At 65.9% G+C, this 114,123-nt stretch carries 102 protein-coding genes (1 of these 102 only partly in view); 60 read left to right on the top strand and 42 right to left on the bottom strand.

The genetic code is table 11. The features are described from left to right. The 3 genes in view from G9Q80_RS25970 to G9Q80_RS25960 are tightly spaced (each overlapping or abutting the next) and all read left to right on the top strand, a layout consistent with a single transcriptional unit that may run on beyond the window. Positions 1-1,628 carry the 3' portion of a hydantoinase/oxoprolinase family protein gene (locus tag G9Q80_RS25970; protein ID WP_088716239.1) on the top strand. Its footprint begins 427 nt before the window's first position, so only the last 1,628 of its 2,055 coding nucleotides appear in the window; its start codon lies off the left edge, out of view; the stop codon is at positions 1,626-1,628. Beyond that, positions 1,625-3,229: a hydantoinase B/oxoprolinase family protein gene (locus G9Q80_RS25965; protein ID WP_088716240.1), complete on the top strand. Its 1,605-nt coding sequence runs from the start codon at positions 1,625-1,627 to the stop codon at positions 3,227-3,229. Before G9Q80_RS25970 ends, G9Q80_RS25965 begins: the two co-directional genes overlap by 4 nt. Then, positions 3,226-3,984, top strand: a complete 759-nt coding sequence (locus G9Q80_RS25960) for a helix-turn-helix domain-containing protein (protein ID WP_052244782.1) — start codon at positions 3,226-3,228, stop codon at positions 3,982-3,984. Before G9Q80_RS25965 ends, G9Q80_RS25960 begins: the two co-directional genes overlap by 4 nt. A gap of 26 nt (positions 3,985-4,010) precedes the next feature. Here the strand turns inward: G9Q80_RS25960 and G9Q80_RS25955 are convergent, their stop codons facing one another. Further along, a complete protein-coding gene (locus G9Q80_RS25955; RefSeq protein ID WP_043145482.1) occupies positions 4,011-4,697 on the bottom strand; it encodes an FCD domain-containing protein in 687 nt (228 codons plus the stop codon). Between the two features lie 177 nt (positions 4,698-4,874). Here G9Q80_RS25955 and G9Q80_RS25950 point away from each other — a divergent pair, with 177 nt between their 5' ends. Genes G9Q80_RS25950 through G9Q80_RS25925 form a run of 6 tightly spaced genes read left to right on the top strand, consistent with a single transcriptional unit; the run spans position 4,875 to position 11,252 of the window. After that, positions 4,875-6,362, top strand: a complete 1,488-nt coding sequence (locus tag G9Q80_RS25950; RefSeq protein ID WP_088716241.1) for an ABC transporter substrate-binding protein — start codon at positions 4,875-4,877, stop codon at positions 6,360-6,362. Positions 6,363-6,366: 4 nt separating this feature from the next. Next, positions 6,367-7,206 (top strand): ABC transporter permease, encoded by an 840-nt coding sequence (locus G9Q80_RS25945; RefSeq protein WP_198550012.1) that lies wholly within the window; start codon positions 6,367-6,369, stop codon positions 7,204-7,206. Continuing rightward, positions 7,206-8,126, top strand: coding sequence for an ABC transporter permease (locus G9Q80_RS25940; protein ID WP_088716242.1), 921 nt, complete (start codon positions 7,206-7,208; stop codon positions 8,124-8,126). The genes G9Q80_RS25945 and G9Q80_RS25940 overlap by 1 nt, the downstream gene beginning before the upstream one ends. Next, complete coding sequence (locus G9Q80_RS25935) at positions 8,123-9,463, top strand: M20/M25/M40 family metallo-hydrolase (RefSeq protein WP_121497620.1); 1,341 nt, start codon at positions 8,123-8,125, stop codon at positions 9,461-9,463. Before G9Q80_RS25940 ends, G9Q80_RS25935 begins: the two co-directional genes overlap by 4 nt. After that, positions 9,460-10,416, top strand: a complete 957-nt coding sequence (locus G9Q80_RS25930; RefSeq protein ID WP_088716243.1) for an ornithine cyclodeaminase — start codon at positions 9,460-9,462, stop codon at positions 10,414-10,416. The genes G9Q80_RS25935 and G9Q80_RS25930 overlap by 4 nt, the downstream gene beginning before the upstream one ends. Before the next feature lie 17 nt (positions 10,417-10,433). Next, entirely contained in the window at positions 10,434-11,252 is an 819-nt protein-coding gene (locus tag G9Q80_RS25925) for a sulfurtransferase (RefSeq protein ID WP_088716244.1), read from the top strand. Between the two features lie 16 nt (positions 11,253-11,268). On the opposite strand, the gene G9Q80_RS25920 is transcribed toward G9Q80_RS25925, so the two are convergent. The 3 genes from G9Q80_RS25920 to G9Q80_RS25910 are packed head-to-tail and all read right to left on the bottom strand — an operon-like array spanning position 11,269 to position 15,171. Further along, positions 11,269-12,621, bottom strand: a complete 1,353-nt coding sequence (locus G9Q80_RS25920; RefSeq protein ID WP_088716245.1) for an NAD(P)/FAD-dependent oxidoreductase — start codon at positions 12,619-12,621, stop codon at positions 11,269-11,271. Between the two features lies 1 nt (position 12,622). After that, positions 12,623-13,315 (bottom strand): SDR family NAD(P)-dependent oxidoreductase, encoded by a 693-nt coding sequence (locus tag G9Q80_RS25915; protein WP_088716246.1) that lies wholly within the window; start codon positions 13,313-13,315, stop codon positions 12,623-12,625. Then, entirely contained in the window at positions 13,312-15,171 is a 1,860-nt protein-coding gene (locus tag G9Q80_RS25910) for an ABC transporter ATP-binding protein (protein WP_088716247.1), read from the bottom strand. Before G9Q80_RS25910 ends, G9Q80_RS25915 begins: the two co-directional genes overlap by 4 nt. A gap of 187 nt (positions 15,172-15,358) precedes the next feature. Between G9Q80_RS25910 and G9Q80_RS25905 the strand changes: the two genes are divergently transcribed. Then, complete coding sequence (locus G9Q80_RS25905; protein ID WP_088671447.1) at positions 15,359-16,363, top strand: 1-aminocyclopropane-1-carboxylate deaminase/D-cysteine desulfhydrase; 1,005 nt, start codon at positions 15,359-15,361, stop codon at positions 16,361-16,363. Between the two features lie 46 nt (positions 16,364-16,409). Here G9Q80_RS25905 and G9Q80_RS25900 read toward each other — a convergent pair whose 3' ends face one another. Then, the gene (locus tag G9Q80_RS25900) at positions 16,410-18,275 is read right to left on the bottom strand and encodes a feruloyl-CoA synthase (protein WP_232788278.1); all 1,866 of its coding nucleotides are present in this window, start codon (positions 18,273-18,275) and stop codon (positions 16,410-16,412) included. A 73-nt stretch (positions 18,276-18,348) separates the two neighbouring features. Here G9Q80_RS25900 and G9Q80_RS25895 point away from each other — a divergent pair, with 73 nt between their 5' ends. From G9Q80_RS25895 to G9Q80_RS25880, 4 genes are all read left to right on the top strand, one after another. Next, a complete protein-coding gene (locus G9Q80_RS25895) occupies positions 18,349-18,864 on the top strand; it encodes a MarR family winged helix-turn-helix transcriptional regulator (RefSeq protein WP_198550013.1) in 516 nt (171 codons plus the stop codon). A gap of 78 nt (positions 18,865-18,942) precedes the next feature. Continuing rightward, positions 18,943-20,034: a TRAP transporter substrate-binding protein DctP gene (gene dctP / locus G9Q80_RS25890; RefSeq protein ID WP_088716250.1), complete on the top strand. Its 1,092-nt coding sequence runs from the start codon at positions 18,943-18,945 to the stop codon at positions 20,032-20,034. Positions 20,035-20,100: 66 nt separating this feature from the next. Then, positions 20,101-20,601, top strand: a complete 501-nt coding sequence (locus G9Q80_RS25885) for a TRAP transporter small permease (RefSeq protein WP_088716251.1) — start codon at positions 20,101-20,103, stop codon at positions 20,599-20,601. Further along, entirely contained in the window at positions 20,598-21,899 is a 1,302-nt protein-coding gene (locus G9Q80_RS25880; RefSeq protein WP_088716252.1) for a TRAP transporter large permease, read from the top strand. Before G9Q80_RS25885 ends, G9Q80_RS25880 begins: the two co-directional genes overlap by 4 nt. 7 nt (positions 21,900-21,906) lie before the next feature. Here G9Q80_RS25880 and G9Q80_RS25875 read toward each other — a convergent pair whose 3' ends face one another. Continuing rightward, positions 21,907-22,281, bottom strand: a complete 375-nt coding sequence (locus tag G9Q80_RS25875; RefSeq protein ID WP_157903866.1) for a response regulator — start codon at positions 22,279-22,281, stop codon at positions 21,907-21,909. 206 nt (positions 22,282-22,487) lie between these two features. Between G9Q80_RS25875 and G9Q80_RS25870 the strand changes: the two genes are divergently transcribed. Further along, on the top strand, positions 22,488-25,469 hold the full coding sequence (locus tag G9Q80_RS25870; RefSeq protein ID WP_168246597.1) for a transporter substrate-binding domain-containing protein: 2,982 nt from the start codon (positions 22,488-22,490) through the stop codon (positions 25,467-25,469). Positions 25,470-25,489: 20 nt separating this feature from the next. On the opposite strand, the gene G9Q80_RS25865 is transcribed toward G9Q80_RS25870, so the two are convergent. The 7 genes from G9Q80_RS25865 to G9Q80_RS25835 all read right to left on the bottom strand — a co-directional run bounded on the left by G9Q80_RS25865 (position 25,490) and on the right by G9Q80_RS25835 (position 32,674). Further along, positions 25,490-26,869 (bottom strand): FGGY-family carbohydrate kinase, encoded by a 1,380-nt coding sequence (locus tag G9Q80_RS25865; RefSeq protein WP_088716255.1) that lies wholly within the window; start codon positions 26,867-26,869, stop codon positions 25,490-25,492. Then, the gene (gene rhaM, locus G9Q80_RS25860) at positions 26,866-27,180 is read right to left on the bottom strand and encodes an L-rhamnose mutarotase (protein WP_184757111.1); all 315 of its coding nucleotides are present in this window, start codon (positions 27,178-27,180) and stop codon (positions 26,866-26,868) included. The genes G9Q80_RS25865 and rhaM overlap by 4 nt, the downstream gene beginning before the upstream one ends. After that, complete coding sequence (locus tag G9Q80_RS25855; RefSeq protein ID WP_069208417.1) at positions 27,180-28,181, bottom strand: ABC transporter permease; 1,002 nt, start codon at positions 28,179-28,181, stop codon at positions 27,180-27,182. Before G9Q80_RS25855 ends, rhaM begins: the two co-directional genes overlap by 1 nt. Then, on the bottom strand, positions 28,178-29,161 hold the full coding sequence (locus G9Q80_RS25850) for an ABC transporter permease (protein ID WP_088716256.1): 984 nt from the start codon (positions 29,159-29,161) through the stop codon (positions 28,178-28,180). The genes G9Q80_RS25855 and G9Q80_RS25850 overlap by 4 nt, the downstream gene beginning before the upstream one ends. Before the next feature lie 10 nt (positions 29,162-29,171). Further along, a complete protein-coding gene (locus G9Q80_RS25845; protein ID WP_168246596.1) occupies positions 29,172-30,698 on the bottom strand; it encodes a sugar ABC transporter ATP-binding protein in 1,527 nt (508 codons plus the stop codon). Positions 30,699-30,820: 122 nt separating this feature from the next. Further along, positions 30,821-31,825 (bottom strand): rhamnose ABC transporter substrate-binding protein, encoded by a 1,005-nt coding sequence (rhaS, locus tag G9Q80_RS25840; protein ID WP_043145460.1) that lies wholly within the window; start codon positions 31,823-31,825, stop codon positions 30,821-30,823. Positions 31,826-31,867: 42 nt separating this feature from the next. Further along, on the bottom strand, positions 31,868-32,674 hold the full coding sequence (locus G9Q80_RS25835) for a DeoR/GlpR family DNA-binding transcription regulator (protein ID WP_069208415.1): 807 nt from the start codon (positions 32,672-32,674) through the stop codon (positions 31,868-31,870). Between the two features lie 186 nt (positions 32,675-32,860). On the opposite strand from G9Q80_RS25835, the gene G9Q80_RS25830 reads away from it, so the two are divergent. Together G9Q80_RS25830 and G9Q80_RS25825 are read left to right on the top strand one after the other, a co-directional pair. Then, positions 32,861-34,963 carry a bifunctional rhamnulose-1-phosphate aldolase/short-chain dehydrogenase gene (locus tag G9Q80_RS25830; RefSeq protein ID WP_088716257.1) on the top strand — a complete coding sequence of 701 codons (2,103 nt, stop codon included), beginning with the start codon at positions 32,861-32,863 and terminating at the stop codon, positions 34,961-34,963. 49 nt (positions 34,964-35,012) lie between these two features. Then, positions 35,013-36,254 (top strand): L-rhamnose isomerase, encoded by a 1,242-nt coding sequence (locus tag G9Q80_RS25825; protein ID WP_088716258.1) that lies wholly within the window; start codon positions 35,013-35,015, stop codon positions 36,252-36,254. Between the two features lie 50 nt (positions 36,255-36,304). Here the strand turns inward: G9Q80_RS25825 and G9Q80_RS25820 are convergent, their stop codons facing one another. Further along, on the bottom strand, positions 36,305-38,215 hold the full coding sequence (locus tag G9Q80_RS25820) for a hypothetical protein (protein WP_088716259.1): 1,911 nt from the start codon (positions 38,213-38,215) through the stop codon (positions 36,305-36,307). A 189-nt stretch (positions 38,216-38,404) separates the two neighbouring features. On the opposite strand from G9Q80_RS25820, the gene G9Q80_RS25815 reads away from it, so the two are divergent. The 4 genes from G9Q80_RS25815 to G9Q80_RS25800 all read left to right on the top strand — a co-directional run bounded on the left by G9Q80_RS25815 (position 38,405) and on the right by G9Q80_RS25800 (position 44,122). Beyond that, entirely contained in the window at positions 38,405-40,039 is a 1,635-nt protein-coding gene (locus G9Q80_RS25815) for a tetratricopeptide repeat protein (protein WP_069208411.1), read from the top strand. 222 nt (positions 40,040-40,261) lie between these two features. Further along, the gene (dctP, locus tag G9Q80_RS25810; RefSeq protein WP_043145453.1) at positions 40,262-41,362 is read left to right on the top strand and encodes a TRAP transporter substrate-binding protein DctP; all 1,101 of its coding nucleotides are present in this window, start codon (positions 40,262-40,264) and stop codon (positions 41,360-41,362) included. Between the two features lie 86 nt (positions 41,363-41,448). Further along, positions 41,449-42,762, top strand: coding sequence for a TRAP transporter small permease subunit (locus tag G9Q80_RS25805; protein ID WP_088716260.1), 1,314 nt, complete (start codon positions 41,449-41,451; stop codon positions 42,760-42,762). 4 nt (positions 42,763-42,766) lie between these two features. After that, positions 42,767-44,122, top strand: a complete 1,356-nt coding sequence (locus G9Q80_RS25800) for a TRAP transporter large permease (RefSeq protein ID WP_069208409.1) — start codon at positions 42,767-42,769, stop codon at positions 44,120-44,122. Between the two features lie 52 nt (positions 44,123-44,174). Here the strand turns inward: G9Q80_RS25800 and G9Q80_RS25795 are convergent, their stop codons facing one another. Then, entirely contained in the window at positions 44,175-45,641 is a 1,467-nt protein-coding gene (locus tag G9Q80_RS25795) for a mannitol dehydrogenase family protein (RefSeq protein ID WP_088716261.1), read from the bottom strand. Further along, a complete protein-coding gene (gene uxuA / locus G9Q80_RS25790; RefSeq protein ID WP_088716262.1) occupies positions 45,638-46,846 on the bottom strand; it encodes a mannonate dehydratase in 1,209 nt (402 codons plus the stop codon). Before uxuA ends, G9Q80_RS25795 begins: the two co-directional genes overlap by 4 nt. Before the next feature lie 100 nt (positions 46,847-46,946). Here uxuA and G9Q80_RS25785 point away from each other — a divergent pair, with 100 nt between their 5' ends. The 11 genes from G9Q80_RS25785 to G9Q80_RS25735 all read left to right on the top strand — a co-directional run bounded on the left by G9Q80_RS25785 (position 46,947) and on the right by G9Q80_RS25735 (position 57,068). Then, the gene (locus G9Q80_RS25785; protein WP_088716263.1) at positions 46,947-47,693 is read left to right on the top strand and encodes a GntR family transcriptional regulator; all 747 of its coding nucleotides are present in this window, start codon (positions 46,947-46,949) and stop codon (positions 47,691-47,693) included. Further along, positions 47,690-48,661, top strand: coding sequence for a TRAP transporter substrate-binding protein (locus tag G9Q80_RS25780; protein WP_088716264.1), 972 nt, complete (start codon positions 47,690-47,692; stop codon positions 48,659-48,661). Before G9Q80_RS25785 ends, G9Q80_RS25780 begins: the two co-directional genes overlap by 4 nt. 75 nt (positions 48,662-48,736) lie before the next feature. Continuing rightward, positions 48,737-49,240, top strand: a complete 504-nt coding sequence (locus G9Q80_RS25775; RefSeq protein WP_229754934.1) for a TRAP transporter small permease — start codon at positions 48,737-48,739, stop codon at positions 49,238-49,240. A gap of 3 nt (positions 49,241-49,243) precedes the next feature. Then, positions 49,244-50,521, top strand: coding sequence for a TRAP transporter large permease (locus tag G9Q80_RS25770; RefSeq protein WP_088716265.1), 1,278 nt, complete (start codon positions 49,244-49,246; stop codon positions 50,519-50,521). 11 nt (positions 50,522-50,532) lie between these two features. Then, positions 50,533-51,579, top strand: a complete 1,047-nt coding sequence (locus G9Q80_RS25765; RefSeq protein ID WP_088716266.1) for an L-idonate 5-dehydrogenase — start codon at positions 50,533-50,535, stop codon at positions 51,577-51,579. After that, a complete protein-coding gene (locus tag G9Q80_RS25760; protein WP_232788279.1) occupies positions 51,579-52,631 on the top strand; it encodes an Ldh family oxidoreductase in 1,053 nt (350 codons plus the stop codon). The genes G9Q80_RS25765 and G9Q80_RS25760 overlap by 1 nt, the downstream gene beginning before the upstream one ends. A 149-nt stretch (positions 52,632-52,780) precedes the next feature. Beyond that, positions 52,781-53,266, top strand: a complete 486-nt coding sequence (locus G9Q80_RS25755; protein ID WP_083342183.1) for an OmpA family protein — start codon at positions 52,781-52,783, stop codon at positions 53,264-53,266. Further along, entirely contained in the window at positions 53,263-53,952 is a 690-nt protein-coding gene (locus tag G9Q80_RS25750) for a hypothetical protein (protein WP_157903867.1), read from the top strand. The genes G9Q80_RS25755 and G9Q80_RS25750 overlap by 4 nt, the downstream gene beginning before the upstream one ends. A 52-nt stretch (positions 53,953-54,004) precedes the next feature. Then, positions 54,005-55,678 (top strand): ABC transporter substrate-binding protein, encoded by a 1,674-nt coding sequence (locus tag G9Q80_RS25745; RefSeq protein ID WP_157903868.1) that lies wholly within the window; start codon positions 54,005-54,007, stop codon positions 55,676-55,678. A gap of 16 nt (positions 55,679-55,694) precedes the next feature. After that, entirely contained in the window at positions 55,695-56,447 is a 753-nt protein-coding gene (locus G9Q80_RS25740) for a VWA domain-containing protein (protein ID WP_088716268.1), read from the top strand. A 3-nt stretch (positions 56,448-56,450) separates the two neighbouring features. After that, positions 56,451-57,068 carry a hypothetical protein gene (locus G9Q80_RS25735; protein ID WP_088716269.1) on the top strand — a complete coding sequence of 206 codons (618 nt, stop codon included), beginning with the start codon at positions 56,451-56,453 and terminating at the stop codon, positions 57,066-57,068. Positions 57,069-57,071: 3 nt separating this feature from the next. Here the strand turns inward: G9Q80_RS25735 and G9Q80_RS25730 are convergent, their stop codons facing one another. The 4 genes from G9Q80_RS25730 to G9Q80_RS25715 all read right to left on the bottom strand — a co-directional run bounded on the left by G9Q80_RS25730 (position 57,072) and on the right by G9Q80_RS25715 (position 60,820). Next, the gene (locus G9Q80_RS25730; RefSeq protein WP_088716270.1) at positions 57,072-57,821 is read right to left on the bottom strand and encodes a maleate cis-trans isomerase family protein; all 750 of its coding nucleotides are present in this window, start codon (positions 57,819-57,821) and stop codon (positions 57,072-57,074) included. Then, the gene (locus G9Q80_RS25725) at positions 57,818-58,984 is read right to left on the bottom strand and encodes a M24 family metallopeptidase (protein ID WP_088716271.1); all 1,167 of its coding nucleotides are present in this window, start codon (positions 58,982-58,984) and stop codon (positions 57,818-57,820) included. The genes G9Q80_RS25730 and G9Q80_RS25725 overlap by 4 nt, the downstream gene beginning before the upstream one ends. Further along, positions 58,977-60,035 carry a pyridoxal-phosphate dependent enzyme gene (locus G9Q80_RS25720; protein WP_232788280.1) on the bottom strand — a complete coding sequence of 353 codons (1,059 nt, stop codon included), beginning with the start codon at positions 60,033-60,035 and terminating at the stop codon, positions 58,977-58,979. Before G9Q80_RS25720 ends, G9Q80_RS25725 begins: the two co-directional genes overlap by 8 nt. Positions 60,036-60,100: 65 nt before the next feature. Then, positions 60,101-60,820 carry a GntR family transcriptional regulator gene (locus G9Q80_RS25715; RefSeq protein WP_088716272.1) on the bottom strand — a complete coding sequence of 240 codons (720 nt, stop codon included), beginning with the start codon at positions 60,818-60,820 and terminating at the stop codon, positions 60,101-60,103. A gap of 168 nt (positions 60,821-60,988) precedes the next feature. On the opposite strand from G9Q80_RS25715, the gene G9Q80_RS25710 reads away from it, so the two are divergent. The 10 genes from G9Q80_RS25710 (at position 60,989) to G9Q80_RS25665 (ending at position 72,304) form a co-directional block, all read left to right on the top strand. Continuing rightward, positions 60,989-62,029: a TRAP transporter substrate-binding protein gene (locus G9Q80_RS25710; protein ID WP_043145433.1), complete on the top strand. Its 1,041-nt coding sequence runs from the start codon at positions 60,989-60,991 to the stop codon at positions 62,027-62,029. Between the two features lie 139 nt (positions 62,030-62,168). After that, positions 62,169-64,244, top strand: a complete 2,076-nt coding sequence (locus G9Q80_RS25705; protein ID WP_069086727.1) for a TRAP transporter large permease subunit — start codon at positions 62,169-62,171, stop codon at positions 64,242-64,244. Between the two features lie 11 nt (positions 64,245-64,255). After that, on the top strand, positions 64,256-64,378 hold the full coding sequence (locus G9Q80_RS25700; RefSeq protein WP_043145432.1) for a hypothetical protein: 123 nt from the start codon (positions 64,256-64,258) through the stop codon (positions 64,376-64,378). A gap of 13 nt (positions 64,379-64,391) precedes the next feature. Continuing rightward, the gene (gene araD, locus G9Q80_RS25695; RefSeq protein WP_088716273.1) at positions 64,392-66,122 is read left to right on the top strand and encodes an L-arabinonate dehydratase; all 1,731 of its coding nucleotides are present in this window, start codon (positions 64,392-64,394) and stop codon (positions 66,120-66,122) included. Positions 66,123-66,210: 88 nt separating this feature from the next. After that, positions 66,211-67,113 (top strand): dihydrodipicolinate synthase family protein, encoded by a 903-nt coding sequence (locus G9Q80_RS25690; RefSeq protein WP_088716274.1) that lies wholly within the window; start codon positions 66,211-66,213, stop codon positions 67,111-67,113. A gap of 5 nt (positions 67,114-67,118) precedes the next feature. Continuing rightward, positions 67,119-67,844 (top strand): ribonuclease activity regulator RraA, encoded by a 726-nt coding sequence (locus G9Q80_RS25685; protein WP_198544064.1) that lies wholly within the window; start codon positions 67,119-67,121, stop codon positions 67,842-67,844. After that, on the top strand, positions 67,841-69,367 hold the full coding sequence (locus G9Q80_RS25680; RefSeq protein WP_232788281.1) for a UxaA family hydrolase: 1,527 nt from the start codon (positions 67,841-67,843) through the stop codon (positions 69,365-69,367). Before G9Q80_RS25685 ends, G9Q80_RS25680 begins: the two co-directional genes overlap by 4 nt. A 17-nt stretch (positions 69,368-69,384) precedes the next feature. Beyond that, positions 69,385-70,911, top strand: a complete 1,527-nt coding sequence (locus G9Q80_RS25675; RefSeq protein ID WP_168246595.1) for an aldehyde dehydrogenase (NADP(+)) — start codon at positions 69,385-69,387, stop codon at positions 70,909-70,911. Positions 70,912-71,015: 104 nt separating this feature from the next. Next, positions 71,016-71,813, top strand: coding sequence for a glutathione S-transferase family protein (locus G9Q80_RS25670; RefSeq protein ID WP_088716921.1), 798 nt, complete (start codon positions 71,016-71,018; stop codon positions 71,811-71,813). 56 nt (positions 71,814-71,869) lie between these two features. Continuing rightward, complete coding sequence (locus G9Q80_RS25665; protein WP_088716920.1) at positions 71,870-72,304, top strand: acyl-CoA thioesterase; 435 nt, start codon at positions 71,870-71,872, stop codon at positions 72,302-72,304. A 10-nt stretch (positions 72,305-72,314) separates the two neighbouring features. Here the strand turns inward: G9Q80_RS25665 and G9Q80_RS25660 are convergent, their stop codons facing one another. The 13 genes from G9Q80_RS25660 to G9Q80_RS25600 form a co-directional block, all read right to left on the bottom strand. Further along, positions 72,315-73,298, bottom strand: coding sequence for an ABC transporter ATP-binding protein (locus tag G9Q80_RS25660; RefSeq protein WP_088716919.1), 984 nt, complete (start codon positions 73,296-73,298; stop codon positions 72,315-72,317). Next, the gene (locus G9Q80_RS25655) at positions 73,295-74,248 is read right to left on the bottom strand and encodes an ABC transporter ATP-binding protein (protein ID WP_088716918.1); all 954 of its coding nucleotides are present in this window, start codon (positions 74,246-74,248) and stop codon (positions 73,295-73,297) included. Before G9Q80_RS25655 ends, G9Q80_RS25660 begins: the two co-directional genes overlap by 4 nt. Beyond that, positions 74,245-75,180: an ABC transporter permease gene (locus G9Q80_RS25650; protein WP_043145423.1), complete on the bottom strand. Its 936-nt coding sequence runs from the start codon at positions 75,178-75,180 to the stop codon at positions 74,245-74,247. Before G9Q80_RS25650 ends, G9Q80_RS25655 begins: the two co-directional genes overlap by 4 nt. Further along, positions 75,177-76,106, bottom strand: coding sequence for an ABC transporter permease subunit (locus G9Q80_RS25645; RefSeq protein WP_043145422.1), 930 nt, complete (start codon positions 76,104-76,106; stop codon positions 75,177-75,179). Before G9Q80_RS25645 ends, G9Q80_RS25650 begins: the two co-directional genes overlap by 4 nt. A gap of 132 nt (positions 76,107-76,238) precedes the next feature. Next, on the bottom strand, positions 76,239-77,855 hold the full coding sequence (locus G9Q80_RS25640; protein ID WP_088716917.1) for a peptide ABC transporter substrate-binding protein: 1,617 nt from the start codon (positions 77,853-77,855) through the stop codon (positions 76,239-76,241). Between the two features lie 197 nt (positions 77,856-78,052). Further along, positions 78,053-78,835: a hypothetical protein gene (locus G9Q80_RS25635; RefSeq protein WP_088716916.1), complete on the bottom strand. Its 783-nt coding sequence runs from the start codon at positions 78,833-78,835 to the stop codon at positions 78,053-78,055. After that, positions 78,832-79,173: a hypothetical protein gene (locus G9Q80_RS25630; RefSeq protein ID WP_088716915.1), complete on the bottom strand. Its 342-nt coding sequence runs from the start codon at positions 79,171-79,173 to the stop codon at positions 78,832-78,834. The genes G9Q80_RS25635 and G9Q80_RS25630 overlap by 4 nt, the downstream gene beginning before the upstream one ends. 74 nt (positions 79,174-79,247) lie before the next feature. Further along, on the bottom strand, positions 79,248-80,105 hold the full coding sequence (locus tag G9Q80_RS25625; RefSeq protein WP_088716914.1) for a P-loop NTPase family protein: 858 nt from the start codon (positions 80,103-80,105) through the stop codon (positions 79,248-79,250). Further along, entirely contained in the window at positions 80,102-82,087 is a 1,986-nt protein-coding gene (locus G9Q80_RS25620) for a dynamin family protein (RefSeq protein ID WP_088716913.1), read from the bottom strand. The genes G9Q80_RS25625 and G9Q80_RS25620 overlap by 4 nt, the downstream gene beginning before the upstream one ends. 47 nt (positions 82,088-82,134) lie before the next feature. Continuing rightward, positions 82,135-83,250 (bottom strand): hypothetical protein, encoded by a 1,116-nt coding sequence (locus G9Q80_RS25615; protein ID WP_088716912.1) that lies wholly within the window; start codon positions 83,248-83,250, stop codon positions 82,135-82,137. Then, entirely contained in the window at positions 83,247-84,128 is an 882-nt protein-coding gene (locus G9Q80_RS25610) for a PP2C family protein-serine/threonine phosphatase (protein ID WP_157903892.1), read from the bottom strand. Before G9Q80_RS25610 ends, G9Q80_RS25615 begins: the two co-directional genes overlap by 4 nt. Then, the gene (locus tag G9Q80_RS25605) at positions 84,121-85,014 is read right to left on the bottom strand and encodes an FHA domain-containing protein (protein ID WP_232788331.1); all 894 of its coding nucleotides are present in this window, start codon (positions 85,012-85,014) and stop codon (positions 84,121-84,123) included. Before G9Q80_RS25605 ends, G9Q80_RS25610 begins: the two co-directional genes overlap by 8 nt. Positions 85,015-85,030: 16 nt before the next feature. Next, the gene (locus G9Q80_RS25600) at positions 85,031-86,356 is read right to left on the bottom strand and encodes a serine/threonine-protein kinase (RefSeq protein WP_088716910.1); all 1,326 of its coding nucleotides are present in this window, start codon (positions 86,354-86,356) and stop codon (positions 85,031-85,033) included. A 273-nt stretch (positions 86,357-86,629) separates the two neighbouring features. Between G9Q80_RS25600 and G9Q80_RS25595 the strand changes: the two genes are divergently transcribed. Both G9Q80_RS25595 and kynU read left to right on the top strand, forming a co-directional pair. After that, positions 86,630-87,490 carry a tryptophan 2,3-dioxygenase gene (locus G9Q80_RS25595; protein ID WP_043145416.1) on the top strand — a complete coding sequence of 287 codons (861 nt, stop codon included), beginning with the start codon at positions 86,630-86,632 and terminating at the stop codon, positions 87,488-87,490. After that, complete coding sequence (kynU, locus tag G9Q80_RS25590) at positions 87,487-88,677, top strand: kynureninase (RefSeq protein WP_088716909.1); 1,191 nt, start codon at positions 87,487-87,489, stop codon at positions 88,675-88,677. The genes G9Q80_RS25595 and kynU overlap by 4 nt, the downstream gene beginning before the upstream one ends. A gap of 5 nt (positions 88,678-88,682) precedes the next feature. On the opposite strand, the gene G9Q80_RS25585 is transcribed toward kynU, so the two are convergent. Beyond that, a complete protein-coding gene (locus tag G9Q80_RS25585; RefSeq protein ID WP_088716908.1) occupies positions 88,683-89,279 on the bottom strand; it encodes a Hint domain-containing protein in 597 nt (198 codons plus the stop codon). Positions 89,280-89,390: 111 nt separating this feature from the next. Beyond that, positions 89,391-90,212 carry an HTH-type transcriptional regulator BhcR gene (gene bhcR / locus G9Q80_RS25580; RefSeq protein ID WP_069210370.1) on the bottom strand — a complete coding sequence of 274 codons (822 nt, stop codon included), beginning with the start codon at positions 90,210-90,212 and terminating at the stop codon, positions 89,391-89,393. Positions 90,213-90,390: 178 nt separating this feature from the next. On the opposite strand from bhcR, the gene bhcA reads away from it, so the two are divergent. The 16 genes from bhcA (at position 90,391) to G9Q80_RS25500 (ending at position 106,552) form a co-directional block, all read left to right on the top strand. Further along, on the top strand, positions 90,391-91,581 hold the full coding sequence (bhcA, locus tag G9Q80_RS25575; protein ID WP_043145413.1) for an L-aspartate--glyoxylate aminotransferase BhcA: 1,191 nt from the start codon (positions 90,391-90,393) through the stop codon (positions 91,579-91,581). 10 nt (positions 91,582-91,591) lie between these two features. Then, positions 91,592-92,566 (top strand): beta-hydroxyaspartate dehydratase BhcB, encoded by a 975-nt coding sequence (gene bhcB / locus G9Q80_RS25570; RefSeq protein WP_043145412.1) that lies wholly within the window; start codon positions 91,592-91,594, stop codon positions 92,564-92,566. A 72-nt stretch (positions 92,567-92,638) separates the two neighbouring features. Further along, a complete protein-coding gene (gene bhcC / locus G9Q80_RS25565) occupies positions 92,639-93,802 on the top strand; it encodes a 3-hydroxy-D-aspartate aldolase BhcC (RefSeq protein ID WP_074623635.1) in 1,164 nt (387 codons plus the stop codon). A gap of 93 nt (positions 93,803-93,895) precedes the next feature. Beyond that, a complete protein-coding gene (bhcD, locus tag G9Q80_RS25560; protein WP_088716907.1) occupies positions 93,896-94,888 on the top strand; it encodes an iminosuccinate reductase BhcD in 993 nt (330 codons plus the stop codon). A 120-nt stretch (positions 94,889-95,008) separates the two neighbouring features. Continuing rightward, positions 95,009-95,977 (top strand): 2-hydroxyacid dehydrogenase, encoded by a 969-nt coding sequence (locus tag G9Q80_RS25555; RefSeq protein ID WP_088716923.1) that lies wholly within the window; start codon positions 95,009-95,011, stop codon positions 95,975-95,977. A 70-nt stretch (positions 95,978-96,047) separates the two neighbouring features. Further along, positions 96,048-96,338 (top strand): putative quinol monooxygenase, encoded by a 291-nt coding sequence (locus G9Q80_RS25550; RefSeq protein WP_043145410.1) that lies wholly within the window; start codon positions 96,048-96,050, stop codon positions 96,336-96,338. A 186-nt stretch (positions 96,339-96,524) separates the two neighbouring features. Then, entirely contained in the window at positions 96,525-97,517 is a 993-nt protein-coding gene (iolG, locus tag G9Q80_RS25545; protein WP_069210374.1) for an inositol 2-dehydrogenase, read from the top strand. Positions 97,518-97,839: 322 nt separating this feature from the next. After that, positions 97,840-98,874: a TRAP transporter substrate-binding protein gene (locus G9Q80_RS25540; protein WP_088716906.1), complete on the top strand. Its 1,035-nt coding sequence runs from the start codon at positions 97,840-97,842 to the stop codon at positions 98,872-98,874. A 46-nt stretch (positions 98,875-98,920) separates the two neighbouring features. Continuing rightward, positions 98,921-99,976 (top strand): TRAP transporter substrate-binding protein, encoded by a 1,056-nt coding sequence (locus G9Q80_RS25535; RefSeq protein ID WP_043145404.1) that lies wholly within the window; start codon positions 98,921-98,923, stop codon positions 99,974-99,976. A gap of 66 nt (positions 99,977-100,042) precedes the next feature. Next, positions 100,043-100,651: a TRAP transporter small permease gene (locus tag G9Q80_RS25530; protein WP_172430288.1), complete on the top strand. Its 609-nt coding sequence runs from the start codon at positions 100,043-100,045 to the stop codon at positions 100,649-100,651. Continuing rightward, a complete protein-coding gene (locus G9Q80_RS25525) occupies positions 100,648-101,964 on the top strand; it encodes a TRAP transporter large permease (protein ID WP_043145401.1) in 1,317 nt (438 codons plus the stop codon). Before G9Q80_RS25530 ends, G9Q80_RS25525 begins: the two co-directional genes overlap by 4 nt. Before the next feature lie 91 nt (positions 101,965-102,055). Continuing rightward, complete coding sequence (locus G9Q80_RS25520; RefSeq protein WP_069210376.1) at positions 102,056-102,817, top strand: SDR family NAD(P)-dependent oxidoreductase; 762 nt, start codon at positions 102,056-102,058, stop codon at positions 102,815-102,817. Positions 102,818-102,827: 10 nt separating this feature from the next. After that, positions 102,828-104,624 carry a feruloyl-CoA synthase gene (locus tag G9Q80_RS25515; protein WP_088716905.1) on the top strand — a complete coding sequence of 599 codons (1,797 nt, stop codon included), beginning with the start codon at positions 102,828-102,830 and terminating at the stop codon, positions 104,622-104,624. A gap of 136 nt (positions 104,625-104,760) precedes the next feature. Then, positions 104,761-104,928, top strand: coding sequence for a hypothetical protein (locus tag G9Q80_RS25510; RefSeq protein WP_168246594.1), 168 nt, complete (start codon positions 104,761-104,763; stop codon positions 104,926-104,928). Positions 104,929-105,051: 123 nt separating this feature from the next. Beyond that, positions 105,052-105,948: a helix-turn-helix transcriptional regulator gene (locus G9Q80_RS25505; RefSeq protein ID WP_043145395.1), complete on the top strand. Its 897-nt coding sequence runs from the start codon at positions 105,052-105,054 to the stop codon at positions 105,946-105,948. Continuing rightward, the gene (locus G9Q80_RS25500) at positions 105,941-106,552 is read left to right on the top strand and encodes a 3-hydroxyacyl-CoA dehydrogenase family protein (RefSeq protein ID WP_232788330.1); all 612 of its coding nucleotides are present in this window, start codon (positions 105,941-105,943) and stop codon (positions 106,550-106,552) included. The genes G9Q80_RS25505 and G9Q80_RS25500 overlap by 8 nt, the downstream gene beginning before the upstream one ends. On the opposite strand, the gene G9Q80_RS25495 is transcribed toward G9Q80_RS25500, so the two are convergent. From G9Q80_RS25495 to G9Q80_RS25465, 7 genes are all read right to left on the bottom strand, one after another. Then, complete coding sequence (locus G9Q80_RS25495) at positions 106,549-107,955, bottom strand: 3'-5' exonuclease (RefSeq protein ID WP_088716903.1); 1,407 nt, start codon at positions 107,953-107,955, stop codon at positions 106,549-106,551. The two genes, G9Q80_RS25500 and G9Q80_RS25495, sit on opposite strands and share 4 nt — an antisense overlap. A gap of 4 nt (positions 107,956-107,959) precedes the next feature. Next, entirely contained in the window at positions 107,960-108,460 is a 501-nt protein-coding gene (locus G9Q80_RS25490) for a hypothetical protein (protein ID WP_043145392.1), read from the bottom strand. 45 nt (positions 108,461-108,505) lie between these two features. Then, the gene (locus tag G9Q80_RS25485; RefSeq protein WP_088716902.1) at positions 108,506-110,329 is read right to left on the bottom strand and encodes a DUF294 nucleotidyltransferase-like domain-containing protein; all 1,824 of its coding nucleotides are present in this window, start codon (positions 110,327-110,329) and stop codon (positions 108,506-108,508) included. Continuing rightward, entirely contained in the window at positions 110,329-110,895 is a 567-nt protein-coding gene (locus G9Q80_RS25480) for a dihydrofolate reductase family protein (RefSeq protein ID WP_069210381.1), read from the bottom strand. The genes G9Q80_RS25485 and G9Q80_RS25480 overlap by 1 nt, the downstream gene beginning before the upstream one ends. 246 nt (positions 110,896-111,141) lie before the next feature. After that, on the bottom strand, positions 111,142-112,929 hold the full coding sequence (locus tag G9Q80_RS25475; RefSeq protein ID WP_043145386.1) for a sodium:solute symporter family protein: 1,788 nt from the start codon (positions 112,927-112,929) through the stop codon (positions 111,142-111,144). A 6-nt stretch (positions 112,930-112,935) separates the two neighbouring features. After that, a complete protein-coding gene (locus tag G9Q80_RS25470; protein ID WP_043145385.1) occupies positions 112,936-113,223 on the bottom strand; it encodes a DUF4212 domain-containing protein in 288 nt (95 codons plus the stop codon). Positions 113,224-113,296: 73 nt separating this feature from the next. Continuing rightward, positions 113,297-113,983: an adenylate kinase gene (locus G9Q80_RS25465; RefSeq protein WP_088716922.1), complete on the bottom strand. Its 687-nt coding sequence runs from the start codon at positions 113,981-113,983 to the stop codon at positions 113,297-113,299. Between the last annotated feature and the right edge of the window lie 140 nt (positions 113,984-114,123).

Here is a 114,123-nt window from a genome sequence, read left to right as displayed (position 1 = left end):
TGCGCGAGGCGGTCAGGCAGCTGCGCACGGCGGGGGTCGAGTCCATCGCCGTCAGCTTTCTCTATGCCTTCCTGTCCGAGGCCCATGAACGGCGCGCCGCCGAGATCGTGGCCGAGGAATTCCCCGAGGCTTTTCTTGCGCTGTCGCACGAGGTGGCGCCCGAGTTCCGCGAGTATGAGCGCCTGTCCACAACCGTGGTCAATGCCTACCTGGGACCGGTGATGCGGACCTATGTCACCGCTTTGAAAACTCGTCTGGCAGAGGCAGGCCTGCCGGTCACGCCGCATCTGACCCAGTCGAATGGCGGCGTGGCGGGGTTCGACCAGGCAGCGGGCTTGCCGGTGCGGACGGTCCTGTCCGGCCCCTCGACCGGGGTCGTCGCAGCGCAGGCGCTGGGGGCCATGACCGGCATCGGCAACCTGATTACATTCGACATGGGCGGCACCAGTTCGGACGTGGCGCTGCTGGAGGGCGGCAGGTGCCGCGTGGTGGCAGAGGCCGAGGTGCATGGCTACCCGCTCAAGGCGCCGATGCTGGACATTCACACCGTGGGCGCCGGGGGCGGGTCGATCGCCCATGTGGACAGCGGCGGGTTGCTGAAGGTCGGGCCGCGCAGCGCTGGCGCCCATCCCGGACCCGCCTGCTATGGTCTGGGCACCGAGGAACCGACTGTGACCGATGCAAATGTCGTCCTGCAGACCCAGAACCCCAAGGCGCTGCTGAACGGGCAGATGCCCATCGACCGTGACCTGTCGGTGGCAGCAGTGGAGCGGTTGGCCGGCCGTCTGGGCCTGGGCGTGATGGAGACCGCGGACGGCATCCTGGACATCGTGACGGCGAATACCGCCAAGGCGATCCGGCTGATCTCTGTCCAGCGCGGGCATGATCCGCGTGACTATGCGCTGGTGGCTTTCGGTGGTGCCGGGCCGGTACACGCGGCGCGGCTGGCGGCAGAGCTGGGCATGGACCGCATCCTGATCCCGCGCACGCCGGGCGTGCTTTGCGCGCTGGGCCTTTTGATGACCGACCTTCGGACGGACTATGCGGCGACGCAGATCCGGCTGCTGGATGAGGCGCAGCCCGCCGATCTGGCCGAGGTTTTTGAGGGGCTGGCGCGTCAGGCGCGGGACTGGTTCGCCCGCGAAGGCATAGCGCCCGAGGCGCAGGGGCTGAACTCGCGCGTCGATATGCGCTATGCTGGTCAGAACTACGAGATCGCCGTGGATCTGCCGGAGGGGCCGATCGACGAGCAGAGCCTAGACGCGCTGCGCGAGGGGTTTCTGGCCCGGCACGAACAGCTTTACGGTTTCGTGGCCGAGGGCGACGCGATCCAGATGGTGACCTATCGGCTGCAGGCCACCGGCGTCGTGCCCAAGGCGCAGATGCCGGCATTTCCGGACGCGGGGCCGGATGCCTCTGCCGCGCGGACCGGCCAACGCCCGGTCTGGATGCGCGAGGCGGGCGGTTTCGCCGAGACACCGATCTATGATCGCACCCTTTTGAGACCGGGCAACCTGATCGAGGGACCCGCGATCATCGACCAGCTCGATACGACCACTGTCGTCCCGTCGGGGATGACGGCGCGCGTCGATCCCTACCTGACCCTGATCATGGAGCGCAGCTCATGACCCGGACGCTGAATCCCGTTACCGTCGAGGTGATCGGCAGCGCCTTTTCCTCTGCGGTGGACGAGATGGGCGAGGCGCTGGTGCGCGCCAGCCATTCCACCAACATCAAGGAGCGGCGCGACTGTTCCACAGCGCTTTGTACGGCAGGCGGAGAGATCCTCTGCCAGGCCGAACATATCCCGATGCACCTGGGCAGTTTCCTGCAATTCGTGCCGCGCCTGCTGGAGGCCTATCCGGCGGAGGACCTGCGTCCCGGCGATGTCTTTATCGGCAACGATCCCTACGCCGGCGGCGGCACGCATCTGCCGGACATCGTCATGGCCGAACCGATCTTTGTCGAGGGTGCGCTGTTCGGCTGGGCCATCAACACGGCGCATCATTCGGATTTCGCGGACCGGGGCCATGCCCATGTCTACCAGGAGGGGCTGCGCATTCCGCCGATCCGCCTGCAGCGGGACGGCGTCCGCCAGCCCGAGGTCATGCGTCTGTTTCTGTTGAATTGCCAGGTTCCGGACGAACGCCTGTCCGACCTGCGCGCGCAGATGGCCGCGAACCGGCTGGGCGTGCTGCGGATGCAGGAGCTTTGCGCGCGTTTCGGGGTCGAGACGGTACAGGCGGCGGGCAAGGACCTGATGGCCTATGCCGAACGCAAGATGCGCGCCGGGATCGCGGCGCTGCCGGATGGTACCTGGACCTTCTCTGACATCTTCGAGACCGAGAGCCAGGCCGAGCACATGACACTTTCGGTCACGCTGACGATCCGGGGCGAGGACATGGCGCTGAGTTTCGACAGCCCGCCACAGGTGCGCGCGGGACTGAACGTGATCTACACTGCGCTGCAGGCGACGGTCTATTACGCGGTGAAATCGGTGGTCGATCCGACGATCCTGCCCAATGCGGGGCTGGCGCGGCCTCTGACCATCACGGCGCAACCCGGGACGCTGTTGAACTGCGTGCATCCGGCGGCGGTGGACGGGCGTATCTCGGCCTGTCAGCGGGTGGTCGACCTGATCCACGGCGCGTTGGCGCAGGTGGTCCCGGACCGTGTCAGCGCGGCGGCCTGCGGATCGGTTCATGTGGCCAGCTTCAGCGGCACGCGGCCCGATGGCGGTCTGTGGGTCTACCTGGAAACCATTGCCGGGGGCTCTGGCGCGCGACCCGACAAGGATGGGCTGGACGCGGTGCAGGTGCACATGACCAACACGTCAAACCTGCCGCTGGAGGCGCTGGAGGCGGAATATCCGATCACCCTGATGGCCTATGAATTCGCCGAGGACAGTGGCGGCGACGGCACCTGGCTGGGCGGCATGGGGGTGCGGCGGGTCTATCGCGCCGATGCGGATTGCAGGGTTCAGATCATGGGCGCGCGCCTGACGTCACGGGCCTGGGGGCTGGACGGTGGCGGTCCGGGGGCCAGCGGCGCCTTCCGCATCAATGGCGATCCGCAGGCCATCGACCTGTCAGGCAGCGCGGACCTGGCGGCGGGCGACATCTTCGAGGTCATCACCCCAGGCGGCGGCGGTCACGGCGATCCGGCGGGGCGTTCTGCCGGGCTGCGGGATGCGGATGCGCGCTCGGGGCGCAAGGCAGCCCGCGCATGAGCACGCCGCGCGCCTCTTCGAACGCGGCCCGTGCCGCGCGTATCCTGGCCGTTCTGGGCGAAGCCGGGGCAGAGGGCCTGTCGCTGACGGCCCTGGCCGAGGCGCTGGGCGATGCCCGCGCGCCGGTGCATCGTGCGGTTGCGGCGCTGGTGGACCACGGGTTCGTCATGCAGATCGGGCGGCGCGGGAACTACCATGTCGGCCCCGCGATCCACGCCATCGCGCTGAAGGAGGCGGCGGTGGGCGACATGACCGCCTCGCTGCGTCCTTTGCTGATCAACGTGGCCGCTGAAACCGGGCTGCCGACCTTTCTGATGGCGCGGGCGGGGTTCGATTCCGTCTGTCTGGATTGGCAAAGCGGGTTTGCCCAGGTGCCCGCGATGTTCGACGGCATCGGCGGGCGCCTTCCGCTGGGCGTCGGTGTCGGCGGGCTGGTCGTGCTGGGCGAGATGGACGCCCCGGGCCGCGAGCAGGTGCTGCGCATCAACGCGCCGCGCTATGCCGACTGGGGCCTGAGCGAGACCGGCGTCCGGGGCGAACTGGCGCGCTATCTCGAACAGGGCTGGCTGCTGGTTTCCCGGCGTTCGGGGCAGGTGGATGTCTGCAGTCTGGCGATGCCGGTGCGGGACAACGTCGGGCGGGGCGGTGTCGAACTTGCGGTCTCGGTCCTGGCGCCGGGGCGCGACATGGAGGCAGAGCTGAAACGACGCGTCCGCGAGAGCCTGTCCCGTCACCTGTCGGCGCGGGAGCTGTGATCATGGGTTGCCCGCGCTTTGCAATCTCAGCCCGCCCCGGCCTGACGTTCGCGTTCGGCAAGGGCCCGCGACACCCGTTCCGAGCCGTCGTCGATGGCCCGGCAGATCGCCTCTCCGGCGGCCGCGGCGTCGCCGGCGCGCAGGGCCTTGATCAGCGCCTCGTAGTTGGCGTGTTCGGTGCGGCTCGCTCCGGGATCGGGAAAGAGGTAGTTGAAGCCCGGCCCGGCGCGCAGCCAGAGCGTCTCGATCGTCTGCAGGAGGATCGGCATCTCGGCGGCGGCATAAAGACTGAACCGCAACTCCTTGTTTTCCTTGAGCGCCTCGTGCGGGTCGCGGGTGTGCTTGGCCTCGATGTAGGCCTGTACCTGTTGTTCCAGCGCGTCGATCTGGGCGGCGGTCATCTTTTGTGCGGCGGTCTCGGCGGCGAGGGATTCCACGCGTTTTCGGATCGCTCCAAGCTCGGCGTAGCTGGCCACCGTCATGACAGGCACACGAAAGGAACTGGCCGGCTCCGCAGTCAGGACGCCCGAAGCCGCAAAGCGCACCAGGGCCTCGCGGACCGGCGTGATGCTCATGCCCAGAGAGGTCGCCAGCTCCTTCGTGACCAGTCGTGTGCCCGGTTCCAGGCGGCCCTCGATCAACGCGTCGCGCAGCTGGCTTTCGACATGGGCGGTCAGGCTCTTGCGGGGCGGGGCACTGAATCCGGTCTGCATAAAAAATAATCTCCTGCGTGTGGTCTGACTGCGCGCGGGGCCGCGCCCGGCTTGCGGAGTCATGATATATGATATATTATATTCTGGATCGCTGCGAAAGATCCAATCAAGAGGCCAAGACAGGCGGCCCGCTTCCCCATCCAACCTGCGACTGCATCCAATAGGAGGTCTCACGACATGAAGAGTTTCCCTGCATTTGCCCTCGGTCTTGCCCTGGCCCTTCCGGCCACGGCGACATTCGCACAGGACGACACGCTCGTCATTGGGCGATCTGCCTCGACCAACGCGCTTGATCCCGGTTTCCTGCGCGAGGCGGCCACCATCGTCGACAATATCTTTGACACGATGGTCATGCGCGACGAGGACATGAAGCTGGTTCCGGGCCTGGCCACCGGCTGGACCTCGATCGACGACACAACCTGGGAATTCACGCTGCGCGAGGGTGTGAAATTTCACAACGGCGAGCCCTTTGACGCCGAGGCGGTGAAATTCAGCCTCGACCGCGTGCTGAACCCGGACAACAAGGCGCCGACGATTTCCTACATCCGCACGATTGCCTCGGTCGAGGTGGTGGACCCGATGACCGTGCGCATCACCACCGCGGAACCCGATCCGCTGTTGCCGACACGGATGAGCCGCTATCCCGCCTATATCGTGCCGCCGAAATACATCGCCGAACATGGGCGTGAGCATTTCGCCAACAATCCCGTCGGCACCGGCGCCTATACCTTCGTGGATTTCGTGCCCGACGAGCGCGTGACCCTGGAGGCCAACCCCGACTACTGGCGCGGTCAGCCGGACATCAAGACGGTGATCTGGCGCCCGATCCCCGATGCGACGGCGCGGATCACCTCGCTGATCACCGGCGAGGTGGGCCTGATCGAGGATGTGCCGGTGGACCTGGTGCCGATCTTGCAGCAATCGCCCGACGCCGACCTGGTACAGGTCGAGAACGGCGGCCTGACCATCTACCTGGGCCTGCGCATGGACAAGGCGCCGCTGGACAACGTCAAGGTGCGCCAGGCGCTGAACCACGCCATCGACCGGGTTTCGATCACCGAGAACCTGCTGGGCGGGCTTGCCACGCCGAAGGGCACGCAGGTCGGTGCCGCCGATTTCGGCTATCTCGATGTGCCGGTGCCGGAATTCGATCCGGAGCTGTCACGGCAGCTGCTGGCTGAGGCAGGCTTCGCGGACGGGTTCGAGATCACCATGCAGTCGTCGTTCCGCTACATGAAGAACGCCGAGGTGGCCCAGACCATCGCGCAGGGGTTCGAGGACATCGGCCTGGACGTGAACCAGGAAACGATGGAATGGTCGGTCTACACCCAGACCGTGCCCTTCGAGGGGCCGATCTACATGCTGGGCTGGGGCTCCACCCAGACGCTTGACGCGGATGCGGCGATCTATGCGATCATGAAGTCGGGTGAGCCCTATTCGGGGGCCCGGATCGACGCCCTCGACGCGCTGCTGGACCAGAGCCGGTCGACCGTCGATCCCGAGGCGCGCGCGGCGATCCTGCAGGAGATCCAGGAGGTCGCGGCCGAGCAGGTGCCGCTGATCACCCTCTACCAGGAGGACAAGCTGATGGGCAAAGCCCCGAATGTGACCTTCGACGGCCGGGCCGACGCCCGCATCCCCGTCTTCACCATCACGGTGGACTGACCCCTTGACCGGAAGTTTGCGCATCAAGGGAAACGAGGACGCCGCGCTGGCGATCTTCCTTCTCGCGGCATCCGTGGCCTTTTGTATCCTGGTCCCGCTGGCCTGGCCGCTGGACCCGCTGCGCGGTGACATTTCCGCGACGTTCAAACCTCCGATGACAGTGGTGGGGGATGCGCTCCATCCGCTGGGAACCGATCAGCTCGGGCGGGATCTTCTCGCCCGGCTGGGACTGGGGACGCTGGTGTCCTTCGGGATCGTGCTGATCGCGGCGCTGATCTCTGTCGTGCTTGGCACCGCGCTGGGCATGATCGCGGGGTATTACGGCGGCTGGGTCGATGCGCTGATCATGCGCCTCGTGGACATCCAGCTGGCGGTGCCCTTCATCCTGCTGATCCTCTTGCTGGTCTCGGTGCTGGGCCCCTCGATGACCAACCTCGTGATCGTGCTGGGCCTGACGGGCTGGGCGATCTTCGCCCGGGTCGCCCGGGGCCGCACGCTGGAGGTGCGGGAACTGGAATACATCGACGCCTCGCGCGCGATGGGGCTGTCGGACATGACGATCATCTTTCGCCACGTCCTGCCCAACATCATCGGGCCGCAGACCGTGCTGCTGACGCTGGACCTGCCGCGCCTGATCATCCTCGAGGCCTCTGTCGGGTTTCTCGGGCTGGGGGTGCAGCCGCCGATGCCGACGCTGGGCAACCTGATCGGCGAGGGCCGGTCGGTGATCCTGATCGCGAACTGGCTGGTGCTTTATCCCGGCCTGATGATCGGCGCGCTGGTCATCGGCTGCAACCTGCTTGGCGACTGGCTGGTCCGCCGGGCCGAAAGCAAGGTGTCCTGATGAAAGGCCTGCGCTTCCTGCTGTCCCGTGCCGCTCAGGGCCTGATCGTGATGTTCGGCGTCTCGGCGCTGGTGTTCTTTGCGCTGTTCCTGACCGGCGACCCGGCCGTGCTGATGATGGCGCCCGATTCCACCGCTGCCGAGATCGACGCCTTCCGCGAGGCGATGGGCTTCGACGATCCGATCATCGTCCAGTACGGGCGCTTCCTGGTCGATGCACTGCAGGGCGACCTCGGGTCGTCCCTGCGCTACAGCCGCCCGGCGATGGACCTGTTGACGGAAAGGCTGGGCGCGACCGCGCTCCTGGCGCTCTCGGCGCTGCTCTGGTCGTCGTTGCTTGGCTTCCTGCTGGGCGCCATCGCGGCTGTGCGCAAGAACAGCCCGATCGACTTTGCCATTCGCGTCGTTTCCCTGCTTGGGCAGGCTGTGCCGGTGTTCTGGCTGGCGCTGATGCTGATCATCCTCTTTTCGCTGAACCTGCGCTGGCTGCCTTCCAGCGGTTATGGCAGCCTCGGTCACCTGGTCATGCCTTCGCTGGCGCTGGGCGCCTATTACCTCTCGGCAATCACCCGGCTGGTGCGGTCCAGCCTGATCGAGACGCTGGGCGAGAACTATGTTCGCACCGCGCGCGCCAAGGGGCTGACCGAATGGCGCATCGTCGTCCGCCACGCCCTGCGCAACGCGATGATCCCGGTTGTCACCCTGCAGGGCATGTACCTGGCCTCGCTCATGGGCGGTGCACTGGTGACCGAAATCATCTTTGCCTGGCCGGGGATCGGGCGGCTGGCGGTCGAGGCGATCCAGAACCGCGATTTCCCGGTCGTGCAGGCGGTGGTCCTGTTCGCGGCACTGGTCTTTGTCGTGGCAAATTTCCTGGTCGACGTGGCCTACACCTGGCTCAACCCGAGGATCCGCCTGTGAGGACGGCGCCCGCGCCCCTGCTGGAAGAGGCGCTGGACCTGACGGCGCTCTGGTGCGCGATCCCCTCGCATGCAGGCGATCCGACGGCGCAGGCGCGCCAGGTGACCGCGCTGCTGGATTGGCTGATCGGCGACCTGGGGGCGACCATCATCGCACCGGTCGAAGGGCCAGAGGGCGCTCCGGTGATCCATGCGCGACTGGACGTCGGTGCGGATGAGAGCGTGATCCTCTACAACATGTATGATGTCATGCCCGCAACGCCCGAGGGCTGGCGTGTCGATCCCTGGACGGGCGGGCGGACCCGGATGGAGGGGCTGGGCGAGGTCTTTGTCGCCCGCGGCGCCGAGAACAACAAGGGGCCGCTGGCCGGAATGCTTGTCGCCCTGCGAGACGTGCACCGCGCGGGCCGACTGGACGTCAACGTGGAAATCCTGCTGGACGGTGAGGAAGAACACGGATCACCTGCGATGCGGCGCTACCTAGCCGCGCCCGGGTGTCCCTTGCCGTCCTGCACCGGAGGGCTGTTTCCCAGCCTCTGTGAATATGGTGGCGGGGCGCCGCGTGTGTACTTGGGTTTTTCGGGGATCACCAAGGGCCGGCTTCTGGTCGAGGGTGGCGACTGGGGCGGCCCGCGCACCGCGATCCATTCCAGCAACGCGCCCTGGATCGCCAACCCGGCACGGGTGCTTGTCGACGCGCTGGCGGACTTCGGCGGCGCGGTGACGGGCGAACTGGCGCAGGTGGTTCTGGATGAGGAGGCCTCGGCGCTGATCACGACGCTGGCGCAGGGGTTCGACCCGGAGGCGGAACTGAAATTTCGCACTGCCAGCCGCTTTGCCCTTGGTGGCGATGCCGAGGCGCTCCTACGCCATGTCCTGCGCACCGCCTCGCTCAATGTCTCTTCGCTGGCCAGTGACCCGGTGGGGGACACCGCCGTGATCCCGCACAGGGCCGAGGCCCTGTTCGACCTGCGTACCCCGCCGGGACTGGAGGCCGGGCGTTTCCTGGCGGCGCAGCGCGCCCGGCTGGACGGCAGCGCCGTGACGCTGGAGGTGGGAGAGAGCGCTCCGGGCGTGCGGTTCGGCGCCGACAGCCGGGGCGCGCGGGCCCTGATCGCGGCCTATGAACAGACGTCGCAGACACCGCAGGTCTGGCCCTGGGCCCTGGGCTCTGCCCCCGGGCACGCCTTTGCCCGGCATGTCGAGAGCTTTCTGATCGGCGGCGCAGGTCGAGGCGGGAATGCCCATGCGGTTGACGAATTCCTGCAGATTGAGGGGTTCGGACGGTTCATCGCCTCGGTCCAGGCCTGGCTGACGGGCATGGGGCAGGCGGCATGACCGGGCGTTACCTCAACCGCCGCGACCTGATCGCCGCGGGGGCGCTGGACTGGGATGCGGCCCTGGCGGATGTGCATGACGCCCTGGCCCTGTTGCGTGCCGGAAAGGCCGAGATGGCCGCCGAGAATGTCCTGCCGCTGGGGACCGATCCCCGCGCCAGGGGATATGGGTTGCCGGCCCGCGTCGGCGGACGCTTTGCCGCCGCCGGGCTGAAATGGGCGGTACACCGGCCAGAGGCCCCGCAGGGGGGCGAGGCGATCACCTCGCGCACCATCCTTGACGACCTTGAAACGGGCCTGCCGATGGGCATTGTTGACAGCGCCATGCTGACCCGGGTGCGGACGGCGGCGCTGTCCGGGTCGGTTGTGCGGGCGCTGAAACCCGGCGTCCCGCGTATCGCGATCCTTGGCGCCGGAGCACAGGCGCAAATGCACCTGCGGATGGCGCGGGCCGTGTTCCCCGACCTGGCCGAGGTGCATCACTGGACACGCTCGGGACGCGCGATAGAGGCGCCCGAGGGGATCGAGATCCGCCGCCACAGGACGGCCTCGGAGGCCAGTCTGGCTGCCGAGGTCACCTTTGCCTGTACCTCGGCGCCGGAACCGATCCTGGGGCCGGAAATGATGGCCAAGGGCGCTCTGATCCTGCAGATCGGCTATCACGAGGTCAGCTTTGATGCGATCGACCGCGCCGATGCGGTGACCTGCGATCTCTGGGGCGACTTTGCGCGGACAAGCGCCAAGAGCCTGTTCCAGATGCACCGCGCCGGGCGTTTTCCTGCCGATCGCATCGCCGCCGATGCCGCCGCGATCCTGCTGGACGGCTGGCGGCCGGACCCGGCGGCCTGCGTCTATTTCTCCAGCTTCGGCCTCAACATCTTCGACATCGCCCTTGCCGCGCGCCTGATGCGCCGGGCCACCGACCTGGGATTGGGGCAGATCCTCACCGACTGACTTCCGAAAGGACCGACATGCCTGTGACCATTACCGCAAGCGAACTTGCCGCCCGGCTGGACGAACCGGGGCTTGTCCTGGTCGACACCCGCACCCGCGAAGCCTGGGAGCAGGAGAGCCTGCCGGGCGCGATCTTTCTGAACGTCTACGACTATTTCGTGCCTGACAGCACCGACGAGGGGTATGCCGGCATGGCAGCGGGCGCGGCCGAGGCCTTTCGCCGGGCCGGGCTGGACAGGGCTCGGACCGTGGTCTGGTTCGAGGAAGAAACGGGCATGCGCTCGCCGCGCGGTCTGTGGTTCCAGGAATTGCTGGGGCGTGACGGCGGTGTGATCCTGGATGGCGGGTTGCGCGCATGGCGCGAGATCGGCGGCGCGACGGCACCAGGGCAGGGGGTGGCCGAGGCGATCACCCATGTGGACGGACCCGCGCCGGAGGGCTGGCGACCAGACCTGGCGCAGACCCGCGACGCCCTTCTGACACCGGCGCCGGAGCTCCAGATCTTCGACGTGCGGCGCCCGAGTGAGTTCGACGGCACTTTCGCGCATGACTGCTGCGCTCGTGGCGGGCGTGTGCCGGGCGCACTGTTCATGTTCTACGAGGACATGATCCGCGACGGGCGCTATCGCCCGGCCGAAGAAATCCGCGCGGAGGCCATTGCCGTCGGGCTGGACCCGGCGCGGCCCGTCGTTACCTATTGCCACAGGGGCGCGCGGGCGGCGACGGCGCTGTACGGTTTGCGCATGGCGGGGTTCGACAATGTGGGGATCTTTGTCGGCTCCTGGCACGAATGGGCCGCCGACCCGGCCTTGCCGATGGAAACCGGCCCTGCCTGAATGGGTAGGGGACCTGTCAGAGCCAGGATTGCATCTGCACGCGTTGGCCCTTGCCGAAACGGTCGAGCCGGAAATCCTGTAGGTCGACGCTGGGCCGCTGATCCGTGGCCAGTTCGGCCAGCACCCGCCCGGCGCCGGGGCCGATGCCGAAACCATGCCCGGAAAAGCCGGTGCCAATCACCAGGCCGGGCACCGTTCCGACCGTCGAGATCACCGGGATCACGTCCGGCGTGACGTCGATCAGCCCGCCCCAATCCTGCACCGCTTCAAGGTCTGCGAGCGCGGGAAAGCTCTCTGCAAGGCGCCGCCTGACCTGCCGCAGGGCACGGCGGTCCGGCGCGGGATCCATGATGCGGTGACGCATCAGGCTGCGTTCCAGCGCGACGCCAGAGAACAGCCAGCCAGTCTCGCGCAGGGTGGCGGCGCCCAACCGCAGCTTCAGGCCCGGCAACATGCTGCGCAGACCGGGCAGAAAGGCCCGCATGTGGCGGAAACTGTCCGGCACGAGCTCGGCCACGGCGGTGGTGGAACTGGCCATCGTGACCCCGCCGTCCGCGCGATGCCGCAGGGCGACGCCGCCCAGCGAAAGACAGGGGGTGAAAGCGGCGCCCTGTGCCTTGGTCAGGGGCGCGGTGCGGCAGGCCGAGGACAGGACCTTGAGCTGGGGCAGGTCCACGCCCAGCCGTCGCAACAGGGGCGCGGACCAGATGCCGCCCGCAACGATGACGCAGCGCGTGGCGATCCGCCCGCTTTCGGTGCGCACCCCGCTGATGCCCGCGCGGTCGGTCTCGATCTCCAGCGCGGCACAGTGCTGGTGGATGCTGGCCCCCTCCCGGATGGCCTCGCGCGCCAGCAATGGCGCGGCGCTTTGCGGTTCGGCCCGTCCGTCCCCGGGCAGGTAGAGCGCGGAGAGCCCCGTTTGGGCCAGCCCGGGAGCGATGGCTGTGAGACGTTCGGGGCCAAGGATCTCGGCTGCGATCCCATGTCCTGCGGCCTCTGTCACCCAGGCCTGGTGGCGGGCCGCCTGTTCGGGCGAGCGGGCAACATAGGCGATGCCGCATTCGACGTAGCCAAGACCGGGGCCTATCCTGTCCGAGAGGGTCTGCCAGCGGCGGCGGGCCAGGGTCGACAGGGGCAGTTCGCGCAGGTCGCGCCCGGCTTGCCGGACCCAGCCCCAGTTGCGGCTGGACTGTTCCCCGGCGATGATCCCCTTTTCAAGCAGGCAGGTGGCATGGCCGGCGCGGGCCAGCTCCAGCGCCGTCGCGGCACCGATGATCCCACCGCCGATGACGACGATATCCGCCGTCGCGGGCAGATCGCCCGAACTGGCGACCGAAAGCGGCGCCGGGCCGCGATTGGGCAGTGTCATGTCAGAAACAATCCTCGACCCCCCAGTGGACGGGGATTTCGGCCACGCTGGCAGAGGCGGGCAGTTCCAGCACGGTGCGGGTGATGCGGGCAATGTCCTCGGGGCGGGTCTTGTCACTGCCGTCACTGCCCGATGCGGCGCGGCCCATGTCGGTGGCCACGAAGCTGGGACAGATGGCGGTGGCGCGCACGCCGCTGTCCTTTCCGGCCTGCCGCAGGGCATGGGTCAGCCCGACAAGGGCGAATTTCGACATGGCATAAAGCCCCGATCCCGGCGATTTCACCCGCTTGCCGGAGAGCGAGGCGATGGTCACGATCCGGCCCGGACCCTGTTCCAGCAGGGGCCAGGCCAGTTGCGACAGGCGCATCGGCGATTTCACGTTGACGTCGAACAGCTGGTCGAACTCGGCCTCGCTGGCCTCCAGCACCGAATGCGCGCTGTGGATGCCGGCGTTCAGAACCAAACCGTCCAGCCGGCCAAAGCGCGCCTGCGTCGCGGCGATCCAGGCGCTTTCGCTGTCCGGGTCGGTGGCGTCGAAGCGGCAGGTCAGCACGATGTCCGAGGCGGGAAGGGGGCTGGTGTCCGGGTCGCGCAGGCCCAGGCTCAACGCCCATCCGGCAGAGTGCATCTCGGCGGCGATGGCCGCGCCGATGCCCCGGCTGGCGCCGGAAATCATCACGACTGGGCGGTTCATGCCGGGAGGCCCGCCGCCTGTTCGGCGATCTCGCCGGCCCATTCCGGGCCGGGCACCTGGACGCGATGCCCGGGCGAAACCTCGCGCCATTCCCGCTTGGGCGGCTGGTAGTCCAGGGGGCGCACCGGGCTTTTCAGGTCGCGCACGTCCAGCCCGCGACGCATGCCCCGGCGCGCCGGGTCCGGGACCGGCACGGCCGACAGCAGGCGGCGGGTGTAGGGGTGCTGCGGGTTTTCGAAGATCGCGGCGCGCGGGCCGATCTCGACGATCTCGCCAAGGTACATGACCGCGACACGGTGGCTCATGCGTTCCACCACCGCCATGTCGTGACTGATGAAGAGGTAGGACAGGCCCATCATTTCCTGCAGGTCCAGCATCAGGTTGATGACCTGCGCCTTGATCGAGACATCCAGCGCCGACACCGCCTCGTCCGCGACGATCAGGCTGGGTGTCATGCCAAGCGCGCGGGCGATGCAGAGGCGCTGGCGCTGGCCGCCGGAGAACTCGTTGGGATAGCGCCGCGCCATGTCGCCCGTCAGCCCGACCTTTTCCAACAGGTCCGCCACGCGCCCTGGCGCCTCGGCACGCGAGACAAGACCGTGGGTCAGCATCGGTTCGGCGATGGCGTCCCCGATGCGGAACCGGGGGTCGAGGCTGGCAAAGGGATCCTGAAAGATCATCTGCATCTTGCGCCGGTAGGGGCGGATGGCGCGGCGCGACAGGCCCAGCAATTCCTCGCCTTCCAGCTTGACCGATCCGTCCTGTGCCGGGGTCAGCCCCAGGATGGACCGCCCGGCAGAGGACTTGCCGCAGCCGGATTCACCGACAAGCGCCAGGGTCTCGCCGGGATGAATGTCGAAGTCGATGCCCTCGACCGCGTGGACACGCCCGGCGCCACGGCCCAGGAAGCCGCCGCCGGTGGCATAGCGCGTGGTCAGGCCGCGCACCTGCAGCAGCGGTGCGGTGCTGTCATCCACGCGCGCTTCGACCGGACGGGCGGGCAGGGGCTTGCCGGTTTCGGCCTCGACCAAGGGAAACCGTGCGGGTTGGTGGCTGCCGGTCATCGAACCCAGCCGGGGCACCGCCGACAGCAGCGCGCGGGTGTAGGGCTGTTCCGGCGCGGCAAAGAGCGCCTCTGTCGGGCCCTGTTCCACGGCACGGCCCCGGTACATGACGATGGTCCGGTCCGCGACCTCGGCCACGACGCCCATGTCATGGGTGATGAAGAGAACGGCCATGTCCTCTTCTTCCTGCAGCACCTTGATCAGCTCCAGGATCTGGGCCTGGATCGTCACGTCCAGCGCCGTCGTCGGTTCGTCCGCGATCAGCAGGCGCGGGCGGCAGGCCAGCGCCATCGCGATCATGAACCGCTGGCGCATCCCGCCCGAGGACTGGTGCGGGTATTCGCCCATCCGCTGCCGTGCCGCCGGGATGCGCACCCGCTCCAGCAGGCGCTGCGTCTCGGCCAGGGCCGCCTTGCGGTCCATGCCCTGGTGCGCCTCCAGCACCTCGGCGATCTGTTCGCCGATCTTCATCGAGGGATTCAGCGAGGTCATCGGCTCCTGGAAGATCATCGCCATGTCGTTGCCGCGCACGCCGCGCATCTGGGGTTCCGACAGGGTCAGCAGGTCGCGGCCTTCCAGCAGAACCTTGCCCCTGATGCGGCTCGTCTCGGGGTCGAGCAGGCGCATCGAGGCCAGCGACGTGACGCTTTTCCCCGAACCGCTTTCTCCCACAAGGGCCAGCGTTTCGCCCCGCGCGATCTGCATCGACATGTCGTGGACCACCGGGGTCCAGCCGGTGCGGCCGCGAAAGGCGACCTCGAGTCCGGAGACGGAAAAGACAGGTTCGGTCATGGCGCGGTCCGTTTCGATCGGTTCAAGCGTAGCGGCTTGCCCGCCGCTCCGGAAGGGATCGCTGCATGACGCGGACCGGGAAAACGAGGGGTTGCCGTTTATGATATATCATATATCCTGACAAGAGGGGTCCGATCATGCAAGGGGAAACTCGCCCCGGCGGGCCAATCAAGAGAAAGGACCGAGCATGAAACTCGATGAATTGCCCCGGCTGTCGCTGGGATTCCTGCCCACCCCGGTCGAGGACCTGCCCCGTCTGAGCGGTGAGCTGGGCGTCTCGCTTTCGGTGAAACGCGATGATTTCACGGGCTTCGGCGGCGGTGGCAACAAGGTGCGCAAGCTGGAGTTCCTGATGGCGGACGCGGTGGCGCGCGGCGTTCAGGTGGTCATCACCACCGGCGGGCACCAGTCCAACCATGCGCGGATGACCGCCGCTGCTGCCCGAAAATTCGGCATGAAGCCGATCCTGGTGCTGCGCGGCAACCGTCCCGACGCCTGGCAGGGCAACCTCTTGCTGGATCACATCCTGGGGGCCGAGGTCGATTTCCTGGACCCGGACGCCTATTTCGAGCAGATCAATCCGCGCATGCAGGCCCATGCGGATGCCGCAGAGGCACGGGGCGAGACGCCCTATATCATCCCGCTGGGGGGCGCCAGCGCGCTGGGTGCGATGGGCTATGTGAACGCGATCCGCGAACTGTCGGAACAATACGCCGCCACGGGCCGCAAGGCGCCGGATTATATCTGCGCGCCGGTCGGGTCGGGTGGCACGCTGGCGGGCATGGTCGTCGGCTGTTCGATCTGGTGGCCAGGGACCAGGGTACTGGGCATCGCCGTCACCGGCACCGCCGTGCCGTTCGCCGAGCGGATCGCGGTCATGGCCAATGACGCGGCAGAGCTGCTGGAATTGGAGCAGCGATTCACACCCGAGGATCTGCGGATCGAGAATGACTATGTCGGGCCGGGCTATTCCATCCCCTCCGAGCAGGGCAACGCCGCCATCCTGCGGACCGGCCATGCCGAAGGCGTGCTGCTGGACCCGGTCTATACCGGCAAGGCGATGGCCGGGATCATCGACCTGGCGCAACGCGGCGCCATCGAACAGGGATCGGACGTGCTGTTCGTGCATTGCGGCGGCACGCCCGCGCTGTTCCCCTTCAACGAGCAACTGACAGCCGACGTCAGCGCGTGAAGGGGGGGCGCGTCCCGGTTTCGGCCGGGGCGCGCTTTTGAGGCGTTCAGCGCGGAGAGCGGGCCAGGATCACCTCGGGGTCGCCCGCGTAAAGCCGCCGGACCAGGTCGCTGCGATTGTTCAGCACCGCGCGCTGGTTGACCGATCCCTTGTCGGTCACCTCGCCCGCGTTCAGATCCAGCGGGTCGATCATCACGATCGCGCGGGCGATCCGCATCGAAGAGCCGGTGGCCTCCTGTGCCAGCCGCGCCAGTCGCTCCTGCAGCGCGGTGCGCACCTCTGGCCGGGACCAGAGCGCCGCGTCGTCCAGTGCCGCGCCGTCGGGCACCAATGCCTCTGCGCCGGCGCGGGACGGAACCAGAAGGGCGCCCAGTTCGTCCTGGCCTTCGCCGGTGATGACCGCGTCACGCGCTAGGCCCCCCAGAGCATCGACCAGTTTCGCACGGAGCGCCCCCACCGCGACCCATGTGCCCGTGTTCAGCTTGAAGTTCTCGGCGATGCGTCCGTCGAAGAAAAACCCCTGCGCAGCATCGCCGGGCACGGCAAAACGCACCGCGTCCCCCAGCTTGTAGAAGCCTTCCTCGTCAAAGGCCTGCGCGGTCAGTTCCGGCGCGCGCCAGTAGCCGGGCGTGACCAGCGGCCCCTTGATGCGCAGTTCCAGCTTGCCGCCCGTTGGCACCAGCTTGATCGTGACACCCTTGGCGGGCACGCCGACATTGCCGGGGAGGTCCTGTTCCTCGACACAGGTCAGGGCAAAGGGGGCGGTCTCGGTTGCCCCCAGCCCGGTCGACAGCAGGGTGCGCGCGCCCACCGTCTGTTCCGACAGCGTCTTGAGTGCCTCCCACGTGTGGGTGGCCATGCCTGCGCCTGCATAGAGCAGCAGCTTGACCCGGCTGAAGAAGGTGCGGGCCAGGTCTGTGTCCGCCTGCATCGCGCGGATCAGGGCGTCATAGCCGACGGGGACATTGAAATACCAGGTCGGCGCGATCTCTCGCAGGTTGCGGATCGTCTCTTCGATCCCTTGCGGCCCAGGGTTGCCCTTGTCGATGTAGAAAGTGCCGCCGTTGTAGAGCGCCATGTTGAAGACCTTGCTGCCCGAGGCAACGTGGTTCCAGGGCGCCCAGTCCACCAGAACGGGCGGTTCCTCTTTCATGAAGGCATAGCAGTCCTGCACCATCGCCATGTTGGAACAGAGCATCCGCTGAGTGGTGATCACCGCTTTGGGAGAACCGGTTGTGCCGGAGGTAAAGAGGAACTTGGCCACCGTGTCGGGGGTGACGGCGCGGGCGGCGGCACGGCCGGCCTCCGTCGGCTCGGTCCGTTTGAGGTCGGCCCAGGACAGAACGCGGCTGCCGGGCAGGTCGCTTGCGACCGTGATGATCGGCAGATCGGGATCAAGAACCTTGCGGATGGCAGGTGCGAAGGCGTCCAGCCTGTCGGCAAAGACAGCGCCCGGGGTGATCTGGCGCGCGATGTCGGCCAGTTTCGGATAGTCCGGCCCGGTCAGCGCATAGGCGGGCGCGATCGCAGCAGAGGGGATGCCGACGTGCTGGGCCGACAGGGCGATCACCGCGTGATCGAGGCTGTTGCCCGAGAGGATCAGGAGCGGGCGGTCGACCGAAAGCCCCAGATCCAGAAGCGCGCTGCCCACCCGCTCGGTCAGGTCGGCCAGCTCTGCGTAGCTATGGCCACGCCAGTCCCCGGCATCGTCGCGTTCGGCCATCCACAGGTGATCCGGCGTGACCCCGGCCCAATGAGCGATCTTTTCCGACAGGCAGCGCGGGTAGGGGCCAAGCGGTTCTTCCTGCCAGACAAGGATGGTCCCATCATCGCGCGTTTCCTGCCGGACGCGCGGCTGCCACAGCCTGACCGACCGCATCTCTGTCATGGCCGAACCCTCCCCCTGGCTCATTTCATGTCCTACGAAATTCTTTACTTGGAAACAATTTAAAAATATAGAATCGGGGCAATTGCAGGAGGCGCGCGTGAACGAAGGGGACACCTTCAGGCCCGACCAGGATCGGCCCGGCGTAGAGGCCGCACCGGACACGGATGGGGCCGTTTCCTTGCATGAACTGGAGAACTCACTGGGTTTCTTGCTGCGGATCTCGCAGGTGCGGGCCTACGAACGGTTCTACGCGGCCTTCGACGAGATCGGTCTCCGCCCGGGAGAATTCTCGGTCATGTGGGTGATCTTGCAGAACCCGGGGGTCCGGCAGGGGTTGCTGGCGGAAACGCTGGGCATCAAGCCCGCGCAGATGACCAAGATGATCCGCCGGCTGGAGGTCCAGGACCGTATCCGCCGGGTCATTCCGGACGACGACCGGCGGTCGGTCCGCCTGTACCTGACCGAAGGTGGCGAGGCCTTTGTCAGGGACCACCGGGACGCCTTTTTCGGGCACGACGATTATCACAATCACGGACTGAGCGAGGCCGAGTGCCGTCAGCTTGCCCATCTGCTGCGGCGGTACAGCGGGGTGGGGCGCAGGGACGTCGACTGAACCACGGCGCCGGGACGCCGCGAGGAGGCGCGCACCCCGGCAGGCCGCACACGGACTAAATCCAGGGAGGATAGAACGATGAAGACGACCTTCTCATTCGCGGCGCTGGCCGTGGCGGGGACCTTGATCGCGGGAACGGTGGCGGCGCAGGACCTGCGCCTGGCGCCCGCGGCCCCGCCGGCGCATCCGGCCCACTACATGTACACCCATTTCGCCGAGTACCTGGCCAAGGAATCCGGCGGCACGATCGGGACCACGCTGCTGGGCCCCGAGGTGGTGGCCTTGCCGCAGATGGCGGATGCACTGAACTCGGGCCTGGCGGACATCGGCAACTCGCTGCCGCTGTATTTCGCGGCGGATTTCCCGTTGACCGGCGTGGCGGGTGACCTGGCGCTTCAGGGGCGCAACCCGCATGCGATGGCGCTGGCCATGACCGAATGGGTGGTCACCTGCGAGCCCTGCCAGCAGGAATACAAGGCGTTCGGTGGTGTCTTTCTCGGGGCGGGGTCTTCGGACGTCTACGGTCTGATCACCACCAAGCCGGTGGACTCCGTCGAGGATCTGCAGGGGCTGCGCCTGCGGTCGGGCGGCGCGCCCTATTCGCGCTGGGCCGAGCATTTTGGCGCCACCGGCGTCCCGATGGGTGTCGGAGCCACCTTCGAGGCGATGAGCCAGGGCGTGATCGACGGTACGATGGCCTCTGTCGTGGACATGCTGTCCTATCGGTTGGTCGACATCGCCACGCATTTCAACACGGTGCCCATCGGCACCTATCACGCCACCTCCAACTTTACGGTTGCCTTGCCGACATGGCAGCGCCTGTCCGAGGAACAGCGCCTGATGATCGTCAAGGCCGCCAACCGGGCGAATTTCGACCTGACCGACCGCTGGGCCTATCAACTGCCCGCCGACGCGCGCGAAGCGGTGGCCGGCTCTGACATCGTGGTGGTCGAGGCCTCCGACGACCTGCTGGCCGCCTCCGAGGGGTTTGCCGCGGCGGACCGCGAGGCACAGATCGCCAAGGCCGGGGACATCGCCGCCGATTTTGCCCAGCTGGTCGACGAATGGTCCGAGTTGATCGCCGACACGGGCAACGATCCCGATGCCCTGGCCGAACTGGCCTGGGAGCGGATCTGGAGCAAGGTTGACCTGGCGACCTACGGTCTCTGACACCTCTGGCCCGGTCCCGCGCGCGGCGCGGGGCAGGGCGCCCCATCCGACCGGAAAGCCCGACACATGAACGCGCTGACACAAGCCGCGTCACGGATCGCCCGCGTGCTCGCCCTTCTGGGGGCCATCGCGATTGTCGTGATGATGCTGCACATCTGCCTCGACGTGGTGCTGAGGAACCTCTTTCGCTATTCCTTCAGTTCGACCAACGCGATGGTGGCCCGCTACTACATGGTGCCGCTGGCCTTTCTTCCGCTGGCCTTTATCGAGCTGCGCGATGAAATGGTCTCGGTCGAGCTGATCGACAGCTTCCTGCCGCCCTGGCTACGGCAACTGTCGGACGCGCTGGTCGCGGCCATTGCCTGCGGGATCTACGGCACGCTGGCCTGGGCGACCTGGGGGTCGATGGTGTCCAACTGGAAAAGGGGCACGATGATCGAACTGGGCGATATCGAGTTCCTGACCTATCCCAGCTACATCTTCCCGACGCTGGGCTTTGCGCTGGCAACGGGTGCCTGCTTGGTCAAGGCCGCCGACCGCGCGCGGCAGATCGGACGTAGCGCATGAGCGTCGAGACGGGGTTCTACGGGGTCGGCATCCTGATCGTCCTGTTGCTGTTGCGGGTGCCCGTGGCGATGGCGCTGATCGCGGTCAGTTTCGGCGGGGTGGTCAGCCTTGTCGGGATCAAACCGGCGGTCGGCATCCTCTATTCAACGCCTTACGATTTCGTCGCCTCCTGGACGTTGTCGGCGGTGCCGATGTTCCTGCTGATGGGGTTCGTCGCCTTTCATGCCGGGCTGACCGGGGGGCTGTTCGAGGCGGCCAAACTGGTGCTGCGCAGGATGCCGGGCGGGCTGGCGATTTCCTCGGTCTTTGCCTGTTCGGGCTTTGCCGCCGTGTCGGGGTCGTCGCTGGCCTGCGCTGCCGCAATGGGCCGCATCGCCATCCCCGAGATGGTCAAGGCGGGTTATCGCCCCTCCATCGCCGCCGGGTCCATCGCGGCGGGGGGGACCATCGGTGCGCTGATCCCGCCGTCAATCCTGATGATCCTCTACGGCGTCTTTGCCGAAACCTCGATCACCCAGGTCTTTGTCGGCGGCATCGGCATCGGGCTGGTGACGGCGGTGTCCTATTGTGCCGTGATCCTGCTCATCAGCCTGTTTCGCCCGGACGTGGTGCCCCCCCGCATCGACGCGCCTGAAACGGGCACGACGCGCAGTGCCGTGCTGAACGTCCTGCCGATCCTGGCGATGATCGTGCTGGTCTTTGGCGGGCTCTTTGCCGAGTTCTTTTCCGCCACGGAGGCGGGCGCCGTGGGCGCGCTGGGCACCATCGTCATTTCCGCCGTCACCGGCCGCCTGACCCGCGAGGTCGTCAGCCAGTCGTTGCTGGAAACCGTCACCACGACCGGCTCGCTTTTCATCATCGCGGTGGGGGCGGCGATGTTCACACGCTTCCTGGGCCTGTCGGGGCTGTCGGGCTTCATCAATTCCTGGGTCGCGGGCGCGGACCTGACCTATGTGCAACTCATGCTGATCGTGGTGGTGATCTACCTGGCGCTTGGCACCTTCATGGAGCCGGTGGGCGCCATGCTGGTCACGCTGCCGGTGTTCCTGCCAGTTCTGCAAAGCCAGGGGCTGAGCCTGGTCTGGTTCGGGGTGCTGGTGGTCAAGCTGCTGGAAATCGGGATGATCACGCCGCCGGTGGGGCTGAACGTCTTTGTCATCAAGAACGTGGCCTACAAATATGTCACCACTGCGCAGATCTTTGCCGGGGTGATCCCCTTCCTTCTGGCGGATCTCGTGGTGGTGATCCTGACAATCGCCTTCCCGGCGGCGGTTCTGTTCCTGCCGGGGCTGCTATAGCTGCCGGTCAGTCCGCCAGCGCCGCGCTGGCCCGTTCAAGCGCATCGCGCAGGGCCATAGGCCCGTCTGTCTTCATAACCAATTCGCTGGACGCCAGGGTGGGGGGCGGCCCGTCGGTTTGTCCGCCGGTCAGAAAGATCACGGGAAGGTCCGGCGCGCTTTGTCGTGCTGCCTGCGCGACCTCCGTGCCCGAGAGCGATGCCCCAAGGTGCAGGTCGATCACCAGGATGTCGAAATCGGGGGCGCTTGCCACCCGATTCAGGGCCTTGGCCGGGTCCGAGAGCTGTTCGACCGCATAGCCGAACATCTCGAGCGTATCGGCCAGCGCCGCGAGAAAGGGCCCGTTGTCCTCGATCACCAGGATCTTTGTCGCGTCGGTCAAGTGAACACTGCTTTCCAATGAGTTATCCAGTCGGAAATGCCATTGGAAACCCGTGGCCACAATCTATAATCGCGCGTCCCCGGCGGTCGAGGAGCCATCATTTGAGAATCCTTTTCGCGTCTTCGCGGGCCCGGTGGCTGCTGATCGGGGTGTTTTTCTTGCTGATGCCACTGACGGCGGGCGCACAATCCCCCGAGAGGCAAGTGTTGCGCGTTCCCTGGGCAGGCGATTCCGGTTTCGGATTTGTCGAGGCGGACGGGACCCCGCGCAGTTTCTTCGTCGACCTCGCCCGGATGCTCGCAGAGGAGGCAGGGTTCGACATCGACCTCGTCGATGTCGGCCTGACGACGGAGGTGCTGCCGGCGCTGTCCCGGGGGCGTGCCGATTTGCTGGCCGGTGTTGGCAGGGGCGCCATCGACGATGGCCAGCTCTTGTTTGCCGGACCGGTCGCGGAAACGCGCTTCGTCCTGTTCGTCCGCGCTGACGCCCCTCGAGACTGGCGCTTCGAAACCTTCACTGACAGGCGCATAGGTGTCCTGCGCAACACGGTCGCCAGCCGGATGAGACCACCGGAAGGCAGCGTCATGGTGCCCTACGATGACCAGGTCACGGCCTTCGCGCATCTTCTCGATGGCCAGGTGGACGGGGTGATCGTCCTGTCCGCGCTGGGCGAAAGAACGCTGCGCCGGACCGGGCTGGATGGGCTTGTGCGCCCGACATTTCCGCCGGTGCGGGAAAATTCCCATTTTGTCGCCCTCCGGCCGGAATTCGCCACCCTCTTGCCGGGGATCGAGGCGGCGCTTGGTCGGCTGGAGACCAGCGGCGCACTGGACGATCTGCGCGCGCGCTGGCTCATGGTGCCGCCGGTGCCGGTTCCGGATGTGCTGACCGTGGGTGTATCGCATTTCCCGCCCTACCACCTGGTCGAGGAAGACGGGCGGGTCCGCGGTTTCGCGGTCGAGGTGTTGCGCGACCTGGCGGCGCGCGCGGACATCGCCGTGCAGTTCGAACCGATCACGCTGGAAAGTTGGGCGCGGGGGCCAAGGGTCGGCGCCTTCGATCTCCTGCCCTTGCGCAGTGTGACAGAGGCAGAGCGGAACCTGTTGCAGTTCAGCGCACCGATCCAGACGATCGAATATGCCATTTTCGTTCGTGCCGCCGACGCGGGCCGAGAGCTGCGACCGGAAGAAGGGCGGATCGGTATCATCCAGAGCAGCCCGTTGCGCGCCGAGATCGCGGCGGATCTCGGCGTGCCGCTGGTCATGTTGCCCGAGGTCAGAGGCGGTGCGCAGGATCTGCGTGCGGGTCGGATCGACGCCTTGGTGATGCCGCGCGTGACCTTCCAGAGGACGGTCCAGGAAATGGGGTTGAGCGATGCCTTTGCCCAGCTCGACGCGCCGGTGTTCCGGAACGACCTGGCCATTGCAATGCGGCCGGGCCTGGGGGATTTGCAGCGACGGCTGGACGTGGTCATCCGGGGGTATGTCGGCTCTGACCAATACCGCGACCTGGCCCGGCAATGGATGGAGGACCCGGTGTCCTGGACCGACCGGCGGGTCAACCTGATCCTCTATGGAGGCGGGGCGCTGGCCATCCTGGGGGCGCTGGCCTTCCTGGTCCAAAACTGGCGCGCCCGTGCCAATGCCGAGCGGCTGCGCGCCCAGACGGCGCTGGCCAGCGAAAGGCTTGCGGCGATCCTGGCGAGCACGCGGCAGGGGGTCTTCGGCTTTGGCACCGGCGGAGAGATGGCTGTCATCAACCCGGGCGGTCGGGTGCTGCTGGGCTTGGAGGAGGAGGTCTCACCGCAACATTGGCCCGAGAGCGCGCAGTTCCTTGAACCGATCAGCGCCGAGCCTCTCGATCCCGGGCGGGACCCGCTTCAGCGCCTCTTTCGGGGCGAAATGACGAACGGGCAGGTTTGCCTGTTCCGTGCCCGTCCGGATCAGGCGTCCCGCTATGTCCGTGTGACCAGCGATGCGGTCACTTCTCTGGGGTCGGGGCTGTCGGCGCTGATGATCGTCGAAGATACCCATGACAACGAATTGAACCGGCAAAAGCTGGAGCGGTCGCAGAGGTTGTCCTCGCTGGGGATGCTGACAGGTGGTCTGGCCCATGATTTCAACAATATCCTGGCCACGATCCTCTACAACGCGCAATTGGTCCGGGTGAAAGCCGAAGGCCCCGTTGCGGCGACGGTCGACCGGATCATCGACACCGTCAGACACGGCAACAACCTGACGCAGCGCCTGCTGGGATTTTCCCGCCAGTCGCCGCAGGAACCCGGCGCGGTCAGCCTGCGCGAAAGCCTAAAGGAACTGGAAAGCCTGGCCCGGCCCGCCATCGGAGAGGCCATCGGGCTGATCCTGCCGGCGGTCGACGAGGATGTCTTTGTACACTGTGTCAGGGGGGAACTGGAAAACGCCCTGCTGAACCTGATCCTGAACGCGCGCGACGCGATGGCGGACTCCGGTCAGGGCGACGAGATCGTGATCCAGGTCCGGAGATACGACATGCGCACATCCGACCAGGAGGACGCAGAGACCGGGCACATGGTGGAGATCGCCGTGTCGGACAATGGCCCCGGCATGACGGGAGACGTGTTGCGCCAGGCGACCGACCCGTTCTTTTCGACAAAGACCGACGCGGGCGGCACCGGGCTGGGCCTGGCGATGGTCGACAGTCTTGCGGCGCGGTCGTCGGGGCGCCTGTCGCTCTACTCTGAGCCGGGCAACGGGACCACGGTCCGGTTGCGCCTGCCGCGTGTCGCGGGTGATGGCGGCGCGCTGCCGCAGACCTCGGCGGCCATCCCGCGCGGCGACGGCTGGCGCCTGTTGCTGGTCGAGGATCAGGCAGCGCTGCGCGAGCCGATGGCAGAATTGCTGCGCGATCTCGGCTACGATGTGGACATGGCCGACACCGGTCGGGCCGCACTGGATCGGCTGGATGCCGGGGCCGACTACGATGTAGTTCTCAGCGATATCGTGATGCCGGGTGGCGTTTCGGGGATCGACCTGGCGCGCGCCATTTGCACGCGGTTCGCGCGGATGGCAATTGTCCTGATGTCCGGCCATGCCGAGGTCGGCTCGGACGAGATCCGGGCGCTTGGGCTGCCGGTGCTGCAGAAACCCTGTCCATTGCCGGACCTCGCAACGGCGATCTACGCGGCCCTGAAGGAAGGGCAGGCGTAGACCTTTGGGGAAGGCCGCTGTCAGGCGCCGCTGCGGTCCTGCCAGAGGTCTGCATAGGCCCGCATTTGAGCTGTCAGCGGGTCGGCCCCATCGGCTGGCGCAATCGGCGCGGGCATGGCGGGCCGCGTCCCATCCACCAGCAGCGCCGCCCCCTGCGAGGTGCCCGTGGCGGCGCCGGAAGGGATGACCCGGTCGCCGGATGCCGCCGCAAGCATCCGGGCATAGGCGCGGTTACGGGCAAAGGGGCCTTCGACAACGATCTGGCCCGCGTGGCCGATGATCCGCAGGCAATGGGCCGTCATCAGCGCCAGGTAAAAGGCCAGCGCCGCCCCGCGCCGCCCGGTGCCGGGCGCGGGTTCCGCCCCGACCCAGCGCGCCTGCCGGCCCCGGAAGGGGCCAGAACCGGGCTCTACTGCCGGCAACAGCATGATGCCGTCGCGCAAGACGGCAGCAAGCTCTGTCTCATCGGGGTCGGGATAGGCACCGCCCGAGGCGATGTCATGTTCGCGTCCGCCCATGAACCGCGCAGACGGTACGGGCGCACCCAGCGCGTTGACGTTGATGAGCGTGTCCTTGCCCGGGTCCATGTCCACGACTGTCCCGCCGATGGACATGGCGATGACCCAGGTGCCGGTCGAGACCACGGAAAACGGGGCCTGCTGGCTGCGCAGGTGGGGCAGCAGAGAGGCGTTGGAATCGTGGATGCCGCATTGCACCGGTGTCTCGCGGGGCAGACCGGTCGCTTGGGCCACTTCCGGCGTGATCGGACCCAGAACCTCGTCCGGTCGGCGCGGCGGGGCCATGATCCCGCCCAGGCCCAGCGTGTCCACCAAAGGGGAAAACCGCCCCTCGGCCGGCAACCAGAGATCCGTGTGACAGCCCAGCGAGGTCACATCCGTTGCGGCAACGCCCGTCAGGCGAAACCCCCAATACTGCGGATAGGTGACGATCCGCGCGGTGCGCGCCCGCAAGTCCGGATCTGTCTGCAGCATCCAGTGCAGCTGCGCTCCCAGGTTCAGCCCCATGCCCAGGCGCGGAGAGCCTGTTACTGAAAAATCCGGGTGCAGGGCGTCATAGTCGGCCGACAGGTCGTCCGGGCCGTCATGTTCGTAATCGAGGATCGGCGCCGCCAGCCCACCTTTTTCGTCCAGCAACGCGGCACAGGCGCCATGCGTGGTGACGGAGATCGCGGAAATACCGTGGGCCGAGTGAAAGCCACGAAGCCCGTCCAGCAGGAACTGCCAGTGTCCCTCGGTATCGAAATGCGGCCAGGGTGGACCGGGACGCACCGTGTTTGGCCGGGTGATGACGGCGACTTCCGCCAGGTCGGCAGGGTCGACCAATGCCAGCTTGGCGTTGGTCTTGCCAATGTCGATGACGGCGACGTGCCCCTCCGTCATGGCAGGTGAAAGACCGTTTCCAGCGGCGTCGCCACGGGTTCGTTGTCGTCCCTGGTCTCCATAATGTCCGCCATATGCGCCCACCATCTCTGCATGACCGGATGGTCGGGCAGGGCGTCCATCGTATGATCGTCCCGTCTCCAGAGCACCGCAAAGAGCGTATGCGTGTCCCGGTCGAGGTGGATCGAGTAATCCGACACGCCCGCCTCTTTCAGCAGCTGCGACAGTTCGGGCCAGATCGCGTCATGGCGCTTGCGGTACTCGGCCTCGCAACCGGGGGTGAGCGTCATCTTGAAGGCGTATTTCTGCATCACGCGGCCCGCCATTTCGACCAGAGCCGGGGCAGGGCGATCACCCCGATCAGCAGCGCGCCGATCACGATCGACATGACGATGCCGGGCACGTTCAACAGGCCCAGTCCGAAGGTCACCAGCCCCATGACGAAGGCCGCGATGACGACGCCGGGGATGGACCCGGATCCGCCCAGGATGTTGACACCGCCAAGCACCACCATCGTCACCACCTCCAGCTCCCATCCGAAGGCGATGGAGGGGCGGGTCGAGCCCAGCCGCGAGGTCAGGCAGATGGCGGCGATGCCCGACATCAGGCCGGTCAGCAAGAAGAGGATGAATTTCACCCGCGCGACACGGATGCCGGAAAACTCTGCCCCCGTCGCATTGTTGCCGATGGCATAGACCGCGCGGCCAAAGTTGGTCAGGTGCAGGACCACGGCGTAGATCACGGCGAGCACGGCGAAAAGCACCAGCTCGAAGGAGATCACCCAGAACACGTAGCCCTGTCCGAAGAATGCGAAATCGGAGGGGTAGCCGCGAAAGGCCTGGTCGCCCAGGACGATGTAGCTGATGCCTCGAAACAGGCTCATGGTGCCGATGGTGACGACGATGGAGGGCAGGCCGAAGCGGGTGACGAGCACCCCGTTGAAGGCGCCGCAGGCCAGGCCGGTGCCGATCCCCACCAGCAGGATCATGGGCGTTCCGGCGCCCGCGCTCATCGCCGCGCCCATCGCGGTCGAGGCCAGCGCGATGATCGCCGCGACCGACAGGTCGATCTCGCCCGAGATGATCAGCAGCGCCATCGCAAAGGCGATCATCGCCTTTTCGGTAAAGTTGAAGGTTGCGTCGCTCAGGTTCCAGGCGTTGAGGAAATAGGGCGAGGCAAAGCTGTTGGCGACGAAGATGCCGATGGCCACCAGCAGCAGCAGGGTTTCCCAGCTCTTCAGCCGCCGTTGCAGGGGCGATTGCAGCCGGTCGGGGATCTGGCGCCCCGGTGCGGTGTCATGCAATGTCGTCATGTGGCGTGCTCCGCGGATTTCAGGATGATGCGGCCCTTGTCGCGTCCGGCGCGGGCATTGACCGCCACCGCGATGATGATGGCGCTGCCGGAAATCGCCAGCTGCCAGAAGGGCGAGATGTTGACCACCGGAAGGGCGTTCTTGATGACGCCCAGGAACAGGGCCCCCAGCAGGGCGCCCCAGACCGTGCCGACGCCGCCCATGATCGAGATGCCGCCGATCACGCAGGCCGCCACCACGTCAAGCTCGAACCCGCCGGCGATGTCGACATAGGCCACCGCGTAACGCGAGACCCAGAGATAGCCCGTCAGGCCGGCCAGGGTACCGGACAGGGTAAAGGCCCAGAACTGGGTCCGGCCCACGTCGATGCCGGTATAGGTGGCCGCGTGCGGGTTGCCGCCCACCGCGTAGAAGGCGCGGCCCAGCGTCGTGCGGGTCATGACCAGGGAAAAGACTGTCAGGGCCAGGATCGCGATCCAGCTCAGCATTGGCAGGCCCAGCAACTCGGCGCGCGGAAAGGCCTTGAATCCCTCTCCCATCTCGTGGCTGTTGACCCAGTCACCGCCCGAGATGACGAAGATCGTGCCGCGAAAGATCGTCATGGTGCCCAGCGTGACCACGATGGGCGGAATATCCAGTTTCCAGACCAGCAGGCCGTTGACCATGCCCAGGGCCGCGCCCAGGCCCAAGGCGACCGCCAGCGTTACCGCCACCGGCAGGCCAGGCACGGCCACGTTCAGCATCGCCACCACCATGCCGGTCAGCGCCAGGTTGGCGGCCACCGACAGGTCGATGCAGCGGGTCAGGATGACTACCATCTGGCCGATGGCCAGCAGGATCAGCGGCGCCGTGTCGTTGAACACATCCGCCAGGTTGGACGGCGCCACGAAACCGGGAAAGCGCGTGGCAATCACGGCCAGCAGCAGCAAGAGCGCGCCCAGCAGCAGGGTTTCGCGCCTGGTGGCAAGTTTGCGGATCATCGCTCTCTCCTCAGATACCGGCGGCGTGGCGGACAAGCGTCTCGGGCGTCAGGTCATCCCCCTGCAACTCGGCGGCGATCCGGCCTTCGCGCATGACGATGACGCGGTCGGACATGCCCAGGATCTCGGGGATTTCCGAACTGACCATGATGACGGCCAGCCCCTGCGCGGCCAGTTCGGCCATGAAGTCATGAACCGCCGCCTTCGACCCGATGTCGATGCCCTTGGTCGGTTCGTCCAGGATGATGACGCGGGGCTGGGTGGCCAGCCACTTGGCGATCACCACCTTCTGCTGGTTGCCGCCGGACAGGTTGCCCACCGGCGTGTCCAGCGAGGCCGCGCGCAGATCCAGTCGCCGGGTGTATTCGCGGGCCAGCTTGAATTCCTCGGCCAGCTGCAGGAACCCCCTGCGCGAGGTGCGCGCCAGCGAGGGCAGGGTGACGTTCTGAAAAATCGGCAAGGCGGTGATGGCGCCCTGCTTTCCCCGGTCCTCGGGGACATAGACGATGCCGTTGGCCACCGCGTCGGCGGGTGATCGGATCACCCGGATCTTGCCGTCGATCTTCGTGACACCCTTGGACGGTTTCGTGATCCCGAACAGCGCCTGCATGAATTCCGACCGGCCGGCGCCGACCAATCCGTAGAACCCCAGGATCTCGCCCCGGTTCAGGCGAAAGCCGATGTCGGCGAATTCGGTCGGGTGGGCGTAGCCCGCGACCTGCAGCACCTCTTCGCCGATGCTGGGGCTGCGCTTGGGAAAGATCTGGCTGACCTCGCGACCGACCATCATCTTGACCAGGTCGGCCTCTGTCACGTCCGCGATCAGCCCCGCGCCGACGAACTGGCCGTCGCGGAACACGGTATAGCGGTCGGCGATGCGGAAGATCTCGTCGAACTTGTGGCTGATGAAGAGGATCGCCTTGCCCTGTGCCTTGAGGGTTTCGACCAACTCGTAGAGCTCTTCGATTTCCTTGTGCGACAGGGCGGCCGTGGGTTCGTCCATGATGACCACGCGGGCGTCGATGGACAGGGCGCGGGCGATGGCGACAAGGTGCTTGTTCGCGATGCCGAGATCGCGCAACGGATGATCGGGATCGACCTGGGCGCCGATGCCGCGCAGGATCGTTTCGGCCTCGCGGCGCATCCGGGGCCAGTCGATCAGGCCCCAGCGGTTGCGCGGGGCGTGGCCCAGAAAGATGTTTTCGGCCACCGTAAGCTCGTCGAACAGGACGGTTTCCTGGTGAATGGCGGTGATGCCCGCATCCGCCGCATCCTGCGGGCTGGGAAAGCGGCGGGCGCTGCCATCGACCCGGATTTCCCCGCCGTCGGGCTGGTAGATTCCCGTCAGGATCTTGACGACCGTGGACTTCCCCGCGCCATTTTCGCCGACAAGCGCCGTGACCTGGCCCGGGTGCAGGTCCAGCCGGATCTCGTCCAGCGCCTTGACCCCGGGAAAGGTCTTGGTGATCCCGTCGAGGGACAGGACCGGGCCCGTAAGGGTCTGTGCGCTGTCGTCGCTGCCTGCCTGCATCAGCATCCCATGACCTCCCCTGCCGCAGGCCGCGGTGTCGCGGTTGGCCTGCGCGTGTTCGGTGTGATTTTTCGGATGAACCGGGGGGCATGTGGCCCCCCGGTGGATTCCCCCGGGTGGGGAGGCGATCAGAAGATCGACTTGAAGTCGTCGATGTTCGAGCTGTCGTAGACGAAGGGATCGGCCATCGCCCCGGCATTGTCGTCGTCCAGTGTGACGCTGCCCATGCGGCCCATCGGGATTTCCGCGCCCGGTTCCGCCGTGGCGTCGCCGCTGGCCAGCGCATGGGCGATCATCGTGGCGGAATAGCCCAGGTCGATCGGGTTCCAGATCGCAAAGGACTTGGAGGCGCCGCTGTCGATGGCTCCGGCCATTTCCGACGGCAGGCCCAGGCCGGTCACGTTGACCTGACCCACCTTGCCGGCGTCCACGACCGCCTGTGCCGCGGCCACGATACCGACCGAGGTCGGCGCGATGATCGCGTCGAGGTCAGGGTATTTCTGCATCAGGCCCTGCGCCTCGCGGTAGGACTTGTCGGCGAGGTCGTCGCCATAGACGGTGGCCACCAGCTCGATCCCCGGATAGTCGCCCATGACCTTCTTCATCTCGTCGATCCAGATGTTCTGGTTGGTCGAGGTGGTAGTGGCCGAGAGCAGGGCAACCTTGCCGCCATCGGGCAGCTCATCGGCGGCCAGCTTGATGATCATGTTGCCGATCAGCGGGTTGGACGAGGGGTTCAGGTGCATCTGGCGGCCTTCCGGTGCCACGCCCGAGTCCCAGGAGATCACGGTGATGCCGCGCTGCATGGCCTTTTTCAGGACCGGCACCAGCGCATCGGGATCGTTGGCAGAGACCGCGATGGCGTCGACGCCCTGCGCGATCAGCGAGTTGATGACCTGGATCTGCGCCTCGGCCGTGGTGTCGGTCGGGCCGGTGTAGATGATCTCGGTGTTGCCGAGGTCGGCGGCGGCCTCCTCGGCGCCCTTGGCCGCGGCCTCGAAAAAGCCGATGCCCAGGGCCTTGACCACCAGCGCGATACGCACCGGATCGTCCTGTGCCAGCGCTGAGGTGCCCATCAGCCCGGTGGCCAGCGTGGCCCCCGCGAGCAGCTTGGTAAAGGTACGACGGATCATTGTTGTTCCTCCCTTGATCGAAGTCGTTTGTCTTGCGGGCCGCTAGGACGCGGCCTCGTCTTCCTGTGTCGCGGCGCCGGACTGGGCGACGATCAGTGAAACATCCGCCGCCTCCAGCATGGCGGCGGCCTTGTCGGATATGCCCTCGTCGGTGATGACCGTGTCGATCCGGTCGAGCGCGCAAAGCACGAGGCTGGAGCGGTTGTCGAACTTGGTGCTGTCGACCAGCACCACCAGCTCGTCCGCCTGGCCGATCAGTTTCTGTTCGGCCTGGATCAGCAGTGGGTCGGCTTCCATCAACCCGATGGGTCCCAGCCCCTGCGCGCCCATGAACATGCGCCGGGCCCAGAAATTGCGCGTCACATCGTTGTCGAAGGGCGACAGGACGATGTTCTGTTCGCGGTAGATCATCCCGCCGGACAACATCACCATGTTCTTGGAATGCTTGAGCAGGTGTTCCGCGATGGGAAAGGAGTTGGTGAAGACCTGGCAACGGCGGCTGGCCAGCGGGTGCACCATCTGAAAGGTCGTGGTGCCGCCGTTGATGATGATCGAGTCGCCGTCCTCGCACAGTTCGACCGCCGCCCGGGCGATGGCCTGCTTCTGCTTGATGCGCAATGTCTGGTTGACCGAGAACGGCCGCCCGGCAAGTCCCACGAAGGGCGGCGGTGTCAGGGCTTCGGCCCCGCCGCGCACACGGCGCAGTTTCTTCTGCATGTGAAGCGTGGCGATGTCGCGCCGGATCGTTGCCTCGGACGCCTCTGTCAGGTTGCACAGGTCGACGACGGTCACGACCGGGCGATCCTGCACGGCAGAGAGAATGATCCTGTGGCGTTCTTTCTCGTGCATCGGCTCCTCCTTGGCGATGAAGATTGCGTGGATTCGCCGCATTCGTCAATCAAAAACACTCAACATCGATCACTATGCGGCGCATTATGGTTATTTATGATTGGATATGATTGACAATTTGGCGCAATCCGCTCAGCATCCCGATCAGATTTACAGCGGCGCCGGTGCGCCCGTCGGGAGGACAAGATGTTGAAAACCGTGGACAATCATCTTCTGGAAAATCGCTGGGATGCGGCTGAGGCGCAGGGGATGAGCGAATCGGAGCTGTTGCTGTACCGCTCGAACATCCTGGGCGCCGACAAGCGCGTGACCAACTATGGCGGCGGCAATACCTCGGCCAAGGTCATGGAGACCGATCCGCTGAGCGGCGAGCAGGTAGAGGTGCTCTGGGTCAAGGGATCGGGCGGGGATATCGGCTCGATAAAGATGGACGGTTTCGCCACGCTCTACATGGACAAGCTGCAGGCGCTGAAGTCGCTCTATCGCGGTGTCGAGCACGAGGACGAGATGGTGGGTTACCTGCCGCATTGCACCTTCCGATTGAACCCGCGCGCGGCCTCCATCGACACGCCTTTGCACGCTTATGTACCGCGCAAACACGTTGATCACGTCCACGCGGACGCCATCATCGCCATTGCCGCCTCGGAAAACTCGCGTGAGCTGACGCAGGAGATCTTTGGCAACCGTATCGGCTGGTTGCCGTGGAAGCGGCCCGGCTATGAATTGGGCCTGTGGCTGGAGAAATTCTGCCTTGAGAACCCCGAGGCCGACGGCGTGGTGCTGGAAAGCCACGGGCTGTTCACCTGGGCGGATGATGCCAGGACCTGTTACGACACGACAATCGACGTGATCAACGCGGCGACAGAGTGGCTGGCAGACAAGACCAAGGATGTGCCGGCCTTCGGCGGTGCAAAGTACCAGTCGCTCGCGGCAGAGCAGCGCCGCACGGTCGCCGCGCGGCTGATGCCCGCCATTCGCGGTTTTGTCTCGGGCAACCAGCACATGGTTGGCCATTTCAACGACAGCGACGCGGTGCTGGAATTCGTCAACGCGCAGGATATGGCGCCGCTGGCGGCCTTGGGCACCTCGTGCCCGGACCATTTCCTGCGGACCAAGATCCGTCCCTTCGTGGTCGATTACGACCCGGCCAAGGGCAACCTGGACACGGTGCTGGAAAGCCTGCCGGAGCAGATCGAGGCCTATCGCGCCGATTATGCCGCCTACTACGACCGCTGCAAACGCGATGATAGCCCGGCGATGCGCGATCCGAACGCGGTTGTCTACCTGGTGCCCGGCGTCGGCATGATCACCTTTGCCAAGGACAAGGCGACGGCGCGGATCTCGGGCGAGTTCTATGTCAACGCGATCAACGTCATGCGCGGCGCCTCGGCCATCAGCACCTACCAGGGGCTGCCCGAACAAGAGGCCTTTGACATCGAGTACTGGCTGCTCGAAGAGGCCAAGCTGCAGCGGATGCCCAAGCCTAAATCGCTGGCGGGCCGGATCGCACTGGTCACGGGCGGGGCAGGGGGAATCGGCGCGGCAACGGCGGCCCGCTACCTGTCCGAGGGCGCCTGCGTGGTGCTGGCCGATGTCGACGCCAAGGCGCTGGAGGCCACGCGCGCGCAGCTTGAAAAGCAGTTCGGTGGGGACGTGGTGCGCAGCGTTGTCATGGATGTGACCCGCGAAGAGGCGGTGGCGCAGGCCTTTGCCGATGCGTCGGTCGAGTTCGGCGGCACCGACATCCTGGTGTCCAACGCGGGCATCGCCTCGTCCGCGCCGGTCGAAAAGACCTCTCTGGCGTTGTGGAACAGGAACATGGAGATCCTGAGCACTGGCTATTTCCTCGTCAGCCGGGAGGCGTTCGGCCTGATGCGGACGCAGGGACTGGGCGGTTCCATCGTCTTTGTCGCCTCGAAGAACGGGCTGGCGGCCTCTCCCAATGCCTCTGCCTATTGCACGGCAAAGGCATCTGAAATCCACTTGGCGCGCTGCCTGGCACTGGAAGGCGCCGAGGCGGGAATCCGGGTCAACGTGGTCAACCCCGATGCGGTGTTGCGCGGGTCGAAGATCTGGGAAGGCGAGTGGCTGGAACAGCGCGCGGCAACCTACGGCACCGACAAGGAGGGACTCGAGGAGATGTACCGCAACCGCTCGATGCTCAAACGCTCCGTCCTGCCGGAAGACATCGCCGAGGCCTGCTATTTCTTCGCCGCCGATACCTCGGCCAAGTCGACGGGCAACATCCTGAACGTGGACGCCGGCAACGTGCAGGCGTTTCCGCGCTGAGGAAGATCCGGCAGGGCCAGCCTCTGCCGGGTCGCAATGGGAGGATACCATGAGCCAATACAAAAGCGCCCGCGCCGCCTTCGCCGACTGGGGTGTCGAAACCGAGAAAGCGATAGAGCGGCTGAAAGACATCGCCATTTCGGTCCACTGCTGGCAGGGCGACGATGTCGTGGGTTTCGAGGCCAAGACCGGCGCATCCGGTGGCGGCATCCAGACCACCGGGAATTATCCCGGCCGTGCCCGCACCCCTGATGAGCTGCGCGCGGACCTGGATTTCGCCTTTTCCAAGATCCCGGGGCGCCACCGGCTGAACCTGCACGCGATGTACATGGACACGGACGAAAGCCCGGACCGCGACGCGATCGAATACCGCCATTTTACCCCCTGGGTGGACTGGGCCAGGGACAGCGGGCTGGGGCTGGATTTCAACCCGACCTTCTTTGCCCATGCCAAGGCGGACGACAACCTGACGCTGGCGCATCCGGATGCGGGCATCCGCGACTTCTGGATCGAACACGGACGCCGCACGCGTGAGATCGCCGCACGCATTGGGGCCGAGCTGGGCAGTCCCTGCGTCAACAATATCTGGGTCCCGGACGGGATGAAGGATCATCCCATCGACCGGATGGCGGCCCGGCAACGGCTGCAATCCTCGCTGGATGCCATGCTGGCCGACCCGCAGGACCGGGCAAATATGCTGGACGCCGTCGAAAGCAAGCTGTTCGGGATCGGGGTCGAGGCCTTCACCGTCGGCAGTCATGAATTCTACCTGGGCTATGCCATCCGCAGGGGCACGCTTTTGTGCCTCGACATGGGGCATTTCCACCCGACCGAGAACATCGCGGACAAGCTGTCATCGGTCGCTCTGTCGGTGGATGAGATCCTGCTGCACGTTTCGCGCCCGATGCGCTGGGACAGCGATCACGTCATCCTGCAAAGCGATGACATCCTGGCGATGGCGCAGGAACTGGTGGCCTGTGACCTGCTGGGGCGCACGCATATCGGGCTGGACTTCTTCGACGCCACGATCAGCCGCACCGCGGCCTGGGTGATCGGCACACGCAACATGCAAAAGGCGCTGTTGCGGGCGCTGCTCTTGCCGATGGACACTCTGAAAGGGGCGGAAAACGCGCTGGATTTCAGCCGTCGTTTCATGCTGACCGAAGAGCTGAAGGATCTGCCCTATGGCGCGGTCTGGGCAGAGTTCTGCGCCCGGATGGAGGTGCCCGTCGGCCAGGCGCTGATCGCGGACCTCGATCGCTATCAGGACAGCGTCGCCGGGCGTGGCTGAACCCCGAATGGCGGCTGCCGGACCTGTAAGAGCCCGGCAGCCGGATTGCCTTACTTGGGATCGAAGAGTGCGATCAGGTCGGTCCCAACCGTCCGCAACTCGCCACGCAACTCGTCCAGCTTGTCCGCTGCCGCGACAATTTCCGTCTCGGTGCTGTCCAGAGCCTCGATGTAGCGGTTGCGCAGGGTCTCGACCTCGACCGCGTCGAGGTTTGCACGCAGGCGGCCCTGTTCGCTCGACAGTTCGCGTTGGCGGTCTTCCAGGGAGGTGATCTCCTGTTCGATCGCGCGGGCGCGGCGCAAGAGGTCATGCGCGCTGTCAAAACTCTCGCTCAGGGCCGCGTCGACGGCGATCCGGCCGGCGCGCACGTCCAGCACCAGCCGTTCAAAATCCCCAGAGTCCAGCGAGTACTGGCGGCGGCTGACCGACCGTTCCACGACGTCCAGCGAGACCTCGCCCGCCTCGACGGGCACGGTCACGCGGATGAAACCGTCACCCTGTTCCACCTCGCCCGGCGCACTGTCAAGTTCACCGAACCCGCCGGGATGTTCGACTGAAAAGAGCGTCGCTTCCTCCGGCACGGTGGCGTCATACCGCGTGGTGCGCAGGGTGATCAGGTTGACAGTCACCTGTTCCCCGCCGGAAATCATCGCGGAAATGCGCTGGGTCTGGCGGCGGTCGGTGTTAACCGTGGCGCCGGTGGCCTCGGCAAAGGGCAACAGGCGGCTTTGCCCGGCCAGCATGCCGGTGAAGGGCGCATCGCCCACAAAGCCGTTAGCATCCTGGACAGAGACCAGACCCGGCGCCAGTGCCTGGTCCGCCTGCAGCGAAGCGGCCATCAGGACCTGGTTGCCGGTCTTCTGCGGACGGTACAGCGCGCGGATCTCGGGCTCGATCGCCATGTCGAAATACATCAGGTTCGCGGTGCGCCCATCTTCCAGGTCGACGGGCTGTGGCATGGCATAACGCAGGATGCCGGCGCCGCTCAGCACCTCACCCGCGCGTGCGGTGCCAGAGGGTTTGGCAAGGTCGAGCGCCAGCATTTCCTTGACCACGGGGGCATAGGCGGCTTCGGCGGCGGGGGCGGCAAGCGCCCTGACGCCCCGGTCGGGGGCAACCGTGACCGGGCGCGGGCCCGAGGGCGGATCGTTGCGCGCAATATACAGAGGGTCGATCAGTTCGCGCCGGTAGGCCACGGGAGAGCCGGTGGTCAGCGTCAGCGCCACGTCGTCCCAATCCTGCCCCGAGACATTCTCGACCGTGGCCCAGCCCTGGAACCGGCCTTCGTCCAGGAGAAGCCGCCAGGAATTCTTCCAGGCCGCGACCTCTGTCACGTAGGACAGGTGCACATCGCGGGCATCCGCTGCCTCCAGCGTCAGGTCGAAACGCCGGGTCTTGCTGTCGCGCCGGTCGGCGTCCATCGCGCGGGCCAGTTGCGCGGCGACCTCCTCGGAAAAGGTGACCTGCGCACCGGGGGTCAGGACGATGTCCTGCACCCCGTCCTCGGTCAGCATCAGGACGGTGGTGCGCGTGACGTCCTTGCCCTCTTCGACGATCTGGGTTTCGCCCACGCCCATGATGCGGCCGGTAAAGGCGCCGCGCGCGGTGGTGACTTCCAGCGTCTCGCCGATCATCGCGCGCACCAGCCCCTCTGTCGTGCGCGGCACGCCGCCGGCAAAGATGGTGTCCGCCAGCGCGGCCAGACTGCTGCCGGGGGTGTCGGTCTGCAGGTCGATGACGCCGCCCGAGGGATCGCGCACCACAAGCGAGGCCAGAACGTCATCGGAATCGCGCATCGGCACGTCGAAGGACAGCGTGTTGCCCTCTGTCGGCGCAATGAATGTGTAGCGGGCGATCCCGGCCTGTCCCAGTTCGATCCGGGTGATCTGCGGAGAGGCAAGGGCGGTGGAAACAAGACAGGTGGTTGCCAGCAGGGCGGGCAGGAAAATGGATTTGGTCATGGTCGTCGACTCCTCGTCATTCGCGGACGGCTTAAAGGCCGTGTTCCGAGTCTACGACGCATCACCTGCCCGCGTCCTTGGCGAGGTCGTGTCAGATTGCGAAATTTTTTTGTCGGGCGGCCAGGGCGGGTCTTTGCCCGGTGTTCCGGAAAATCTGCTAGGATGGTCCTGGGGAAAAAGGGGGATGGCATGTCGGACTATTATGACCTGGGAACTTATGGCCGTCCGGTCGCGACCGCTCCAGAGGCACAGCTTTGGCTCGACCGGGGCTTGGTCTGGCTTTTTGCCTACAACCACGAAGAGGCGATCCTGTGTTTCGAAAAGGCGCTGACGGCCGACCCGGCCTGCGCCTTGGCCCATTGGGGCATCGCCTATGCCATCGGGCCGAACTACAACAAGCCTTGGGAGGTCTTTACCCCCGAGGAAAAGGCGCCGGCCCTGGCCCGCGCCCATGCGGCGCTGGCCGCCGGGCTGGCTCTGCATGGGGCGGCGCCGGTCGAACGGGCCCTGCTGGGGGCGCTTGCCGCGCGCTATCCGCAGGACCCATACATCGAGGATTACCAGCCGTTCAACGACGGGTTTTCCTCCGCGATGCAGCCGGTCTATGCTCAGTTTCCCGACGATCTGGATGTCACCTTCGTGTACGCCGAGGCGATGATGAACCGCACGCCCTGGCAGCTGTGGGACTTTCATCGCGGCGTGCCGAACCCCGAGGCTTCGACCTCCGAGGCGATGGCGGTGCTGGAGAGGGCCTTTGACCAGGTGCCGGGCGCCTGGGATCATCCCGGGTTGCTGCACATGTACATTCACCTGATGGAAATGTCGCCGCATCCGGAACGGGCGCTGCGCCACGGAGACCGCCTGACGGGGCTGGTGCCGGACGCGGGGCACCTTGTGCACATGGCGACCCACATCGACGTGCTGTGCGGCGATTACCAGAACGTGCTGTCGCGCAACCTTGCCGCGGCAAGGGTCGACGAGACCTTCAAGTTGCGGTCGGGGGCCGCGAATTTCTACGCGCTCTACCGCATTCACAACCTGCATTTCGCGCTCTACGGGGCGATGTTCCTGGGGCAGAAGGCGGCGGCGCTGGACGCGGCCAAACGCTTGCGTGCCGAGGTGCCGGACGAGGTGGTGCGTGTCTATCCCGACCTGTTCGAGACCTTCGTGGCGGCCCTGCCGCATGTCTATATACGCTTCGGCATGTGGTCCGAAGTGCTGGACCTGGAATTGCCCGAGGATACCGAGCTTTACACGACAACCAACGCGCTGATCCTTTATGCGCGGGCCGTTGCGCTGGCCAACCTGGGCCGACACGACGCGGCAGAAGTTGCGATACGGGCCTTTGTCGATGCCTATGCCCTGGTTCCCGAGGAACGGATGCTGTTCAACAACACCGCGCGCGACGTTCTGGCCGTGGCCGAGCAGATGATGCTGGGCGAGATCGCCTACAAGGCCGGACGCTGCGAGGAGGGACTGGCCTTCCTGCGTGAGGCGGTCGCCCTGGATGACGGGCTGCAATATGAGGAGCCCTGGTCCTGGCCGCAACCGACGCGGCATGCGCTGGGCGCCTTGCTGATGGATGCCGGGCGCTACGCAGAGGCCGAGGCGGTCTATCGTGCCGACCTTGGGCTTGACGGTGCCTTGCCCCGGCCAAGCCAGCATCCGCGCAACGTCTGGGCACTGCATGGGCTGGACGAATGCCTAACCCGACGCGGCGAGACGGTGGAGCGTACCCATATCAAGGCGGCCCTCGACGTCGCCCTGGCCCGGGCAGACGTGCCGATCCGGGCAAGTTGTCTTTGCCGGGCGCGCGTGGCGTAGCAGGGCAGGGCCAAGGTCCCGGGACTGAGTATTTTTTCCGTCAAGGTCGGCGTGTCAGCCCTTGCCGAGGCCTGACTATACCTATGAGACTCTGAATGTGTCGAAGATTTCTTTGCGGTTTCGGAAAGAAAATATTACCAATTTGGCGGGGCAACCCTAGAATTGCCCCTAGGGCGCCTGGTTCCGTCATGATCGGGGGCTCGGATAAACGGGAGGACGAAGATGACACGCAATATCTCAACGCGGCGCGCAGCGCTGCGCACTTTGGCTGGTGCCGGCGCGGCAACCCTTGCAGCCCCGCATCTCGCAACGGCGCAGGGCCAGACCACCACCTGGAAAATCCAGACCAGCTGGCCCGGCGGCGCTGGCCTGCAGATTTTCAAGGACTGGTGCGCAACCATCGAGGAAAAGACCGGCGGGGAACTGGCGTTCCAGCCCTTTGGCGCAAATGACGTCGTGGGCGACTTTCAGCTGTACGATGCCGTCAAGAACGGTGTTCTGGATGCCGTGAACCCCTTCACGATCTACGCCCAGGGGATCATCCCGGCGGCGACTTTCCTGACCTCGATCCCGTTGGGCCTGCGCAATCCGCATGAATTCGACGTGTTCTATTACGGACTCGGCGGCATCGACATCGCGCGCGAACTTTACGCCGCGCAGGGTATGCATTTCGTGGGGCCCGTCCATCACGGCCCGAACATCATCCACTCCAAGGTGCCGATCCGGTCGATCGACGATTTCGCGGGCCGCAAGATGCGCCTGCCCGGCGGCATGGTGGCCGAGATCTTTACCCAGATCGGCGCCGAAACCACGGTTCTGCCCGGCTCGGAGATTTTCCCGGCGCTGGAAAAGGGCACCATCGACGTGGCCGACTACGTGGGCCCGGCGGTCAACTATGCGCTCGGCTTCAGCCAGGTGACCGATTACATCGTGATGGGCCCTCCGGGATTCATGTCGCTGTACCAGCCGGTCGACATCATGGACATCACCGTGGGCCAGGCCGCCTGGGACGCGCTGAGCCCGCAGATGAAGCAGTTCGTCGAGATGGAAACCCATGTCTATTCCGACATGCACCATGCAGCGATCCAGAAGGCCGACCAGGACGCATGGGCCAAGTTCGAGGCCGACGGCACCGAGGTTACGCGCCTGACGCAGGACGACGTGGAGCTGATGACAGAGGTCGCCGTTCCGGTCTGGTTCGACTACGCCAACCGCGATCCGCAGGCCGCCCGCGTCTTCAAGATCCAGCTGGATTACATGTTGTCCGGCTCGCTGGGCTATGTGGATCCGGCTCTGACCCAGGGGCTTGAGCTCAAGCTCTGATCGGTCCGACCGCACAGATCGTTTCCGCCCGGCGCCAGATGTGTGCCGGGCGCTTTCCTTGTCATGCCAAACCATGAGGACCGTCAATGCCCGGTCTCAGCTTCACGCTTCCACATTGGCTCTACTGGGTGGGGCTGATCGTCTTTCCCATCATCGCGATGGTGCTGTCGCGACGCCCCCAGCAGGCCGAGAAACGCTACACCCTGCCGCTGGCCTACATGATCGGGGTTACCGGCGGGATCATCGGCCTGCATCGGTTCTATCTCAAGAACATGCTGGGACTGGTCTATATCCCGATCTTCCTGTTCATCCTCTTTGCCAACGGGCAGACGCAGGATGCACGTTCGGTCCTGTCGGACTATGAAAACCAGCTGCGCGTCGCGCAACGCGTCCTCGATCGCGAAGAGAGCCGGGTCGAAGAGGCGCGCGCCGGAATGGCCGACCTTCAGGCCACCTTTGACGAGGCCGAGGAAGGCAGCTTTGCCAAGCGCAGCGCAGAACGTCGTCTGCAAAGGGCGCAGGACACCGTCGCCAAGGGCGAGGAACGCCTGACCGAGGCCCGCGCGACGCAGGAGGACATCACGCCTCTGCGCGACGAGGCCGCTGGCACGCGCGCCTTCTGGGACAACGCGGCGGGCTACGGGCTGTATCTCATCCTGGCCCTGCTGGTGCTCGATTTCGTGCTGATGCCGATGCTGGTGCGGCGCGCGAACGATGCGCTGCCCGCGCACGAGGAACTGTCGGACGCGGAAAAGGCCCTGCTGGCCGCCGAGGCCGAGGAGGGGCCCAAGCATGACAGCGACTATGCCCAGAACTGGATCGACCGGTTGTCGCTTTTCTGCGGCGAGTTCGTCGCCTACTGGGCGGTGATCGCGGTCTTTGTCTACTATTACGAGGTGATCGCGCGCTATGTCTTCGGCTCGCCGACGAACTGGGCGCACGAAGCGATGTACCTGATGTTCGGGATGCAATACCTGATCGCGGGCGCCTACGCGATGCTGACCGAAAGCCATGTGCGGGTCGACATCTTCTATGCGCCGTTGACCAGGCCGAAAAAGGCCTGGGTCGATCTCCTGACCTCGATCTTCTTCTTCATCTTCGCCGGCACGCTGCTGGTGACATCCTGGATCTTTGCGATGGACGCGATCGCGGTGCCCTCCGGCAACGCGGTGGTTTCGGACTGGGCGCGCGGCCAGATCTCCTTTGGCGAGATGGTCGGCGGCTTTGGCCTCGATCAATGGACCGATCCGAACATCCGCTGGGGCGAGATCAGCTTCAACGAGTGGGAAGTGCCGCTGTGGCCGATGAAATGGGTCATGGTGATGGGTGGGCTTTTGCTGGTGCTGCAGGGCATCTCGAAGGTCTCGAAAGACATCCGTGAAATCGCGCGGGGGAACTGAGGCAATGGGTATCGAAATCGGAATCGAGTGGCTGACGCTCATCATGTTCGGCAGCCTTCTGGCGCTGCTCATGGCGGGCCTGCCACTGGCCTTCGTCACCGGGGGACTGGCCTGTGTCTTCCTCTTTGTCCTCGGGGATGCGCGGGCGCTGAACATCGTGCCCAGCCGGATCTTCCCGCTGATGACCAACTATCAGCTTTCGGCGATCCCCCTGTTCATCTTCATGGCCGCGATGCTGGAGAGGGCAGGGATCATCAACGACATGTTCGACGTGATCTACAAGGTCCTCGGCGGGGTGAAGGGGGGGCTGGCCTCAGCCACTATCATCGCCTCGACGATCCTTGCGGCGATGGTCGGCGTGATCGGGGCTGCGGTCGTGACGATGGGGATCATCGCTCTGCCGGCGATGCTGAAGCGCCAGTACGATCCCAAGATCGCGATGGGCTCGATCATGGCCGGCGGCACGCTGGGCATCCTGATCCCGCCGTCGATCCTGGCCATCATCTATGCGGTGGTCGCGGAACAATCGGTGGGTGAGCTGTTCATCGGCGCGGTGATCCCGGGCCTGCTGCTGTCGGGGATGTATATCCTCTACGTCACGCTGCGCTGCTACATCAACCCGGCACTGGGGCCTGCGATCCCGGTCGAAGAGCGGGTGTCCAACAAGGAGAAACTGCAACTGGTGGGCAAGATGGCCGCACCGATCACGCTGGTCGTGGTGGTGCTGGGCATCATCTTTTCCGGTGTGGCCACCCCGGTCGAGGCGGCCGGCATCGGCACCTTCGGCGCCTTCATCGTCGCCGCCATCCACCGCAAGCTGGACTGGCCGACAGTGCGCGAGGCCTGCACCACGACGCTGAAAGCCAGCGCGATGGTCATCTGGATCATGTTCGGTGCGACGATCTTTGTCGGGCTCTACGTCCTGGAAGGCGGGCAGCAGTTCGTGCAGGACGCGCTGGCGGCCACGGGGCTTGGCCCCTGGGGCATCCTGATCCTGATGCAGGTGTTGCTGGTGATCCTGGGGATGTTCCTGGACTGGGTCGGCATCCTGCTCTTGTGCGTGCCGATCTTTGTCCCGATCATCAAGGCGCTCGGTGCGGCCGCTTTTGGCCTCGACAGCCCCGAGGACCTGGTGCTGTGGTTCGGCGTGCTCTACCTGGTGAACATGCAGATGTCGTTCCTGTCGCCGCCCTTTGGCTATGCGCTGTTCTACCTGCGCGGGGTGGCCCCGGATCACATCCCGATGACCGACATCTTCAAGTCGGCGCTGCCGTTCCTGTTCCTGCAGATCGTCGGACTGGTCCTGTGCATGACGATACCAGAGATCATCACCTGGCTACCCAGGCTGGTCTACGGCTGACATGATGACAAGCGGCCCCGCCAGACAGGCGGGGCCGCTTCGCTTTCCGGGGTCAGCGCGACGCGTCGGCCTCGATGGCCGCGCGCATTCCCCGATCCAGCATGACAGTCAGCCGCGCGATCACCGCATCGCGCCAGCCGGGCGCCTCCGTCAAGCGCGTGGGGACCAGGTCAGGGAACGCGGCAAGCCGGTCGTGCAGGCCCTCGGGCGTCACCGGCTCGTCAGGCAGAGGGGTCAGCAGGGCGGACCGTGGGTCGCGCAGGTCATAGGCCAGGCCCGCCTCGTCGCGGCCAAGCGTGTATCGCATCCAGGCGGCGGTGGCGAAGGCGAAGGGCTCCGGCGATTGCGCGCGATCCAGCGCGTCGCAGGCGGCGGCAAAGATGCGCTGCGGCATCTTCTCGGTCCCGTCCATCGCGATCTGGTAGGTTTCGTGTCCGAGGTGCGGGTTGGCGAACCGAGCCGCCAGGTCACCCGCGTAGGCTTGCAGGTCCACGCCGGGCAGGGGCGGCAGGGTGGCTGCAGCGGCGGCCAGGTGCCGCCGGACCAGAGCCGCCAGCGCGGGATCTCCCATCACGTCGCGGACATACCTGTGCCCGGCCAGGAAGCCGGCATAGGCCAGCATGGAATGCGCGCCGTTCAGCATCCTCAGCTTCATGTTTTCGAAGGGGCGGACATCTTCGACAAAGACCGCACCGCCGGCCTCCCATGCTGGGCGGCCCGATGGAAAGTGATCCTCGATCACCCATTGGCGAAAGCTCTCGCATTCGATGGCGCCGTGATCCTCGACACCCGTCATCTCGCGGGCCAGGGCCAGCGTGGCCTCGGTGCGGGCCGGGGTAATCCGGTCCACCATCGTCGAGGGGAAAGCGACATCGCTGGCGATATGATCGGCCAGGTCTGGGGCGGTCTGCCGGGCGAAATCGACCAGCAGTGACCGGACGAGCGTGCCGTTTTCCGGCAGGTTGTCACAGCAGAGCACGGTAAAGGGTGGCGTGCCGGCCTGCCGCCGCTGTCGCAGCGCCCAGACCAGAAGGCCCGCGACCCCCTGCGGGTCACCGGGATCGGCGAGGTCCGCGGCAATTGCCGGGTGGGTTCGGTCGATGCCGCCGGTGGCGCGGTCGATACCATAGCCCTTTTCGGTCACTGTCAGCGAGACGATGCGCGTGGCCGGATCGCAAAGCGCGTCCAGCACCGCGCGCCGGTCGGTAGAGAGGCTCAGCGCGCGGTCGATGGCGCCGATGATCCGCGCCGTGCTGCCTTCGACACCGCGTTCGATGAGGGTGAACAACCCGTTCTGCGGTGTCAGTTCCGCCGCCGGTTCCAGGCTGCGCAGGCTGACGCCGGTGATGCGCCAGTTGCCGCCCGCCGCCGCCAGGGCGTCGTCGGTATAAAGCGCCTGGTGCGCCTTGTGAAAGGCGCCCAGGCCGATGTGGACAATGCCCGGCCCGTGGGCGGCCGGATCGTAGCCGGGGCGGCGAACACCCTGAGCCAGTTGGTCAAGCGTGCTGAGCCGGGTCATGCCACCACCCGGGGCGACAGCGCGGCGATGATTCCGCGCAGTTCCGCCAGTCCTTTGAGCCGCCCGATCGAGGGATAGCCCGGCTGCGCCTTGCGACCGAGGTCGTCCAGGATGTCCTGCCCGTGGTCGGGGCGGAAGGGAATGGACCAGTCGGAGCGGCCCGCGGCCTTGCGGCGTGCCTCTTCCCTCAGGGCCGCCTCGACAAGGGCCACCATGTCAGTGTCGCCGCCCAGGTGTTCGGCCTCGTGGAAAGAGCCGCGCACCACGGTTGTCTCGCGCTTGACGTTGCGCAGGTGCAGGAAATGCACCCGGTCGCCCAGACGCTCCATCATGCCCGGCAGGTCGTTGTCGGGGCGCGCCCCGAGCGAGCCGGAACACAGCGTGATGCCGTTGGCGGGCAGGTCGACCGCCTCCATCACCGCGCGGTACTGCGCCTCGGTCGACATGATCCGCGGCAGGCCCAGCAGCGGAAAGGGCGGATCGTCCGGATGACAGCAGAGCCTCAGACCCAGTTCCTGCGCCACCGGGGCGACCTCTGACAGGAAGTCGACCAGGTGGCCGCGCAGGGTGGCTTCGCTCATGGCGGCGTATTCGGCCAGATGCGCGCGCACGTCCTCGAGCGAGAATCGCTCTGCCGCGCCGGGCAGGCCGTAGACCACGTTTCCGGCCAGCGCCTCCTTCGCCTCGTCGGTCATCGCGGCAAAGCGACGTGCGGCGGCCTCTTGCAACCCGGCGTCATAGTCTTCCCTGGCGCCGTCCCGCGCCAGGATGTGCAGGTCGAAGGCGGCGAAATCGGTCAGGTCGAACCGCATGCAGGTGGCGCCGCTGGGCAGCCGCCAGGCTAGGTCCGTGCGCGTCCAGTCCAGCACCGGCATGAAGTTGTAGCAGATCACTTCCAGCCCGGAGGCAGCCAGATTGTGCAGGCTTTCCTTGTAGTTGGCGATGTGCTGTCGCCAGTCGCCCTGCTGCTTCTTGATGTCCTCGGAAACCGGAAGGCTTTCCACCACGGCCCAGTCCAGTCCCGAGGGGCTGCCATCGGAAAGGCGTGCGATCTCTGCCTGTCGCTTCGCGATCTCGTCGCGGCTCCAGACGGTGCCGGTGGGGACGTGGTGCAGGGCCGACACGATGCCTTCGGCCCCCGCCTGCGCCACGTCATCGGTTGTCACAAGGTCCTTGGGACCAAACCAGCGCCAGGTCTGCTTCATGGTGTCCTCCCGCTTTGAAGTCTTGCGGTTCTCTATCACCCTGCGTGATTGCTGACTAGTATGGAAGTATGGTAGCCAGCGATCGGGAGGACGGCGAATCATGAATGCCGAGGGCAGCGGAACTTGGGAACTCGATCCGGCTTTGCCGATTTCGCGGCAGATCCTGCGGATTCTGCGTGAACGGATCATCCACAATGATCTGAAGCCCGGCGACAGGCTGTCCGAGTCCGAAGTGGCCCGCACCTATGACGTCAGCCGCCAACCCGTGCGCGAGGCCTTTATTCGCCTCGCCGATCTCGGGCTGTTGGCCGTCCTGCCGCAACGGGGCACCATCGTGAGCCGTATCGGCTATTCCGCAGTGCTGGACGCGCGCTTTCTGCGCGAGGCGATCGAGGCGGACATCGCCAAGATCCTCGCTCGCGCGCCAGACCCGGCGGTCATTGCAGAACTGCGCGGGCAACTGATCCGGCAGGAAGAGGCCGAGGGCGGCGACCCCAACGACTTCATCGACCTCGACGACCTGTTCCATCGCACCCTGGCCGAAGCGGCCGGGAAGGGCGGGGCCTGGAAACAGATCGAGGGCCTGAAGGCCCAGATGGACAGGGTCCGTTTCCTGTCGCTGGGTCACTTCCCGCTGCGCAAGCTGATCGCGCAGCATCGTGACATCGTGGACCAGATCGAACGCGGCGCCATCACCGGCGCCAATTCGGCGGTCCGACATCACCTGCGTGAGGTCCTCAGTGATCTCCCGCAGATCGTGGCGGCCAATGCCGCCTATTTCGAATTGCCGGACGGCGCCTTGCCGCAACCGGTGAATGCCCCCATCCAAGGAGGAGAACAGGGATGACTTTTGGTTTCAGGATGACCGCAATCGCCGCAGCCGTGGCGGCAATGGTCGCCGCGCCGGTCGCGGCGCAGGAGATGACGCTCAAGCTGGGTCACCTCGCCAACGAGGACAACTCGTGGCACAAGGCCAGCGTCAAGTTCGGCGAGGAACTGTCGGCGCTGACCGATGGCCGCATCGCGGTCGAGGTGTTCCCGAACGAGTCGCTGGGCAAGGAAATCGACCTGATCAACGGCATGCAGCTGGGCACGGTCGACATGACCATCACCGGCGAAAGCCTGCAGAACTGGGCGCCGATGGCGGCCCTGCTGGCGGTTCCCTATGCGTTCCAGACCATCGAGGACATGGATGCCTTTGCCGCCGGTCCGGTGGGTGACGACATCAAGGCGCAGATCGTCGACAAGGTGCAGATCCGCCCGATCGCCTATTTCGCCCGTGGCGCGCGCGACCTGACCTCGAACCGTGCGATCACCACGCCCGCCGACCTGAACGGCCTCAAGATGCGCGTGCCGAACGTGCCGCTGTTTGTGGACGTCTGGAAGGCGCTGGGCGCCAATCCCGGCCCGATGGCCTTCTCCGAGGTCTTCACCTCGCTGCAGAACGGCACCATCGAAGCGCAGGAAAACCCGCTGGCGCTGATCCGCTCGGCCTCGTTCTACGAGGTGCAGAGCCACGTCAACCTGACCGATCACGTCCGGTCCTGGATCTACCTGACAATCGCGGAATCCACCTGGGCCAAGCTGTCGGATGCCGACAAGGATGCCGTTATGGAAGCCGCCAAGCGCGCGCAGGCCTACGAGCGTGAGCTGTTCGAGCAGAGCCTGGCCGACGACCGCGCCTTCCTGGAATCGCAGGGCATGACCTTTGTCGACGTCGATGCGGCTGCCTTCCAGGTGGCGGCCAAGGATGCCGTCCTGGCCAACGTCAACGACGAGATCAAGCCGATCGTCGAAGAGCTTTTCGCGCAATAAGATCCGCGCGTTCGCATGAAAACCTGGCCGGTGCCGCGGGTCCGTGGCGCCGGCCTGATTGACAGGGGGAACACGGTGAAACACGTTGATCGCTTTATCGGGGCCGTTGTCCTGCTTGCGCGGATCGGGGCAGGCCTGGGCTTTGCGGTGCTGATGGGGGCCGTGCTGGTCCAGGTCATCGGGCGGCTGGCGGGCACCTCGCCGGTCTGGACCGAGGAACTGACCCGCTACGCGCTGCTTTACATGGTGGCCTTTGGCGCCGGGGCCGCGATGCGGTCGGGCGACCTGGTGAACGTGGATGTCATCAGCGAAGCGCTGCCCGCGCCGCTGCCGTGGCTCCTGCGCCTCTTGGCGGCACTGGCCACCGCCGGGCTGGCCATCTTCCTTCTGTCGCACGCCTGGCGCTACGTCTCCATCGGCAAGATGCAGACCTCTCCCGCGCTGGGAATCCGCATGGACTATGTCCATTTCACCGTCTGGCTGATGCTGGTCGGACTGGCCGTCTTTGCCGTGCTGCGCGTCATCGGCATGCTGTCCGGCACCGAAGACGGCAAACCCCACCGTCCCGAGGAGGAGTGATCCGTGGACGTTGCAATCCTCTTCTCGGTCTTCGTGGCCGGTCTTGCCCTGGGCATTCCCGTCGCGATCACCCTTGGCCTGTCGTCGCTGGCCTACCTTCTGTTTGCGGGGATGCCCCCCGTGGTCATGCCGCAAAAGATGTACGCGGGTATGGATGTCTTTGTCCTGCTGTCGATCCCGGGGTTCATCCTGGCAGGCAACCTGATGAACCAGGGCGGGATCACCCAACGGATCATCCGCTTTGCCAATGCCATCGTGGGATGGATCAGGGGCGGGCTGGGCCTGACAAACATCTCGGCCTCAATGCTGTTCGGCGGCATCACCGGCACGGCGGTGGCCGATGCGGCCAGCCTTGGCGGCGTGTTGATCCCGGGCATGAAGAAGGCGGGCTACCCTGCTGATTTCTCGGCCGCTGTCACTGCGGCCTCGTCCACGGTCGGCCCGATCATCCCGCCGTCTGTGCCGATGATCATCGTCGGCGCGCTGTCGGGGATTTCGGTCGGCAAGATGTTCCTTGCGGGCGCCATCCCCGGCATCCTGATGGGCGTCGCCATGATGGTGACCTGCTACGTCATCTCTGTCCGGCGCGGTTATCCGCATCAACCCTGGCAGGGCTGGGGAGAGGTTGCGCGCAGCTTCGGCGGGGCGATCTGGGCCATCGCCATGACCTTCCTGATCATCTACGGGCTGCTGTCGGGCTATGCGACGCCAACCGAAACCGCGGTCGTCGCCTCTGTCTATGCCTTCATCGTCGGCGCCTTCATCTACCGCGAGCTGCCGTTGCGAAAGGTCCCGGGCATCGTGGCCGACAGCGCTGTGTCCGCCGCAGGCATCCTGGCGCTGGTGGGCTTTGCCAATGTCTTTGGCTGGATCCTCGTGTCCGAACGCATCCCGCAGGCCATCGCGGATTCCGTCCTGTCCGTGACGGAGAACAGGATCCTGGTGATCCTGCTGATCAACATCCTGCTGCTGTTTGTCGGCATGTTCATGGAGACGATCGCGGCGCTGATCATCCTCTTCGTGCCGCTTCTGTCGCTGTCGAACGCGGTGGGCATCGATCCGCTGCATTTCGCCACCTTCGCGGTGCTGAACCTGATGATCGGGCTGACCACGCCGCCGGTGGGGGTCTGCCTCTTTGTCTGCGCCAATATCGCCCGGCTGCCGCTGGCGCCGGTGGTCCGCGCGATCCTGCCTTTCCTTCTGACCAACATCCTGGTGCTGTTGGCGGTGTCCTTCTTTCCGCCGCTGGCCACCTGGCTGCCATCCGTCCTGACCAACTGAGGAGGACCGACATGCAAACCCGAGTCTGCCGTCTTTACGGCGCCAACGACCTGCGTATCGAAACCGAGGAGGTCGCCGCACCGGGGCCGGGACAGGTGCTTGTCGCCGTCGCCGCCGGCGGGATCTGCGGGTCGGACATGCACTACCTCTCGGACGGCGGCATCGGCACCATCCGCGTGCGCGAGCCGATCATCTTGGGCCACGAGGCCTCGGGCCGCGTCATGGCGGTGGGCGAGGGTGTGTCGCATGTCTCGCCGGGCGATCCGGTGGCCCTGAATCCCAGCCGTCCCTGCGGCGCGTGCGCGTATTGCGCCGAGGGCCTGCCGATGCATTGCCTGAACATGCGGTTCAACGGGTCTGCCATCCGCCTGCCACATGAACAGGGTCTGTTCCGCGACCGGATCGTCGTGGAGGCCGCGCAGTGCATCCCCTTGCCCGAGGGCGCCGACCTGGGCGCCGTGGCCTGTGCCGAGCCGCTGGCGGTCTGCCTGCACGCGGCGAACATGGCCGGGGAGATCGCTGGCAAACGCGTGCTGGTCACCGGCGCCGGACCCATCGGTGCGCTTTGCGTTGCCATCGCGGCGCGCGAAGGCGCGTCGGAAATCGTCGTCACCGACCTTCAGGACGCAACGCTGGAGGTTGCCCGCGCAATGGGCGCGACCCGCACCATCAACGTCGCCAAGGACCCCGACGCGATGGAGGCCTATGCCGCCGACAAGGGGCATTTCCACACCGTGTTCGAATGCTCCGCCGCCGCGCCTGCGATCCGGTCTGCCATCGCCACGCTGCGCCCGCGCGGTGTCCTGGTGCAGGTCGGCGTCGTCGGCGATACGCCGATGCCGATCAATGCGCTGGTGGCCAAGGAAATCCGCGTCCAGGGCACGCACCGCTTCCACGAGGAATTTGCCGAGGCCGTCCGGGCCATCACCTCGGGCAGCATCGACGTCGCGCCCATCGTCACCGCGCGCTTTCCGCTGGAACAGGCCGCGCAGGCCTTTGCCGTCGCTGCGGATCGGACGAAATCGGTCAAGGTGCACCTGACCTTCGAGGCTGCCTGATGCAGCGCTTTGCCCGTGACGACCTGTTCGACCTGGCCCATAGCCTGCTGACAGGCGGCGGCCTTGACCCCGAGAAGGCGCGTGTGGTTGCCGACCTGTTGATCCGGACCGATGAGCTTGGGGTCATGACGCACGGGATTTCGATGGTGTCCTACTACCTGCCGGAACTGGCCTCTGGCCGGATGACTTCGGACGGCAGTCACGAGGTCGTCACAGATCGCGGCGCGACACAGGTCTGGGACGGCAACTACCTGCCCGGTCACTGGGTCATGACACATGCGCTGGACTCGGCGATGGCCCGCGCCCGCGAAACCGGCATCGCCGCCATCGCGATCCGGCGCAGCCATCACATCGGCTGCCTGTCGACGCTGACCCGTATCGCTGCCTTGCAGGGGCAAATCTGCTATATCGCCACTTCCGACCCTTCCGGCCAATGGGTCGCGCCCTTTGGCGGGGTCGAGCCGCTGCTGACGCCGAATCCCTGGGCCATCGGTTATCCGGGCGGCGATCACCCTGTGCTGATCGACACTTGTGCCTCGATCACCACGGTGTCCAAGGTGCGCGAGCACATCAACAGTGGCACGCAATTTGCCCATCCGTGGATGCTGGACGCCGAGGGGAATGCGACCACGGACCCGAACGTGGTCAATGCCAACCCCAAGGGGTCGATCCTGCCGGTCGGGGGCATGGATCACGGCCACAAGGGCTTTGCCATGAGCCTGATGGTCGAGATGCTGACCCAGGGCCTTTCCGGGCATGGACGGGTCGAGGCGCCGGACCGCTGGGGAGCGAATGTCTTTCTGCAGGTCATGGATCCGGCGGCCTTTGCCGGGGCAGGGGCCTTCGAGGCGCAGGTGGATCATCTCAACGCCGCCTGCCGCGACAGCACGCCAATCCCGGGGCGCGGGCCGGTGCGCATTCCGGGCGACCGTGCCGCAAGCGCGATGGCGGCGGCGGAAACGCAGGGCATTGCCCTGCCGGACGAGGTGCTGACCCGTATCCGCGACTGTGCCAAAGCGTCGGGCCTTGCCTTCCCCGCAACTCTGCCCTGAGACGGCAAAGACATCGGAAGCCGATGAAAAACTAGGCATCTGCACGTCACAGGGCAATTGCGGGGCCGGGGGATATCAAGACCTGTTTCCCCGCAAAATCACGGTTATGCTATCCATGTTCGACAAAGTCATTGCATGGAGCCTGACCCGTGACGTCACAGAATGCCGCCAGCCCGTCGACCCGTTCCGGCCCGGGACTGCCCCGCCGAGCGATCATCGGGGCGGTGCTGGTCGCCGCGGCCCTGGGCGGCGCCGCGGCGCTTGGCATCGCCGGCGCGGCGTTGAGACCGGCCAGCGAGGACTATGTCTTCAGCCGCGGAACCGGCTTTGCCACGGGCGAGGAGGCGCGTCTGAAAGCGCAACTTTCTCAGCTTGCTGCAGATGATCGCATCGTCATCCGGATCACCGGCCACAGCGGCACACAGGGGGACGAGGCCGCCAACCTGAGGCTTTCCGAAGAACGCGCCGAGACCGCGCGGCAGGTGGCGCTGGACGCCGGCTTCCCGCCTCGCCGCATCGACTGGGCCGGGGGCGTCGGCGGTGGCGATCCGTTGCCGCGCGAGGACGGCATGGGGGATCGCGCCTATCAGTCCAGCCTGGCCCGGGTGACGCTGACGTGGCAGGTGCGGCCATGACCATGCACGACCGGGTCTTCAGCGGGGACAGCCTGTCGGCGCGAACACCGGTCTTTCCGATGCTGGTGGTGCTGGTGGCGGCGCTGCTGGCGGGACTGGCCTACCTGGCCTTCGTGCGCCTGCCGCTGTGGTTTCCGGGCGCCCATGTCGTTATTGCGGTGGTGCTGGGGCTGGCGCTGACGCTGGGGGCGCTGATGTTGTTGCCCGCGCGCATGTTGCATTCCGAGGCGGCGCTGCTGTCGCATGCCTTCGACCAGTTGCACGGCGCCCAGTCCGGACGTCATGCCACCGCGCTGGCCACGGTGATCGAAACCCATGACCGTGCCCGCCGTATCCGCCGCATCGTGCCGGGCACGCAAGAGGACATCGCCGCGCTGCTGACCCGGACCGCCGACAGGTTCGACGCCCTGGCGCGCAGCTTGTTCTACGCGCCGGGCGAATTGCCGCGCGTGCAGGCGGTTCTGGCTCGGTCCGACCTGGTGGTCGAGGCCATCGAGACCCACGGCGCCCTGCGCGCCCGCACGGGTGGCGATGGCAAGGATGTCGAGGCCAGCCGCGCGCACCTGCGCACCAGCATCCAGAGCCTGCACGACGCGCTGGACGGGCTGGAGGCACGGGCGATCACGTCTTTGCTTGAAAAGGTCGAAGTGGCATCATCGACCGCAGAGACCCTGCTGCGCCGCTGAGATGGCGTTGAATTTCCGGGGCCAAGTCCCCGACAACGACGAAGGACTTGTTATGAAGAAACTTATTCGATCCCTTTGCGCAGTGCTGGTTCTGGCCGTCCCCGGCCTGCCGGCGATGGCCGAGACCGGTGATCCGCTGGCCCAGGTCGTCACCAGCCCGGTGCGCGACTGTTCCGGCGGAACCACCCAGAAGATGCCCCTGATCGCCTGGGGGGCGGATGGCGTCGTCGTCCATGCCAACGGCAATTCCCTGTCCCCGCGCGGCGGATTGCTGCAGGACGCGGGATGGGAGCTGACCCTGTCGGTCAAGGACAGGTTCGCGGGCCAGGTCGAGGACTACCTGGCCTGTGACACTCCGTTCCTGCGCGGCACGCTGGGCATGTTGATGGCCGCCGCCCCGGTGACAGAGGCCGACCCCAGGACCGAACAGATCGTGTTCTTCAAGCACAGCTGGTCGGCCGGTGATGGGATCGTCGCGGGGGAGGGTATCCGCCGCCCCGCCGATCTGGCGGGTAAACGCATCGCCATCCAGGCCTACGGGCCTCATGTCGATTTCGTGGGCCGGGTGCTGTCGGACGCAGGCCTCAGCTTTGACGATGTGACCGTGGTCTGGGCCGAGGCGCTGACCGGCGATGGCGACACGCCTGCCAATCTCTTTGCCGACGGCAAGGCCGATGCGGCGGCGGTGATCCTGCCCGATGCGCGTTTCCTGACTTCGGGCGGGGCCGTGGGCACCGGGGCCGAGGGGTCGGTCAAGGGATCGACGATCCTGATCTCGACACTGGAGGCCACCTCGGTGGTGTCCGACTACATCGCTGTGCGGGCGGACTACTTCGACGCCCATCGGGACGAGATCGCCCAGCTGGTCAACGCGCTGTTCCGGGCCGAAGAGCAGATGCGCGCCTTCATGGCCGAGGAAGGCAATCCCGACCGTGCCCAGATGGCGCAGCTGATGGCGGACGAGTTCCTGGGCGGGCTGCCGCAGGAAGAGGGCGTGTTCCTCTGGATGGACGCGATCACCGACGGCTGGTCGGGCAACGCCCGCCATTTCGCCGACCCGGCGGACCTGCGGCGCTTCGACGTGCTCAGCCAAGAAGTTGCCACCGCGCTGCGCGGCGCGGGCATGATCGACTTTCCGCATGAGCTTGCCACGGCGGAGTGGGATTACACCACGCTGACCGACGGGCTGAAGAACCTCGACGACCGCCAGGTCGCTGCCTTCAACCCGGAAAAGGCGGCGCAGGCCGTCAATCGCCTGCGCCGTACCGGCCAGCTGGACGCCAATACCAAGATCGACTTCCAGGTCTACTTCGAGCCGGACACGCCGGATTTCCCCGCTGATCTCTACGCCGAGGATTTCGCCGAGATCCTGCGCCTGGCCTCGACCTACTCGGGCGCGATCATCACCGTCGAAGGCCATGCCGACCCGCTGCATTTCCTGCGCCGGCAAAAGGACGGCGCCGCCAAGTCGGAACTGCGGGGCATCCGCACCTCGACGCAGAACCTGTCGCTGCAGCGGGCCATCGCCGTGGTCGACGCGCTGGAAACCTACGCCGAGGACAATGGCATCCGGCTGATCCGCGACCAGTTCATCGTCGACGGCGTCGGTATTTCCGCCCCCAAGTTCAACCCGCCCACCACCGAGGCGGAGTGGCGGCAGAACATGCGTGTCGTTTTCCGGGTGCTGACGGCCCAGGCCGAAGCCACCACCTTCGATCCGCTATGACACGGGGGATGGTGACATGAGCAAGGCAAAAATCGTCCTCCTGGCCGTGGCCGGCGTCGTGGCCGCAAGCGGCTTCGTCTTCTACAACACGGTGTCGGAGCCGCCCGCCTACGCGCCCTCGACCGACATGGGCACGGTGGACTGGGAGGCGCTGGCCGCCTGGCCGCCGCTGATCGAGGTGCCGGACGTCGAGACGATGCCGGACCCGGACCGCATCTTTACCATGATCGTGCTGGACGATTCCGGCTCGATGGGGTCCGACCTGGAACAGGCCAAGGCCGCGGTGCTGCAAGCGGTGCGCATGATGGACCCCAACGACAGGGTCGGTGTCCTGGCGCTGAACGCCGGGTTGGTCCTGCCGTTCGAGACGGTCGAGGATGCCGCCGACATCCTGCCGGGCAGGCTGTCTCCGCTGCGCTCGACCGGCTCGACCCCGCTGGGGCCGGCGCTGTCGGCGGCGCGTGACCTGCTGTCCGAAGAGGCGGCGCGCTCGCGGTCTTTTGGCACCTACAGGATCATCGTCACCACCGATGGCGCGGCGGACGATCCCGATCTGCTGGTGCGCGAGGTGATCGAAACGGTGAACAAGACGCCAGTGCAGGTGGCCACAATCGGCATCGGTATCGGGCGGCGCCATGTCCTGAACGCCGAAGGCCACACCAGCTATGTCGCGGTGGACGATGTGGGCAAGCTGGCAGAGGCGCTGCAGGCGGCCGTGGCCGAAAACGCCAGTTTCGATCCGATCACCGCCTTCGATGGGGAAAACTAGGGCATGGGCCGCGCGCTGCTGCAATGGGACGAATGGAGCCCGGGACTGGACACCGACGAAATGACCCTGGCCGAGGTGCTGGCAACCATGCCCGCCGCCGAGGCCGAGGACGTGCCCGAGATCATCCGGAAATACGAGAACCCCGAAAGCCCCGACGCGCTGCCTGGCGCCATCAGCCTTGAAAGGCATGACTGCATCCACGTCCTGCTGGGCCGTGGCCTGCACGTTCAGGACGAGGCGTTTATCATCGGGGCGACGATGGGCGCGGCCTCGGACATCACGGATGAGGCCGTCGATACCTTCATCCACGTCTCGACCACGCTGTATCCCAAGGTCTGGCAATTCAGCCCCGAACACATCCCCAGCTATCGGCTGGGAGTGGGCTATTCCATCGACAACCTGCCGAACCGGGATCTGCACCTTGTCCCGCTGGAGGAAGAGCCCTGGCAGTCGATGAACGTGCGTGAGGTCCGCAAGCATTTCGGCATCGTCAAGGAAGAGCTGCGCGCCTATTTCCGCAAGGCGGAACTGCTGGTGCCGGGCACGCGTGCCTCGCGGCGGCTGGATACCTCGGCCCACAGGCGCGACCAGTCCTTGAATTACCGAGACGGCGGCGACTGACGCTCAGGCCGGTTCAGCCTGCATCAACCGGCAGTCCAGTCGGGGCACGACCTGCGGCCCGGCGGCGCGCGCCATCGCCCAGGCGAGGGCCAGGTTGCTGCCAAAGACCGGCAGACCCAACTCCTGTTCCAGCGGTCCGATCACGTCCAGCGTGCGCAGGTTGGTGCAGGACAGGAATATCCCGTCTATGTCCCCGTGTCGGGCGACCTCGCGCGCGGCGGCCTTGACGCTGTTGCCGGAGATGCGCGCGACATTGGCCTCGATCGCCTCGCCGAAATGCACGGCGCGGGCGATTTCTGTTCCGTCCCCGGCTAAGGCATCGCAGACGGGTTGCGCCACGTCCGGGCGATAGGGCGAGACCAGCCCCAGACGGCGGATGCCCAGGTGACGGCAGGCGGCGCGTGCGGCGCTCAGCGGGTTGCAGACCGCGCCAGTCCGGCAGGCGCCGCTCACCAGATCCGTCACCCGGTCTGCGCCAATCATCGTGGTGCCCGAGGTGCAGCCATATCCCACGGCGGAAAACTGTGCGGCAGGGGGCAAGAGCGCGGTCACGCGCGGCAGGTCCGCCTCCATCCGGCCCAGCGTCTCGGGCGTGGCCTCGGCCCCCGAGGGGATGCGCGTCATATAAAGGGCCACGTCCGGACCCGGAAAGATGCGGCGGAAATCACCTTCGATGGTTTCGTCCACATGCAAGACGATCAGGCCCAGGGTGACCCTTTCCGGCGTGTCGAGATCGAAGGGAAAGCCGCTCAAATCTCGATCTCCGGCAGGTCGAAAGGCGCGCGTTCCGTCAACAGCTCCGGCCCGTCGGCACGCAGCACGATATCCTCTTCGTGGACAAGGATCCGGCCCGGCGCGATCTCGACCGAGGGTTCCAGCGTCAGCACCATGTTCTCGTGCAGCAGGGTCGTGTCCCGATCGGTGAAAGAGGGCCATTCCGTCAGCGTGAGGCCCAGCCCATGCCCCAGCCGCCCGCCGCCGGGCGTCGCGCCGCGTTCAGAGAGGGCGCAGGTCAGCAGCCGGTGTGCATCCCGCGCCGTCATGCCGGGGCGCAGGCGGTTCAGGGCGACCTCTGTCGCCTCGTACAGCGCGGTTTGCGCGCGGCGGGTGTCGTCATCGGGCGGTCCGATGCTGAAATTCCGGTCGAAGTCGCAGAAATAACCGTTTTTCACCGCGCCCGTGTCCAGCATCAGCACGTCGCCGCGCCGGACCGGGACGCGCAGGGCCGGCGAGATCACGTCGCCATAGCCGCCCGGACCGGCACCGCCCGCCGTGTAACTGACCCAGTCGGCCCCGGCCTCCAGCAAGGCACCCTGGAAGCTCCGGAAAATCGCATCCAGAGTGCGCTCGGCGGCGACGATGGCGGGCACGGCGTCAAAGGCGCGCGCGGCAAGGGTACAGGTCTCGCGGATGGCGGTGATTTCCAGCTCGGACTTGATCTCTCGGACGCGCTGCACCGTATCGGTGGCATCGGAAAAGGCACGGGGGGCAAGGGCGGCGGTCAGGCGACGATAGTCGGCCAGCGGCATCCGCAGGCTGGTTTCCAGCCCCATCGGCAGGCCGATCCGGCCCCGTTCGGGGACCAGCGCGGCCAGCGTCTCGGTCAAGAGGCCGATGCCGTCATCCACCGGGTCAGGCGCAGGCCAGGTGCGGACCTCGCCCACGTGGCACTGGCCCATCAGGTGGGTCCCGATCTCGGGGATCACCGCGACGGGGTCTCCCGTGGCGGGCAGCACGATGAACCAGGGCCGGGCCGGGCTTTCCCAGAAGCGGGTCAGGAAGCCGGTCAGGTAGAAGACATCCGCCGGGCCGGTCAGCAAGAGCGCATCCTCGCCCGCCTCTGCCATGCGGGCCTGCAGCGCGGCCCAGCGGCGGCGGTATTCGCCTGCACCGAACCCGGGGCGCCCGTCAGCCATCCTCGGGGCCTTCGCTGAGCACCGCCAGCACCCGCGCCTCTGTCCCGATCCCTGGCAGTCCGGCAATCAGCGCGGCCAGTCCCGCCCCGCCCGACGGTGTGGTGGCCAGCCCGTGCCGGGCCAGCGTGGCGACGCCATCCTGCGCCTCGGCTTCGCTGAGGGTCGCAAAGCTATCCGCATCCCGCGACAGCCCGGCCAAGGCGATCATCGAAGGCGTCTTGCAGTCGAGGCGCCCCATGCAGGACACCGGGCCCGGCGCGGTCACGGCATGGCCCGCACGGATGCTGTCCCGCAGGGCAGGGGCGGCATCCGGTTCCACCACGACGATCTGCGGGGCATCGCCCCAGGCGGCGCGAAAATGTGCGGCAAGGGCTGCGGCCATGCCGCCGACACCGGCCTGCAACAGGATATGCGTGGGCGGTTCCGGCATCTGCTCGACGGACTCGGTGGCCAGTTGCAGGTAGCCCTCCATGACTGCCAGCGGCGCATCGGTATAGCCCTCCCAGGAACTGTCGGACAGCAGGGTCCAGCCCTTGTCGGCGGCGGCCTGTTCGGCGGCGGCCATGCTGTCCTCGTAGGTGGCGCCCGCCCGCACGACCTCGGCCCCCTTGGCGCGCAGCCGGTCGGCAAAGGCCTCTGGCACCGTGTCGGCCAGGTAGATCACCGCGCGGGCGCCAAAGACGGCGGCCCCGGCGGCCACCGACAGACCGTGGTTGCCCGCGCTGGCCGCGACATAGGTGCGTCCCGCGGCCGAGGGCGGATCGCCCCCCGCAGCGCAGGCGTCCCGCGCGATGGCATAGGCCGCACCAAGCGCCTTGAAGCTGCCAAGCCCCATGCGTCCGCTCTCATCCTTGATGTGCAACCCCGCGACAGCGCAGGCAGAGGCCAGGTCCGGCGCATCGCGCAGGGGCGTGGGCGCATGCTTCGGGCAGCGTGCCAGCAGGGCCGAGACGGGCGCCGGATCGGAGGCGGGCAGGGGCCAGTCCTGCAATATCCCCTGGCCCTTGAACGGGTTTGGCTCGATCTCTGGCACGTCGTTGACCTCCGGCACGATTTCGCAATCCAGCCGAGCCTAGGCGCATTCCCCTGAGCGCGCAATCGCGGCGGGGCAGCTTGTCAGGTGCCGGGCGCCGGGTCCGAAAAATGGTCGGGAAAACGGGCACGCAGCATGTCCAGGCGGCTGATCGTGCCGGAAAGATGGCTGCGCATGGCCTCTGTCGCGGCCTCGGCATCGCCGGCCTCGATCCCGGCCAGGATGCGTTTGTGATGGTCCACGATGTCGGCCATCTTGCCCTCGGACGGCAGGTCCAGCCGCTGGCAGCGCAGCAGGTGTCCCATGCGCCGGACCAGCATCTGCTGGAGGTTGGTCATGCCGACCCCGGCAAAAAGTGTCCGGTGAAAGGCACGGTCCAGTTCGTTGAACATGCCCATCTGCTCGGTGTCGCCGACAAGGGTTTCCTGCATCCGCACGATGGCGCGGGCGCGGGCCAGGATGGTTGGCTGAGGCGCCAACGCAAGGCGGCGCACCACCTCGGTTTCGACAGCGATCCGGAGAAACTGCGTCTCGTACAGCTGGTCGACGTCGATCCGGTTCACGACGGTGCCCGATTGCGGCATGATCCGCAGCAACCCGTCTTCTTCCAGCCGCTGCATCGCCTCGCGCACGGGGGTCAGGCTGACGCCATATTCCTGCGCCAGCGCATTGCGCGAGAGCGAGGTGCCGGGCGGGTAGTCCAGCGACACGATCTTGCCCCGCAGCGCGTCGTAGACCGTCCCCGCCGCCGAGGTCGGGGCGGTTTTCGCCGTGTCGCCAAAGCTTTGTTCAATCGAGGACATCGTCGGACCACTCCCTGCGCCCAGCCTGCGGATGTCGAGGATCTAGGAGGGTGGGCAATGGTATTCAATCAAGATTGACGCTCTGGATCAACTAATATATTAGTTCGCCTAGCTGCTGATGAAGTCACGTGAGGGAGCGTGGCGCGCAGCGCAGAACGGGAGGAACCTATGAAATTCGAGATGCTCAAGACGCTGTCCAGGGCAGGGGTCGTGGCGGTCGCAGCCCTGGCAACTGCCAGCGCGGCCAGCGCCGCGGATCGTGTGCTGAAGATCCAGACCTCGTCCAACGCCAGCCATGCCTCGCTGGCCTACCTGAACGAGGAATGGGTGCCCAAGCTGGAGGCTATGACCGGCGGGACGCTTACCGTCGAGCTGCTGCCGATCAACGCGGTCGTGCCGCGCCGCGAAACCCCCGAGGCCATCGGTGTCGGCATCCTTGACGGCGACCTGACCTCGATCAACTATTTCGCCGGCGTCGACCCCGCCTTTGCCCTGATGGGCGACCTGATCGCCGGGTACGATTCCGCCGACCAGATCCAGGCCTTCTGCGCCCAGGGCGGCGGCAAGGAAATGCTGCAAAAGCTCTTTGATGCGCATTACCCGGGTGTCCACGTGGTCGGTTGCGGCGCCTATGCGCGCGAGGCCTTCGTCTCCAAGGTGCCGGTGCGCGGCGTGGCGGACCTGGCGGGCCTGAAGATCCGCTCTCCCGAGGGCCTGGCCGCCGACGTGTTCAAGCGGGCAGGGGCCGCTCCGGTCTCGATGGCCGGGTCGGAAACCTATGGCGCGCTTGAAAAGGGCGTGATCGACGCCGCCGACAACTCGGCCTATGCCAACAACGATGCAAACGGCATGCACAAGATCGCCAAGTACCCGATCTACCCCGGCATCCACTCTACCCCGATCCTGCAGTTCACTGTCTCCGAGGCGGTCTGGGAAGAGCTGACCGAGGCCGAGCAAGTTGCGCTCGAAACTTGGTATCTCGCTGCCTACAACGGCCTGCGCCAGCACTTCGACCGTCTCGACCGCCAGCTTGTCGCCCGCGACAAGGCCGAGGGTGAGATCACCGTCATCGACTGGCCGCAGGAAGAGCGCGACAAGTTCCGCAAGATCGCCCAGGAAGCCTGGGAAGACTTTGCCGCCGGATCTGACCTGGCCAAGGAAGTCTACGACGCGCATGTCGCCTTCATGAAAGAAGCCGGCCTGCTCTGAGGCCCGCCGCGAGTGACATCGGCACGCCCGCCAGCCGCGGGCGTGCCACGCCGCGACAAGACACCGGACCAAGACCCCAACCGACGCGCCACAAGACCGCCCCGTGACCCGGGGACGGCCGGGATAGGAACATCGAGCGATGACGCGCAACCTAGACGACGCCCTGGACCAGACCGAGATCGAGATCGGCGCCCAGGACCCGCTGCACGACGAGGCGGACCTGCCGAGGTCGCAATATACGGTGGTCGAACATACCAGCCATATCACCGGCATCGCCATTTCCACCTTCTACATGGTCGCGGCCCTTGCCACGCTCTGGGAGGTGTTTTCCCGCTACGTCCTGCATGCGCCCACCTACTGGGCCTTTGAAACGGTCATGACCATCGTCGCCGCCGCCTGGATGCTGTCGGCCGGCTACGTCACCATGAAACAGCGCCATATCGCGATCACGGTGATCCACAACATGGCCAGCAAGGCGCAGCGCTGGTGGCTGGAACTGTTTGCGATGATCATCGGGGTCATCGCGCTTTACATGCTGCTGAGCGATGCCTCGATCCGGGCCTATGACAGCGTTGGACGGATCGAGAAATCGGGCTCTGCCTTCAACTCGCCCATGCCGATGATGATGAAGAGCCTGATGGTCATCGGCGGGTTCATGTATCTCGCCCAGCTGATGATGAACCTGCATCGGCACCTGACCAGCCCGACCGCAAGGATGCTGGTCAAGATCGCGGGCGCCTACTTTGTCCTCTATTTCGTCTCTGCCTTCCTGGCGCATGTGCTGGATGTTCAGATCGCGGTGATGTTCTCGGACTTCATTTCGGGCCTCGGCAAGGCGATGGACCCGTCCAAGGCGCTCAACCTGCGCCAGATGGACCTTGGCACGATCTCGATCATCATGGTGGTCCTGCTGATCGCGCTGATGATGACGGGGATGCCGCTGGGCATCGTGACCCTCTTTGTCTCGGTCGTCATGGCGATCGGGTTTTTCGGTCCGCGCGGCCTGTTCCTGGTTTCGTCGAACGCGGTGGGCCTGCTGGAACATTACAGCCTGGTTGCCGTGCCCTTCTTTGTCCTGATGGCCTCGATCCTGGAACGGGCGGGCATCGCCGAGGACCTGTTCGATGCCATGTCGATCTTTGCCGGGAACCTGCGCGGCGGCGTGGCGGTGCAGACCACGGTCGTGGCCGTGATCCTGGCCGCCATGTCCGGCGTCATGGGCGGCGAGATCGTGATGCTGGGCCTTGTCGCCCTGCCGCAGATGTTCCGCCTTGGCTATGACCGAAAGCTGTCCATCGGGCTGATCTGTGCCTCGGGGGCGCTGGCCACGTTGATCCCGCCGTCGATTATCATGATCGTCTACGGGCTGGCCGCAGAGGTGGGCATCGGTGACCTGTTCATGGCCGGTGCCATTCCGGGGATCATGCTGGCGGTGTTCTACGCGGGCTACGTCCTGATCCGGGTGAACCTGAACCACAGCCTGGCCCCGACTGCCGCCGAGGTGGCAGAGATCACGGGCACGGAAAAGAAACTGTCCAAGGACCGCATGACGGCGGTGCTGCTCTGCATCCTGCTGATCGCCTCTGTCATGGGGTCGATCTACGGCGGCATCGCCTCGGTGACAGAGGCGGCCGCAGTGGGCTGCATCGGTGCGCTGTTCATCGCCGCCGTGCGCAACAAGTTCGAGTGGAACGTGCTGTCGGCGGCCATGCTGGGCACCATGACGACGGTCGGTACCATCATCTGGCTGGTGCTGGGCGCGGTCAGCTTTGTCGGCATCTTCAACCTCGTGGGTGGCGGAGAGTTCATGCGTTCGCTCTTCCTTGATCTCGGGCTGTCGGCGCTGGGTACGGTGCTGGTCATGATGCTGATCCTTATGGTGCTGGGCACCTTCATGGAATGGATCGCAATCGTGCTGATCACCGTGCCGGTCTTTGCCCCGGTCATCATGACCCTGGCGCCGGACCTGGGCCTGACCGAGGACCAGGCCAAGATCTGGTTCGGCATCCTCTTCGTGATGAACATCCAGATCTACTTCCTGTCGCCGCCCTTTGGCCCGGCCTGTTTCTGGCTGAAGTCGGTGGCGCCCAAGGACGTGACCCTGCAAGAGATCTTCATCTCGGTCCTGCCCTTCATCGGGCTGCAGATCGTGGGTTTGCTGCTGGTCATGTTCTTCCCGCAGATCGCGCTTTTCCTGCCTGAATTCCTGAACTGAGGAGAGACCCAATGATCGGACGCGACAGTCACGACGACATCAACGGTTACGGGATCTGGCCCTGGGTCTTCGGTCTTGCGCTGGCGGCGCTGATCGTCTTCCTGATGTTCCAGTACGCACAACCGATTTCCTGAGAAAGACCGGACAATGACCAAGAAACCCGAAGACCTCCGCTCTGCCCGCTGGTTCGCACCGGATGACCTGCGTTCGATGGGGCATCGGTCGCGCGCCATGCAGATGGGGCTGGACGGCGAAGACTGGGAAGGCAAGCCGGTCATCGCCATCATCAATACGTGGTCTGACCTGTCGCCCTGCCACCACCACCTGCGCGACCGCGCCGAGTTCGTGAAGAAGGGCGTCTATCAAGCAGGTGGCATGCCGGTCGAAATGCCGGTACACAGCTTTTCGGAACAGTTCCTGAAGCCAACCTCGATGCTTTACAGGAACATGGGCGCGCTGGAGGTGGAGGAGACTCTGCGCGCCCACCCGATTGACGGGGTCGTCCTGCTGGGCGGCTGCGACAAGTCCACGCCCGCGCTGGTCATGGGGGCGGTCAGCATGGGGTTGCCCTTCATCTTCATGCCCGCGGGGGCGATGCTGCGCGGCAACTACGCCGGGCAGAAGCTGGGCTCTGGCACGGATGTCTGGAAATACTGGGACGAACGCCGCGCGGGGACCATCACCAAGGACCAATGGGACGGTGTGCAGGGCGGTATCGCGCGCAGCTATGGCACCTGCATGACGATGGGCACCGCCAGTACCATGATGAGCATCGCCGATGGCTGGGGCCTGACCCTGCCCGGCGCATCGTCGATCCCGGCGCCGGATGCCGGGCACAAGCGCATGGCTGCCGCCTGTGGCCGCCGCGCGGTGGAAATGGTCTGGGAGGACCTCACGCCGGACAAGATCATGACGCCCCAGTCCACGCGCAATGCCGTGACCGTGGCAATGGCCACCGGCTGTTCCACCAACGCGATCATCCACATGATCGCGATGGCCCGCCGCGCGGGGGTGCCTCTGACGCTCGAGGACCTGGACGAGATCGGCCACGGCACCCCGGTGATCGCCAACATCCGCCCCTCGGGCAAGGAATACCTGATGGAGGACTTCTTTTACGCGGGCGGTCTGCCCGCGCTGATCAAAGAGCTTGGCGACAAGCTGGATCTCTCCGTCATGACGGTGAACGGGCGGACGATGGGCGAGAACATCGCCGATGCGGTCAACTACAATGACGACGTGATCCGTCCGCTGTCCAACCCGGTCTACCACGAGGGGTCCCTGGCGGTGCTGCGGGGCAACCTTGCCCCCGATGGCGCCGTCATCAAGCCCGCAGCGATGGACCCAAAGTTCCAGAAGCACTCCGGCCCCGCCATCGTTGCCGACAGCTATGCCCAGCTCAAGGAGATCATCAACGACGAGGATTACCCGATGACGCCGGATCACGTCATGGTCCTGCGCAATGCCGGGCCGCAGGGTGGGCCGGGGATGCCGGAATGGGGCATGATCCCGATGCCCAAGGCGCTGCTGAAACAGGGGCATCGCGACATGCTGCGCTTGTCGGATGCGCGCATGTCGGGCACCTCCTACGGTGCCTGCATCCTGCATGTCGCGCCAGAGGCCTTTGTTGGCGGGCCGCTGGCCCTGATCGAGACAGGCGACATCATCGAGATCGACGTGCCCAACCGGGTGCTGAACGTGCGTCTCACGGACGAGGAGCTGACCGCGCGCCGCGCCAACTGGACCGCGCCGGAGCCCCGGTTCGAACGCGGCTATGGCTGGATGTTCTCGAAACATATCGAGCAGGCGGACAAGGGCTGTGACTTCGACTTCCTGCGCTCGGAGTTCGGCGGCCCGGTGCCGGAGCCGGAGATCAACTGAACCATTCGCGTGCAAAGGCCCCGGACCTGTTCCGGGGCTTCTACCGACAGACGATCCCGGCGCGGGTCCGGGACACAGGAGCTTTGACATGACCGAATTGAGCCAGGCCCTGACGGGCGTCTCCGGTATTCTCGTCACCCCGTTCGACAGCGCCGGAGAGATCGCGCCGGACCTGCAAAAGCCGGTGGTGGACCGGGCGGTTGCCGCAGGCGTGCACGTGCTGACCGCCAACGGCAACACCGGCGAGTTCTATGGCCTGACCGTGGACGAAGCCTGCGCGATGGTTGCAGCCGCAGGCGCCCATATCGCGGGGCGGGTGCCGATGGTGGCCGGCGTCGGCCGCGGTGTCCGCGACGCACAGAAACTGGCCGAAGCCTCGCACGGAGCCGGGGCCGCAGCGCTGATGATCCACCAGCCGCCGGATCCTTTTGTCGCGCCGCGGGGCCTGGTCGATTACGTTCGCGCGGTGCGCGAGGCGGGGCAGGGGCTGCCGATCATCCTCTACCTGCGCAACGATGCCATCGGCACCGATGCCATCGCCGCGCTTTGCAATGTCGAGGGTGTCGTCGGCGTAAAATGGGCCACGCCCAACCCGATGAAGCTGAAGGCCGCCATTGCGGCCTGTCCCGATCACATCATCTGGACCGGGGGCCTGGCCGAGGTCTGGGCGCCTGCCTTCTACGCCGTGGGGGCGCGGGGATTTACCTCGGGCCTGATCAACGTCTGGCCGGACCGTTCGGTCGCCATCAACACCGCGCTGGAGCGCGGTGACTACGCTGAGGCGCGCCGCCTGATCGCCGAGATGCAGGTTTTCGAGGACATCCGTGCCGAGGATCAGGGTGGGGCCAACGTGCCGGGGGTCAAGGCGGCGCTGCAGCTGATGGGCGAGGATTGCGGCATCGCCCGCCCGCCCGCCGCTTGGCCCCTGAGCGATGACCAGATGACCCGCCTGCGCGCCTTCATGACAACCAACGGCCTGATCCGAGGATGAGCAAGATGACCGACCACCCCATGAACCCCGACACCAAAGCCAAGCTGGAACAGGTCTCTGTCGCGACCTTGGCCACCGCGCTTTACAAGCGGGGCCTGCGCCACCAGGTCATCCAGGACGTGCGCCCGCTGAGCCAGAAGGGCCGCAACATGGTCGGGCCCGCCTTTACCCTGCGCTACATGCCCGCCCGCGAGGACCGCAACCAGCTGGTCGAGTTCCGCAACCCCGACCACCCGCAGCGCAAGGCGATCGAGACCTGCCCGCCCGGGCACGTCATGGTGATGGACAGCCGCAAGTCGGCACAGGCCGCCAGCGCGGGCGATATCCTTATCACCCGGTTGATGGTGCGCGGCGGGGCCGGTGTCGTGACCGACGGCGGCTTTCGCGACGCCATGAACATCGCGCGGCTGGACATGCCCGCCTATCACGCGCGCCCGTCCAGCCCGACCAACCTGACCACGAACGAGGCCATCGACATCAACGTCCCCATCGGCTGCGGCGATGCGCCGGTCTTTCCGGGCGACATCGTGGTCGGCGACGATGACAGCGTCATCATCATTCCCGCACACCTCGCGGACGAAATCGCGGACGAAGCCATCGAGATGACCGCCTATGAGGATTTCGCGCTGGAACAGGTGCAGAACGGGCAGACGATCATCGGCCTCTACCCGGCCACGCAAGAGGAAAACCTCAAGAAGTTCGCCGAGTGGCGCAAGGCAAACAACCGATGATGCCGGCCGCGCCGGTCATCCGCCTGGACCCGCGCGACAATGTCGTCGTCGCGCGGGCCGCGCTGCCTGCGGGCACGGAGATCCCGGGCGAGGGCGTGATGGCCCTGCAGGACGTTCCGGCGGGCCACAAGCTGGCCACCTCGCATATCGCCAAGGGCGCGCCGGTGCTGAAATACGCCACGGTCATCGGCTATGCAGGCGAGGATATTGCGCCGGGGACCTGGATGCACACCCACAACGTGTTGGTGGACGAGATCCAGAAGGACTACCGTTTCGGTGAGGATTACGTCGCGGCTGACCTGCTGCCCGAAGATCAGCGCGCGACCTTCATGGGCATCGAACGCCCCGATGGCCGGGTCGGGACGCGCAACTACATCGGCATCTTCATCACCGTGAACTGTTCGGCCACCGTCGCGCGCAAGATCGCGGCCTATTTCGACGAGGAACGCCTTGCCGACTTTCCCAATGTCGATGGCGTCGTGCCCTTCATCCACAACCAAGGCTGCGGGATGGAGGCGACGGGGGAACCGATGGACCTGCTGCACCGCACGCTGTCGGGCTATATCCGCCATCCGAACATTGCGGGCGCGGTGGTCTGTTCGCTGGGGTGCGAGCGTAATTCGCTGGAACGGTTCTTTGCGGACACGGCGCTTGAGACCGGGCTGATGCTGCACACGATCCGGATGCAGGATGTCGGCGGTACGGCGGCGGCCATCGAGGCGGGCAAAAATGCGGTGCGCGAGATGCTGCCCGAGGCCAACAAGGCCGTCCGCAGCCCGCAGTCTGCCGAACACATCCGCATCGGGCTGCAATGTGGTGGCTCTGACGGGTTTTCAGGCCTCAGCGCAAATCCGGCTCTGGGCAAGGCGGTCGACATCCTTGCCCGCCACGGCGGCACCGCGATCCTGTCGGAGACGCCGGAGCTGTACGGGATCGAACACACGCTGACGGCCCGCGCGCGGGACGAGGCGACGGGGCGCGCGCTGCTCGACCGGATCAAGTGGTGGCTGGACTATACCGACGGGAAGGATGTCCAGATGCAGGGCGTCGTCGGTCCCGGCAACCAGGACGGCGGGCTGGCCAACGTGATCGAGAAATCGCTGGGCGGCGCCAAGAAGGGCGGCATGACCGGCATCGAGGCGGTCTATCGCTACGCCGAGCCGGTCACGGCGCGCGGGCTGGTCTTCATGGACACTCCGGGGTACGACCCGGTGGCAGCCACCGGCCAGATCGCGGGCGGCGCCAATCTCGTCTGTTTCACCACCGGGCGAGGCAGCTGTTTCGGCTCCTTCCCGGCACCGACGATCAAGCTGGCGACAAACACGCCGATGTTCTCGCGCATGGCCGGGGACATGGACATCAACTGCGGCGCTGTCATCGACGGCGAGATGACGCTGGACGCGATGGGCGAGGCGATCTTTGACAGGATCCTGGCCATTGCCTCGGGCGAGACATCGAAAAGCGAGGCGCTGGGTGTCGGCGCCGAGGAATTCGCACCCTGGCCCATCGGGGTCACAGGATAACGAAAGGACATTCCACCATGCTCGACAAATCCACCTTCACGCCGCACGGCCGTCACCTGATCGCAGGGGAGTGGGTCTCTGGCGAGACGACCTTCACCTCTGAGCCGGCGCATGGCCCGGCGCATGACTACTCGGTCGGCACGCCGGCGCTGGTCGACCGGGCCTGCGAGGCCGCCGAGGAGGCCTTCTGGTCCTACGGCTATGCCAGCCGCGAGACCCGGGCCGCCTTCCTCAACGCCATCGCCGACGAGATCGAGGCCCGCGCCGAACAGATCACCGAGATCGGCACCCAGGAGACCGGCCTGCCCGAGGCGCGCCTGCAGGGCGAGCGCGGCCGCACCACCGGCCAGCTGCGCCTTTTCGCCAGCCACATCCTGGACGGCGCCTACCTCGACCGCCGCCACGACGAGGCGCTGCCCGACCGTCAGCCGCTGCCGCGCCCGGACCTCAAGATGGTGCAGCGCCCGATCGGCCCGGTCGCGGTCTTCGGCGCCTCGAACTTCCCGCTCGCCTTTTCCACCGCCGGCGGCGACACCGCCAGCGCCCTGGCGGCGGGCTGCCCGGTCGTGGTCAAGGGCCATTCGGCCCATCCCGGCACCGGCGAGATCGTCGCCGAGGCCATCCATGCGGCCATCACGAAGACCGGCGTCCACCCCGGCACCTTCAGCCTGATCCAGGGCGGCAAGCGCGACGTGGGCCAGGCGCTGGTCCAGCACCCGCTGATCCGCGCGGTGGGCTTCACCGGCTCGCTGGGCGGGGGCCGGGCGCTTTTCGACCTCTGCGCGCAGCGCCCCGAACCGATCCCCTTCTTCGGCGAGCTGGGCAGCGTCAACCCGATGTTCCTTTTGCCCGAGGCCGTGAAGGCCCGCGGCGCGGCGATCGGTGAAGGCTGGGCCGCCTCGCTGACGATGGGCGCCGGGCAGTTCTGTACCAACCCCGGCATCGCCGTGGTCGAGATGGGAGAGGCCGGCGACGCCTTTGTCAGCGCCGCCGCCGAGGCGCTGAAGGGCGTCACGACCCAGTGCATGCTGACCGAGGGTATCGCCGATGCGTATAAGAACGGTAAACAGCGCTTCGACACCCGCAACCCGGTGCGCCCGGTGCTGACGACGGAGAGCGAGGGGCGCAATGCCTCGCCCAATCTCTACGAGACGGACGCCGAGACTTACCTGCAGGATCATGCGCTTGGCGAAGAGGTCTTTGGCCCGCTGGGCCTTGTCGTGCGGGTGTCCGGCCCCGACGAGATGGAAACATTGGCGCGCGGGTTCGAGGGCCAGCTGACCTGCACGCTGCACATGGACGAGGGCGACACGGGGCTGGCGCAACGCCTGATGCCGGTGCTGGAGCGCAAGGCCGGGCGGCTCCTGGTGAACGGTTTTCCGACCGGGGTCGAGGTGGCCGACGCGATGGTCCACGGCGGGCCGTACCCGGCCTCGACCAACTTCGGCGCGACCTCTGTCGGCACCCTGGCCATCCGCCGCTTCCTGCGCCCGGTCTGCTACCAGAACCTCCCCGACGCCCTCCTGCCAGACGACTTGCGGTAGGAAACACTCCGGGGCCTCTCCGACGTCGGGAGGGGCCCCCGAGGGATGTGCGAACAGGTGATCGCGGCTATCCTGTGGTGTAACAACGCCCCGAGGAACCGAACATGACCGATAAGCCGATCGTCTATCACATTCCCGTCTGTCCCTTTTCCCAGCGGCTGGAAATCCTGCTGGCCTTGCGGGGAACTCCCGATGCGGTCGAGTTCCGCGTGGTCGACATCACGAAGCCCCGCGATCCCGAGTTGCTGCGCAAAACCCGCGGAACCACCGCCCTGCCGGTGCTGGAAACGCCCGGCGGGCGCATCCTCAAGGAAAGCCTCGTCATCCTGCGCTACCTTGACGAGATGTTGCCGGGTGCCCCTTTGCGAAGGCCGGATCCGTTCGAACATGCGGTGGAATCCATGCTGATCGCGCGCGAAGGCCCGTTTACAACGGCAGGGTATCTATACGTCCTGAACCAGGAGCCAGACCAACGGGCGACCCATCGCGACAAGCTGTTGGGCCTTTACCGCGACCTGGACGGTTTCCTCTGCGAGCACAGCCCGGAGGGGCCGTTCCTCTTCGAGGATTTTGGCCTGGCCGAGGCGGTGTTCACGCCGATGTTCAAACGCTTCTGGTTTCTCGAGTACTACGAGGATTTCGCGCTGCCCGAGGGGCCGGAGTACAACCGGGTCCGGCGTTGGCAAGTGGCCTGCATGGCGCATCCCGCAACCGATCAGGTCTGCCAAGAGGAGATCGTCAAGCTTTACTACGACTACGCGCTTGGGGCGGGGAACGGGGCGCTGGTCGACGGGCGGAATATTTCCAGTTTTGTCTTCGAGCCACATTGGCGTGAGCGGCCGATGCCGCCCCGTGACAAATACGCGGGCAGTGCTTCAGACGCGGACCTGGGGCTGGCCTGAGCAAACTTGGTCGCGCGGGCCTCTTGCTGCACTATGGTCCGAACAGGGAGGTGCCAATGCCCGCCATGATTTCTTTCCGCTCGGTCGTCGATCCGGCCGATTGCGATTTCCTGGGGCATATGAACGTGTCGCGCTACTTTTCGGCCTGTTCGGATGGTGTCTTTGCCGTGCAGGCAGAATTGGGACTGACGGCCCGGGACATGCGTGAAGGGCGGCGGTTATCCTTTGCCGTCGTCCATGCCGAAAGCGATTTCCGTGCCGAGTTGCAGGCCGGTGATGCGATTTGGCTGGAAAGCAACGTGATGGCGGTTGGTGGCAAGTCGATGACCTTTCGGCACGTGCTGAAGCGAGCAGAAGACGGGGCGGTGGCCTTCGAGACGGTTTTCAAATGCGTCTTGATGGACCTTGTCACGCGGCGCGCCATCGAGATCCCGCCGGATGTGCGCGACAGGGCAGAGACGTTGCGCGAGACGGAGGCGCCCCGGACCTGAACCGGGACCGTCACACCGTTTCATCCTCCAACAGGCAGGCGACCAGCCGTCCTTGACGGTCCGTCAGGTCGGGCCGCACAGTCGCGCAGGCATCAATGCGTTTCGGGCAGCGCGACTGAAACAGACAGCCCTGCGGCAGGTCCATCGGGCTGGGCAGATCCCCGGTCAGGATCTGCGGCTGCTGTTTCACGCGGGGATCGGGCACCGGAACCGCCGAGAGAAGGGCCTGCGTGTAGGGATGGCGCGGGTTAGCCACCAACTCTCCCGCCGGGGCCATCTCCATCATGCCGCCCATGTACATCACCAGGATGTCGTCGGAGATGTGGCGCACCACGCCCAGGTCATGGGCGACAAAGATCAGCGTCAGCCCCATTTCCGCCTGCAACTCCTTGAGCAGGTTGATGACCTGCGCCTGGATCGAGACGTCGAGCGCCGAGACCGGCTCATCACAGAGCAGGATTTGCGGGCGGGCGATCAGCGCCCGTGCAATCCCGATACGCTGGCACTGTCCGCCCGAGAATTCATGCGGAAACCGGTTCATGTTGCGCTCGGCGATGCCGACGCGGTCCAGCATCTCGATCACCTTCTGGCGCCTCTGCCGGCTGTTCAGCTCGGGGCAGAAGTAGACCAGCGGTTCGGCCACGATCTCGCGGATGGTCATGCGCGGGTTGAGCGAGGCCATCGGATCCTGAAAGATCATCTGCATCCTCCGCCGCAACCTTTGCAGGTCGGTGCGGCGGGCATAGTCGATGGGCTGGCCGTCCAGCGTGACGGTGCCGCTGTCATGTGGGCCAAGTCCGGCGACGGCGCGGATCAGCGTGGACTTGCCGCAGCCGGATTCGCCCACGATGCCCAGCACCCGGCCCGGCATGAGGTCAAAGCCGACTCCGTTGACCGCGTTCAGGCGCCGCGGCGGCGACCAGGGAAAACGCTTGCCCTGATGGACGGGAAAGGTGACGCGCAGGTCGCGGACCGAGAGGATGGGATCGCTCATGTCAGCTCCTCGACCGGGCGGATACAGGCGCGGCCCTCGCGGAAGTCCGGCAGCATCTCGTGGCAGGCGGGAATGGCATCGACACAGCGCGGCGCAAAGGGGCAGGCCCGGGGGGCGGCGGTCTGGTTCGGCGGACTGCCGGGGATGGCCGAAAGCGTGACATCGCCGTCGGAGATCCGCGGCACGGCGCGCAGCAGGCCGCGTGTGTAGGGATGCCCCGGTGCGTCGAAGATCGCGGGGGTCGGCGCGGCCTCCATCACGCGGCCACCGTACAGCACCATCGTGTCGTCGCAGAACCCGGCGACAACGCCAAGGTCGTGGGTGATCAGCAGGACGGCTGTCCCCAGATCGCGCTGGATCTCGTCCAGCAGGGCCATGATCTGGGCCTGCACGGTGACGTCCAGCGCCGTGGTCGGCTCATCGGCAAGGATCAGGCGCGGGCGACAGATCAGCGCCATCGCGATCACGATGCGCTGCCGCATCCCGCCCGAGAATTCATGCGGATAGGCGCGCAGACGGTTCCTGGCGTCGGGAATGCGCACGGCCTCCATGACTTCCAGCGCGCGTTTGCGGGCCTCGGCCCGGCTGGCGCCCTCGTGCAGTTCCACCACCTCGCCCAGCTGTCGCTCGATGGTCATGTAGGGGTTGAGCGAACTCATGGGGTCCTGGAAGATCAGCGCGATCTGCGCGGCCCGCAGGGCATTCAGCTGCGAGGCGGGCAGGCTGAGCAGGTCACGCCCGTCGAACCGGACCTTGCCCGCGACCTCGGCGTTTTTTGCCAGCAGGCCCATGATGGCCAGGGCGATCTGGCTCTTGCCAGAGCCGCTTTCGCCCACGAGCGCGAGTTTCTGACCTTCGGCAATGTCGAAACTGACATCGTTGACCGCGTGTACCAGCCCGTCGCCGGTGCGAAAGCGGATCTGCAGGTTTTCAACGGAAAGCAGGCTCATCGGCGGTCCTTGGGGTCGAGCGCGTCCCGCAGGCCATCACCGATGTAATACAGCGAAACCTGCGCGATGACGAAGAAGGCGGCGGGGAAGGCAAGTTGCCAGAGCGTGCCGAAGGTCATGGTGCGCGCCCCTTCCGAGATCAGCGCCCCCCAGCTGGTGTTCGGTTCCTGGATGCCGACACCCAGGAAGGAGACCAGGCTTTCGGCCATGATGACCTCCGGGATGACGATCGAGGTATAGATCACGATCACCCAGAGGATGTTCGGCGCCAGGTGCTTGAAGATGATGGCAAGGTCGGACATGCCCAGCATCCGCGCCGCATCGACGAATTCGCGGTGTTTCAGCATCATGACCTGTCCGCGCACGATCAACAGGCCGGCGGTCCAGTTCACGATGATGATGACGATGATCATCTGCGTCAGTGAACGGCCGAAGAAGGCCTGCCAGACGACAAAGAAGATGATGTAGGGGATCGAGATCCAGATGGTGTAAAACCCGGTGATGATCTGGTCGAGCCTGCCGCCGAAATAGCCCGCCAGCGCGCCCAGCGTGGCGCCCAGCAGCACCGCCAGCGGGCCGGCGACAAAGCCGACCATCAAGGAGGTGCGCGTGCCCTGTACGACGCGGGCATAGAGGTCGCGGCCCAGTTCGTCGACGCCGAACCAGTGACCGTTCTCCAGGCTGGGGGCGCCCTCGGTCTTGATCCGGCCCAGAACGTTCCAGTCGATTTCCTCAAAGCTCCACCGGGCGAAGGCATGGCCGAAGAGGGCGAAGAGTACCAGCGCCAACAGCATGAAGACGGAAAAGACCGCGAGCCGATGGCCGAGGAAACGGCGCCGGGCATCCGCCCAGAACGACCGCGAAACGATCATCTCTTCGGCGACAGTGTCGGCGAAATCCCTGGAGTTGAGGCGTTTACGTGCGTCGGTCACAGGCTGCTCCGCACCTTGGGGTCGATCCATGCATAAAGCAGGTCGAGCATGAGGTTCAGGGCGAAGGTCAGCAGGCTGTAGAGGATCGCTAGCCCAAGCAGCATGGAATAATCGCGGCTATAGGCGCCGTCGATGAAATCCTGCCCGATGCCGCCGGTGGAAAAGAACACGTCGATGAAGACCGAGCCGGTGATCATGTAGACAAAGACCGGCCCCATGTAGGTCAGCGTCGGCAAGAGCGCCGGTTTCAGCGCGTGCCGCCAGATGATGACCCGTTCCGGCAGGCCCTTGGCACGGGCGGTCAGGATAAAGGGCGCGTTCAGCACCTCCAGCATGGAGCCCCGTGTCAGTCGGGCGACGCCCGCCATGTAGGATGTCCCCAGCGCGATGGCAGGCATGACGATGTATTCCCATTGCCCGCCGTTCCAGCCGCCGCCGGGCAACAGCCCCCAGGACAGGGTGAAGAGCAGCACGAGGATCGGGGCGAGGACGAAATTCGGAAAGATCTGGGAGAAGATGGCGAGGCCCGTCATCGTGTAGTCCCAGATGCTGTTGTGGCGCAGCGCGGCGACGATCCCCAGCGGGATGCCCAGCACCAGCACGAAGACCGCCGACCAGAAACCATAGGTCAGCGTGACTGGAAACCCCTGCGCGATCACGTCGTTCACCGTGCGGTCCTTCTGGGCGAAACTGGGCCCGAAGTCGAAGTGGAAGACGATGTTCTTGATGTAGGTCCAGAGCTGGACATAGAGCGGCTGATCCATGCCGTAGCGTTCCAGCACGTTCTGCATCACCGCGGGCGGCAGCGGCTTTTCAGAGGTGAATGGCCCTCCGGGCGCCAGCCGCATCAGGTAGAAGGAAAAGACGATCAGCACCAGGAGCGTCGGGATCACCGTCAGCAAACGGCGCAGGGTGTAGTTGAACATGGGGGAACCGGACCTGGGGTTCGAGCAAGATGGCCCCGTCCCGGGCCTGACCCGGGACCCCTGCGCCGGTGATACCGGGCAGAGGCCCCGGATCTGGTCCGGGGCAGGGGATGCGGGAAAGCGGCGCGGCGCTTACTCGGCGACCTTGTAGAGGTCCTTGGCGTACCAGTTCTGCTCGACGTTGTTGACCGGCCAGCCCATGATCTGGTCGCTCAGCATCATGTTGGTCGAGGCGTGGTAGATCGGGATCACCGGCATGTCCTGCGACAGGATTTCCTCGACCTCGAAGTAAAGCGGGCTGGCGTCCTGCGAGGACTTGGCCTCTGCCATCAGTTCGTCGACACGCGCGTTGGAATACTTGCCGTCGTTGTAGCCCGACTGCGAGGTCAGCAGATCGAGGAAGGTGGAGGCCTCGTTGTAATCTCCGCACCATGCGCCGCGCGCCAGTTCAAAGTTCTGGTTGCCGCGGGTTTCGAGGAAGACCTTCCATTCCTGGTTTTCCAGCGTCACCTCGACGCCCAGTTTCTGCTTCCACATCTGGCTGGCCACGATGGCGATCTGCTGGTGGCTTTCGGAGGTGTTGTAAAGATAGGTGAAGGACAGCGTATCGCCGTCCGGACCATAGCCCGCCTCTGCCAGCAGCTCCTTGGCCTTCGCGTCGCGGTCCGCCTGGGTCATGTTGGCATAGTCGACCTCGGGGATCTCGAAGCCGTCGGTGGCGCCGGGGGTGAAGGTATAGGCCGGGAATTGCCCGCCTTGCAGCACCCGGTCGACGATCACGTCACGGTCCAGCGCGTAGGACAGCGCCTGGCGGACGCGCACGTCCTGGAACGGCTCGGGGCCGTCCTTGAGGTTGAAGGTCATGTAGTAGTTGCACAGGCGCGGCAGGGCATAGGCCTGGTCGGGGAACTCTTCCTTCAGGGTCGGGTACTGGCCGGACGGGATATCCGTCTTGTCGACCTCGCCCGCACGCCAGCGGGTCAGGCCCTGCGCCTCGTCGCCGATGACCAGCGTCACGACCCGTTCCAGCACGGTTTTGTCATTGTCCCAGTACATCTCGTTGCGTTCGCGCACCGACCGTTCCTTGGGGACGTGTTCGGTCAGGACATAGGCGCCGTTCGACACGATGTTGCCGGGCCGCGTCCATTCCTGTCCATGCTCCTCGATCGCCCATTTCGGAGAGGGGAAGGTCGTGGCGTGCGTGACCATCTTGGCGAAATAGGGCAGCGGCTGGCTGAGGTGCACGACCAGCGTGTGATCGTCGGGGGCAGAGACGCCGAGGTCGGTGATCGGCTTTTCGCCGGCGATGATCGCGGCACCGTTCTGAATCGACATCAGTTCCATGTACCAGGCGTAGGGCGAGGCCAGTTCCGGATTCACCGCGCGCTGCCAGGCATAGACGAAATCGCCGGCGGTGACGGGCTTGCCATCCGACCACCTGGCATCGTCGCGCAGGGTGAAGGTGTAGGTCATGTTGTCTTCGCTGACCGTGTGGCTCAGCGCGACGCCGGGCACGATCTCGCCGTCGGCGTTCTGGTTGTAGAGCCCCTCGAAGAGGTCGCGCACGACCTCGGAGCCGTTCACATCTTCGACCACCTGCGGGTCGAAGGAGGAGAATTCGTCAAGCACACGGTAGGTGAAGGTCTGGTCGGCGGCCAGCTGGGTGCCCTCGGGGACGTCGGCGGCAAAGGCGGCCGTCATCAGCGTGGTCGACAAAAGAAATGGAACGATCGCGGAACGATACTTCATGGTTCTCCCCTGGATTGGATGCTCTTGCGGCAAAGCGTGCCCGAGTTGCCGGACCTTGCAAAGGCTTTTCTGGGTGCCTGCAGGCCCGTCGTCGGGTCAACCGTGGGATGAAACGCGGTAGGAGGTCAAGGGGCGAAAAGGGCGGGGCGGCGGGAGCGTGCCGCGACCGTGCCAGCCGGCTTTGTCAGAAGCGGTTTTCAGGGGGCGCCAGCCACCGGAACATGCGAGAGGCTGGCCCAGAAGGCAGCGACCTCCGCCATTGCCCCGGCCTCGATGACAAAGGCGCGGGGGGCGGGGCCGTCCTGTGTCAACCCGATGGCCATATCGGGATCGCTTTTGAGGGTGAAGAAGAGAATCTCATTTTTGTCCAGCAGGTTGATCCCGGGCGCCGATGGGGCCAGAAGGGCCTGCAACTGCCGTTCCAGCGTTGCGGTCATGGGGCGGTCGGGGCAAATCTGCCGGGGGGCCTGTCCCGGGTCCGCGATGGCGATCAGTACCTCCTCCGCGGCGTCGAGAAGATAGGCCCAACGGTCCTGGATCGCCCTGTCCGGCGGGATCAGCCCAAGCTGCCGAAGGAGCGCATCAACGCCAATGCCGGGGTGTGCGGGATCGGGCGGCTGCGCGGGCGGGGTGGACCTGCATTGCAACCGCTGGTCGCCGGGCAGCAACCGGGCAAGGGCACGGGCCACGGCGTCCAGTTCCTTGATCGTCAGAGGCTGGCCCGACAGCGCCCGCGCCTCCGCCGGGGCGGTGTCCGGCAGGTCGAGCAAACGCGACAGCTGTCCTGCCGCCGCCTCCAGCCGCAACAGGGGTTTGCCCCCGTCGAGGATCGTCAGTTCACGCGGGGCGATGCAGGCGGCGATCGCGTCCAGGACAAAACCCCGCGCCTCTTCGGCTGTAGCGGCGGCGAGGTCCTGGCTTTCGGTGCCCAGGGCCGCAGCCCGGGACAGGATGGTCGCAATCGAAGGATGCTCGGTCATGTCATGTTTTCCGTATCGCCAAGGCGCCCCGCCGCTACACAGATCGCGGGCAGGTCGGCCCGGGGGCCGAGGACCGCACCGATCACCTCGGTCGGGTCGCGGGGCATTTGCAGGAACAATCGGCTGCCCCGAGGGCCACTCTGGACGGCCATGCCGCGGGCAGGCAAGTCTGAACGAAAGAGGGCGCAGGCCGTGGCGCAGAGATCGTCCAGGCGTTCCTGTCCCTGGTGGATCGCGCTGTCGAACGTCAGGACGGTGCCCGCCGCGGTGTCGGCGAGCATGACCAGTTCGCAATGGGCGAAACCGGCACGGAACCTGGCAAGATCGTCACGGGTCATTGGGTAGCCTCTGCTGCCCCTGTCATGACCCCTGTGGGGTTAAGGTCGCCTTACCTCGGGAGGTGTTCCAGGGATCAGGCTTGACGATGTTCCGGCCTTGGCCGGGCGTCCGGCGATTTCCTGCGTGTGATCCGGCGCGGTACGATCCTTGGCTCGGTCCCGGCACCGGCAGAAGGCGGGGGCGCGGTCCGTATGGTCGCCGATCTTGGTGTGGCACGGCGCGGAGCCTGAACCGGGGCAGGTGGCTCCAGCCCCTCGAGCGCGTGGCAGAGAAAGCGCACCAGGGCGGCGGCGCCGGTCGCCTCCAGCACTTCGTCATTGTCGCGGCCCGCCAGCGCGCCGGTCAGCGAAATCGGCAGGACGTCACGGAACAGGGCCCCGGCCTCGGACCGGACCCGCGCGACGACGCGCGCCCGGTCCCGCTCTCCTTGCATCTTGTCGATGCGGGTGATCAGCAGCAGGCTCTTTGTCCAGAGCTGCGGCGGCACCTGTTCCCAGAGCGCGGCCTCGGACTGGCGCCAGGCCTGGTTGGCGGGGGTGCACCAGATCGCCAGGTCGACCTTGGGCAGGAAGGCATCCCAGAAATCCGGAGCCATGTTCGGGTCCGAGGTTCCGGGCAGGTCGATCAGGTCACAGGCCTGCAGAATATCCGCGTCCAGCCGGGCCAGGATCATCCGGGTGTCCTCGGGCGATACCGCTGTCCAGTCCTCGGCGGGCAGGGGCGTTGCACTGCCGTCCGTACCGACGCGCTGGGCACCGGGGGCGCCCAGTTGATACCAGACCGGCGGCAGCTGCGTGGCCGTGACCTGCACCGGAGAGCTGTTCTGCCCCAGCAGAAGGTTGGCCAGGGTGCTCTTGCCCGCGCTGAATTCACCCATCAGGGCAACGCGCGGCTTGCGGGCGCTCGGGTCGGTTGGACGATCGTCTGTCATGATGCGGACCTCTGCAGTCGGTTCATGGGGGCTGTGGCCTGTGGGGACACGGCGCTGTCCTGGGTCAGGCCGGTCAGGATGTCGCGCTGACCCTGGATGAACCCGGTCAGCGTGTTGCGCAGCTCTTGCGAGAATGGGGCGGCGCACTGGTGGTGCAGGGCCTCGACCACGGGTTTCGTTTCCTCGTGGATCAGGCGCGAGAAGTCATCGGCAAAGGCGTGGTAGCCGCGTTGACGCCGCCAGAACTGCGCCCACCAGCTGCCCCGCAGGTCCAGTGCGATGGTCTGGCCAAGACTGATCGGTGCGGGGGCCGAGGGCAGCGGCGGCGGTTTGATCGCGGGTCCGTCGGTTTCCAGCGCGAAGGCCGTCCGGTAGAGCGCGCCGATGTCCTCGGCCGCCCCGGCCAGGACCTCTGTCCCGGCCTTGCCCGCACCCTGGACAAAGACCTTGTAGGCGCTGCGCAACAGCATCCGAAGCCCGGAGGGATCGTAGGTCCAGACCTCGCCTTCGCCGTAGTGTTCGAGGTGCTTGACCAGGGACCCGGTGGCCCGTCCAAGGAAGGCGCGGCGCGCATTGTCGGACCGGTTGGCAAAGGCTTCGTGCATCCGGGCCAGGTGGGACTCGAGCGCCGCGCAGGCGCGGTCCTCGATCCGGTCGAGCTGGTGCGCAATGTCCGGCGCGGCCATCGTCGGCTGCCGCGGTTCGAACCTGCCGGACCCGTCTCGGGGCACGCTGATGTCCTTGCCTGTCTGCAGGTTGTCGAGCGCCACCTTCAACGTCTGTTCAAGGCGGGCGCCCACCCCCTGTTCGACCCGCTGGGCAATGGCGTCGCCAAGGGCGGGCAGGCCGGAAAGCTGCCAGATGATCTCTTGCGGAGGCAGATGGGCCAGTGCGCCGGTGACATGTGCCTCGGCCCAGCTGACCAGCGCCTCGGCGCTGTCGCTGCCCAGGTCGTCAAGGCGGCCCGCAACGGCGTGATGACCCCAGTAGCCGGAGCCGAAGATGATCTCGGCCTCCTGCGGACCATCGAACCGGCGCAGGGTGGCGAGGATGCTGGCGTGGATTTCCGGAACGGCGCTGACCGGGTCGGCGAGTTCGTCGATCCGGTTCACGAAGATGATGACATCGCGCGATTTCACGTTCGAGATCAGCCGGATCAGGCCCAGGTCGACGGAGGAAAGCGCCTGTTGCGCCGACAGGACCATCACGCAAAGCCGGCTGCCGCGCAGGGCGTTGATGGTGATCTGTTCGCGGATCATGAAGGTGTCGTTGACGCCTGGCGTGTCGCGGATGCACAGGCCCAGGGGCAGGTCCGGCCCGGGGAACCAGAGGTCCGCGGACTTGGTGATGTCGGCAAACCGGCCCTGGTCGGGGCTGCCGTCCGCTTCTTCCCAGAAATCGTCGCCAAGGCAGACGTAGCGCTGGATCAGCTCCTGGTCGAAGGTGTCGTAGTCATGGGTCTGGCCCAACAGCATCTGGAACTTGCGCCCCAGCCGTGCCTTGGATTTCTCGCGCATCTCGTCCAGTTGCGCGCGGACCTTTTCCAGCTCGGTGTCCGCCCCGGCCCGGGCGGCGATTTCGCCGACGCGGCCACCCTGGCGGATCAGGTGGTCCCATTCCTCGTTGGTAAAGAACCGGAAGGCGGCGCGGCGGTCCTGCGGTTTCAGCTGCGGCGACATGTGCAGCGAGGTCACGACCGAGGTCCAGGGGTTCACATCCGCGGGCAGCAGGTCCGGCCAGCCGGTGAGCGCGTTCACCAGCGTGGTCTTGCCTGCCTTGACCTGCCCGATGAAGGTTACCGAGGGTTCGAATGCACGGATCTGGCGGCGGTAGTCGCGGGCCAGATGGGCGATGCTCTCCTCGCCGCATTGCGCCATTTCGGAAAATCGCAGGTCCAGATCGGCCAGCCGTTCGGCAAGGTCGGAAAAACCGTCAAAGGCCCTGGGCGGCGTTGCGTTCGGGTCCGTCGAAACCTGTGTCATGCGTCTTGTCTCACCTGTGTATCCTCTTGCGGGACCTTTTCCGGCCGTCAGGCGGCCATGTGCTGCTCGACATCCTGCCGGACCTGCAGCAGCAATTGCGCGGCATCGGCCAGTTGCTCGGCGCCGCCCTCGATCCGCAGCAGCAGGGCGAGGTCCTGGGCCTCGTCGAACCGCGCGACGAGGTCGGGCAGATGTTCCTGCAGGCTGTCGGCCCCGGCGGCCTTGTCGGCCAGCAAGGCGAAGGCCTCTTCAAAAGCGTCGAAGAGTGCATCTTCGTCGGACTCGCCCTCAAGGGTCGTGGCAAGGTCGTTGGCCGTGTCGCGGACCGCGTGAAAGACCCGGGCAAGGTCGCGCGCGGCCTCCGGCGGGAGAACTGCGGGATGCGGAATGACCTGTGCCGTCGGTTTGATCGCTGCAGCCGGTCCAGGGGGCGTAGGGGCACCGTAACGATGCAAGAGCATCTGGGCTGCGTGGAGGTCCTGCTGGCTGGCGTCCCGGATCACCTGGTCAAGATGCGCGATCAGCGGGGCCAGCCCATCGGCGGTGGCGGGGTCGACCTTGAGCTGCCCGTCGAAGTCCGCGCCTGCGGCTGCGGCAGGCGATTGCTTGCCAGTCAAGACCAGCAGCGCGTGATTGTGCAGCCGCTCCGGGGCCGCCTGCCAGAGTTCACGTTCGAAATCTCTCCAGTCCTGCGAACACCAGAGGGAAAGGTCGACGCGCGGCGCGGCCCAAGACAGGCCGGCGCGCAGGTCTGCCGCGCTGGTGTCGGTGACAACCATCAAGAGGCGTCGTCGCGACAGGGCCGGATCGGGGGATGTGATCTGTAGGAACACGGGCGCCTGGGCAAGGAGATCGGGTGCGGGCAGGCCCTCGGCCTCGATCCGGCGGCCGTCGGGTAGCATGGCTCTGGTCCCCGGGGCTGCACCGGGTTGCAGCTCCAGCGTTGGCAAGGTTTGTTGTGCCAACTCGGGGGGCAGCCCGCCCAGGGCCGCCAGGATCCTGCGCTTTCCGGTCCCGGGCAGGCCAAGAATGCCGATGCGCACCGGCGCCGCCAGTTTCTCGGCCAGGGCAGCGCAACTTGCGCGGGCCTTCGCGGACAGGCGGGCATCGGCGCAGAGGGCCCGCAGCCCGGCGAGGGTTTGGGCATGATCGGCATCGGTCATTGTCCGGCTCTCCGCTTGAGCGGCACCAGTCCCGCCAGCCCGTCCATCCCGAGCCGGGGCCATTTCACGGCGAAAGATCTGGCGCGGCGCGAAAGCTCCGTGCGGGGACATAGGAGCATGCGGATCACGACCAGAGAGACATTGTCCTGCTGGTCCGCTTTCTTGGCCTCGACCGCAGCCAGCAGGGCGCGGGTCAAAGCGGCGCTCTCTGTCGCTGGGCGCCGCCGCAGGATCTGCGCGATTTCGCCTTCGTCGAGCACGTTCAGTCCGTCGCTGGCCAACAGGACGATATCCCCGGGTTCCAGCGCCAGCGCCTCTGCCGGGCAATCGACTAGGGGCACGCTCTGGCCGGTGACGGCGGAGGTCAGGCAATGGCGGTGGGGATGGGTACGGGCGGCCTCGGGCGTGATCGCGCCGCGTTCCGACATGAGATCCAGCTGCGCGCCCATCGAATGCAGCACGTTCAGTCGTCGCAATGCGCCGTCTCGAAACAGGTACAGCGGGCTGTCCCCGACGGAAAGCCAGCGCAGCCCGGCGGCGTCCAAGCGCAGGGCCACGAGTGTCCCGCCGGTGTCGGCGCTGATGCACTCCGCGTCGATATGCTGTTTCAGGCGGGCGTTGGCGCTGTCCAGCGCGGTGCGAAATCCGGGATCGCCCTCTGAGGTGGCGCGGGCCGCGGCCAGGTACAGCTCGGCGAACATCTCGCTGACAAGGATGCGGCTTGCGAGGTCGCCGTCATCATGACCACCCATGCCGTCCGACAGCACGGCCAGCCCGGGCAAGCCGCCCTCGGGAAACTGCGCGATCAGCGCGTCCTCCTGCCGGCTGCGCAGCCCGAGGAACTGGCCCGAGGCCGCGTCGGTGGCCAGCTCAGCCATTGTCCTGCGCCCCATCTTCAGGGCCGGCCCAGGACATGCCCTCGCCGCAGAAGGCCACGAAGCGCAGCAGGGTCTTGCCGATGCGGATGGTGTCGCCGTCGTGCAATTCCTCGGTGCTGAGCAGGGGCTTGTCGTTCAGGCGCACGATATTGGCCTTGCCGCCGTGGCCGATATAACTGCGGTTGTCATCCTCGTCGTAGGCGATGGCCAGGTGTCGGTCGCGGGAAATGGCACTGTCGCCGAAATCCAGGGTTACGGTCTGGTCCGGATCGCGCCCCACGGTCGACAGGCCCGCGGTCAGCGTAAAGCTGGCACCGCGGCCCGGTCCTTCGATCACGACGATCCAGCCGATGGGGAAGAAGGGTTCGGCGCCCGGCGCACTTGCGGCGGGGGCGGCCATCGGGTCCGGACCGGCGGGCTCGGCGTGGAATCCCAGCAGCCGTGTCTTGACCCGCTGCGAACTGGGCCTTGGCGCATCTTGAGGCTCTGTACCCATCGCGGAGGCGCTGCGCGCCAGCGCCGAGGATTCGGGGCCGGGGGACGACGGTGGGGCGGGGGCTTCCGTGTTGTCCGGTTCCAGGTCCCAGATCCTGGGGCTTGCGGCGGCGGCCGCGTCCAGGTCGAGCGGGGGCAGATCCACGGCATCGGGCGCCGCGGGCGCGGCCCATTCCTGTCGCGGCGACGGTTGGGGTCGTTCCGGGCGGGGCACATGGTTGCGTGCGGCGCGGGCACTGTCGATGTCGCAGTTTCGCGGGTCCTGTTCGGCCGCCATGCGCCCGGCAAGATCATCCCAGGGGTCGCGCGCGGGCGCATCCTGCGGAGGCGTGTCCAGCGCGGGATCGGATACCGGGCGTCTCCGCGCGATCAGGTTCTTGATACCCTGCATGTCCTTCACCCTTTCCTCATAGGTTCGTTTCCAGCGCCTGCCGCCGACCTCTGCCGGACCAGGATAGAATTGCGCTCAGCGAAAAGCGGCGGCGGCGCGGTGGCGGCGGGGCCAATTCTTCTTCCGCGGCCTCCTCTTCCGGCGGTTCCGGTTCGGCTTCACTGACCCAGTCGGCGGGGTCCTCGTTCAGGATCGCCCAGTACGCGCGTTCCGCGGCGCGCTTTGCCTCTTCGGGATCGGGACGGGGCGCGCGCTTGACCGGGGCGCTGCGCGCGTCGCCGTCCTCGGCGATGGCGGCATGGTTGCTGGCCACCATTTCGGCGATCTTCGACTCGATCTCCGGGTCGACGGGCGGGGCGGCGACGCATGGCTCTGGCGCCTGTGTCGGGGCAGCGGGGGCAAGGAGCGACGGGCGCCGCCCTGCCAGCACATCCAGCCATTCGTCGGCGCTTTGCAACCGGTCCTTGGAAAACAGGTTCAGACAGCGGTCGATCGCCGCCAACAGGCGTGGGTCGTGTTGGGGAAAGCGTCCGGACAGCGGGCGGAAAGGATCGGGCCGCTGTTCGGCCACTGCCGCCAACCGCAGGCTGCTGTTTGGCGGCGGGCTGCCTTCGATCAGGTGGACGAAGGTCGCCGCCAGGGCATAGAGATCACTGGACCGGGATTGTGCGCTGCCGGCGATGTAGAATTCCTGCGGGGAATAGCCGTCCTTGACCGTGTGCACCCGCGACAGCACGCGGCTGGCCTGTGTCGCGCTTTGCCGCGCGGCCCCGAAATCGATCAGAACCGGCGTGCCCATCGTGTCCAGCAGGATGTTGTCCGGGGAAATGTCGCGGTGGAGGATGCCGTTGCGGTGGACGTAGCTGAGCGCCTGCAAGAGCAGAACCGCCAGTTCGCGCACCGCCTCGGGCGTCAGCGCGTCAGGGTGCTGGTCCAGCAGGTCGAAGAGGTCCGTTCCCTCGACGAAATCCAGCGCCATGTAGGCGGTGAAGTTGGCCTCGAAGATCTGATGCACCCCGACGATATTGGGATGCTGCAGGTGCGCCAGCGCGCGCGCCTCCTTCTGAAATAGCTCGACCGCGCGGGTGAAGTCCATGTCGTAGCTTTTCGACCGCAGGCGGACGTCTTCGCCCCGGCGGCAGCAGATGGCGTTGGGGAAACATTCCTTGATGACGACACGGCGCCCCAGGCTGTCGCGGGCCTGGTAGGTGATGCCGAAGCCGCCGGAATTCAGGTAGGTGTCGATGGTGTATTGCCCGTTGCACAGGGTCGCGCCCGGCGGCAGACCGTCGCCTAGGGTCTCGGCGGGTTCGAAAACCGGAATTTGCGACTGGACTGTCATACCTCGATACTCCTGTTCGAACGGGACAGGCTGCGGGCGGGGCCGGATGCGGTGCAGGGTGCGTTCAAACCCGAAATCATCAGCCGTTGCGGGCCGGGCGGTGTCTGAATTGGGACGAAAATGCGTCCCTTGGATCGAAGGAAGTTCAATCTTTATAAGTAATTGCGACAGTTCGCGAAGCACTCGCCCCGCGCGATGCCGGCCCTGTCCTGCCGTGCCCCCGCGTCATGCCGTCTTGCCAAGGTTCACGATCTGGCGAAAAGTGGCGCGGAAATGAGCACATCCAGCGATCAAGACCCCGACACCGCCTTCGACCCGTCCAGTGATGGCGCGAAGATGGGATTTGCCGACGCCATGTCCTATGGCGACTACCTGCATATCGACGCTCTGCTGGACCAGCAGCATTGCCTGAGTGGAGCGCATGACGAGTTGCTGTTCATCATCCAGCACCAGACATCGGAACTCTGGATGAAGCTGGCCATTCACGAACTTGGGGCGGCGCGGGATGCCTTGCTGACCGGGGACACGCCCAAAATGTTCAAGATGCTGGCGCGGGTCAGCCGGATCTTCGAACAGCTGAACAACCAGTGGGATGTGCTGCGCACGATGACGCCCGCCGATTACACCCGGTTCCGCGAGGCGCTGGGCCCGTCGTCGGGGTTCCAGTCCTACCAGTACCGGATGATCGAATACATCCTGGGCAACCGGAACACCCACATGATGCAGCCGCACGAGCACCTTCCGCAGGTGCGTGCTGCGCTGGAGGCGGAACTGGCCCGGCCCAGTTTCTACGACGAGGTTGTCGCGCTGCTTTTCCGCACCGTCGATGGGGACGAAGGCGCCATGCCGGCGCCGCAACTCGACAGCCCGCATGCCGCCCGCGACGAGATCCAGGCGCGCTGGAAAGTGGTCTATGAAGACATCGACCGCTACTGGACGCTTTATGAGCTGGCGGAAAAGCTGGTCGACCTCGAGGATTACTTCCGCCGCTGGCGGTTCAACCATGTCACAACGGTGGAGCGGGTGATCGGGTTCAAGCGCGGCACCGGGGGCACCTCTGGCGTGGCCTACCTGCGCCGGATGCTGAGCGTCGAACTGTTCCCTGAACTCTGGCACCTGAGAGGAGAGCTATGACCACTTTGCCCCGCAAGGACCTGTTCGACCTGCCCGAGGGCGTGATCTATCTCGACGGCAACTCCCTTGGACCGCTGCCGAAAGGAGCGACCGAGCGCGTGCAGGAGGTCATGACCCGCGAATGGGGGCAGGAGCTGATCCGCGCCTGGAACACTGCCGAGTGGATGGCGCTGCCGGCGAAGGTCGGCGACAGGATCGGCGGGTTGATCGGCGCACCTGCCGGATCCGTGGCCACGGGCGACACGCTGTCGATCAAGGTCTACCAGGCACTGGCCGCGGCGCTGAAGATGACCCCGGATCGGCGCGTGATCCTGTCGGACGCGGGCAACTTCCCAAGCGATCTCTACATGGCGCAGGGGCTGATCGGCACCATCGACAAAGGGTATGAACTGCGCACGCCCGCGCCCGAAGACGTGGCCGGGGCGATCACCGAGGAGGTGGCCGTGGTCATGCTGACGCAGGTGGATTACCGGTCCGGTCGGATGCACGACATGAAGGCCATCACCGAACGCGCCCATGCGGCGGGTGCGGTGATGATCTGGGACCTGGCGCATAGTGCCGGGGCGGTGCCCGTGGACGTGACCGCCTGCAATGCCGAATTCGCCGTGGGCTGCAGCTACAAGTATCTCAACGGCGGGCCGGGGGCGCCGGCCTTCATATATGCCCGCCCGGACATCGTGGAGAATGTCGAGCCGGCGCTGTCGGGCTGGCTGGGTCATGCCGCGCCGTTCGCGATGGAACCGGGCTATCGTCCGGCCATGTCCACCGAACGCCTGCGGGTGGGCACGCCGCCGATCCTGCAACTGGCGGTGCTGGACGCGGCGCTGGATGCCTGGGACGGGGTCGAGATGGGCGAATTGCGCGCTGCATCCGTCGCGCTTTGCGAGAGGTTCATCGCCGAGGTCGAGGCGCGTTGTCCGATGCTGAAACTCGCCTCTCCGCGCGAGGCCGGTCAACGCGGGTCGCAGGTCTCTTTCGCCTTTGAGGAAGGCTATGCCGCCATGCAGGCGCTGATCGACCGGGGCGTGATCGGCGATTTCCGCGCGCCCGACATCATGCGCTTCGGCTTTACCCCGCTTTACATCGATGAGGGCGACGTGGTGGCCGCCGTCGACGTGATGGAAGATGTGCTGGGCAACGAGACCTGGCGCGATCCGAAGTACCAGGTAAAGTCCCGCGTGACCTGAGCCGGTCAGCCCGCGCCACGCTGTCTGCCAAGGAAGAGGGTGCGCAGGTCGCGATCCCGGATCACCGAACGGGCCAGGTCGGAGGATGCGCTGCCCGGAGGTGGCAGGCTTTCCGACCAGGCGCCATCTGCCATGACCAGTTCATGCCGGTCGAACAGCAGTTGGATGAACCCAGCACCGGGGCCGGACAGACGCGCAATGCCGGGCAGGGTGCAGAGGCGCGAAGCCTCGACCAGAAGCTCGCGCTGGTCCTGTGCCGGTCCGCCGATCAGCAGCCTCTGGGCCGGGGCCGCGCGCAAGGCGCGATCCGGTGTGCCACGTCCAAGCGTTCCTTTGCGCAGGCGCACCGGCGCCGCGTGCCCCTGCGCCGTTTCGGGCCGGATCCGCAGGCAGCCGCGCAGAACCTGATAGCCGTTGTCGCGGGTCAGTACCCTGTCTCCCGGGCGCAGACCTTCGATCCGTACATGGCCGCGCAGCGTCTTGATCCGCGCGCCGATGAGCAGGCCGCCGACGGCGACAGGCGGCGCCGGGACGCTGTCGGGCGGCGAGACAGGCTCTGCCGACAGAATGTCCAGCCCAGCAGGAAAGGCGCTGCGTTCCATTGGTTCCCCGACCCGAGGCGTGATGCAATGACCGCAGCCTCGGCCCGAGAGGTGGAGATTTGGCCAACGCGACCTCGCGAAACGTGCAGAATTTGATCCGGATTCGAAGGATCAGACGTCGCGCATCGCGCCGCCGGACAGGTCGGTGATCTCTTGGGCGGCCTCGGCCACGCGGCGGCCCAGGTCCGCGATGCCTTCGCCGCTGAACCTGACCGTGGGACCAGAGACGGAAATCCCGGCGCAGGGCTCGCCCTGGTCGTTCAGGATCGCGGCCCCGATACAGGACATGCCGGCGTGCCGTTCCTCGCGGTCATGCGACCAGCCGCGCGCGGCGATGCTGTGCAGGTCGGCGGTCAGCCCCGACAGGGTGACATGAGTGCTGGCGGTGAAGGGCGTCAAGTCCATGTCCTCGATCAATCGCTGCTGCGCCTGAGGGCGCATCGCGGCCAGGATCGCCTTGCCGATGCCCGAGGCATGCATGGCTGTCCGTGTGCCCGGCGGAAAGAAAGCCCGGATCGGGTTCGGGGTCTCGACCTGGCCGACAAAGACCACCTCGAGACCGTCTGGGACCGCCAGGTTTGCCGTCTCGCCGGTTTCCTTCATCAGGCGGCGCATGACCGGGCGGCCGACCTCGACCACGCTGTTGCGTTTCAGAAAGGCGGTGCCGGTGCGCCAGGCCTCTATCCCCACGGCCCATTCCTGGCGTTCCTCGTCGAAGGTCACGAAACGGTGGTTTTCCAGCGTCGTCAGGATGCGGTGCGTGGTGGCGGTGGGAATGTCGATCTCGCGCGAGAGATCGGACAGGGTCGTGCCTTCATCCCGGGCCAGGGCCGTCAGCACGCCAAGCGCACGGTCCAGCGCCTGCAGCGTTCCGGCAGAGCTTTCCTTGAAGGCGGACTTGGGGCGGCCGCGGGGGCGTTTGGGGCTGTTCATGTGCGTTCACCTTTCGAAAAAGTTTTTCGCTGCATTTGCGAAGGTGGAAAATGAGAAACTGAATATCATTCAATTTCATGTGCTTGTGATGACTGTTCCAGAAATGAAAAAGCTTTTCAAGAAAATTGCACGACTCGGGGGCTTGGCGGATATTGGGTGACAAGAAGGAGACCACGCCATGACCGACCAGAACCCGGTTTTCATCCCCGGCCCGACCAACATGCCCGACCGCCTGCGTCGTGCGATCCAGATCCAGACCCGCGATCACCGCGCGCCGGATTTCGTCGACACCTTTGCCCCCGTGCTGGAAGACACGAAAAAGGTCTTCGGTTCGACTGAAGGCAAGATCATCACCTTTCCCGCCAGCGGCACCGGCGGCTGGGAAGCGGCGGTCACCAACACGCTGAGCCCCGGCGACAAGATCCTTGTCGGTCGCTACGGCGTCTTTTCGAACAAGTGGATCGATCTCTGCCAGCGGCACGGCCTTGACGTCCAGATCGTCGAAACCCCTTGGGGAGAGGGCGTGCCTGCCGACAAGTTCGCCGAGATCCTGGCCGCCGATACGGCGCATGAGATCAAGGCCGTCCTGACCACGCACAACGAAACGGCGACCGGCGTCCGCTCGGACATCGCCGCCGTCCGTCGCGCGCTGGACGGGGCCGATCACCCGGCGATGCTCTTTGTCGATTGCGTCAGCTCGCTGGCCTCGATGCCCTTCGAGTTCGACGCCTGGGGCGTGGATATCGCCGTCAGCGGCTCGCAAAAGGGGTTCATGCTGCCCACCGGCATGGCGATCCTCTGCGTTTCGCCCAAGGCGCTGGCAGCCATCGAAACCGCCGGCCTGTCGCGCACCTTCTTCGATTTCCGCGACATGATGAAGGCGAATGCGACGGGCGGTTTCCCCTACACGCCGCCGCTGCAGCTGATCTACGGGTTGCGCGAAAGCCTCGACATGCTCTTTGAAGAAGGGCTGGAGAACGTCTATGCGCGCCATTTCCGCCTGGCCGAGGGCGTGCGCCGCGCCGTCGACGCCTGGGGCATGAAGCTGGTCGCCAAGTCGCCGGACCTTTATTCTGATACAGTGAGCGCGGTCTATGTCCCCGAGGGGTTCGACAGCAATGCGCTGACCGATCACGCCTACCGCGCCTACAAGGTGTCCTTTGGCGTGGGCCTCGGTCAACTGGACGGCAAGGCCTTCCGTATCGGCCACCTGGGCAGCCTGACCGACGTCATGGTTCTGTCCGGTCTTGCCACGATCGAGATGGCGATGGCCGACCTGAACTACCCGATTACCCTGGGCAGCGGCGTCGCCGCCGCGCAGGAATATTACCGGACCAGCCGCGTTGCGGCGCTGAAATCCGCAGCCTGAGGAGGCAAAGATGCTTGACGCGATGACCCTGGCCGAAGCGCTGACCATCGAGGACATGCGCACCGCGCATGAGCGCATCCGGCCCCATATCAACCGCACCCCGGTGCTGCAGTCGCAGTACCTGAACGACCTGACCGGCGCAGAGCTGTTCTTCAAGTGCGAGAACTTCCAGGAGGCAGGCGCCTTCAAGGTGCGCGGGGCCTGCAACGCGGTCTTCGGCCTCTCGGAGGAGGCGGCGCAGCGCGGCGTCTGCACCCACAGTTCGGGTAACCATGCCTTGTCGCTCAGCTACGCGGCGGGACGGCGGGGCATCCCCTGCAACGTGGTCATGCCGCGCACCGCGCCGCAGGCCAAGAAGGACGCCGTGCGCCGCTACGGCGGCACGATCACCGAATGCGAGCCCTCGACCAGCTCGCGCGAGGCGGTCTTTGCCGAGGTGCAGGCGGCGACGGGCGGCGAATTCGTGCATCCCTACAACGACCCGCGGGTGATCTGCGGGCAGGCGACCTGTTCGGCGGAAATGCTGGAACAGACCGGCGGCGTGGATGCGGTTGTCGCACCCATCGGCGGCGGCGGGATGATCTCCGGCACCTGCCTGACCCTGTCGAACCTCGCCCCCGAGGTAAAGATCTACGCCGCCGAGCCGGAACAGGCCGACGACGCCGCGCGCAGCTTCAGGGCCGGGCACATCATCGCCGATGACGCGCCGGAGACCATCGCCGATGGTCTCAAGGTGCCGCTGAAGGAGAACACCTGGCATTTCGTGTCCAACTTCGTGACCGATGTGCCGACAGTCTCCGAGCAGGAGATCGTCGACGCGATGAAGCTGACCTGGAAATACCTGCGGGTCGTCATGGAACCGTCGAGCGCCGTGCCGCTGGCCGCGATCCTGAAGAACCCCGATCTGTTCCGGGGCAAGCGCGTGGGCGTCATCATCACCGGCGGCAACGTCGATCTGGACAGGTTGCCGTGGACGTTGGGTTAAGTCCCGGTCCCGCCGCGTAACGCAATGTAGGGCGGGGCTTGCCCCGCCACCTCAAGACAAGGGAGTTTCCCCATGAAAGACGTGACCAACCTCGACGACTACGAAGTCGGCTTTGACATCCCGGCGGCCATCGGCATGGACGAGGCGGACATCCAGACCCCGTGCCTCGTGCTGGATCTGGATGCGCTGGAGCGCAACATCAAGAAGATGGGCGACTACGCCAAGGCGCACGGGATGCGCCACCGCGTGCATGGCAAGATGCACAAGTCCGTGGACGTGGCCAAGCTGCAAGAGGAACTGGGCGGTGCCGTCGGTGTCTGCTGCCAGAAGGTCAGCGAGGCCGAGGTCTTTGCCCGTGGCGGCATCAAGGACGTGCTTGTGTCGAACCAGGTGCGTGACCCGCAAAAGATCGACCGCCTGGCCCGCCTGCCCAAGCTGGGCGCGCGCACCATCGTCTGCGTCGATGACATCGACAACGTCGCCGAACTGTCCGAGGCGGCACAGAAGCACGGCACCCAGATCGAGTGTTTCGTGGAAATCGACTGTGGCGCGGGCCGCTGCGGCGTGACCACGACAGAGGACGTGGTGAAGATCGCCAAGGCGATCGAGGCCGCAGAGGGACTGAAGTTTACTGGCATCCAGGCCTACCAGGGCGCCATGCAGCACCTCGACAGCTACGAGGCCCGCAAGGAGAAACTCGACGTCGCCATCGCGATGGTCAAGGACGCGGTCGAGGGCCTGAAGGCCGAGGGGATCGAATGTGAACTCGTCTCCGGCGGCGGCACCGGCTCCTACTACTTCGAGTCGAATTCGGGCGTCTACAACGAGCTTCAGTGCGGCTCCTACGCCTTCATGGACGCGGACTATGGCCGCATCCTGGACAAGGACGGCAAGCGTATCGACCAGGGCGAATGGGAGAACGCGTTTTTCATCCTGACCCAGGTCATGAGCCACGCAAAGGCGGACAAGGCGATCTGCGACGCGGGCCTCAAGGCGCAGTCCGTCGACAGCGGCCTGCCGGTGATCTTTGGCCGCGACGACGTGGAATACGTCAAATGCTCGGACGAACACGGCGTCATCGCCGACCCGAAGGGTGTTCTGAAAGTCGGCGACAAGCTGAAGCTGGTGCCGGGTCACTGCGATCCCACCGCCAACGTGCATGACTGGTACGTCGGTGTGCGCAACGGCAAGGTCGAGGCGCTTTGGCCCGTCTCGGCACGCGGCCGGGCCTACTGAGGCCGTGGCCGGGCAGGGGCCCGGCCCGATGCAACGACAAGAGCGCCGGGCCCTGTCCCGGCGCCTCACATCCGATCTGGAAGGACAGGAAAGATGAAGGATATGCCCGAGACACAGGGCCTTGTCATCGTGGGCGAGGCGGAATGCGAACGGCTGGTGGGCCGCAAGGATGCCTTTGACGCCGTCGAGGCCGTGTTCGGCGCGATGGCCAAGGGGGATGCCTGGAACTTCCCTGTGGTGCGCGAGGCAATCGGCTATGCGGACGCGCTTTACGGCTTCAAGTCGGGGTTCGACAAGGCGGGCAAGGTGCTGGGCGTGAAATCCGGCGGTTACTGGCCCGGCAACATGGACAAGGGGCTGACCAATCACCAGTCCACGGTGTTCCTGTTCGACCCTGACACAGGGCAACTGGCGGCGCTGGTGGGGGGCAACTACCTGACCGCAGTGCGCACGGCGGCCTCTTCGGCTGTGTCGATTGCGCATCTGGCGCGCAAGGATGCCAAGGTGCTGGGCATGGTCGGCGCAGGCCACCAGTCGCAGTTCCAGCTGCGCGCAGCGGCGGAACAGCGCGATTTCGAAAAGGTCGTCGCCTGGAACCCGCACCCCGAGATGCTGCCGAAACTGGGCGCCGTGGCCGAGGAGCTGGGCCTGCCCTTCGAGGCGGTCACACAGGAACAGTTGGGCGCCCAGGCGGATGTCATCATCACCATCACCTCGGCCTTCGAGCCGCTGCTGATGAAGGACTGGATCAAGCCGGGCACGCATATCGCCTGCATGGGTACCGACACCAAGGGCAAACAGGAGGTCGATGCCGCGCTTGTCGCCGCAGCGACGGTCTTTACCGACGAGGTGGCGCAATCCATCAGCATCGGAGAGGCGCAGCACGCCATCGCTGAAGGCTTTTTGACCGAGGATCGCATCACGCCCATCGGTGCCGTTATCAACGGCGCCCATCCTGGCCGGTCCTCGGATGACGAGATCACCTTGTTCGATGGCACCGGCGTCGGCCTGCAGGACCTTGCCGTGGCATCCGTCGCCGCGCGTCTCGCCGAGGAGGAGGGCAGCGCGCAGCGGGTCAGCCTCTAGCCCTTTCGCTATTGGCGGATTATGAAACGCGCGGGACCGGGGCACCGGCCCCGCGCGTTGGGCATTCTGCCAGCGGGTGACGGCATGGGCGACGCGGCCCTTTCGATGGTGGATGAGTGCATGAGCAAACCGAAGGTGCTGGTGACACGGCGTTGGCCCGCGGCGGTCGAGGCGCGGCTGTCCGAGCTGTATGATGTCACTCTGAACGAGGCCGACAGACCGATGACGGCAGAGGCGCTGCGCAAGGCGCTTGCCGAACATGACGCGGTGTTGCCGACGGTCACGGACCACTTGGGCGCTGACGTCTTCGAGGGTTCGCCCCGCGCCCGTATCCTGGCGAACTACGGCGCGGGCTTCAGCCATATCGACACCGAGGCGGCGGCGCGGCAGGAGATTGTCGTGACCAACACACCGGACGTGCTGAGCGAATGCACCGCCGATATCGCCATGACTCTGCTTTTGATGGTGGCCCGCCGCGCGGGCGAGGGGGAACGAGAGTTGCGCGCCGGCCAATGGACCGGCTGGCGCCCCACCCACCTTGTGGGCACCCGGGTTTCCGGCAAAGTGCTGGGTATCGTCGGGTTCGGGCGCATCGGGCAGGAAATGGCGCAGCGGGCACATTTCGGCTTTGGAATGACGGTGCTGGTTCAGAACCGGTCGAAAGTGGCGCCCGAGGTGCTGGCCCGCTTCGGTGCGCGGCAGGTCGACAGTCTCGACACGCTTTTGATGGAAAGCGACTTCATCTCGCTGCATTGCCCGGGGGGCGCGGCGAACCGGCATCTGATCGGGGCATCAGCGCTGGCTGCCATGCGGCCCGGCGGGGTCCTGATCAACACCGCCCGGGGCGAGGTGGTCGACGCCGCCGCCCTGGCCGATGCGCTGGAGGCGGGCCGGATCGGCGGCGCGGGACTGGATGTTTTCGAGGGCGAGCCTGCGATTGCACCCGAACTGATGGCGGCGCCGAACCTGGTGATGCTGCCGCACCTGGGCAGCGCCACGCGCGAGACGCGCGAAGAGACGGGGTTTCGCGTGCTGGACAACCTCGAGGATTTCTTTGCTGGGCAGGCGCCGCGCGACCGGGTGGCCTGAACGGTTTGACCTGTGACATGGACCGAGGCGGGCAGGGGGGCTAACCTGCGCTCCGGAAAGAGGAGCGCCCATGTACGCAGTCACCGTCCGTTTCGAGATCAAGCCAGGGGCCGAGACGGCCTTTCTGGATCTGATCCGCCAGAATGCCCATGCCTCGGTGCGGGACGAACCCGGCTGCCGCCAGTTCGACGTCTGCGTCGACCCGGAGCGTCCGCAAGACGTGTTCCTTTACGAGATTTACGATGACCGGGCCTCCTTCGAGGCGCATATGACCACCTCTCATTTCATCAGCTTCGATGCCGCAAGCGATCCGCTGGTCCTGTCGAAGTCGGTACAGACCTTTGCAGAGGTCTTTCGCTGACACCTCACCCGTGACAGGGAATGACATGTGGCTGAGAGGTTTTGACCCTCGCCGTCTCAGAGTTGATAGAAAATCACGCATCCACGAGGCGGGCCGCTTGACCGACAGGGGGGCAGCGACGGCATATCGGGCCGACCGCACGGGCGCACAGGATTGCGCCGCGGCGGCCCTTTGAGGGAGAGAGACATGACACTAGGATTTGCCATTCTGGGCGCGGGCCGCATCGGCCAGGCCCATGCCCGCGCGATCTCGGCCACGCCGGGGGCCGCATTCGTCGCGCTGGCCGAACCGTTCCAGCAGGCCGCCGACGACATGGCCGCGCGCTATGGTTGCGAGTTGCGGAGCATCGACGAGATCGCGGAAAGCGACGATGTGCAGGCGGTCGCCATCTGCACGCCCACCGACACCCATGCCGACCTGATCGAGAAATTCGCCCGCGCGGGCAAGGCGATCTTCTGCGAAAAGCCGGTGGACCTGTCGGCAGAGCGTGTGAAACAGGCGCTGGCCACCGTCGAGCAAACCGGCGCCAAGCTGATGGTCGGCTTCAACCGCCGCTTCGATCCGGATTTCATGTCGGTCAAGGCAGCCATCGACAACGGAACCATCGGCGATGTCGAAATGGTGGTCATCACCTCGCGCGATCCCGGCCCGCCGCCGGCCTCCTACATCAAGGTTTCGGGCGGCATTTTCCGTGACATGACGATCCATGACTTCGACATGGCGCGCTGGCTGTTGGGGGAAGAGCCGGTGACGGTCATGGCGCAGGGCTCTGTCCTGGTCGATCCCGAGATCGGTGAACTGGGCGATTTCGACAGCGTCAACGTGATCCTGAAAACCGCCAGCGGCAAGCAATGCGTGATCACCAACTCGCGTCGCGCAACCTACGGTTATGACCAGCGAATCGAGGTGCACGGGTCCGAGGGCATGGCCGCCGCCGCGAACCGGCACGAAAGCACCGTTGAGGTGGCCGGAACCGGCGGATACGGTCGTCCGCCGCTGCTCAATTTCTTCATGGACCGCTACGCGGCCGCCTATGCCAACGAGATCGCCGCCTTCGTCGCTGCGGTAAACGAGGGCACATCCCTTCCCACCACGGGCGAGGATGGGCTGAAAGCCCTGCAACTGGCGGATGCGGCACTGGAATCGGCCCAGTCTGGCAAGGCCGTGAGCCTGGTGTGATTCTGTCGGCGCGCCCGGAAAACCCGGGCGAGCCCCTCCTTTGCACATCCGCGAAACCGGTCAGATTTCCTCTCCAAATCCCGGCTCTCACGTAGGTGTGAGCGCTCTCAGCGCGGCAAATTTTGTTTCCTAGTGGATTATTCTGGACAATTCACGTCGAAGCTGTTCCCTTGTAGGGGCGGCATTCAAGGCTGTGGACACAAGGCCTTGGACGTCGTAAACCGACCGCACGGGCGGGAAATGCATTGCGATATAATGCACCGCGTGCAAAATTGTGCATAGTCTTGGCGGAGGCCAGGTACATTCTGAAGGGGAGGTCAGGATGAAGACGCGCAGAGCGGCCCTTGGGGCGATTTTCGGAACACTCGTGGCGGCCACGTCGGCGGCACCCTTGGCGGCGCAGGACGTCACGCTGGTCATGCACCAGTTCCTGCCGGCACAGGCCAACGTGCCCAAGCTGATCCTTGATGTCTGGGCCGACAAGGTCGAGGCGGACTCGAATGGGCGGATCGAAATCGAACGCTATCCCGCCATGCAGCTGGGCGGCACCCCGCCCGAGCTGATCGACCAGGCCATTGACGGGGTGGCCGACATCGTCTGGGCGGTGAACGGGTTTACCCCCGGGCGCTTTCCGCACACCGAGGTCTTTGAACTGCCCTTCATGACTTATGACGCCGAGGCGACATCCTACGCCTACTGGAAGATGTTCGAAGAGCACATGGCCGACACGGATTTCGCGCAGGTCAAGATCCTGGGCACCTGGGTGCACGGCCCCGGTATGCTGCACACCTCCGACCCGGTGGATGAACCCGCCGACCTGGAAGGGATGAAGATCCGCGGCGGCTCTCGCATGGTCAACCAGCTGTTGGAGCTGCTGGGGGCGGAGCCCATCGGCCTGCCGGTCACAGCCATCCCCGAGGCCCTGTCCAAGGGCGTCATCAACGGCACCACTATCCCCTGGGAGGTGACGGCGGCGCTGAAGGTCTCTGAACTGGTCGACAACCACACCGAATTCGATGGCCCGGCGATCTACAACCTGACCTTCGTCCTGGCCATGAACCAGGAGCGGTATGACAGCCTGCCCGAGGACTTGCAAAAGGTCATCGACGACAATTCGGGGCTGGAATTCTCGGTCTTCGCCGGCGGCACGATGGCCGCGGCCGACGGGCCCGCGCGCCAGATCGCTGTGGACAGGGGCAACAATATCATCACCATCAGTGCAGAGGACGCCGCCCGCTGGGAGGAGCTTGCGCGCCCGGTCTACGATGCATGGGTCGCCGATGTGGCAGACAAGGGCATCGACGGGCAGGCACTGATCGACCAGGCCAAGGCCCTCATGCAGGAATACGCAAAGTAAACCGCTTCCCAAAAGGGAAAGCGGAGGTCATTCAGGGAGGTAAGACATGACCACACGCAGAACCGTTCTTGGCATTGCCGGGGCCGCACTGGCCGCGATGATGACCACCACTTCGGCAATGGCGCAGGAGGTCACGCTGACCCTGCACCAGTTCCTGCCTGCGCAGGCCAATGTGCCGAAGCAGGTGCTGGACGTCTGGGCGGACAAGGTCGAGGCGGATTCGAACGGCCGTATCGAGATCGAGCGCTACCCCTCGATGCAGCTGGGCGGCACCCCGCCGGAACTGATGGACCAGGCTATCGACGGCATCGCCGATATCGTCTGGACCGTCGTCGGTTATACGCCCGGCCGTTACCCGACGACCGAAGTCTTTGAACTGCCCTTCATGGTGTCCGATGCCCGCGCGGCCTCTTACGCCTACTGGAAGATGTTCGAAGAGCACATGGAAGACGGCGAATTCGCCGATCTCAAGATCCTGGGCACCTGGGTGCACGGCCCCGGCATGTTCCACACCAACGAACCGGTGCGCGTGCCTTCCGACCTCGAAGGCATGAAGATCCGCGGCGGGTCGCGCCTGGTGAACGACCTGCTGACCCGCGTCGGCGCCGAGCCGATCGGCATGCCGGTCCCGGCGGTCTCCGAAGCGCTGTCCAAGGGCGTTCTCGACGGTACCACGATCCCGTGGGAAGTGACCTCGGCCCTCAAGGTGCCGGAGCTGGTCAAGAACCACACCGAGTTCGACGGCGCCGCGCTGTACAACCTGACCTTCGTCCTGGCGATGAACAAGGACATGTACGAAAGCCTGCCCGAAGACCTGCAGAAGGTGATCGACGACAACTCGGGCCTCGCTTTCTCGATCTTTGCGGGTGGCACCCAGGCGGATGCCGATGGCCCGGCACGTCAGATCGCCGTGGACCTTGGCAACAACATCTTCACCGTGACCGAGGAAGAAGCCAAGGAATGGGACGCCCTGGTGAACCCGATCTACGAGACCTGGATCGCCGACATGCAGAGCAAGGGCATCGACGGTCAGGCCCTGATCGACCAGGCCCGCGCCTTGATGGCGGAGTACACGTCCGAGATGGACACCTGGGGCAAGTAAGCCTCTGAAACCCGGGGCCGCGGAGAAATCCGCGGCCCTTCATGAAACCAAGGGGGGACGTCAACGATGACCGGTTTGCACCGCATCGTGGTGGGAGTTGCGCGCTTCATGGCGCTCTTGGGCGGGGTCATCCTGACCGCGCTGATCCTGATCACCTGTATTTCTATCGTCGGGCGCGCAGTGAATTCCGGCCTCCATTCGGACCTCGTTCAGGGCATTGCACCTGGGCTGGCCAACTGGCTGATCAATGATGTCGGCATCGGGGCAATCCGTGGGTCGTACGAGCTGGTCGAGGCCGGTATGGCCTTCTGCATCTTCGCCTTCCTGCCCTTCTGCCAGGTGACGATGGGGCATGCCTCTGTGGATGTCTTCACCAACATGCTGTCGCGCAACGTGAACCGCGTGCTGGATTTCCTGATTGCGGTCCTCTTCGCCGTCGCCCTGGTGACGATCGCCGTCCAGCTCTACGAGGGGATGGTCCGCAAGATGCCGAACGGGTTCGGTGCGGCGCAAACCTCTTTGCTGCTCGAATTCCCGATCTGGTGGGCCTATGCGGCCAGCCTGTTCGGGGCCGTGCTGGCGGCCATCACCTCCGTCTATGTCGTCATCGTGCGGCTGTATGAACTCTTGTCCGGGCGCGTGATCGTGCCGAATGCCGTGGGAGCGGATCATTGAGCAACCTCGAGATCGGGATCTATTCCTTTCCGGCCCTGCTGCTGTTGATATTCCTGCGCGTGCCGATCGGGCTGGCCATGTTCGGCACCGGCTTTGCGGGGTTCTGGCTGGTCATGGGCAGCACGCGGCTGCCGCTGGCGCAGCTCAAGGACCTGTCCTATTCGACCTTCTCCAGTTACTCGCTGTCGATTGTGCCGATGTTCCTGCTGATGGGCTATTTCGCGACGCTGGGCGGCATGAGCCAGGCGCTGTTCAAGGCCGCGGAAAGCTGGCTGGGGCACCGTCGCGGCGGTGTGGCGATGGCGGCGATTGGCGCCTGCGCGGGCTTTGGCGCGATCTGCGGGTCTTCGCTGGCCACCGCCGCCACCATGAGCCGCGTGGCCCTGCCGGAACTGAAACGCTATGGCTACCAGGGCGGGTTCTCGACCGCGACGCTGGCGGCGGGCGGCACGCTGGGCATCCTGATCCCGCCCTCCGTGGTGCTGGTGATCTATGCCATCCTGACGGAACAGAACATCGCCAAGCTATTCCTGGCGGCCTTCATCCCGGGTGTGCTGGCGGCCATCGGCTACATGATCGCCGTGTCGATCTACGTTCGGGTGAACCCGGAATCCGCCGGGGTGCGCGAGCCGGTTCCCTATGCCGACCGCATCCGCGCGATCCTGGATGTCTGGCCCGTGCTGCTGGTCTTCATCGCCGTGGTGGGCGGCATCTACGGCGGTATCTTCACCCCGACCGAGGGCGCGGCGGTTGGCGCACTGGGCACCGGCATCATCGCGCTGTTCAATGGCGGGCTGACCTGGCGAACCCTGCTGGACAGCTTTACCGACACGGCCCGGTCCTCGGCCATGATCTTCTTCATCGTCTTCGGCGCGGCCTTCTACAACCTGTTCCTGGCGCGCACGCGGGTGCCGCAGGAACTGTCGAACTGGGTTGTCGAACTGGGCATGTCCCCGATTGCGGTCCTGGCGATCATCCTGGTCATCTACCTGCTGCTGGGCTGTTTCATGGACAGCCTGTCGATGATCCTGCTGACGATCCCGATTTTCTTTCCGGTGATCATGGCGCTGGATTTCGGCATGAGCCCGGAACACGCGGCGATCTGGTTCGGCATCCTTGTGCTGATCGTGGTCGAGGTCGGGCTGATTACGCCACCTGTCGGGATGAACCTCTTTGTCATCAACGCGATGGACCCGGAAACACCGATGGTCGAGACCTACAAGGCGGTGCTCTACTACGTCGTCTCTGACCTGATCCGCGTGGTCATTCTGGTGGCCTTCCCGGCGATCACCCTCTTCCTGATACCGGGGTAGGGCTCTGGCCCCGGTCGCGGCGCATGGTGCCGCGACCAGTCCCGGAAACCTTTCAAGCCCAATGTAACGCGTCTGGCGCGAGGAGTAAGCTATGGACATCACGGATAAAGTTGCGGTCGTTTCGGGCGGTGCAAGCGGGTTGGGCGCGGCCACGGCGCGACGTCTTGCAAGCGAAGGCGCGAGGGTCGGCATCCTGGATTTCGACGCCGAGCGCGGCGCAGCGGTCGCCGCCGAGATCGGCGGGCACGCGGTAAAGACGGACGTCGGAGACGAGGCCTCGGTCGCGGCGGCCATGTCTGAAATCGTGGACAAGCTGGGCGCGCCGCGCGTGGCGGTCAGCTGTGCCGGGATCGGCCTTGCGGCCCGCATTGTCGGACGCGAGGGCAAGCTCTCGACCGACCTTTTCGAAAAGACCATCCGGGTGAACCTGATGGGCACCTATTTCGTCATGTCCTACGCCGCGCGCGAAATGATGGCGCTGGAGCCCGAGGACACCGGCGAACGTGGCGTGATCGTCAACACCGCCTCCATCGCCTACCAGGATGGACAGTTCGGACAGGCGGCCTATTCGGCCTCCAAGGGGGCCATCGCGGCCATGTGCCTGCCTGCCGCCCGCGAGATGGCGAAACAGGGCGTGCGCGTCATGGCCATCGCCCCGGGCCTGTTCAACACGCCCATGATGGAAGGTCTGCCCGAGGATGTGACCGCCGGGATCGTCGCCAATGTGCCGTTCCCGCACCGCCTGGGAGAGCCTGCGGAATACGCCCAGATGGTCAGCCAGATCGTCGCCAACCCCTATCTCAACGGCACCACGATCCGGCTGGATGCGGCGGTGCGTCTGCCGCAGCGCTGAGGAGGCCGAAATGAGCAAGTATCGCGCCCATTCCGTCACCCGCGAGGACCGGCCGGACGGCACCATTATCCTGCGTTCGGGCTACGAGATGACCGAGCCCGCGACAAAGACCGGCGACTGGCTGGACCGCTGGGCCGAGGAAACGCCCGAGGCGGTCTTTCTGGCCGAACGTGACGGCGAAGGCTGGCGCGAGGTCACCTATGCCCAGGCGCGCGACAGCGTGCGCCGCATAGCCTCCAGCCTGCTGGCGCGGGGCATGAACGCCGACACGCCGATCCTGATCATTTCCGGCAACGGGGTGGATCACGCGCTGCTGACGCTGGCGGCGCAATATGTCGGCGTGCCCACGGTTCCCTTGGCCGAGCAATACGCCCTGATCCCCGGCGCCTGGCCGCAACTGGAACACTGCGCGCAGCTGGTCAAACCTGCGATGGTCTTTGCCGACGATGGCGCGCGTTTCGCCACCGCGCTGGCGCATGACCTCTTTGACGGGATGGAATGCGTCGTGGCCCGCAATCCGCAGGCGGGCGAGACGGAACTGACCGCGCTGCTGGGCGATTGCGATGATGCGGCGGTGGACAAGGCCGCGGCAGAGGTCGGTCCCGATACCGTGGCCAAGTACCTGATGACCTCCGGTTCGACCTCGCACCCCAAGGCGGTCATCACCACCCAGCGGATGATGTGTGCCAATCAGGCGCAACTGGCCGATGCGCTGCCTTTCCTGCGCGACCGGGCGCCGCGGATCGTCGACTGGTTGCCCTGGAACCATGTCTTTGGCGGGTCGCACAATTTCAACATGATGCTGGCCAATGGCGGCACGCTCTATATCGACGCGGGCAAGCCGATCCCGGCAAAAATCGCCGAGACGATCGAGAACAACCGGATGAAGAACGGCACGCTGGCCTTCAACGTGCCAGTCGGGTTCTCGATGATCCGCAACGCGATGAAGGCGGACCCGGAGCTGCGCAAGAGCTATTTCGAGGATCTCGACATGCTCTTTTACGCAGGCGCCTCGTTGCCGCAGGATGTCTGGGACGATCTTGAGGACATGGCGCGCGAGGTGCGTGGCGCGGTGCCGCTGATGAATTCGTCCTGGGGGCTGACCGAAACCGGTCCTGCCTGCCTGATCCAGCACGAGCCGACGCATATGTCGGGCATCATCGGCGTCCCCATGACCGGGGTCGAGGTCAAGCTGATCCCGGACGAGGACATGCGCTGCGAGATCCGCGTGCGTGGTCCGAACATCATGCCGGGCTACCTGCACGATCCGGAAAAGACCGCCGAAGCCTTCGACGAAGAGGGCTTCTTTCGCACCGGGGACGCGGTGAAATTCGTCGATGACAATGACCTGAACAAAGGCATGCGGTTCGACGGGCGGATTTCCGAAGACTTCAAGCTGTTGACCGGCACCTGGGTGCGCGCGGCGACGCTGCGGCTGGAACTCCTGCAGGAATACGGCAACCTCGTTCAGGACATGGTGATCTGCGGGGCCGACAAGTCGCAGGTGGGTCTGATGATCTTCCCCTCGGCAGAGGCGCTTGCCCTGGCCGGGGAGGGCGCCGAAAAGGACGGCGCCCTGATGAGCGATGCCCTGCGCGCTGCCCTGGCCGAGAAACTGGCGCTGCGCGCCGATCACGGATCCGCGGCGCGGGTGAACCGCGTGATGGTGCTGGCAGAACCGCCCTCGCTGGGCGATGGAGAAATCACCGCCAAGGGCAACCTGAACTACCGCAAGGTGCTGGCGCGACGGGCATCCCTGCTGGACAGGCTTTACAGCGACGATGATCCGGCCGTGGTCTGCCTGTAGGAAAACGCCCGGAAGACGGGCCGGGGGCCGGGTTTGCAGCGCGAACCCGGCCCTTTTTGATCTGGAACAAGGTGAGGCTTGGCTGGGGCGGTAAGCTTGGGACTCGAATCTTCTGCCGCGAACAGAAAGTGATGCCATGCAAAGCGACCGCCTGATCGGCCATGCCCCGCGCGCCCGTGCCTTCGGAGAAAAATTCTACGAAACCGGGGGCACCTGCATCGGCTGCAAGGAATGCACCGGCCTCTGCCACGCCCTGATCGAGGCGCTTGTCGTCCCCGACAGCGTGCTGGGCCGCGGGGACTGATCCCGGTTCCATCCTGTTCGTGACGTTACGTCCCACCGCTTCAAGGCGGTTCTTTCCTGCGCGTCTGAATTGAGCTATGCACTATAGTTCACAAGTCGGAACGCGCAATCGGAAGGACCAGAGGTGTCGGATCGGGTGGCCCTGGAAACGGAACCTGCGGAAAATGCCACGGTCGCGGGCCTGTTGGCCCGTGTCGGCCAACGCGTGCGCCAGGCCCGCGAACAGCGGAACATCTCGCGCCGTGTGCTGTCGGAGTCCTCTGGCGTCTCGCCGCGTTACCTGGCCCAGTTGGAAAGCGGGGCGGGCAACATCTCTATCGGGTTGCTGTGCAAGGTGGCCGATGCGCTGGACCTGCGGATCGAATGGCTGGTGGGCGAAGAGGACCCCTGGACATCCGAGGCACTGCACATGGCCGAAATGTACCGCCAGGCCGAGGGACCGGTTCAGGCGCAGGTGCGCGAACTGCTGCTGGAGGCTGCCCCCGGCGGGCGGCGGGCGCAGCGGATCTGTCTCGTGGGCCTGCGCGGCGCGGGCAAGTCGACGCTGGGCCGGCTGGCGGGCGCTGCGCTGGACGTGCCCTTTGTCGAACTGAACCGCGAGATCGCCGAGGTCGGCGGGATGCCGGTGGGCGAGATCATGGCGCTTTACGGTCAAGAGGGCTATCGCAAGCTGGAGGCGGATGCGCTGGACCGCGTGATCGCGACCCATGATCAGGTGATCCTGGCGGTTGGCGGCGGCATCGTGGCCGAGCCGGGCACCTACAACCGGCTGCTGGCACATTTCAATACGATATGGCTCAAGGCCGCGCCCGAGGAGCACATGGCCCGGGTGCGCGCCCAGGGGGACGAACGTCCGATGGCGGGTCAGCCCGAGGCGATGGCTCAGCTGAAATCCATCCTCCAGGCGCGCGAGGCGCTTTATGAGCGTGCCCATGCGCTGCTCGACACCTCCGGTGCGACGCTGGAAGAAACGCTGGAGCGGTTGTTGGCCCTTATCGCGCAGGAGCATTTTCTTGGCTGACGACACCTTGGCGGAACGGCTTTGGATGCCTTTTCGGGACGCGGCGGAGGCGGTGTTCCTGCATGGCTCGACCCCCTGGGAGGTGGACGAGGCAATGGAGGAGTTCGGCTTTGCCGCCGGTCCCTTCGAGATCGAGGACCGGATCGGGCTTGACCTGGCCTGGGCCCGTCGGAAGGCGGGCAAAGGCGCGCAGGACTTGCCGATCCTGGTGCGGATGATGGAACTGGGCAAACTGGGGCGCAAGACCGGGGCAGGGTGGTATCGTTACCCCGGCGGCAACGGCAAGGTGGACGATCCCATCGTCGCGGACCTGGCGCTGGAAGAGGCCCATTTTCATCGGCTGGAACGGGGCGACTACACTCCGGACGAAATCCGTGAGCGGCTGTTGGTGGCTCTTGTCTCCGCCGCCCGTGACTTGCAGGCCGAGGGGCTTGCAGCCAGCGACATCGACGCGGTCTCGGTCGAGGCGCTGGGGTTCCCGGCAGACCGGGGCGGCGTGCTGTCATGGGCGGCCAGGGACCCGGCGGGGGTGGCCGCGATGACAAAGACGGTTCTGGACGAGGGCAAGGTGCCCCTGAGGCGGGTCGAGGGGCAGGTCCCCTAGTTCAGATCCTCCAGCAGCCGGCCGTGGCGGCGCGTCTCCGTGATCACCTCTCCGAAAGTATCAAGCCCCCGCGCCTTGAGCATGGGCAGCATCCGCACCAGGACCTCTGCCGTGGCGCGGGCATCGCCTAATGCCGTGTGGCGCAGCGGTTCGGGGATGGTGACGCCCAGCCGCTCGCACAGGGCGTCGAGCGTATGGGTTTCCGAGGCCCCGAACAGCACCGCCGACAACAGCACCGTGTCCAGGATCGGGTGGTCCCAGACCACGCCCATCCGCCCCTTGTGGCGATGCAGAAAGGCCATGTCGAAAGGCGCGTTATGCGCCACGATCACGGAATCCCGGGCAAAACCGTGGAACAGCCGCCCGGCGCGCGCGATGTTGGGCTGGCCTGCCACCATCGCATCCGTCACCTTGTGCACCTTGGTCGAGGCAGGCGGGATCGGGCGGCCCGGATCGACCAGCTGGTCGATCTTTTCGCCCTCGACGATGCGCCCGTTGACCACGCGCACAGCGCCGATCTGCACGATCTCGTCCTTGTGCGGCAACAGCCCCGTGGTTTCGGTGTCGAAAACGGTGAAGGTCAGCGCCGAAAGCGGCGTTTCGTCCAGTTTGGCGCCGCTGCGCCCCTGCATCAGGTCGAAATCATAGACCAGAGGCCGTGCGGCGTGGGGCGAGATCTCGATATGGGCGGCGTCGATGATCATCATGTAGCCGCCGCCCTCGGTCGGCTTCATCCGGGCGTCATAGGTCTGCTGTCCGTCCAGCCCTTTCAGCGTGCGGCTGATTTCCTTGCCGCATTTCATCAGCGCGCTGCGGGCGGCGCGCAGGCTGGCCGGGTCAAAGTAGTCGGCCAGGGGGGCATTCAGGCGGGGCACGGCCTGCTGGGCCAGCACCTCGGCGGCCTGTCCGTCATACAGTACGATCTGGTCGTCGGCGTTGACCAGCAGGGTCGCCACGGGAATTTCGGTCAAGAGAGCAGTAAGCCGGGCTTTTTCCGTGGCCAGGCGTTCGGTCTCGACGGCAATGCGTTCGGCGGTGCTGACCGCGCTGTCGGACAGGGCGGCCGTGATGGCGCTGGCCGCCGGCGCGAGGTCCCCCAGGTAGCGCGCGGCATCGGTGTCCACCTGCAACCCGGCCCCGGCATGGGCGCGGGCGCGCAACTGTCCCGAGAGGCGTTCGATCGGCTTGGCGACGTTTTCGTCAAACAGCAGCCAGACACCCGTGGTCAGGGCTACCAGGCCGAAGCTGGCCAGGATCCCGGCAAAGACAAAGCCGTTCGCGGGGGTGCTGGCCAGCGCGCGGGAATGCCCCGCGTATAGCGCGCCCAGCGTCAGGACGGTACCGCCCAGCGCCAGAAGGCAGAAAAACAGAAAGATACGCAGGCGCAGGCTGAGCTTGCTCATGGGATCAGACCTCTGCGCAGACCGTCTTGACGATGGGATCCTCCGGCCCGACATCGCGCCACAGCGGCTCTGACCCGTCGCCCAGCACCGGGTCGGCGCGGCGATGGCCGGCGCAATCGACCATGACCTGCACCACACGGTTGGTCCGCCAGCGCCCATAGAAGTAGAGGTTCACCAGGTACAACCCGTCCTGTTCGGTGTTCTTCAGCGGGTTGGCGGTGTCGGCGGCGACGAAACGGTCGGTCAGCGGATAGAGATAGGTCCAGGGCCGCCAGAAGGCTCGGCTTTCGACCTTTTGCGCCACGCTCAGCCCGTCGGGCAGGTTGTCCACGGTGCGGCCGTACCAGCTGTATTCGCTGGCGATGGCGGCGATCAGCATGGCTCCCCCGGCGCCCAGCGGCACGAACCAGCGCGGCAGACGCCGCCCCGAGAGCCAGTTCAGCAGCATCATGATGCCCGCGCCGAAGAACCCCGCGACAAAGACGGCGATCAGTTCCAGAAACATACTCTCTCCTCCTCCGCCGCGCCCTCCTCCGGGCGCGGGCCGCTGTTACGACAGCATTCCCTTGCCGTGGCCTACCGCCGATTGCAGGGATTTGACCACGACAAAGGCGTCGCGCAAATGACTCCGCTCAAAATCCGACAGGTCGGCGGGGGCCAGGTAGTTGTCCGGCGCGCTGCCGGCCTTGATCTGGCGGGCCTGCTGTTCCAGCCGGGTTTCGGCGATCAGGTCGTAGGCGTCCAGCAGATCCTGCCCGCCGGACTGGCTGAGCACACCGGCGGGAATGGCCGCCTCGAGCCTCGCGCGCGTGTTGACCGGGGTCAACCGTCCCTGCAGCGCGTAGACCCGGCCAAGGTCGACCACCGGCACGACGCCGTTATGTTTCATGTCCAGCTGGTTCTTGTGCTCGCCCGAGCGGATCGTGGCGAACCCGCGCAACAGGCCCAGCGGGGGCGTGTGTTTCAGCGAGTTCGAGATCATGTGCGCCACGAAGATCGAATTCTTGGCGGCCTTTGCAAGGGTTGTCTCCTGCAGATCCTCGAAAAGCGCCGTTGTGCCGCCGATGGCGCGCAGGTCGAACATGACACTGGCCAGCATCTGCGCCTCGGGCGAGGGCTTGGCGATCCAGTTGTCGAAGTACTGCCGCCAGGTGCGAACCGGCTGGCACCAACGCGGGTTGGTGGCCATCATGTCACCGGGGCAATAGACGTAGCCGCAGGTGTTCAACCCGTCGCAGACGAAATTGGCCAGCGCCTCGAAATAGGGCATCTGGTCGTCGGTCACATCGTCTGAAAGGATCAGCACATTGTCCTGATCCGACACACCGGTCTGTTCCTGCCGCCCCTGGCTGCCGCAGGCGGCCCAGAGATAGGGCACGGGAGGCTTGCCAAGCTGCGCCTCGGCCAGCGTCAGCAGGCGGCGGGTGGCGGTGTCGGCGATGTCGGTGATCAGCCGCGTGACGACTTCGTGCCGATTGCCGCCGGCGACAAGCTGGACCAGCAGTTGCGGGATGCGCGCGGTGACACGGGCCATGTCTTGCGCGTCTCTCGCGCGGGCGATTTCCGAAACCAGTTCCGCCGAGGTCATGGCCTGGAAGCGGGTCAGATCGGTTTGCGTGACGATCCCCACCAGTTCGCCATTTTCCGTCACGGGGACATGGCCGATGCGGCGTTCCATCATCATGTGCAGCACGTCCGAGCCAATGGCCGAGGGCGGTAGGCTGACGGGATCGGCGGTCATGATCTCGGACAGGGGGGTGTCGTAGGGCAGGGCGCCGCCCACCACCTTGCCGGACAGGTCGCGGATCGTGGCGATGCCGCGCAGTTGCTTGCCTTCGGTGATGCAGACCGAGGAGATATGCCGCGAATGCATCAGTTGCGCCGCGTGCTGCACCGGCGTGTTCGGCGGGCAGGTCAGCGGCGCCGGGGCCATCAGCGTCTCGACCCGGCTGGTGGCAAGGTCGGCGCGTTTGGGTTTCGGGGCGCGCTGGCGATCAAAGAATTTCTTTGCCGCAGGCTGGGTTTCCAGCAGTTTCTGGAACTGGTCCACAGGCAGGACCAATAGCAGTGTGTCCTCGCGCGTGCTGGCGCTGGTTGCGGCCAGCCCGTCCCGCATCAGACCCCGTTCCCCGAACGAGTTGCGCGGCCCCAGGAGAGAGATTTGCACCCCGTTCTGGTCGCGAACCTCCACCGCGCCCTTATGGATCAGGTACAGCCCGTCCAGTTTCTCTCCCAGTGTGTAGATCGCCTCTCCGGCGGCCATCGCCTGGGGCCGGAATGCGGGCAGCAGTTCGTCCAGCGCCTCTGAGTCCAGCGCGTCATAGGGATGAACCGCAGAGAGAAAGCGAAGCAGGTCGGCGTGGTCGATGGGCATCAGGCGTCCTTGCTGGAAGATGGGGAGGAAACGGCGTAGCGGGTCAGGACGAGGCCAGAGGAGAACCGGCGCACCCGGAGCTGATCGAGCCGGAGGTCGGTCGCCAGGTCCATCTCGCCAAAGAGCTTGCGTCCGCGTCCAATCAGGACAGGGACCAGGGTGATCTCCATGTCCGCGATCAAGCCGTCTTGCAGGAAGGACCGGATCACCGCACCGCCATCGACATAGACGCGTTGCCACCCTTCCGCGTCCAGCCTGCTCATCAGGGCTGTAGGCGTCTCTCGGCTGAGCGTTACGCGTGTCCGCAGGGCGTCGGGAATGTCGTCCCGGGTCAGGCTGTGGCTGAGGACAATGACGGGCTTGGCATAGGGCCAGTCGCCGCCGAACCCCAGCACGGTGCGAAATGTGCCGCTGCCCATGACCAGCCCGTCGACCGAGGCCATGAAGGCATCGAAGCCGTGATCCTCGTCCGGGGCATGGTAGGGGGTCAGCCAGTCCAGGCTGTCGTCCTCGCGGGCGATATAGCCGTCGAGGCTCATGGCAATGAAGACATGCCCGGTGGTCACTTTGACGTCTCCGACAGTTGAGGGCGCGCGATGCTGTGCACCGCATAGCGCTGCAACGGCGCAATGGACATGGGGCGGGCGGTCTCAGGGCGCAGGTTTTGGGACCGCGTTGCGTGTCGGGTGTATTCCGATCTGGCGGGCGAATGTCTGACGTCAGAAAGATCAAACGAAAAGTCCCGCCCGGCACATGGCCGGACGGGACGAAAGCGCAGGGGAGCGGCTGCCGCTGCGACAGCCCGACCCATATCAGTGACCGTCCACGGCAGCCCCGGCGCCGCGCGGCACGCGGACCGATTCCACCAGTTCTTCGATCTCTTGCGGGATCGGCTGGGTCATCTTCGACACGGTGAAGGCCACCGCGAAGTTGATCAGCGCACCGACGGCCCCGAAGGAGGTCGACTTGATGGTGCCCAAGAGCGGGTTGGCATCTGTGAAGGAGTTGGTGTCCGGAATGAAGAACCAGCCCTTGTGCAGGAAGATGTAGATCAGCGTGACCACCAGGCCCGAGACCATGCCCGCAACCGCGCCCTTGTTGTTTACCTTGGTAAAGATGCCCATCATCAGCGCCGGGAAGATCGAGGCGGCGGCGAGGCCGAAGGCCAGTGCCACGGTCTGTGCCGCGAAGCCCGGAGGGTTGAGCCCCAGGTAGGTGGCGACGACGATGGCCACGGCCATTGCGATCCGTGCCGACATCAGCTCGCCCTTTTCACTGATGTTCGGGGTCAGCTGACCCTTCATCAGGTCGTGGGACACGGCCGAGGAGATCGCCAGCAGCAGGCCGGCGGCGGTGGACAGTGCGGCGGCAAGACCGCCCGCAGCGACCAGACCGATGACCCAGCCGGGAAGGTTGGCGATTTCGGGGTTGGCCAGAACCAGGATGTCACGGTTGAAGTTGGTCAGCTCGTTGGCTTCGCCCCAGCCGGCTTCCTTCATCTTGGCAACGGTTTCCGGATCTGCATCGTTGAAGTACGCGATGCGGCCGTCACCGTTCTTGTCTTCCCAGCCCAGGAGGCCGGTCTGCTGCCAGGTGGCCATCCAGTCGTAACGCTGGTCGCCTTCGATCATCTCGACGGAGACGGGATCGCCGGATGCGCCGTTCGGCCACATCATGTCGGTGATGTTCAGGCGGGCCATTGCGCCAACAGCCGGGGCCGTCAGGTACAGCAGCGCGATGAAGACCAGCGCCCAGCCGGCGGACCAGCGTGCGTCGGCCACCTTGGGCACGGTGAAGAACCGCATGATGACGTGCGGCAGACCTGCGGTGCCGATCATCAGCGACAGGGTGAAGAGCACCATGTTGAAGGTGTCGCCGTGGTGTGCGGTGTACTCGTTGAAGCCGAGTTCCGCCACGATGGCGTCGAGCTTGGCCAGGAGTGGCTCACCCGAGGCGGTGTGATCGCCGAAGAGACCCAGCGCCGGGACCGGGTTGCCGGTCAGTTGCAGCGAGATGAAGACGGCCGGGATGGTGTAGGCCATGATCAGGACGCAGTACTGGGCCACCTGGGTGTAGGTCACGCCCTTCATGCCGCCGAACACGGCGTAGGCGAAGACGACGCAGGCGCCGATCAGAAGGCCGGTGGTGTTCGACACCTCGAGGAAGCGGCCAAAGGCCACGCCCACGCCGGTCATCTGGCCGATGACATAGGTCACCGAGGCGACGATCAGGCAGATCACGGCCACCACGCGGGCGGTCGGGCTGTAGAAACGGTCGCCGATGAACTCGGACACGGTGAACTTGCCGAACTTGCGCAGGTAGGGCGCAAGCAGCAGCGCCAGCAGCACGTAGCCGCCGGTCCAGCCCATCAGGAAGGTCGAGTTGTCATAGCCGGTGAAGGCGATGAGACCGGCCATGCCGATGAACGAGGCCGCCGACATCCAGTCCGCCGCCGTCGCCATGCCGTTGGTGACGGGGTGCACGCCGCGTCCGGCGGCGTAGAATTCCGACGTGGAACCCGCGCGGGCCCAGATCGCGATGCCGATGTAGAGCGCGAAGGACGCGCCCACGAACAGCAGGTTGATGGTAAACTGATCCATAACGTCTTACTCCTCCTCGACGCCGAATTCACGGTCGAGCTTGTTCATCCGCCAGGCGTAGAAAAAGATCAGCGCCAGGAAGACGATGATCGAGCCTTGCTGGGCAAACCAGAAGCCCAGGTCGGTGCCGCCGACGGCAATGCCGGACAGCATCGGGCGCAGCAGGATGCCAAAGCCGAAAGACACCAGCGCCCAGATGATGAGGCTGATGACGATGATACGCACGTTGGCCGACCAGTAAGCCGCATCGGACTTCTGGGTCGCCTCGGCGCCGTGATTGGTTTGATCCGCCATGTCGCGGGTCCTCCTCTTTCCTCCAGGAACCCGCCGCGCTGGGGTCGCGGCGGGCGATTTCTCTGGCCCCGCCTCAGGCGGTGGCCGTCTTCACGATCGCGGCGAGTTTCCCCGCGATGTCGTCGATCTCGCCCATCGCATCGATGCCGATCAGCGCGTGTTGCGCGGCATAGTAGTCGATCAGCGGGGCGGTCTGGGCGTGGTAGGCCTCGAGCCGTGCAGCGACGGTCTCGGCATTGTCGTCGGCCCGGCGCTTGAACTCGGTGCCGCCGCATTTGTCGCAGGTGCCGGGTTTGGCGGGCTGCTTGAAGCTGTCGTGATAGCCTTCGCCACAGGAGCCGCAGGTGTAGCGGCCCGAAATGCGCGTCACCATCGCGGCGTCGTCCACTTCCAGGCTGACAGCGGCGTTGATCTTCTGACCGCTCTCGGCCAGCAGACCGTCCAGCGCCTCGGCCTGCACCGTGGTGCGGGGAAAACCGTCGAGGATCACGCCCTTGACGCAATCCGCTTCGGCAAGCCGGTCGCGCAGGATGGCGATGACGATGTCATCGCTGACCAGCTCCCCGGCCTCCATGACCGCTTTGGCGCGCTGCCCGGCCTCTGTCCCCGCAGCCACGGCGGCACGCAGAAGGTCGCCGGTCGAAAGCTGCACGAGGCCGAATTTCTCTTCCAACATCCGCGCCTGGGTGCCCTTTCCGGCCCCCGGGGGGCCCAGCAGGATCAGCACGGGGGCGGTGGCGGGGGTGTTTGCTCCGTCCATCATCGGGTCAACCCTTGTTCATTCTGTTTTCGATGAGGTCGTCGACGACGGAAGGGTCGGCGAGGGTTGAGGTGTCGCCGAGGGCGCCGTAGTCGTTCTCGGCGATCTTGCGCAGGATGCGGCGCATGATCTTGCCGGAG

The sequence above is a fragment of the Mameliella sp. LZ-28 genome (assembly GCF_012274245.1).
In the GTDB taxonomy this organism is placed as follows: Bacteria; Pseudomonadota; Alphaproteobacteria; order Rhodobacterales; family Rhodobacteraceae; genus Antarctobacter; species Antarctobacter albus.
The sequence above is the reverse complement of the archived record's forward strand: the minus strand, read 5'-3'. Positions and strand labels throughout refer to the sequence as shown.

Excerpts from the sequence above, each read along its gene's own strand:
- G9Q80_RS25950 (WP_088716241.1), top strand. The coding sequence starts at position 4,875 with ATGAAGAGTTTCCCTGCATTTGCCCTCGGTCTTGCCCTGGCCCTTCCG.
- G9Q80_RS25625 (WP_088716914.1), bottom strand. The coding sequence starts at position 80,105 with ATGACAGACGATCGTCCAACCGACCCGAGCGCCCGCAAGCCGCGCGTT.
- G9Q80_RS25920 (WP_088716245.1), bottom strand. The coding sequence starts at position 12,621 with ATGACACTGCCCAATCGCGGCCCGGCGCCGCTTTCGGTCGCCAGTTCG.
- G9Q80_RS25470 (WP_043145385.1), bottom strand. The coding sequence starts at position 113,223 with ATGGCGGATCAAACCAATCACGGCGCCGAGGCGACCCAGAAGTCCGAT.
- G9Q80_RS25615 (WP_088716912.1), bottom strand. The coding sequence starts at position 83,250 with ATGACCGATGCCGATCATGCCCAAACCCTCGCCGGGCTGCGGGCCCTC.
- G9Q80_RS25940 (WP_088716242.1), top strand. The coding sequence starts at position 7,206 with ATGAAAGGCCTGCGCTTCCTGCTGTCCCGTGCCGCTCAGGGCCTGATC.
- rhaM (WP_184757111.1), bottom strand. The coding sequence starts at position 27,180 with ATGCAGAAATACGCCTTCAAGATGACGCTCACCCCCGGTTGCGAGGCC.
- rhaS (WP_043145460.1), bottom strand. The coding sequence starts at position 31,825 with ATGATCCGTCGTACCTTTACCAAGCTGCTCGCGGGGGCCACGCTGGCC.
- G9Q80_RS25635 (WP_088716916.1), bottom strand. The coding sequence starts at position 78,835 with ATGACCGAGCATCCTTCGATTGCGACCATCCTGTCCCGGGCTGCGGCC.
- G9Q80_RS25900 (WP_232788278.1), bottom strand. The coding sequence starts at position 18,275 with ATGAGCCAGGGGGAGGGTTCGGCCATGACAGAGATGCGGTCGGTCAGG.
- G9Q80_RS25515 (WP_088716905.1), top strand. The coding sequence starts at position 102,828 with ATGAGCAAGTATCGCGCCCATTCCGTCACCCGCGAGGACCGGCCGGAC.
- G9Q80_RS25830 (WP_088716257.1), top strand. The coding sequence starts at position 32,861 with ATGTTGAAAACCGTGGACAATCATCTTCTGGAAAATCGCTGGGATGCG.
- G9Q80_RS25820 (WP_088716259.1), bottom strand. The coding sequence starts at position 38,215 with ATGACCAAATCCATTTTCCTGCCCGCCCTGCTGGCAACCACCTGTCTT.
- bhcR (WP_069210370.1), bottom strand. The coding sequence starts at position 90,212 with ATGAACAGCCCCAAACGCCCCCGCGGCCGCCCCAAGTCCGCCTTCAAG.
- G9Q80_RS25465 (WP_088716922.1), bottom strand. The coding sequence starts at position 113,983 with ATGGACGGAGCAAACACCCCCGCCACCGCCCCCGTGCTGATCCTGCTG.
- G9Q80_RS25600 (WP_088716910.1), bottom strand. The coding sequence starts at position 86,356 with ATGACAGTCCAGTCGCAAATTCCGGTTTTCGAACCCGCCGAGACCCTA.
- G9Q80_RS25640 (WP_088716917.1), bottom strand. The coding sequence starts at position 77,855 with ATGAAGTATCGTTCCGCGATCGTTCCATTTCTTTTGTCGACCACGCTG.
- G9Q80_RS25835 (WP_069208415.1), bottom strand. The coding sequence starts at position 32,674 with ATGCACGAGAAAGAACGCCACAGGATCATTCTCTCTGCCGTGCAGGAT.
- G9Q80_RS25750 (WP_157903867.1), top strand. The coding sequence starts at position 53,263 with ATGACCATGCACGACCGGGTCTTCAGCGGGGACAGCCTGTCGGCGCGA.
- dctP (WP_043145453.1), top strand. The coding sequence starts at position 40,262 with ATGACACGCAATATCTCAACGCGGCGCGCAGCGCTGCGCACTTTGGCT.
- G9Q80_RS25555 (WP_088716923.1), top strand. The coding sequence starts at position 95,009 with ATGAGCAAACCGAAGGTGCTGGTGACACGGCGTTGGCCCGCGGCGGTC.
- G9Q80_RS25800 (WP_069208409.1), top strand. The coding sequence starts at position 42,767 with ATGGGTATCGAAATCGGAATCGAGTGGCTGACGCTCATCATGTTCGGC.
- G9Q80_RS25805 (WP_088716260.1), top strand. The coding sequence starts at position 41,449 with ATGCCCGGTCTCAGCTTCACGCTTCCACATTGGCTCTACTGGGTGGGG.
- G9Q80_RS25605 (WP_232788331.1), bottom strand. The coding sequence starts at position 85,014 with ATGCAGGGTATCAAGAACCTGATCGCGCGGAGACGCCCGGTATCCGAT.
- G9Q80_RS25520 (WP_069210376.1), top strand. The coding sequence starts at position 102,056 with ATGGACATCACGGATAAAGTTGCGGTCGTTTCGGGCGGTGCAAGCGGG.
- G9Q80_RS25765 (WP_088716266.1), top strand. The coding sequence starts at position 50,533 with ATGCAAACCCGAGTCTGCCGTCTTTACGGCGCCAACGACCTGCGTATC.
- bhcD (WP_088716907.1), top strand. The coding sequence starts at position 93,896 with ATGAAGGATATGCCCGAGACACAGGGCCTTGTCATCGTGGGCGAGGCG.
- G9Q80_RS25660 (WP_088716919.1), bottom strand. The coding sequence starts at position 73,298 with ATGAGCGATCCCATCCTCTCGGTCCGCGACCTGCGCGTCACCTTTCCC.
- G9Q80_RS25880 (WP_088716252.1), top strand. The coding sequence starts at position 20,598 with ATGAGCGTCGAGACGGGGTTCTACGGGGTCGGCATCCTGATCGTCCTG.
- bhcB (WP_043145412.1), top strand. The coding sequence starts at position 91,592 with ATGCTTGACGCGATGACCCTGGCCGAAGCGCTGACCATCGAGGACATG.
- bhcC (WP_074623635.1), top strand. The coding sequence starts at position 92,639 with ATGAAAGACGTGACCAACCTCGACGACTACGAAGTCGGCTTTGACATC.
- kynU (WP_088716909.1), top strand. The coding sequence starts at position 87,487 with ATGACCACTTTGCCCCGCAAGGACCTGTTCGACCTGCCCGAGGGCGTG.
- G9Q80_RS25760 (WP_232788279.1), top strand. The coding sequence starts at position 51,579 with ATGCAGCGCTTTGCCCGTGACGACCTGTTCGACCTGGCCCATAGCCTG.
- G9Q80_RS25960 (WP_052244782.1), top strand. The coding sequence starts at position 3,226 with ATGAGCACGCCGCGCGCCTCTTCGAACGCGGCCCGTGCCGCGCGTATC.
- G9Q80_RS25630 (WP_088716915.1), bottom strand. The coding sequence starts at position 79,173 with ATGACCCGTGACGATCTTGCCAGGTTCCGTGCCGGTTTCGCCCATTGC.
- G9Q80_RS25735 (WP_088716269.1), top strand. The coding sequence starts at position 56,451 with ATGGGCCGCGCGCTGCTGCAATGGGACGAATGGAGCCCGGGACTGGAC.
- G9Q80_RS25825 (WP_088716258.1), top strand. The coding sequence starts at position 35,013 with ATGAGCCAATACAAAAGCGCCCGCGCCGCCTTCGCCGACTGGGGTGTC.
- G9Q80_RS25850 (WP_088716256.1), bottom strand. The coding sequence starts at position 29,161 with ATGATCCGCAAACTTGCCACCAGGCGCGAAACCCTGCTGCTGGGCGCG.
- G9Q80_RS25795 (WP_088716261.1), bottom strand. The coding sequence starts at position 45,641 with ATGACCCGGCTCAGCACGCTTGACCAACTGGCTCAGGGTGTTCGCCGC.
- dctP (WP_088716250.1), top strand. The coding sequence starts at position 18,943 with ATGAAGACGACCTTCTCATTCGCGGCGCTGGCCGTGGCGGGGACCTTG.
- G9Q80_RS25595 (WP_043145416.1), top strand. The coding sequence starts at position 86,630 with ATGAGCACATCCAGCGATCAAGACCCCGACACCGCCTTCGACCCGTCC.
- G9Q80_RS25490 (WP_043145392.1), bottom strand. The coding sequence starts at position 108,460 with ATGTTTCTGGAACTGATCGCCGTCTTTGTCGCGGGGTTCTTCGGCGCG.
- G9Q80_RS25915 (WP_088716246.1), bottom strand. The coding sequence starts at position 13,315 with ATGAACCGCCCAGTCGTGATGATTTCCGGCGCCAGCCGGGGCATCGGC.
- G9Q80_RS25540 (WP_088716906.1), top strand. The coding sequence starts at position 97,840 with ATGAAGACGCGCAGAGCGGCCCTTGGGGCGATTTTCGGAACACTCGTG.
- G9Q80_RS25955 (WP_043145482.1), bottom strand. The coding sequence starts at position 4,697 with ATGCAGACCGGATTCAGTGCCCCGCCCCGCAAGAGCCTGACCGCCCAT.
- G9Q80_RS25620 (WP_088716913.1), bottom strand. The coding sequence starts at position 82,087 with ATGACACAGGTTTCGACGGACCCGAACGCAACGCCGCCCAGGGCCTTT.
- G9Q80_RS25690 (WP_088716274.1), top strand. The coding sequence starts at position 66,211 with ATGACCGAATTGAGCCAGGCCCTGACGGGCGTCTCCGGTATTCTCGTC.
- G9Q80_RS25535 (WP_043145404.1), top strand. The coding sequence starts at position 98,921 with ATGACCACACGCAGAACCGTTCTTGGCATTGCCGGGGCCGCACTGGCC.
- G9Q80_RS25585 (WP_088716908.1), bottom strand. The coding sequence starts at position 89,279 with ATGGAACGCAGCGCCTTTCCTGCTGGGCTGGACATTCTGTCGGCAGAG.
- G9Q80_RS25550 (WP_043145410.1), top strand. The coding sequence starts at position 96,048 with ATGTACGCAGTCACCGTCCGTTTCGAGATCAAGCCAGGGGCCGAGACG.
- G9Q80_RS25705 (WP_069086727.1), top strand. The coding sequence starts at position 62,169 with ATGACGCGCAACCTAGACGACGCCCTGGACCAGACCGAGATCGAGATC.
- G9Q80_RS25510 (WP_168246594.1), top strand. The coding sequence starts at position 104,761 with ATGCAAAGCGACCGCCTGATCGGCCATGCCCCGCGCGCCCGTGCCTTC.
- G9Q80_RS25885 (WP_088716251.1), top strand. The coding sequence starts at position 20,101 with ATGAACGCGCTGACACAAGCCGCGTCACGGATCGCCCGCGTGCTCGCC.
- G9Q80_RS25685 (WP_198544064.1), top strand. The coding sequence starts at position 67,119 with ATGACCGACCACCCCATGAACCCCGACACCAAAGCCAAGCTGGAACAG.
- G9Q80_RS25845 (WP_168246596.1), bottom strand. The coding sequence starts at position 30,698 with ATGCTGATGCAGGCAGGCAGCGACGACAGCGCACAGACCCTTACGGGC.
- G9Q80_RS25855 (WP_069208417.1), bottom strand. The coding sequence starts at position 28,181 with ATGACGACATTGCATGACACCGCACCGGGGCGCCAGATCCCCGACCGG.
- iolG (WP_069210374.1), top strand. The coding sequence starts at position 96,525 with ATGACACTAGGATTTGCCATTCTGGGCGCGGGCCGCATCGGCCAGGCC.
- G9Q80_RS25925 (WP_088716244.1), top strand. The coding sequence starts at position 10,434 with ATGCCTGTGACCATTACCGCAAGCGAACTTGCCGCCCGGCTGGACGAA.
- G9Q80_RS25905 (WP_088671447.1), top strand. The coding sequence starts at position 15,359 with ATGAAACTCGATGAATTGCCCCGGCTGTCGCTGGGATTCCTGCCCACC.
- G9Q80_RS25495 (WP_088716903.1), bottom strand. The coding sequence starts at position 107,955 with ATGAGCAAGCTCAGCCTGCGCCTGCGTATCTTTCTGTTTTTCTGCCTT.
- G9Q80_RS25780 (WP_088716264.1), top strand. The coding sequence starts at position 47,690 with ATGACTTTTGGTTTCAGGATGACCGCAATCGCCGCAGCCGTGGCGGCA.
- uxuA (WP_088716262.1), bottom strand. The coding sequence starts at position 46,846 with ATGAAGCAGACCTGGCGCTGGTTTGGTCCCAAGGACCTTGTGACAACC.
- G9Q80_RS25725 (WP_088716271.1), bottom strand. The coding sequence starts at position 58,984 with ATGGCTGACGGGCGCCCCGGGTTCGGTGCAGGCGAATACCGCCGCCGC.
- G9Q80_RS25715 (WP_088716272.1), bottom strand. The coding sequence starts at position 60,820 with ATGTCCTCGATTGAACAAAGCTTTGGCGACACGGCGAAAACCGCCCCG.
- araD (WP_088716273.1), top strand. The coding sequence starts at position 64,392 with ATGACCAAGAAACCCGAAGACCTCCGCTCTGCCCGCTGGTTCGCACCG.
- G9Q80_RS25655 (WP_088716918.1), bottom strand. The coding sequence starts at position 74,248 with ATGAGCCTGCTTTCCGTTGAAAACCTGCAGATCCGCTTTCGCACCGGC.
- G9Q80_RS25745 (WP_157903868.1), top strand. The coding sequence starts at position 54,005 with ATGAAGAAACTTATTCGATCCCTTTGCGCAGTGCTGGTTCTGGCCGTC.
- G9Q80_RS25485 (WP_088716902.1), bottom strand. The coding sequence starts at position 110,329 with ATGCCCATCGACCACGCCGACCTGCTTCGCTTTCTCTCTGCGGTTCAT.
- G9Q80_RS25645 (WP_043145422.1), bottom strand. The coding sequence starts at position 76,106 with ATGTTCAACTACACCCTGCGCCGTTTGCTGACGGTGATCCCGACGCTC.
- G9Q80_RS25785 (WP_088716263.1), top strand. The coding sequence starts at position 46,947 with ATGAATGCCGAGGGCAGCGGAACTTGGGAACTCGATCCGGCTTTGCCG.
- G9Q80_RS25930 (WP_088716243.1), top strand. The coding sequence starts at position 9,460 with ATGACCGGGCGTTACCTCAACCGCCGCGACCTGATCGCCGCGGGGGCG.
- G9Q80_RS25665 (WP_088716920.1), top strand. The coding sequence starts at position 71,870 with ATGCCCGCCATGATTTCTTTCCGCTCGGTCGTCGATCCGGCCGATTGC.
- bhcA (WP_043145413.1), top strand. The coding sequence starts at position 90,391 with ATGACCGACCAGAACCCGGTTTTCATCCCCGGCCCGACCAACATGCCC.
- G9Q80_RS25610 (WP_157903892.1), bottom strand. The coding sequence starts at position 84,128 with ATGGCTGAGCTGGCCACCGACGCGGCCTCGGGCCAGTTCCTCGGGCTG.
- G9Q80_RS25670 (WP_088716921.1), top strand. The coding sequence starts at position 71,016 with ATGACCGATAAGCCGATCGTCTATCACATTCCCGTCTGTCCCTTTTCC.
- G9Q80_RS25965 (WP_088716240.1), top strand. The coding sequence starts at position 1,625 with ATGACCCGGACGCTGAATCCCGTTACCGTCGAGGTGATCGGCAGCGCC.
- G9Q80_RS25740 (WP_088716268.1), top strand. The coding sequence starts at position 55,695 with ATGAGCAAGGCAAAAATCGTCCTCCTGGCCGTGGCCGGCGTCGTGGCC.
- G9Q80_RS25815 (WP_069208411.1), top strand. The coding sequence starts at position 38,405 with ATGTCGGACTATTATGACCTGGGAACTTATGGCCGTCCGGTCGCGACC.
- G9Q80_RS25700 (WP_043145432.1), top strand. The coding sequence starts at position 64,256 with ATGATCGGACGCGACAGTCACGACGACATCAACGGTTACGGGATCTGG.
- G9Q80_RS25680 (WP_232788281.1), top strand. The coding sequence starts at position 67,841 with ATGATGCCGGCCGCGCCGGTCATCCGCCTGGACCCGCGCGACAATGTC.
- G9Q80_RS25710 (WP_043145433.1), top strand. The coding sequence starts at position 60,989 with ATGAAATTCGAGATGCTCAAGACGCTGTCCAGGGCAGGGGTCGTGGCG.
- G9Q80_RS25530 (WP_172430288.1), top strand. The coding sequence starts at position 100,043 with ATGACCGGTTTGCACCGCATCGTGGTGGGAGTTGCGCGCTTCATGGCG.
- G9Q80_RS25865 (WP_088716255.1), bottom strand. The coding sequence starts at position 26,869 with ATGACGGAGGGGCACGTCGCCGTCATCGACATTGGCAAGACCAACGCC.
- G9Q80_RS25675 (WP_168246595.1), top strand. The coding sequence starts at position 69,385 with ATGCTCGACAAATCCACCTTCACGCCGCACGGCCGTCACCTGATCGCA.
- G9Q80_RS25910 (WP_088716247.1), bottom strand. The coding sequence starts at position 15,171 with ATGACCGAACCTGTCTTTTCCGTCTCCGGACTCGAGGTCGCCTTTCGC.
- G9Q80_RS25475 (WP_043145386.1), bottom strand. The coding sequence starts at position 112,929 with ATGGATCAGTTTACCATCAACCTGCTGTTCGTGGGCGCGTCCTTCGCG.